Annotated in this window: 83 protein-coding genes (1 of these 83 only partly in view); 48 read left to right on the top strand and 35 right to left on the bottom strand. The window is 43.8% G+C overall.

The genetic code is table 11. The annotated features are described in order from the left end of the window. Both dnaX and A3K91_RS07035 read left to right on the top strand, forming a co-directional pair. Window positions 1-1,915 carry the 3' portion of a DNA polymerase III subunit gamma/tau gene (dnaX, locus tag A3K91_RS07040; RefSeq protein WP_062844627.1) on the top strand. 65 nt of this gene lie to the left of the window's left edge, so the window shows 1,915 of its 1,980 coding nt (coding positions 66-1,980); its start codon lies beyond the left edge, outside the window; it ends in the stop codon at window positions 1,913-1,915. 234 nt (window positions 1,916-2,149) lie between these two features. Then, the gene (locus A3K91_RS07035) at window positions 2,150-3,049 is read left to right on the top strand and encodes a LysR family transcriptional regulator (RefSeq protein WP_062844626.1); all 900 of its coding nucleotides are present in this window, start codon (window positions 2,150-2,152) and stop codon (window positions 3,047-3,049) included. A gap of 99 nt (window positions 3,050-3,148) precedes the next feature. Here A3K91_RS07035 and A3K91_RS07030 read toward each other — a convergent pair whose 3' ends face one another. Further along, on the bottom strand, window positions 3,149-4,330 hold the full coding sequence (locus A3K91_RS07030; protein ID WP_062844625.1) for an aspartate aminotransferase family protein: 1,182 nt from the start codon (window positions 4,328-4,330) through the stop codon (window positions 3,149-3,151). Between the two features lie 41 nt (window positions 4,331-4,371). Further along, on the bottom strand, window positions 4,372-4,563 hold the full coding sequence (locus A3K91_RS13965; RefSeq protein ID WP_084387292.1) for a DNA gyrase inhibitor YacG: 192 nt from the start codon (window positions 4,561-4,563) through the stop codon (window positions 4,372-4,374). A 197-nt stretch (window positions 4,564-4,760) separates the two neighbouring features. On the opposite strand from A3K91_RS13965, the gene A3K91_RS07025 reads away from it, so the two are divergent. Then, window positions 4,761-5,438: a class I SAM-dependent methyltransferase gene (locus tag A3K91_RS07025; RefSeq protein ID WP_062844624.1), complete on the top strand. Its 678-nt coding sequence runs from the start codon at window positions 4,761-4,763 to the stop codon at window positions 5,436-5,438. Between the two features lie 139 nt (window positions 5,439-5,577). On the opposite strand, the gene A3K91_RS07020 is transcribed toward A3K91_RS07025, so the two are convergent. Beyond that, entirely contained in the window at window positions 5,578-6,972 is a 1,395-nt protein-coding gene (locus A3K91_RS07020) for an ABC1 kinase family protein (protein ID WP_062845913.1), read from the bottom strand. A 410-nt stretch (window positions 6,973-7,382) separates the two neighbouring features. Then, complete coding sequence (gene purD, locus A3K91_RS07015) at window positions 7,383-8,705, bottom strand: phosphoribosylamine--glycine ligase (protein WP_062845912.1); 1,323 nt, start codon at window positions 8,703-8,705, stop codon at window positions 7,383-7,385. A gap of 476 nt (window positions 8,706-9,181) precedes the next feature. Between purD and A3K91_RS07010 the strand changes: the two genes are divergently transcribed. Beyond that, the gene (locus tag A3K91_RS07010; RefSeq protein ID WP_062844623.1) at window positions 9,182-14,017 is read left to right on the top strand and encodes an NAD-glutamate dehydrogenase; all 4,836 of its coding nucleotides are present in this window, start codon (window positions 9,182-9,184) and stop codon (window positions 14,015-14,017) included. Window positions 14,018-14,108: 91 nt separating this feature from the next. Here A3K91_RS07010 and A3K91_RS07005 read toward each other — a convergent pair whose 3' ends face one another. From A3K91_RS07005 to cysG, 3 genes are all read right to left on the bottom strand, one after another. Then, window positions 14,109-17,972: an SbcC/MukB-like Walker B domain-containing protein gene (locus A3K91_RS07005; RefSeq protein ID WP_062844622.1), complete on the bottom strand. Its 3,864-nt coding sequence runs from the start codon at window positions 17,970-17,972 to the stop codon at window positions 14,109-14,111. An 87-nt stretch (window positions 17,973-18,059) separates the two neighbouring features. Then, a complete protein-coding gene (locus A3K91_RS07000; RefSeq protein ID WP_062844621.1) occupies window positions 18,060-19,607 on the bottom strand; it encodes an exonuclease SbcCD subunit D C-terminal domain-containing protein in 1,548 nt (515 codons plus the stop codon). 168 nt (window positions 19,608-19,775) lie between these two features. Beyond that, window positions 19,776-21,356 (bottom strand): siroheme synthase CysG, encoded by a 1,581-nt coding sequence (gene cysG, locus A3K91_RS06995; protein WP_062844620.1) that lies wholly within the window; start codon window positions 21,354-21,356, stop codon window positions 19,776-19,778. A 284-nt stretch (window positions 21,357-21,640) separates the two neighbouring features. Here cysG and A3K91_RS06990 point away from each other — a divergent pair, with 284 nt between their 5' ends. Continuing rightward, window positions 21,641-22,381 (top strand): SDR family NAD(P)-dependent oxidoreductase, encoded by a 741-nt coding sequence (locus tag A3K91_RS06990; RefSeq protein ID WP_062844619.1) that lies wholly within the window; start codon window positions 21,641-21,643, stop codon window positions 22,379-22,381. Between the two features lie 133 nt (window positions 22,382-22,514). Here A3K91_RS06990 and A3K91_RS06985 read toward each other — a convergent pair whose 3' ends face one another. The 3 genes from A3K91_RS06985 to A3K91_RS06975 form a co-directional block, all read right to left on the bottom strand. Beyond that, window positions 22,515-23,153 (bottom strand): phosphoadenosine phosphosulfate reductase domain-containing protein, encoded by a 639-nt coding sequence (locus A3K91_RS06985; protein WP_062844618.1) that lies wholly within the window; start codon window positions 23,151-23,153, stop codon window positions 22,515-22,517. A 73-nt stretch (window positions 23,154-23,226) separates the two neighbouring features. Then, window positions 23,227-23,823: a DUF934 domain-containing protein gene (locus A3K91_RS06980; RefSeq protein ID WP_062844617.1), complete on the bottom strand. Its 597-nt coding sequence runs from the start codon at window positions 23,821-23,823 to the stop codon at window positions 23,227-23,229. Next, complete coding sequence (locus A3K91_RS06975) at window positions 23,816-25,501, bottom strand: nitrite/sulfite reductase (RefSeq protein ID WP_062844616.1); 1,686 nt, start codon at window positions 25,499-25,501, stop codon at window positions 23,816-23,818. The genes A3K91_RS06980 and A3K91_RS06975 overlap by 8 nt, the downstream gene beginning before the upstream one ends. A gap of 313 nt (window positions 25,502-25,814) precedes the next feature. Here A3K91_RS06975 and sat point away from each other — a divergent pair, with 313 nt between their 5' ends. Next, window positions 25,815-27,065 (top strand): sulfate adenylyltransferase, encoded by a 1,251-nt coding sequence (gene sat / locus A3K91_RS06970; protein ID WP_062844615.1) that lies wholly within the window; start codon window positions 25,815-25,817, stop codon window positions 27,063-27,065. A 77-nt stretch (window positions 27,066-27,142) separates the two neighbouring features. Here the strand turns inward: sat and A3K91_RS06965 are convergent, their stop codons facing one another. Beyond that, complete coding sequence (locus A3K91_RS06965) at window positions 27,143-27,667, bottom strand: hypothetical protein (protein ID WP_062844614.1); 525 nt, start codon at window positions 27,665-27,667, stop codon at window positions 27,143-27,145. A gap of 375 nt (window positions 27,668-28,042) precedes the next feature. Here A3K91_RS06965 and A3K91_RS06960 point away from each other — a divergent pair, with 375 nt between their 5' ends. The 5 genes from A3K91_RS06960 (at window position 28,043) to A3K91_RS06940 (ending at window position 33,353) form a co-directional block, all read left to right on the top strand. Next, window positions 28,043-29,155, top strand: a complete 1,113-nt coding sequence (locus A3K91_RS06960) for a sulfate ABC transporter substrate-binding protein (RefSeq protein ID WP_062844613.1) — start codon at window positions 28,043-28,045, stop codon at window positions 29,153-29,155. A gap of 295 nt (window positions 29,156-29,450) precedes the next feature. Continuing rightward, window positions 29,451-30,491, top strand: coding sequence for a sulfate ABC transporter substrate-binding protein (locus A3K91_RS06955; RefSeq protein WP_228139947.1), 1,041 nt, complete (start codon window positions 29,451-29,453; stop codon window positions 30,489-30,491). Window positions 30,492-30,700: 209 nt separating this feature from the next. After that, the gene (gene cysT / locus A3K91_RS06950) at window positions 30,701-31,582 is read left to right on the top strand and encodes a sulfate ABC transporter permease subunit CysT (protein ID WP_062844611.1); all 882 of its coding nucleotides are present in this window, start codon (window positions 30,701-30,703) and stop codon (window positions 31,580-31,582) included. 1 nt (window position 31,583) lies between these two features. Continuing rightward, window positions 31,584-32,516: a sulfate ABC transporter permease subunit CysW gene (gene cysW / locus A3K91_RS06945; RefSeq protein WP_062844610.1), complete on the top strand. Its 933-nt coding sequence runs from the start codon at window positions 31,584-31,586 to the stop codon at window positions 32,514-32,516. 114 nt (window positions 32,517-32,630) lie between these two features. Then, window positions 32,631-33,353 carry a sulfate/molybdate ABC transporter ATP-binding protein gene (locus A3K91_RS06940; RefSeq protein ID WP_084387291.1) on the top strand — a complete coding sequence of 241 codons (723 nt, stop codon included), beginning with the start codon at window positions 32,631-32,633 and terminating at the stop codon, window positions 33,351-33,353. 171 nt (window positions 33,354-33,524) lie between these two features. On the opposite strand, the gene A3K91_RS06935 is transcribed toward A3K91_RS06940, so the two are convergent. Next, the gene (locus A3K91_RS06935; RefSeq protein ID WP_062844609.1) at window positions 33,525-33,848 is read right to left on the bottom strand and encodes an ArsR/SmtB family transcription factor; all 324 of its coding nucleotides are present in this window, start codon (window positions 33,846-33,848) and stop codon (window positions 33,525-33,527) included. Between the two features lie 393 nt (window positions 33,849-34,241). Here A3K91_RS06935 and A3K91_RS06930 point away from each other — a divergent pair, with 393 nt between their 5' ends. The 3 genes from A3K91_RS06930 (at window position 34,242) to bfr (A3K91_RS06920) (ending at window position 35,883) form a co-directional block, all read left to right on the top strand. Then, window positions 34,242-34,433 carry a (2Fe-2S)-binding protein gene (locus A3K91_RS06930; protein ID WP_062844608.1) on the top strand — a complete coding sequence of 64 codons (192 nt, stop codon included), beginning with the start codon at window positions 34,242-34,244 and terminating at the stop codon, window positions 34,431-34,433. Between the two features lie 400 nt (window positions 34,434-34,833). Then, on the top strand, window positions 34,834-35,322 hold the full coding sequence (gene bfr, locus A3K91_RS06925; protein ID WP_062844607.1) for a bacterioferritin: 489 nt from the start codon (window positions 34,834-34,836) through the stop codon (window positions 35,320-35,322). Between the two features lie 78 nt (window positions 35,323-35,400). After that, the gene (gene bfr / locus A3K91_RS06920) at window positions 35,401-35,883 is read left to right on the top strand and encodes a bacterioferritin (RefSeq protein WP_062844606.1); all 483 of its coding nucleotides are present in this window, start codon (window positions 35,401-35,403) and stop codon (window positions 35,881-35,883) included. Window positions 35,884-36,026: 143 nt separating this feature from the next. Here the strand turns inward: bfr (A3K91_RS06920) and A3K91_RS06915 are convergent, their stop codons facing one another. Next, a complete protein-coding gene (locus tag A3K91_RS06915; protein WP_062844605.1) occupies window positions 36,027-37,403 on the bottom strand; it encodes a DHA2 family efflux MFS transporter permease subunit in 1,377 nt (458 codons plus the stop codon). A gap of 278 nt (window positions 37,404-37,681) precedes the next feature. Here A3K91_RS06915 and yghU point away from each other — a divergent pair, with 278 nt between their 5' ends. From yghU to uvrA, 5 genes are all read left to right on the top strand, one after another. Then, the gene (gene yghU / locus A3K91_RS06910) at window positions 37,682-38,548 is read left to right on the top strand and encodes a glutathione-dependent disulfide-bond oxidoreductase (protein WP_062844604.1); all 867 of its coding nucleotides are present in this window, start codon (window positions 37,682-37,684) and stop codon (window positions 38,546-38,548) included. 463 nt (window positions 38,549-39,011) lie between these two features. Continuing rightward, window positions 39,012-40,055 (top strand): DUF1176 domain-containing protein, encoded by a 1,044-nt coding sequence (locus A3K91_RS06905; RefSeq protein WP_228139827.1) that lies wholly within the window; start codon window positions 39,012-39,014, stop codon window positions 40,053-40,055. A gap of 556 nt (window positions 40,056-40,611) precedes the next feature. Then, window positions 40,612-42,282: a DEAD/DEAH box helicase CsdA gene (gene csdA / locus A3K91_RS06900; RefSeq protein WP_062844602.1), complete on the top strand. Its 1,671-nt coding sequence runs from the start codon at window positions 40,612-40,614 to the stop codon at window positions 42,280-42,282. A 218-nt stretch (window positions 42,283-42,500) separates the two neighbouring features. Continuing rightward, entirely contained in the window at window positions 42,501-43,745 is a 1,245-nt protein-coding gene (locus A3K91_RS06895; protein WP_062845911.1) for a DUF819 family protein, read from the top strand. A gap of 240 nt (window positions 43,746-43,985) precedes the next feature. Beyond that, window positions 43,986-46,550 (top strand): excinuclease ABC subunit UvrA, encoded by a 2,565-nt coding sequence (uvrA, locus tag A3K91_RS06890; protein WP_062844601.1) that lies wholly within the window; start codon window positions 43,986-43,988, stop codon window positions 46,548-46,550. A 39-nt stretch (window positions 46,551-46,589) separates the two neighbouring features. Here uvrA and A3K91_RS06885 read toward each other — a convergent pair whose 3' ends face one another. The 3 genes from A3K91_RS06885 to A3K91_RS06875 are packed head-to-tail and all read right to left on the bottom strand — an operon-like array spanning window position 46,590 to window position 50,483. Continuing rightward, window positions 46,590-47,330, bottom strand: a complete 741-nt coding sequence (locus A3K91_RS06885) for a proteasome-type protease (protein WP_062844600.1) — start codon at window positions 47,328-47,330, stop codon at window positions 46,590-46,592. Between the two features lie 36 nt (window positions 47,331-47,366). Continuing rightward, window positions 47,367-48,152: a transglutaminase family protein gene (locus A3K91_RS06880; protein WP_062844599.1), complete on the bottom strand. Its 786-nt coding sequence runs from the start codon at window positions 48,150-48,152 to the stop codon at window positions 47,367-47,369. Window positions 48,153-48,212: 60 nt separating this feature from the next. Further along, on the bottom strand, window positions 48,213-50,483 hold the full coding sequence (locus A3K91_RS06875) for a circularly permuted type 2 ATP-grasp protein (RefSeq protein WP_084387289.1): 2,271 nt from the start codon (window positions 50,481-50,483) through the stop codon (window positions 48,213-48,215). 228 nt (window positions 50,484-50,711) lie between these two features. On the opposite strand from A3K91_RS06875, the gene A3K91_RS06870 reads away from it, so the two are divergent. Beyond that, window positions 50,712-51,350 carry a GDSL-type esterase/lipase family protein gene (locus tag A3K91_RS06870; RefSeq protein WP_062844598.1) on the top strand — a complete coding sequence of 213 codons (639 nt, stop codon included), beginning with the start codon at window positions 50,712-50,714 and terminating at the stop codon, window positions 51,348-51,350. A gap of 73 nt (window positions 51,351-51,423) precedes the next feature. Here the strand turns inward: A3K91_RS06870 and A3K91_RS06865 are convergent, their stop codons facing one another. From A3K91_RS06865 to A3K91_RS06850, 4 genes are read right to left on the bottom strand one after another with little or no spacing between them, the layout of a single operon-like run. After that, window positions 51,424-52,851 (bottom strand): reverse transcriptase family protein, encoded by a 1,428-nt coding sequence (locus tag A3K91_RS06865; RefSeq protein ID WP_084387288.1) that lies wholly within the window; start codon window positions 52,849-52,851, stop codon window positions 51,424-51,426. A 3-nt stretch (window positions 52,852-52,854) separates the two neighbouring features. Further along, window positions 52,855-55,008, bottom strand: a complete 2,154-nt coding sequence (locus A3K91_RS06860) for a hypothetical protein (RefSeq protein WP_062844597.1) — start codon at window positions 55,006-55,008, stop codon at window positions 52,855-52,857. After that, entirely contained in the window at window positions 54,998-62,677 is a 7,680-nt protein-coding gene (locus A3K91_RS06855; protein WP_062844596.1) for a HEAT repeat domain-containing protein, read from the bottom strand. Before A3K91_RS06855 ends, A3K91_RS06860 begins: the two co-directional genes overlap by 11 nt. Window positions 62,678-62,723: 46 nt before the next feature. After that, entirely contained in the window at window positions 62,724-66,203 is a 3,480-nt protein-coding gene (locus A3K91_RS06850; RefSeq protein ID WP_062844595.1) for a BRCT domain-containing protein, read from the bottom strand. A gap of 692 nt (window positions 66,204-66,895) precedes the next feature. Here A3K91_RS06850 and rhuM point away from each other — a divergent pair. The 3 genes from rhuM to A3K91_RS06835 all read left to right on the top strand — a co-directional run bounded on the left by rhuM (window position 66,896) and on the right by A3K91_RS06835 (window position 70,953). Continuing rightward, window positions 66,896-67,888: a virulence RhuM family protein/type II toxin-antitoxin system death-on-curing family toxin gene (rhuM, locus tag A3K91_RS06845; protein WP_062844594.1), complete on the top strand. Its 993-nt coding sequence runs from the start codon at window positions 66,896-66,898 to the stop codon at window positions 67,886-67,888. A 95-nt stretch (window positions 67,889-67,983) separates the two neighbouring features. Then, window positions 67,984-70,035, top strand: coding sequence for an autotransporter domain-containing protein (locus A3K91_RS06840; RefSeq protein ID WP_062844593.1), 2,052 nt, complete (start codon window positions 67,984-67,986; stop codon window positions 70,033-70,035). Between the two features lie 162 nt (window positions 70,036-70,197). After that, window positions 70,198-70,953 (top strand): M90 family metallopeptidase, encoded by a 756-nt coding sequence (locus A3K91_RS06835; RefSeq protein ID WP_062844592.1) that lies wholly within the window; start codon window positions 70,198-70,200, stop codon window positions 70,951-70,953. A gap of 116 nt (window positions 70,954-71,069) precedes the next feature. Here the strand turns inward: A3K91_RS06835 and A3K91_RS06830 are convergent, their stop codons facing one another. Then, entirely contained in the window at window positions 71,070-71,732 is a 663-nt protein-coding gene (locus A3K91_RS06830) for a hypothetical protein (RefSeq protein WP_062844591.1), read from the bottom strand. 191 nt (window positions 71,733-71,923) lie between these two features. Between A3K91_RS06830 and A3K91_RS06825 the strand changes: the two genes are divergently transcribed. Next, window positions 71,924-72,400: a hypothetical protein gene (locus A3K91_RS06825; RefSeq protein ID WP_062844590.1), complete on the top strand. Its 477-nt coding sequence runs from the start codon at window positions 71,924-71,926 to the stop codon at window positions 72,398-72,400. A 266-nt stretch (window positions 72,401-72,666) separates the two neighbouring features. On the opposite strand, the gene A3K91_RS06820 is transcribed toward A3K91_RS06825, so the two are convergent. From A3K91_RS06820 to A3K91_RS06810, 3 genes are all read right to left on the bottom strand, one after another. Then, a complete protein-coding gene (locus tag A3K91_RS06820) occupies window positions 72,667-73,233 on the bottom strand; it encodes a cyclophilin-like fold protein (protein WP_062844589.1) in 567 nt (188 codons plus the stop codon). A 22-nt stretch (window positions 73,234-73,255) separates the two neighbouring features. Beyond that, a complete protein-coding gene (locus A3K91_RS06815; protein WP_062844588.1) occupies window positions 73,256-74,437 on the bottom strand; it encodes an MFS transporter in 1,182 nt (393 codons plus the stop codon). Window positions 74,438-74,545: 108 nt separating this feature from the next. After that, window positions 74,546-75,664 carry an alpha/beta hydrolase gene (locus A3K91_RS06810; protein WP_099046697.1) on the bottom strand — a complete coding sequence of 373 codons (1,119 nt, stop codon included), beginning with the start codon at window positions 75,662-75,664 and terminating at the stop codon, window positions 74,546-74,548. Window positions 75,665-75,859: 195 nt separating this feature from the next. Between A3K91_RS06810 and A3K91_RS06805 the strand changes: the two genes are divergently transcribed. From A3K91_RS06805 to A3K91_RS06790, 4 genes are all read left to right on the top strand, one after another. After that, complete coding sequence (locus tag A3K91_RS06805) at window positions 75,860-76,747, top strand: LysR family transcriptional regulator (protein WP_062844586.1); 888 nt, start codon at window positions 75,860-75,862, stop codon at window positions 76,745-76,747. A 217-nt stretch (window positions 76,748-76,964) separates the two neighbouring features. After that, on the top strand, window positions 76,965-77,417 hold the full coding sequence (locus A3K91_RS06800) for a winged helix-turn-helix transcriptional regulator (protein ID WP_062845908.1): 453 nt from the start codon (window positions 76,965-76,967) through the stop codon (window positions 77,415-77,417). 445 nt (window positions 77,418-77,862) lie between these two features. Further along, window positions 77,863-78,408 (top strand): PaaI family thioesterase, encoded by a 546-nt coding sequence (locus tag A3K91_RS06795; RefSeq protein ID WP_062844585.1) that lies wholly within the window; start codon window positions 77,863-77,865, stop codon window positions 78,406-78,408. A gap of 81 nt (window positions 78,409-78,489) precedes the next feature. Further along, window positions 78,490-79,380 carry an alpha/beta hydrolase gene (locus A3K91_RS06790; RefSeq protein ID WP_062844584.1) on the top strand — a complete coding sequence of 297 codons (891 nt, stop codon included), beginning with the start codon at window positions 78,490-78,492 and terminating at the stop codon, window positions 79,378-79,380. A gap of 192 nt (window positions 79,381-79,572) precedes the next feature. Here A3K91_RS06790 and A3K91_RS06785 read toward each other — a convergent pair whose 3' ends face one another. Beyond that, window positions 79,573-80,442, bottom strand: coding sequence for a phytanoyl-CoA dioxygenase family protein (locus tag A3K91_RS06785; RefSeq protein ID WP_062844583.1), 870 nt, complete (start codon window positions 80,440-80,442; stop codon window positions 79,573-79,575). A 39-nt stretch (window positions 80,443-80,481) separates the two neighbouring features. Further along, window positions 80,482-81,342, bottom strand: a complete 861-nt coding sequence (locus tag A3K91_RS06780; RefSeq protein ID WP_062844582.1) for a transporter substrate-binding domain-containing protein — start codon at window positions 81,340-81,342, stop codon at window positions 80,482-80,484. Window positions 81,343-81,551: 209 nt separating this feature from the next. Between A3K91_RS06780 and A3K91_RS06775 the strand changes: the two genes are divergently transcribed. Next, window positions 81,552-82,301, top strand: coding sequence for a class II aldolase and adducin N-terminal domain-containing protein (locus A3K91_RS06775; RefSeq protein ID WP_062844581.1), 750 nt, complete (start codon window positions 81,552-81,554; stop codon window positions 82,299-82,301). Between the two features lie 156 nt (window positions 82,302-82,457). Here A3K91_RS06775 and A3K91_RS14390 read toward each other — a convergent pair whose 3' ends face one another. Genes A3K91_RS14390 through A3K91_RS06750 form a run of 5 tightly spaced genes read right to left on the bottom strand, consistent with a single transcriptional unit; the run spans window position 82,458 to window position 87,253 of the window. Continuing rightward, window positions 82,458-83,972, bottom strand: coding sequence for an amino acid ABC transporter permease/ATP-binding protein (locus tag A3K91_RS14390; RefSeq protein ID WP_062844580.1), 1,515 nt, complete (start codon window positions 83,970-83,972; stop codon window positions 82,458-82,460). Between the two features lie 33 nt (window positions 83,973-84,005). Further along, complete coding sequence (gene argE / locus A3K91_RS06765) at window positions 84,006-85,142, bottom strand: acetylornithine deacetylase (protein ID WP_062844579.1); 1,137 nt, start codon at window positions 85,140-85,142, stop codon at window positions 84,006-84,008. A gap of 9 nt (window positions 85,143-85,151) precedes the next feature. Next, window positions 85,152-86,120 (bottom strand): LysR family transcriptional regulator, encoded by a 969-nt coding sequence (locus A3K91_RS06760; protein ID WP_062844578.1) that lies wholly within the window; start codon window positions 86,118-86,120, stop codon window positions 85,152-85,154. A gap of 27 nt (window positions 86,121-86,147) precedes the next feature. Continuing rightward, complete coding sequence (locus tag A3K91_RS06755; protein ID WP_062844577.1) at window positions 86,148-86,819, bottom strand: DUF1028 domain-containing protein; 672 nt, start codon at window positions 86,817-86,819, stop codon at window positions 86,148-86,150. Window positions 86,820-86,845: 26 nt separating this feature from the next. Further along, a complete protein-coding gene (locus A3K91_RS06750; RefSeq protein WP_062845907.1) occupies window positions 86,846-87,253 on the bottom strand; it encodes a RidA family protein in 408 nt (135 codons plus the stop codon). A gap of 319 nt (window positions 87,254-87,572) precedes the next feature. Here A3K91_RS06750 and A3K91_RS06745 point away from each other — a divergent pair, with 319 nt between their 5' ends. Next, window positions 87,573-88,835, top strand: coding sequence for a flavin-containing monooxygenase (locus tag A3K91_RS06745; RefSeq protein ID WP_062844576.1), 1,263 nt, complete (start codon window positions 87,573-87,575; stop codon window positions 88,833-88,835). Between the two features lie 38 nt (window positions 88,836-88,873). Here the strand turns inward: A3K91_RS06745 and A3K91_RS06740 are convergent, their stop codons facing one another. Beyond that, complete coding sequence (locus tag A3K91_RS06740; RefSeq protein WP_062844575.1) at window positions 88,874-89,785, bottom strand: LysR family transcriptional regulator; 912 nt, start codon at window positions 89,783-89,785, stop codon at window positions 88,874-88,876. A 201-nt stretch (window positions 89,786-89,986) separates the two neighbouring features. Between A3K91_RS06740 and A3K91_RS06735 the strand changes: the two genes are divergently transcribed. Continuing rightward, entirely contained in the window at window positions 89,987-90,664 is a 678-nt protein-coding gene (locus A3K91_RS06735) for a glutathione S-transferase family protein (RefSeq protein ID WP_062844574.1), read from the top strand. 77 nt (window positions 90,665-90,741) lie between these two features. After that, complete coding sequence (locus A3K91_RS06730; RefSeq protein WP_062844573.1) at window positions 90,742-91,869, top strand: zinc-binding dehydrogenase; 1,128 nt, start codon at window positions 90,742-90,744, stop codon at window positions 91,867-91,869. An 80-nt stretch (window positions 91,870-91,949) separates the two neighbouring features. Here the strand turns inward: A3K91_RS06730 and A3K91_RS06725 are convergent, their stop codons facing one another. Then, window positions 91,950-92,456 (bottom strand): hypothetical protein, encoded by a 507-nt coding sequence (locus A3K91_RS06725; RefSeq protein ID WP_062844572.1) that lies wholly within the window; start codon window positions 92,454-92,456, stop codon window positions 91,950-91,952. Between the two features lie 884 nt (window positions 92,457-93,340). On the opposite strand from A3K91_RS06725, the gene A3K91_RS06720 reads away from it, so the two are divergent. Then, entirely contained in the window at window positions 93,341-94,618 is a 1,278-nt protein-coding gene (locus A3K91_RS06720) for a tyrosine-type recombinase/integrase (RefSeq protein WP_062844571.1), read from the top strand. Between the two features lie 59 nt (window positions 94,619-94,677). Here A3K91_RS06720 and A3K91_RS06715 read toward each other — a convergent pair whose 3' ends face one another. Further along, complete coding sequence (locus A3K91_RS06715) at window positions 94,678-96,078, bottom strand: aminotransferase-like domain-containing protein (RefSeq protein WP_062844570.1); 1,401 nt, start codon at window positions 96,076-96,078, stop codon at window positions 94,678-94,680. A gap of 169 nt (window positions 96,079-96,247) precedes the next feature. Here A3K91_RS06715 and A3K91_RS06710 point away from each other — a divergent pair, with 169 nt between their 5' ends. The 4 genes from A3K91_RS06710 (at window position 96,248) to A3K91_RS06695 (ending at window position 100,563) form a co-directional block, all read left to right on the top strand. Further along, window positions 96,248-96,919: a LysE family translocator gene (locus A3K91_RS06710; RefSeq protein ID WP_062844569.1), complete on the top strand. Its 672-nt coding sequence runs from the start codon at window positions 96,248-96,250 to the stop codon at window positions 96,917-96,919. A gap of 65 nt (window positions 96,920-96,984) precedes the next feature. Beyond that, window positions 96,985-97,956, top strand: a complete 972-nt coding sequence (locus tag A3K91_RS06705; protein ID WP_062844568.1) for an EamA family transporter — start codon at window positions 96,985-96,987, stop codon at window positions 97,954-97,956. 137 nt (window positions 97,957-98,093) lie between these two features. Next, window positions 98,094-99,038 (top strand): DMT family transporter, encoded by a 945-nt coding sequence (locus A3K91_RS06700; RefSeq protein ID WP_228139932.1) that lies wholly within the window; start codon window positions 98,094-98,096, stop codon window positions 99,036-99,038. Window positions 99,039-99,231: 193 nt separating this feature from the next. Next, window positions 99,232-100,563: an NAD(P)/FAD-dependent oxidoreductase gene (locus A3K91_RS06695; RefSeq protein WP_062844567.1), complete on the top strand. Its 1,332-nt coding sequence runs from the start codon at window positions 99,232-99,234 to the stop codon at window positions 100,561-100,563. 49 nt (window positions 100,564-100,612) lie between these two features. Here the strand turns inward: A3K91_RS06695 and A3K91_RS06690 are convergent, their stop codons facing one another. Beyond that, a complete protein-coding gene (locus tag A3K91_RS06690) occupies window positions 100,613-101,608 on the bottom strand; it encodes a RodZ family helix-turn-helix domain-containing protein (RefSeq protein WP_062844566.1) in 996 nt (331 codons plus the stop codon). A 235-nt stretch (window positions 101,609-101,843) separates the two neighbouring features. Here A3K91_RS06690 and A3K91_RS06685 point away from each other — a divergent pair, with 235 nt between their 5' ends. The 11 genes from A3K91_RS06685 to A3K91_RS06635 all read left to right on the top strand — a co-directional run bounded on the left by A3K91_RS06685 (window position 101,844) and on the right by A3K91_RS06635 (window position 115,313). Continuing rightward, a complete protein-coding gene (locus tag A3K91_RS06685; protein ID WP_062844565.1) occupies window positions 101,844-102,860 on the top strand; it encodes a LysR family transcriptional regulator in 1,017 nt (338 codons plus the stop codon). 281 nt (window positions 102,861-103,141) lie between these two features. After that, a complete protein-coding gene (locus tag A3K91_RS06680; RefSeq protein WP_062844564.1) occupies window positions 103,142-104,413 on the top strand; it encodes an NRAMP family divalent metal transporter in 1,272 nt (423 codons plus the stop codon). Between the two features lie 343 nt (window positions 104,414-104,756). Then, window positions 104,757-105,650 carry a methylisocitrate lyase gene (gene prpB, locus A3K91_RS06675; protein ID WP_062844563.1) on the top strand — a complete coding sequence of 298 codons (894 nt, stop codon included), beginning with the start codon at window positions 104,757-104,759 and terminating at the stop codon, window positions 105,648-105,650. A 62-nt stretch (window positions 105,651-105,712) separates the two neighbouring features. Further along, on the top strand, window positions 105,713-106,840 hold the full coding sequence (gene prpC, locus A3K91_RS06670) for a bifunctional 2-methylcitrate synthase/citrate synthase (RefSeq protein ID WP_062844562.1): 1,128 nt from the start codon (window positions 105,713-105,715) through the stop codon (window positions 106,838-106,840). Between the two features lie 204 nt (window positions 106,841-107,044). Continuing rightward, window positions 107,045-109,702, top strand: a complete 2,658-nt coding sequence (gene acnD / locus A3K91_RS06665; RefSeq protein WP_416231980.1) for a Fe/S-dependent 2-methylisocitrate dehydratase AcnD — start codon at window positions 107,045-107,047, stop codon at window positions 109,700-109,702. A gap of 181 nt (window positions 109,703-109,883) precedes the next feature. After that, the gene (locus A3K91_RS06660) at window positions 109,884-110,198 is read left to right on the top strand and encodes a type II toxin-antitoxin system Phd/YefM family antitoxin (protein WP_062844561.1); all 315 of its coding nucleotides are present in this window, start codon (window positions 109,884-109,886) and stop codon (window positions 110,196-110,198) included. 38 nt (window positions 110,199-110,236) lie between these two features. Then, window positions 110,237-110,497, top strand: a complete 261-nt coding sequence (locus tag A3K91_RS06655; RefSeq protein ID WP_045447278.1) for a Txe/YoeB family addiction module toxin — start codon at window positions 110,237-110,239, stop codon at window positions 110,495-110,497. An 80-nt stretch (window positions 110,498-110,577) separates the two neighbouring features. Continuing rightward, the gene (gene prpF / locus A3K91_RS06650) at window positions 110,578-111,831 is read left to right on the top strand and encodes a 2-methylaconitate cis-trans isomerase PrpF (RefSeq protein ID WP_084387287.1); all 1,254 of its coding nucleotides are present in this window, start codon (window positions 110,578-110,580) and stop codon (window positions 111,829-111,831) included. Between the two features lie 67 nt (window positions 111,832-111,898). Continuing rightward, on the top strand, window positions 111,899-112,663 hold the full coding sequence (locus tag A3K91_RS06645; protein WP_062844560.1) for a hypothetical protein: 765 nt from the start codon (window positions 111,899-111,901) through the stop codon (window positions 112,661-112,663). 160 nt (window positions 112,664-112,823) lie between these two features. Next, entirely contained in the window at window positions 112,824-114,551 is a 1,728-nt protein-coding gene (locus tag A3K91_RS06640) for an ABC transporter ATP-binding protein (protein WP_208855379.1), read from the top strand. Between the two features lie 120 nt (window positions 114,552-114,671). Then, complete coding sequence (locus A3K91_RS06635; RefSeq protein ID WP_062844558.1) at window positions 114,672-115,313, top strand: GNAT family N-acetyltransferase; 642 nt, start codon at window positions 114,672-114,674, stop codon at window positions 115,311-115,313. Window positions 115,314-115,343 lie beyond the last annotated feature (30 nt).

The raw sequence follows: 115,343 nt of genomic DNA, 5'->3' as shown, positions 1-115,343 counted from the left end.
ACAAACGCATGTATCGCAAGCATTGATCAATGCAATTGATTATAACCGTCTGCACCATGCTTATTTATTCACTGGTACACGTGGGGTGGGTAAGACGACGATTGCGCGTATTTTGTCTAAATGCTTGAACTGTGATACTGGTATCACTAGTACACCTTGCGGTGTGTGTGATAATTGTGTGGCAATCGATCAAGGTCGTTTCATTGATCTTATTGAGATTGATGCCGCTTCTCGTACCAAAGTCGAAGACACTCGCGAACTATTAGACAATGTGCCTTACGCGCCAAGCCAAGGGCGTTACAAAGTTTATCTGATTGATGAAGTGCATATGCTATCGACGCATAGCTTTAATGCGTTACTGAAAACATTAGAAGAGCCGCCCGAGCATGTGAAATTTTTGCTCGCGACCACTGATCCACAAAAACTGCCAATTACGATTATCTCGCGCTGTTTGCAATTCGTGTTGCGTCCATTGCCGCAAACACTACTTAGCGAGCATCTAGCCAATATCCTTACCCAAGAGCATGTAAATTATACTCAACCAGCACTCTGGCAGCTAGCGAGTGCGGCGAAAGGGTCGGTACGTGATGCCTTATCATTGACAGATCAGGCCATTGCCTTTGGTCAAGGTGCGCTGGATGATGCTACTGTCAATGCGATGCTTGGTTTGATCGATGCCGCTGATTTGGTTAGTCTGATTACGGATATCTATAATCATGATAAGTCTGCTGTCGCCGCGCATATTGAACAGATGCGAGCACAGATGGTTGATGCTACTAGTATGTTTGATGGACTTGCAGAGTTACTCCATCAGTTGGCATTGACGCAGTTATTGCCTGAAGTTGCTCTCAACGTGAACGAAGCGCAGGCACAAGATATCACTGCGCTTGCACAACATATCAGCCCAGATGTGTTGCAACTTTATTACGAGATCGTCGTACAAGCTCGCGAAGGTGTCAAGCTTGCCAGTACACCGATGCAGGCGCTTGAAATGTGCATCTTACGTTTATTGGCTTTTCGTCCGCTACCAGTAGATGAAGTATTAAAAAATACTTACGACAATGTTGACGCTGCACAAAAAATATCTGCAATAGAAAATAGCACATCTATGCAGCCTCCACAGTTGGCATCAGTACCACCCTTACAGCCTTATGATGTTGATTATCAAGCGCAAGATAACGATACCGTACAAGGTATTATTTATGATGACAACGAGTGGTTAGCCAATAGCGCTGAACCTGAACCAATCGCTGAACCTGAACCAATCGCTGAATCTGAATCAATTGCTGAGCCTGAATCAATTGCTGAGCCTGAACCAATTGCTGAGCCTGAACCAATTGCTGAGCCTGAACCAATTGCTGAGCCTGAACCAATTGCTGAGCCTGAACCAATTGCTGAGCCTGAACCAATTGCTGAGTCTGAACCAATTACTGAACCTGAACCAATTGCTGAGTCTCAAATAGTAACGCAGCCTGATGATCCTCGTACTTTGTTACGTTGTCCACCCCAAGAGTTAACAGGTGAGTGGACACCCGAAAAATGGGATTACTGGCTACAAACGGCTCGTGAAACTGAAGTACTAGCTCAGGATGAGTTGGCTTTGGCTCGTCAAGGTGTAGTAACAGGGTTATGTAATGGTAAAGCAACTTTTTTGACGAGTGTTGATAGTAGACATTTACAAGCGACTTTCCAGCAGTTAGCGCAAAAATTACAACAACAATTCCCTCAATTAGAGATTGATTTACAAATTGATGGCACCATTATGCAGGCTGATGACAAAACGCCTGAACGGCGCCAACAAAAACGTTTGGTGCAAGCCAAAACAGTGGCAGAATCAAAGCTGCTCAATACGCCAGTTATGAAGTATTTAACTGAGCGTGGTGAAGGAAAAATGGGTAAAGTTCAGTTGTATTAAACAGTCTTAAAACGTCCTATTAAAAAAATTTAAAAAGTATGTAAAGCTATTAGAAACAATTACTATATAAAATATCAAGGCGATGCTATTCTATCGCCTTGATATTTCTATTTTTATTGACTGTAAATAAAGCTGTTTAAATAAAAATAGCGTATTTTATAACAGTAAGAAAAATTAAAATTCGTTATAATGGTTAAGTTATATTAAAAATTAAGATGCAGCTTAGGTGAGAATATGTTAGATAATTTACGCGGTATGGCTGTGTTCGCCAGTGTGGTTGGACATGGCTCTTTTAGTGGCTCAGCTCGTGAGCTTGGTATTACGACAAGTGCGGTCAGTCAACAGATCCGTTCATTAGAAAATGAGCTGGGTGTGATATTATTGCATCGCTCAACTCGTAAGCTGAGTTTAACAGAAGCGGGTGAGAGTTTTTATGAAGCGGCAAAAGACGTGGTCAGTGCGGCTGAACAAGGTAGAATTAAAGTCAATCAGTTGCGTGATGAGTTAGCGGGTAGTCTGCGTGTGGCAACCACGCCTGAACTTGGTGTTAATCATATTTTGCCTGCTCTATCTACGTGGATGGCTGCACATGATGATTTAAGCATCACATATCTGGCGGATAACCATTACATCGATATGATTGATGAGCGCATTGATATTGCCATTCGCATGAGTCCTACAATCAATGATTCTACATTGAGTAGTCATCCATTGACTGACGTGCGTCAAATGCTTGTTGCCTCTCCACAATATCTGCGTCAAAACACTAAGCTGCAAACCCCAAAAGACTTAGCTGATCATCAGCTGATTTGTATTGAAATCATGAAGGATGCCAATCAAATCGATCTGATTCAAACAGAGACTGGCAAAAAAACCCGTACAAAACTAAATTCACGCATTTATACCAATAATGTTTTCATGGCAACCACATTGGCCAAGGAAGGTCATGGCTTGGTTAGAATGATGGAAATGGATATTAAGAAAGAGCTAGAAAGTGGAGAGCTGGTCGAAGTTTTGACTGGTTATCAATTACCAAGCTTTGTACTCTATGCGGTTACCTTAAACCGTGATCAGCAACCTGCTAAAATCACTCGTTGTTTAGAAGTGTTAAAAAAGTATTTTCATGCAAATTAAATTGATATCAGAGTAAGAATTAACCACTCATAAATGTTATAAAAAATCCTATAGATATAAACTATCTATAGGATTTTTTATAATACAAACTGATGAGTTTTAAAAACTTGGCTTTAGCAGTTTAATCAAACGTTCAGCCACCTGTGTGCTCTCGTCACGATTCATATTGAGCGGCGGTAATAAACGTATAACATGACCACCAGTAACGTTAATAATCATTTTTTGCTCATCACGTGCACGATCCACTAGTTGGCTACAGTCCATATTGTCGGGCATCGAAATACCAATCATCATACCAGCACCGCGACTATTCACGCCATGTTGACCTAATGCATCGACTACAGTCTCTCGAATAAATAGCCCCTCTTTGACAGCATTTTCCATAATGTCACTGTTTGCTAAGACTTCATAGACGCTGTGTACAACGCGACTTGCCAGTGGCGTACCACCATAAGTAGACCCATGACTACCAGCACCAAACAACCCATTAGCACGGCCACGTACCATACAGGCACCAACTGGGAACCCATTACCTAAGCCTTTAGCTGTGGTTAATACATCGGGACGCGCATTACTGTGTTGATAAGCAAAGTACTTGCCAGTACGTCCATTGCCTGTTTGAACCTCATCCAGCATAAATAACCAATTATGTGCCTCACACTCTGCTTGTAACTCTTCAAGATAAGCAAAACCATTGGCAGCTGTATTAAGACCACCTTCGCCTTGAATCGGCTCTACAAAGATGGCACAGATATCATCATGGTCTTGGGCTGCTTGTTTAATCGCATTAATGTCTCCAAATGGCACACGAATAAAGTCTTCATCTAGCGTATAAAAACCTTCACGTGCTTTTGGATTGGCTGTGGCTGACAATGACAATAGGGTACGACCGTGGAATGACTGCTCCATAACGATGACTTTAGGACGTTTAAAGCCTTGCTTGTGTGCATATAAACGAGCAAGTTTTAAGGCAGCTTCATTTGCTTCAGCGCCGCTGTTGGCAAAGAAGACGCTGTCCATTTGAGCAGCAGTACATAGGATCTCGCCTGCACGCTCCTGCCAATCGATGCCAAATAAGTTGCTAGTATGTACTAAGGTGGCAGCTTGTTGTTGGATAGCATCAGTCACCTGCGGATGGCAATGACCCAATCCGCATACAGCAATGCCCGTCAGTGCATCTAGATAAGGGGTATCATCTTTGGTATATAGCCAACTGCCTGAACCGCGAGTAAAGCTGATTGGTTGACGGTTATAAGTGGGCATCAGGTAAGTTGCAGGCATATAAAACATCCTTGAAGTAATAGAGTGATTAAAAAGACTGGTTATAATTCGTCAGAGAACGGCGTCGTTTCAGCGGGTAAAGTATAGTCTTCATTTGCCCAAGCGCCTAAGTCAATGAGCTTGCATCGACTACTACAAAACGGCTTATATTTATTGTCTTGCCATGCCGTCTGAGTGCCACAGCGTGGGCAAGGATAGGTCTTGGGTGAAGTATTGGGAGTAGAATCAGACATAATAAGAGAGAAGGTATCCTTGAGATTAATGGTGTGAGTGCAGCTATATAAAATAGGGCAACAAATATTGCCCATGCTGGTCTAAATCATATTGATAAATGGGCACACACCGTTGTTATATTACTATTCAGTTGGATTGGCTATATAATAGCATGCGACCGAATAATGGCAAAAGACAAATACTTTAAGGACAGTAGATGACTGATAATATCGAGCTTACGCATGGCCAATCACGCGCATTTCAACCAGAAAAGCTCTCACCACCCCGCAATTTTATCATTCCAAATATAGTTATAGAAAATAAAGACAATTTGCCCTTGCTATTAGAGATTGGCGCAGGGAAGGGCAAGCATGCTTTGGGCTTTGTATCACAAAACCCTGATAAGCACTTGGTTGCGATTGAGCGCACACGCAACAAATTTGACGCCTTCGCTAAACTAACAGCATTGCAAAATGCCCCGAATCTAGATGCCATACATGCTGATGCGATTGCTTGGATTGTTCATGCCATCGCACCGAGTAGTGTAGCAAAAATCTTTATTCTCTATCCCAATCCTGAACAGCATAATCCCAATCAGCAGTGGCTGAACATGCCTTTTTTTGAGTTTTTATTGTCACGTTTACGAGATGATGGGGAAGTAGTGTTAGTGACCAATATCGAGTCATATATGGACAATGCTGCGCAACGAGCAACTGAGATTTGGCGCTTACCAAATAAGCGTTATCAAGTCCCCATAGACAGTCAACGCACGCATTTTGAAGTCAAGTATTTGGCAAGGGGTGAGACTTGTTGGGAGCTTAGCATGCGTAAGCCACAAGGTTATAAAACCAGATTTGATAATTGGCAAGCGGATTGTAGAGGCATTAAAAAATAGCCTAAGCAGTAATATGATCAAGACTACGACAGCCAAAAATTTGAAATACATAGAGATATAAAATAGCCTAAGTGAAAATAAATAAAACAAGAAAAAACCGCCACAAAAGAGGCGGTCTAAAATTCACCTTCGATTAAGATTATAAATAAGGTCTCACCAATTTATTAGAGTCAGTATAAGAGTTTAACACTGTCAATAAAGTATAGGCGCCAATAAATTTCCGACTAATGAACATAAACTCTTTCGGAGGAAGATTAAATTCAAAAGATTGCATCGCACGCGTAGCAGCGGTTGATAGGCGAGAATGCAGCTTACTATTTGCCCAAATATAACGGCCTTTCTCATCTAAACGATCACTAGGAATATCAGGATTTGTTGCAGGATTACTAAAAGGTTCTGTCGCAAGTAAAAATAAAGAGGCAACATCAGAGCGTACCTTATTACTCATACTATCGAAAAAATCGTATCCCGTCATTGCTAGTACCATGGCATCATGATCATGATGATAACCAGCTTTTAATAATCCATGAGCAATGGTCAATAAATTCTCATCAAACTGACGAATAGCGCCAAAATCTAATAGTACTAATTTATCAGGCTCTCCTTCATTAGTACTGACCCGAACCAAATAGTTACCAAAATTTGGGTCTGTTTGCATCTCTCCCCAAACAAAAATTTCTTGCATCATAATTTCAATGGCAGCCTGACCAATAGCACTACGACGTTCATGCGACAATTGCTGCAAAACGTCAGATACAACTGAAACACCTGGCTCATAAGACATGCACAACAAGCGTTTTTTTGAGTATTCACGATTAATCTTTGGAACAACGTAGCGCGGATCATTGCTTAAACGATCGTAAAAACGCTCAGTCGTTACGGCTTCTGCTTCGTAATCCACTTCATGATGTAATAAGTCGCGTATTTCTTCAAACCAAGCATCTAGTGAGCGAGTCTGCGGGACGATATTGCTTACTTTTAACAGTCGTTTGAATAAAGCAAGATCTGAATTGATAGCATCTGCCACACCAGGATATTGAATCTTTAATACGACTTGCTCCCCTGTAGCAATGACAGTAGCGCGATGGACTTGGGCGAGGGAAGCAGTACCAATCGGTACAGGGTCAATATCAAGCTCATTTAATCTTTCACCCAACAAATCACGTAACGTAAGCTCAATCGTTGGCCATGACAATGTCGCTGTATCATCATTTAACGTTTGCAGAGCACGTGTAATCTCAGGCGGTAGAATATGCTCTCCATAAATGGCAAGCATTTGACCTATTTTAACAACAGAGCCTTTCAACTTACCCAGTTCAGCTGCCAAATAGTTCGCCTGCGTTTCCATAAATGCTTGGTTACGCGCTGTACGGGCTTCTTTATTTAAAAACATGCCAGACACACTATTACCCGCCCATCGACGACCAATATTTAAGGAAGTTTTGGCAATCGACATCCGACGCTCAAATCCTGAGGTTTTTAAGTTATCGATTGATTGTTTATTGCTAAAAGGTTTAGACGTATCATTTGACATAAATATAATCATTCATCCAGTTGCTATTGATGTGCGGGTTCGAAACCTACAATACAAGGGAGATGTGATGCACAGATACGAAATTGTATCATAGAAAGCCCATGTATTTGATGAGCCTTGGTAAGGTGCTGACAGTTACTTTGTAAGCCATAGAGTATTTATAAACTTAAGTAAATAATTAAGAATTAATGGGAAGACTCAATAAAATATATCGTTAAATCTATATCGTACGATAGTATTTATCTCTCACAAAAAAGTAAGGCGGGAATGATAAGTAGGTTAGATACATAGCAATATCAAAAAATAAGACCTAGCACTAAGCTAGGTCAAATACTACGAAAGAAAATGATTCAGACAACGACATTAAGCAAAAAAGAAGAGGTTCACTCGGTTTACTTGATCGTCAAATTTTAAGCGTTTTCACGAGTAATGGCATGATGACCAATGTCACGGCGATATTGTGCACCATCAAAACTAATCGCACCTGTGACTGCCAGTGCAGCTTGTTGAGCATCAGAAATAGTATCAGCCAATGCGGTCACACATAGTACACGTCCGCCATTGGTTAACACTTCTTTCTTAGCAGCTGCTTCATCGCTATTAGAAAACGCAGTGCCAGCATGGAAGACTTTAACAGTATTGTCGTCTTCGGTGTTCAGTTCTGGCAAGCCAGCAATCAAGTCACCCTTTGATGATGTTTCAGGATATCCTTTTGAGGCAACAACGATACCTAGGGCAGGGCGTGTATCCCATTTTGCTTCATTTGGTAATTGACCTTCTAACCCTTGTGCGACCAAATTTACCATCGAAGATTTCAGACGCATTAAGATTGGCTGTGTTTCTGGATCACCAAAACGGCAGTTAAATTCTATGACATAAGGATCGCCTGACTGATCAATCATGAGGCCAGCATACAAAAAACCAGTATAAGGATGACCTGCATCTTTCATCGCATCAACGACAGGTTGGATAACTTGTTTCATTACCTTATCGTGAACTTCTTGCGTTACAACTGGTGCAGGAGAATAAGCACCCATACCACCTGTGTTCGGCCCTGTATCTCCTTCAAAAGCACGTTTGTGATCTTGACTGGTTGCCATTGGCAAAATATTATCACCATCTATCATACAAATAAAGCTGGCTTCTTCACCTTGTAAAAACTGCTCAATAACCACGCGACTGCCAGCATCGCCAAATTTATTGTCTGCGAGCATATCGTCAATGGCTTCATGAGCTTGTTCAATCGTTTCTGCAACGATGACGCCTTTACCAGCCGCTAGTCCATCCGCTTTGATAACGATTGGTGCGCCTTGCTCATCGATATAAGCTTTGGCAGCGGTAGCATCGGTAAACCCTTGATAGGCCGCGGTAGGAATGTTGTTCTTTTCCATAAACTCTTTGGCAAAAGTTTTTGACCCTTCTAGCTGAGCACAATATGCCGTCGGCCCCCAAGCTTTGATACCTGCTTCACGGCAAGCATCGACGATGCCTGTGACCAAAGGTGCTTCTGGTCCAACGATGACCATATCAATGGCATTATTTTGGCAAAACTCTATAACGGCACTATGATCATTAGCGTCAGTAGATGCTAAGACAACGTTTTGGCATTTAAGTTCAAGCGCAGTACCCGCATTACCAGGTGCGACGTAGATATTTTCTACGTTCTCATCTTTGGCACACTGCCATGCTAGTGCGTGTTCACGACCACCTGAACCGATCACCAAAATATTCATCATACATCCTACCCTTAGCATCAAAGTTAATTTAGCATCAAAGTTAATAGTGAGTGAGTCACACACTCTTAAATACGCTGGTGTATTCTAACAAAAAACCCGCAACAATTACTATGAGTATCCACTTGCCAGCATGAATCGTCGATAAGTCAATATCCTATCCCATGAGTAAATGTTATTGGAATGTTGCTGATTCATGAAATGATGTTGTACCCTTTAGCTAACGGCCTAGGTGCGTTAAACTTCACTAGATTAATAGTATTGAATCCGAACTGCCATATATTCTCAAAATATAAGAGTAAAAAGAGGAGAAAGACCAAAAAAATTAAGAAAAAATAGAATATGCTGCGGAAATGGATATACTACTGCGCTTCATAAAGAATAGTGCTTATATTCTTATGGTGATGGTAGTCAGTACAGATTAATAAATCAGATAAATAAATGCTAAACCAAACCTGTAAAAAAGGACGAAGGACATGCCAAACTCTCTCAGTATCGCAAAAGAGCGCATCAGCCAGATAAGCGATATTGCTACCAGTTATGTACAAAAAGACAAATCATTATTCGACCATTTTGTTCATAGTTATTATCAGCCGTTGCATCAAGAAGCAGCGAAGACTGTTAGTAATGCTGATTTGGCCGGGATGGCACTGCATCACTTTACGCTACTCAAAGCCTATGATGGCAGCAAGCCGCAACTGACTGTAATCAATCCAAAGGCAGAAGAGCAGCATTTTCATAGCTCACACACGGTTATCCAAATTGTGGCTTATGACAGACCTTTCTTAGTCGACACTATCTTAATGAGCCTTGAAGCAGAAGGCATCGATGTTCATCGTACGTACAATATTATTGTTAGCGTGCAGCGTGATGACGATGGACAAATCACTCACGTTGAAGGCGCGCATGAAAGTGCGACTTCTCATTTGTCTTTGATTCACTGTGAAATTGCTTATCAAGACAACAAAGATTTGGCCGCACTACAGCAAATGCTGCTGACCAAAATTGATACTTTGGATACTGTCGTCGGCGATTGGAAACAAATGCGTTCGCAGCTGATGAATATCAAGGCTGAATTGGCCAACAAACCGTTGCCAGAAGTCTTTTATTCGCAGCAAGAGATACAAGCATTTTTAGATTGGATCTTGGACGATCATTTCATATTCTTAGGTTACCGTGAATACCGTTTAGAAGGTGGCCAAGCGATCGAAGTCAATTCAGAACCGAGTGACTTAGATTTGTTTGCAATCGGCAATAGCGGTCTTGGGTTATTACGCGGGGCTGAAGAAGACAAGTTGTCAGAAAGCTTTAGCCAACTGCCTAAAGTATTAAAGCAGCTACTGACGGAACCACGTGTCTTGATGTTGTCTAAATCAAGCCGTGTATCGCCTATACACCGTTCTGTATATATGGATTTTTTGGGTATTCATAAGTTTGATGACAATGGCAAGCTGGTTGGTGAATATCGTTTTGTGGGTTTGTTGACGTCACAAGCCTATCAACTTACCGTACAGCAAATACCGCTACTACGTGAAAAAGCCAACAAGATCATGAAGATGGCAGAATTGCCACGTGATGGACATGCACACCATAAACTGATGCACGTTATCAATACCTTGCCTCGTGATGACTTGTTTCAGGCTGGCGTTGAAGAGCTGTATCCGATTGTGTCTGGTATCAGTCAATTACAAGACAAAAAGAGTCTGCGCCTGTTCAGCCGCATCGATCATTATCAGCGCTTTGTCTCATGCTTGGTCTACATCCCACGTGATAAGTTCAACACTGAGCTGCGTATCAAAGTACAAAACGTCTTGAAAGAAGCTTACGGCGGCACATCATCGGGCTTTACCACTGAGTTCAATGAGTCTGCGCATGCCCGCGTTCATGTACACGTTCGTACCGTACCCGGTCAGGTAAATGACGTCAATACTGAAGTGCTTGAAGCCAAGCTATCTGCATTGATGCAATCATGGAATGACAGCTATCAAAAAATGCTGCTTGATAATGTGGGCGAGCAGCAAGCCAACGCGTTGAACCGTCGCTTCTTAAACTACATACCAGCGGCTTATCAAGAGCGTTTTGATGCCCGTACTGCCGTTGAGGATACCAAACGCTTGGCAGGATTGACAGCAGAGCAGCCAATGATCTGGCATCTCTACCAATCAACAGGCGACGCAAGCAACCAGTTGCATCTAAAGCTGTATGGTCGTGAGCAACCTGTCATTTTGTCAAAAGTATTACCAATTCTTGAAAACTTCGGTGTGTCCGTCATTTCAGCACAGACTTATGAATTTGACTTACCAGAGCAGCCTATTTGGATGCAAGAATACGAGTTGACACTAGAGCACGTTGATACCGTCAACATGCAAGTAGTACGCGGTCAATTTGAAGACAGTCTCAAGCAGATTTGGGCAGGACAGGTCGAAAGCGATTCGTTTAACGAGTTGGTACTAATTACCAATCTTGATACTTATGATGTGGTCTTGTTACGTGCCTTGTCGCGTTACATGATGCAAGCACGCGCACCATTCTCTAGTACTTATATTCAGCAAACGGTTGTCAAAAATAGCGACATTAGCGTGGCATTGAGCAATCTGTTTGATGCTCGTATGAATCCTAAGTATAGCAATGAGGCACGTGCAGAGAAAACCTCTCAGATTCAAGGAAAAATCAATGCAGCGCTTGCCGATGTCGATAGCTTAGATGAAGATCGCATCTTACGTTGGTACTTAGACTTAATCAATGCGATGGTACGTACCAACTTCTATCAAACAGATGCGAATGGTCAGCGCAAAGATCGTCTGTCGTTTAAGTTCTTGGCAGCAGACATTCCAAACTTGCCTAAACCAAAGCCAATGTTTGAGATATTCGTTTACTCACCACGTGTTGAAGCGGTGCATTTACGCGGCGGAAAAGTGGCTCGCGGTGGTTTACGCTGGTCCGATCGTATGGAAGACTTCCGTACCGAAGTACTGGGTCTGGTCAAAGCACAGATGGTTAAAAACGCAGTCATTGTGCCTGTTGGCTCAAAAGGCGGCTTTATTGTCAAAACCAAAACCATGGCAGATGGCCGTGAAGCGTTTCAAGCTGAAGGTATTGCCTGCTATCAGACGTTTTTACGCGGTATGCTCGATATCACAGACAACATCGTCGATGGGCACATTGTCGCGCCAGCCAACACCGTGCGTCATGATGAAGATGACCCGTATCTGGTCGTTGCTGCGGATAAAGGGACAGCAACTTTCTCAGACATCGCTAATGCGTTGGCTGCTGAATATAACTTCTGGCTTGATGATGCCTTTGCTTCTGGTGGTTCAGTAGGCTATGACCATAAAGCGATGGGTATCACTGCTCGCGGTGGTTGGGAGTCGGTCAAGCGCCACTTCCGTATGCGCGGTATGGACATTCAGAATCGTGATGACTTTACCGTGATTGGTATCGGTGATATGAGTGGCGACGTATTTGGTAATGGTATGCTATTGTCAACTCATACGAAGTTGGTGGCAGCATTTAACCACTTGCATATCTTTATTGATCCGAATCCAGACACAGCCGCTTCTTACGCAGAACGTGCCCGTCTGTTTGAGTTGCCACGCTCGTCGTGGGAAGATTATGAGCAATCATTAATCAGTCAAGGCGGTGGTATATTCTCACGTCAAGACAAAACCATCGCTATCAGTCCAGAGATGAAAGCTATTTTTGACATCAGTGAGGACAGCCTAACGCCTAATGATTTGATCAGTGCATTACTACGAGCACCCGTTGATCTGATTTGGAACGGTGGTATCGGTACTTATGTTAAAAGCGCTAATGAAACGCATGCGGATGTTGGTGACCGTGCCAATGATGCGCTGCGTATCAATGGTAACGAGCTACGTGCTGCCATCGTTGGTGAAGGTGGCAACCTAGGTTTTACTCAGCAAGGGCGTATCGAATACGCACAAACAGGTGGCCGCATTTATACCGATGCGATTGATAACTCAGGCGGTGTAAACTGCTCGGATCACGAAGTCAATATCAAAATCTTGCTCGGTAAAGTGGTTGAGCAAGGCGATATGACGTTGAAGCAACGTAATGAGCTGTTAGAAAGCATGACAGATACCGTGGCAGAGCTGGTATTGCGCCAAAATTATTTGCAGCCGCAAGCGATTGAGCTAAGTCAGCTTCAAGCCTCGGCAAACTTAAGCGAACATCAACGCTTCATTCAGATGTTAGAGGGTGAAGGTCGTCTGGATCGTGCTATCGAATATTTGCCATCGGATGAAGAAATTGCTAAGCGTCAAAAAGCAGATACTGGCCTAACCAATCCTGAGTTGGCGGTCATCATGGCTTATGGCAAAATGTGGGTTTATGACAACTTGTTATTGTCTGATTTGCCAGATGACCCGTACTTCATCAATGAGCTACGCAAGTACTTCCCTGATGAATTGGCAGAACGCTTCTTTGATGAGATGACGAAGCATCGCTTGCATCGTGAGATTATTAGTACTTATTTGACGAATAGTGTCGTCAACCGTTTGGGTATTGAAGCCTTGTTCCGTCTTTATGAGGAAACAGATCAGTCACTGGCCACCATTATTCGTGGTTATGCGATCACTCGTGATGTCTTTAATGTGTCTAAAGCATGGAAAACGCTTGAAGATCTAGACAATCAAGCGGATGCTAAATTGCTACTCACCCTTGAGCTGCGTCTGCGTGATGCGCTTGAACGCGGCGTGGTGTGGTTTATCAATGCCTTTGGTCAAGATTTGCAAGTCACAGACATGATTAGCCGCTTTAGTAATAGTGTAGAAAAACTCACCAAATCAGGTGGCTTCATTGAGCAGCAATTTGCCCAGTATCTAGAAGAAGATACCACAAGCTTGATGCAGGATGATCTATCCAATAGCGATGCCACCTTGTTTGCCATGCTGCCATATCATGTTGATGCACTGGATGCCGCACTTTTGGCTGAACAATATGGTCGCCCTGTTGATGAGATTGCCACATTATACTTCGAAGCCTATCAAGTGTTGCAACTCGATTGGATGATGGACAACATCGCTGACTTACCGCAGCAAGGTTATTGGGATCGCCGTGCCCGCCATGCACTAGTGAATGAGCTGACACGTAGCTTACGCTTACTGATGGATGCGGTATTGTCAAAACCAGATGCTAAGCAAGCGTTTGGTGAGTGGCGCTCACGTCATTTAGATAGCTTAGCGTCTATAGAGTCAGAGATGAACAAGCTTGATAGTAATGAAGACAGCAAAGTCAGTCTATCGACGCTTTCTGTACTCATGAGCGAGATTAGTGGTTTAGTGAGCAAATAAAATAGTTGTTTCATAAAAAAACCACCGTTAGCGTTGACGGTGGTTTTTTATTGCCTGGTTATTATCCAATAGATACTATTAGTCTTAAGTTTTAGCGGGTGATTCGCCAGCAACCTTGACCACTGATCTGACTAAAGCCGCCAGAGAGCTTTTCAACTTTAATCTGAGTTAAAATACGGTCTTTTAAAGCCTGCACATGAGAGATTACACCGATCAATTTGCCTTCTTGCTGTAAGCTGGTGAGGGTATCCAGTGCAATATCCAATGATTCCTCATCTAATGTACCAAATCCTTCATCTAAAAATAGTGAGTCCACGCGGATATTTTGACTGGCCATTTGTGAAAGTCCTAGCGCAAGTGCCAGACTGATAATGAACCCTTCACCGCCTGACAGGTTTTTGGTGCTACGAATCTCACCACCTTGATAATTGTCGATGACGTTCAATTCAAGCGGGCTGTCATCATCACGGATCAGCAGGTAACGATCACTCATTTGTTGTAGCTGAGTGTTGGCATGATTGACCATGAGATCAAAAGTGAGGCCTTGAGCAAAGGTGCGGTATTTTTTGCCATCGGATGAGCCAATCAATTTATGCAGTTGTTGCCAAACTTGCAACTTATCCTTTTGGGCATTGATGGCATCAATTTGTGCTTGCTGGGTGTTTTTCTTATCTTCGTTGTCTTTTAGACGCTGACTGATCGCACCAATAGACTCAATGCAGCTATTAAACTTCTCTTGGACTTGCGCTTGCTGCTGAGTAAGTGTCTCTCGATCGTCTGTTGTCAGCGGATTAGCTTGCTTATCTTCCAATGTTTTCTCGGTTTCTTTTAACAGAGACTGCGCTTGCTGGAGCGCATAATCAATACGTTCTTGCTGCTGCTTGAGCGTATTACGCTCACCAATTGGCAACCGCGCATTCGCAAAATCCGTTTCATCCATAAAATTAGAAGCAGCAAGTATCAACTTAAAGCTATCTTCTTGAGTGTTGAGCGTACTTCTCACCGTGGCTATTTGTTCAACCACATATTGCTGTTTCTCAAGTAATTGTTTAAGTGTGTACTCAGCATTGTCTAGTTGTCTTTGGGCAACAGACTGATCGGTTTTTGCTTGTTCTAACGCCTCGCGCAAACGCTGCTCTTCTGCATCAGGATCTTTGTTAGCGAATACATTTGCTCTGTTTGTTTGTAACTGCTCAAGCGCCTCTGTTTTTTCAATCACGAGTTGAACCAGCCTATCAAGCTCCTGTTGGTCTTTATCCAACTGGGTTTGTTTGGTATCGATCTGTATTTCTAGACGACCTAGTACTGTCGTCAGTGTTTGATGCTGCTCTTTATAGTTATTAAACTCATTTTTTACAGCCGTAAGCGCAGCGTGCTGCTGACGCAATGTATTGATATGCGTATGATAATCCGCCTCGTTTAGGATAACTTGGCTATCAATACTTTCCATCAGGGGGTGTAAAGTAGGCTGTGAGGCGCGTATCTGCATGATTGCGTCTGACTGAAACGCGCCAGTGGCGTATCTCGCTAATAGCTGCATGATGTCATTTTTAAGAGTGGTTAATTCAGAAAAATTATCGTGAATTTTTTTATCTATCGTATCCATACTCGCGGATTTTATTTTAATATCCATCTCAATCTCATTAATATCCCTTGCCAGCTTGTGCTGCTGTTGTACTAAAGCGCCAATGTCGCCCCGGATAGTAGCAAGCTGCTCGCCACACGTTTCATAGTTGGACAGCGTGTCTTTAAGAGAGCTTCTACGTTCGGCAAGTTGATGCTGAGTGCTCTCTAACAACGGTAGTACATCTACCTGTGTCTCAAGTTGCTGGAATGGCTGTATCGTTGCCGCGATAAATGGCGAGTAGTTTTCCTCCAGCACTAAACACACTGACTGCTTGATATCAGCTGCTAGTTTTTGTGCTTGATCTTGTAGTCGGTTTTTCTGATTTTGCTGCTGCTCAAACTGCTGTTGTTTGGTCGCCTGACTGATACGATGCGCAGATAAGGTATTTTCCAAGTCGGATATGATGGCATCTAGATCTGTTATATGTTGCTGAATCTGGTCCGCTTCAGTATCTGATACCAAATACGGATGGTTTGCGCCATAAGGATGCTCAAGCGATCCGCACAGCGGGCAGGGATGACCGTCTTTTAAATCAGCAATGTGACTTTCTAAGGTGGCTACTTTTTGTAGTAGATACAGCTGTGTTTGTTTGTCTTGCCGCTTGTCTTTAGTGGATTGGATAGTATGCGTTTTATCAGCAATGATATCAGCAAGCGCTACCAGATCGTCTTGTATTGCTGGTAGCGCGGTGTCTATATCTTTGATCTGTTCGCTAATCTCATGCCACTTATCTGCTTTTAACTCTATTTGTTCAAGCTGACGATTAAGGCCATCAATCTGTTCTTGCTCTTGGCGTATATCAGCCAATGATTGTACTTGGATCAAGGCGGTTTGCTGTTGTTGTAGCGCTTTGGTCTCAACTTGCAGAGCTTTTTCTTTATTCGCTTGTTCCTCTTGTTGTTGATGCAAGGTTTTAAGACGGCTTTGATACTGGTCTATATTGCTTTTCTGACTAGTCTGGTTGATGATTAGATCAGCATTGTCTTGCAACAGTGTTTTTAGACGACCGCAATGACGTCCAAAGTTATCAATATCGCTATCAATGTTGTTGAATTCGTCAGCATTAGCGAGGTTAAGCTCTACCTCTGCTAATTGAGTTTGATTGCGCGCTGCTTCTTTTTTATGATTATCTATCTCTTGGCGTAAATGCTGAGTTTTATCTGATAAGGTATGTTCCCTTTGCTGAGTTTCTTCCAAGGTGCGCTTATTCTGCGCAATTTCTACATCAAGTCTGCGCACCTCTCTAATGTTAGGCGAGGCGACAGTCCATTCTTCATTAGCGGCTTGTAGATGAGCTTGTGCTGTCTCTAAGTTCGTAGTAGCCTGCTTTCGATTGTCTTCTTGCTGCGGTAATGTCTGATTTATCTTCTGCTGTTCATCTTGCAAGCGTTTTAGGCTGTCACGATTGTGGGTCAGTTGACCAAATTGACTATCAATCTCCAACGCCTTATTAGCAGCGGTTAAGCGTTTAGCATTAGGAATAAAATCTTGCTGCGCTTGCTGAGCATCATCAAGATCATTTTGATAGACACTCAGCTTTTCTTTTGCTTCTGTAACACTATCTAGCCACTTTATCTTTTCGGCCAAATCTTGAATTTCTCGCTGCTGCGTACTTTGTATACTTTGATATGACTGCAATTCGGCTCTTAACTGATCTTCTTCTTCGGTATTTAAAAGCGCCAAGCCATCTAAACCGTATTGCAGCTTACTCAATATCTCTTCTTCAGTGCGCTTTTTATTATGAACGTGTGCTGAAATGGTGGCATAAATATCAGTGCCCGTAATTTTCTCTAAAATGTCAGCACGTTCGTCGGCTTTGGCTTTCAAAAAAGCTGAAAAACTGCCTTGAGCGAGTAATATCGAGCGAGTGAACTGCTGAAAATCCATCCGAGTTAGTTCAATGATTTTATTTTTGGTGTGTTTTAGAGTGCTCTCTAACAGCTCATCTTCTTTTGACGGATCATCAGTGTTTATTTTAGCGATCTCATGAGTTGCGTCTTGCAAATTTCCGTCCGCTTTATTATAAGCACGGCGCTGTCCCCAACGGCAGCGGTACCGCTCACCATTCAAATCAATCGCAACTTCAGCGAAGCATTCCGCTGTTTGCCGTGTCATTACTTCATTGCTGCTTTTGCTGATACTGTTAATCCTTGGTGTTTCACCATATAATGCTAAACAGATGGCGTCCAATATGGTGGTCTTGCCAGCGCCAGTCTGTCCTGTGATGGCAAAGATGCCTTCATTGGTAAAAGCGGTATCAGCGAAATCTATGTGCCATTCGCCTTTTAAAGAATTGAGGTTTTTGAGTCTGAGTTCGATGAGGCGCATGGATATATCTTATTATTAGTGATAGCAACAACTGCGAAAATTTAGAAAGATAAACAATAGAAGTGCGATAATGATTTACCATTTATATCACTCGGCCTGTCTGTCCTCATGATGTAAGTGATAAAGTATCTGACCATAGGCATCGCGCAATGAGTCTTTTTGAGAATCAGCCACATCATTTATCGTCAAGCAGCGCTCAAACACTTCCATCTCATTTAAGTCTTGCAAGTTCTCAGAGGTTTGCTGCTGATTAAGAATTTTATTATAAGTACGCGTGTTTTTAATTTTTAATACCTCACATGGCAAATCCTCTACCATCCCTTGTACCTGTTCGCGTAAATCGCTGACAATCTCGTCACCTGTATAGACAATTTCTAACCAAATCGATTCTGTTAAGATCAGCGCTTTGATGGTATTGGCGATCATTGTTAAGTCACCAGATATTTGTGCCAGTTGTTGAAATGTTGGAACGGGTAGGGACGTGACTTGCATTTGATCTGAGTCATTATTAGGTTTGGATTTATGGTCTTGCTCTTGCTCTTGCTGGTCGTCAGTATCCTCTTGAATAGCTGTTGTTGCCATCTCATGATTAGCAGCTGGCTCGTCAAAGCCAAACAAGTCATCTATAAAACCAGCTTGTATGGGTGCTTTTTTAATGGTTTTTTCTGCTGACGTTTCAATCGTGTCAGTTTTAACGTTAGTATCTGTGCTGGCAAGCTGAGGAATGGCGTTTGGCCTTAAGCTATCATTGTCAAAAGATTCAGTAGCACCAAACTGTATGAGTAAAACTTGCTTTTGCTGGCGAGCTTCACCAAACCCCATCGCAATAGGTGAGCCTGAGTAGCGAATACTTTCAAGACCACCAACGCGCTGCGGGACGTGTAAATGCCCAAGGGCGACATAGTCAAAACTCTTATCAAACATATCAGCGGAGATTTTGCCAAGTGAGCCAACATAGAGATCGCGCACGCCATCATCATCGGTTGTTTTGCCACCAGCAGCGAATAGATGACCTGTGGCAATGATAGGAATATGCCGTTGATGAATTTTTATTAATTCTGCCTGCTTTCCTTTCGCAATACTTGCTACTTCATCATAGTGGGTGCGAATACCTTTGATAACATTGGCATCCTTGCTATCCGCAGACTCGCCAGCGCTACTGCTACGCACATCACGATCACGCAAGTAGGGCACAGCGGCGATGATGCAATGAGGATTGTTATTATCATCACCTAAGACCAATACTTCATCTTCTAAATTATCACAAGCCGTACCAATCACATGAACATTCAAAAATTTGAGCACATTGCTTGGCGCATCCAAAAATGTTGGTGAGTCATGATTGCCTGCGACAATGACCACATGCTGACAGCAGGAACGTGAGACCCTACCCAAAAACTCATAATATAGCGCTTGGGCTTTATTGCTGGGCGTCATGGTATCAAAGATGTCACCCGCGACAATCAATATATTCACTTGCTGTGCGCTAATAGTGTCTTCTAGCCACTGCAAAAATGATTCGAACTCATCATAACGAAGGCGACCGTAGAGACGTCGCCCCAAATGCCAATCGGAGGTGTGCAAAATCTTTAGAGATTTTGTGGCAGCATATTTGGGCGTGTCAGGTATGGACATAGTAGGGCTTATCATTAAACGTGCGAACATTGGATAGACAGGTTTTATTCTAGCAAGATTTGGGCAGGTTTGCTCTGTTGCATTATAGAAAAAAGCCCTACCAATTATTTGGCAGGGCTTTTGATGTTGTCAGTAGGTGTTTAAGCTAAGATCTTAAATACTCTCTTGTCACTCAGCAAGATTGGCAACCATAGAAAGCGCATGTGCTTGCTGACTTGTAGATGATTTTTTGTCTTTATTAAGACTTGATATGCCTTCGCGTAACCAGTTATCCGCTGTGTCATCGCTGTTTTGATTGTACTGATTATACCAAGACAAATCGTGATGTAAGCTGACCACATCGCCCATGATCAATAGGGCAGGCGTTGGTAATTGCGCGTGCGCTTGTTTGGCGACAATGGTGTCAAGTGTGCCTGTTAATACTTGCTGGTTGGGCATACTGGCATTGGATACAATGGCAATGGGTGTATCTTGGCTGCGACCGGCCTGTATCAAACCTTCAGTCAACCGTTCCAGTGAATGTAGACCCATGTAAAACACCACAGTCTCATCGGTATCCAAAAAGTTTTTAAAATTACTATTGGGCGCGCCTGCCTTCAAAAAGCCTGTGACAAAACGCACGGATTGCGAATGGTCACGATGGGTCAGCGGAATGCCCGCGTAGCTTGCTGCGGCATTAGCAGCTGTGATACCTGGTACAACTTGATAAGGCACACCATGAGCACGTAGGCTCTCAATCTCTTCGCCGCCACGTCCAAAGATAAAGGGATCACCACCTTTTAGACGTACTACGCGGCGACCTTGCTTAGCGCTATTGACCAATAACTCATTAATACCGAGCTGTGCCACTGCGTGATTGCTGCGTTTTTTACCCACAAATACTTTGTCCGCATCACGGCGGCACAAATCCAACACTTGCGGTGATACCAGCGCATCGTAGTAAACAATATCTGCTTGCTGCATCAAGCGCAGCGCTTTAAAGGTGAGCAGTTCTGGATCACCTGGGCCTGCGCCAACAATATAGACTTCGCCCACTGGGGTTTGAGCGTCTACTGAGTCATCTGATACGGCAGCTGCTACCGTCTGTTCTGTTGCCTTTTTCTCATCAAGTGCTTCTGCGGTACGGTCTAGGTCGGCTTTGAGTTGTGCGATTGCTTCATTTTCGTTGCCAGCAAACATCAGCTGGCTGACTTGACCTTCAAACGCACGCTCCCAAAACTGCCGCCGTCCAGTGAGCGTTGGTATTTTGGATTTTACCTCACTACGGAAATCACCTGCCAGCTTGGCCAATTTACCATAGCCTTGCGGAATTAGTGTCTCAAGGCGTGCCCGTAATAGCCGTGCCAATACGGGCGCTTTACCATTGGATGAAATCCCAATCACAATGGGGTTACGGTCAATAATCGCTGGAAAAATAAAATCACACAATGGCGGCGTATCGACCACATTGACCGGGATATTTAGCTCAGTCGCATCGGCGTGAATCTCATGGTTAAGCGTTTCATCGTCAGTCGCAGCAATGATCACGCGTGCACCTGACATATGAGCTTTATCGTAATTCTCGTAGATAAATTCGTGTTTATCATCCGTTAGCAAGGCTTGTATCTCATGGCTGATATCAGGCGCAAGAATCGTAATGCACGCGCCAGCACGGCTCAGCAAGTCAGCTTTACGCAGTGCCACTTCGCCGCCGCCCACGATGAGCACTTTACGGCCTTCTAATTTGAAAAATAGCGGGAAGGTGTTCATAGCGTCACCATATATTGAGTTATTTATTATAAATAATAGAAAAGGTATGAGGGATGCCGCCATTATGAGGTATCACAGACACACTCTCACCTAGTGAATTGGCATTAGCATATTCGTTTTTGAGATAAAAAACGATATTTTTCTTGCCAATAGGAATAGATGAAATGACTTTCTCAAATCAATAAATTTTCTAACACACGCTAACATATTCCAAAATTAGGGTGTGCTAGCATGTCTTAGGATCTTCCATCGTATATCGATAATTAAAAAAGAGTAAGCATACTATGAAATTACAAGACAGAGTGGCGATTATATTTGGTGGCACTTCAGGATTGGGTGAAGCGACGGCTAAGGCATTTGCTAATGAAGGCGCTAAAGTAGTCGTCACAGGACGCGATGAGGAAGACGGTAATCGAATTGTTAAAGATATTAAAGACAGCAATCAAGACGCCATTTTTGTAAAGGCTGATGTGACGGAAAAGAGCGATATTCAAGCCGTTGTTGACAAAGCATTAACGACTTATGGTCAGATTGACATCTTATATAACGGTGCTGGTATTCATGATGCTTATGATAATGCTGTTGAGCTAGAAGAAGATTTTTACGATAAATTGATGGCGATTAATGTCAAAGCGCCTTATCTGGCTTCCAAAATGGTAATTCCGCATTTTATTAAGCAAGGCGGCGGCGCCATTATCAATGTCGGTTCGCAAGCGACACAAATGGCTGGACCGGGCGGCTCAGCATATGTTACATCCAAGCATGCTATTTTAGGGTTTTCGAAACAGTTAGCTTTCGATTTTGGTAGTCAGGGCATCAAAGTTAATACATTGTCGCCAGGTTTTATAGAAACACCAATGACTGAGGGAATTGAGGATGAACGTCTAGCGCGTATTCCTGCTCAGCGTGCTGGTAAGCCTGAAGAGATTGCTGCACTTGCCGTATTTTTGGCATCTGATGATTCTAATTATATGCAAGGCGCTAACGTTTTGATGGATGGCGGTTGGGTGCTAGGTCGCAAATAGCTTTAGTCGTTGCCAACATAGTCGTCAACAGTATAACGAACGACTCTTATGTATATTCCCAACAATAGAAAAGCCCTCTCAAAATGAGAGGGCTTTTTTATTGTTGCGTAATGCTGTGAGTGGTTATCGAATATTATAACTGAGTATGCAGACCACACTCACGGCTTTCTTCTACTTTGGTTGGATCAAAATAATCAAACTCATTTGGTAGGTTATGCTCATCAAGATAAACGTCTAGATCCGCATCGGTTTTCTCAAACAATGGCGCGACTTTTAACACGCCATCTTTTGATAAGCTAAGCACATCAAGACCTTGGCGGAATTCGGTCTGATCTTTACGAATGGCGTTGAACCAGACGTCAGGCTTTAACTCATCCAAAGCACGGCGGAATGGCTCAAGTTTTACTTGATCCGTAAACTCATCATGCTGTGGGTTATCGATTCCTGGGATACCGTTCATGGTTGCATCACGGTAAGCGGCTGTTTGCTTAGGAATATACGTGATGACGTTTAAGTTCAAATCACGGATAACTTTGTTGGCAAATTGATAGGTCGCATCAGTATTGTAACCTGAATCAACCCACAGTACAGTGATGTCAGGATGCTGCTTAGCAACCAAATGTAAGATGGCTGATTCATAAGGGCGGAAGTTCGTTGTGATGATTGGGTTTTTCGCTTGCGTTAATGCCCATGCCACGATTTCTTCTGGTGATTTGCCTTGCAAGTCTTGGTTTGCTTGATCGATATCTAGGTTTGGGTGTAATTGGCTCATGATACATTCCTTAATGGTGATTAATATAAAAGTGATTAATTAAAATTTAATAATAAAATTAGGTGCCCGAGAACTAGCTGCCTGAAAACATCGGTAATGCAGCGGCATTGCGACCATCATAACTGCTGGAAAGTGCACTAAATGCTTGATTGATATCCGAGATAGATTGCATATCATGCTCATTCAGCACAAAGCTATCGACGCCAGTACGCAGCAGATAGGCAATTTGATCACGGCCAAACTGTCCTGCTATACGGATCTCCCCTTTGTAGCCGATTTGGCGTAGGGTTTGGGCGTAACTAAAACCACGTCCATCGGTGAAAGCAGGCACATGAATGACAATCAAATCTTGCTGTAACAAAAACTCTGACAAGCCAATCAGTAGATCCGTATCACTATTCGCGGTCACCCATACGCCAACACGACTGGCATGTTGGGTTACGAGGTCACTCACTTGCTCTAAGAGACCGCCAGCAAGTTTGCCTGCCGAATCTAGTAAATCAGAGAGGGGCAGTAAGACCTCAAGTTTTTCTTGTTTTTGTAGTAGCTCAAGTAATGATATATGAGACAGTGCGATACCATCTGGCAGCTCATTAGTGCTAAGCGCTAACCACGTATCGTTTTGACTGATATCAACACCTTCATGGTTTAACACATGATGATTACCCATAGACCTTCTCCTTAAAGGGCGCAATACCAACACGATCAACCAGATCGCCAAAACGTTCAACGTCTTGCTCATTGCTTACGCGCTGTTCTAGATAAACATCTAGAATTTTTTGTAGGGTAACCGCTACATCAGTTGCTGGCACAGCTTTGCCCAATATTTTACCGATTTTAGCGTCGTTACTGGAGTTGCCACCAAGGCTGATTTGATACCAGTGCTCACCTTTTTTATCAACACCCAAGATACCGATATCACCCGTATGGTGATGGGCACAGGCATTCATACAGCCAGACATGTTGAGACGAATCTCACCCAAGTCATATAGGTAGTCAAGGTCATCGAACTGTTTTTCGATTTGCTCAGCGATGTTGTGGGTCGTCGCATTGGCAAGCGAGCAATAATCCCAGCCTGGGCAGACGATCATATCTGTGAGTGTGTTGATATTGGCACGAGCCAAATGCAAGGTAGATAACTGTTGCCATAACTCATACAGCTGATTGGCCTGTACATCAGCGAAGACCAAATTCTGCTGATACGTACCGCGGAGTTCACTAAAGCTATATTTATCAGCAAGATCGGCAAGGGCGTCCATTTGTGACTCGCTCACATCACCTGAAGGCACATAGCGACCATCGACCACACCAGCTTTCAAAGAGATTACCACGGCACGATAACCCGCAACTTTATGCGCCACTGTATTTTGGTTGTACCAATTGGCAAAATCTTTATCAGCATCCAGCTGCTTTTGCAAATCAGACTGCACTTGTAGAGTATCAAAAGTCAGATAGTCAGGCTCAGTGAAAAAGCTGCTGGCAGTCGCAAAATTTTCCTCGGTCAACGTCAGCGGACCGTCTTTGGTATGCGCTTCCCACTCAGCATCGACCAATTTGGCAAAGGCAGGGCCGCCCATGCTTTCAACCAATATCTTGATACGAGCTTTGTACTTATTATCACGGCGACCATGTAAGTTATAAACGCGTAAAATTGCATCCAAATAACTGAGCAGGTGCTGGCGCGGTAAAAACTCATTGATCACTTTACCAATCACTGGTGTACGACCAAGCCCGCCGCCAACCAGCACTTCAAAACCAAGCTCACCGGCTTCATTGGTTTTTAAATGTAGTCCTACATCATGCACTTGCGTTGCGGCACGATCATTGGCAGTGCCAACCACCGCAATCTTAAATTTACGCGGTAAAAACGCAAATTCAGGATGAAAGGTTGACCACTGGCGAATAATCTCACAATAAGGGCGCGGATCCGCAATCTCTTCTTGGTGGATACCAGCATAAGGGTCAGTGGTGGTGTTACGAATACAGTTGCCCGACGTTTGAATCGCATGCATCTGTACTGAGGCCAGCTCTGCCAAAATATCTGGAACGTTTTCAAGTTTTGGCCAATTCAGCTGAATATTGGTACGGGTGGTAAAGTGCCCATAGCCTTTGTCATACTTGCGCGTGATTTCTGCTAGCTTGCGCAACTGATAAGAAGCAAAGAGGCCATAAGGAATGGCAATACGCAACATTGGTGCGTAACGCTGAATATAAAGACCGTTTTGTAGACGCAGCGGCAAAAACTGCTCTTCTGGCAGCTCACCTGCCAAAAAACGTTTGGTTTGGTCGCGAAATTGGGCGACGCGTTCCTCTACTAAGGTTTGGTCAGCGTAATTATATTGATACATGACGTAATCTCAATTTTGTTTTTAAGCTTAATGGCAGCATTGATATTGATTTGCGTGTGTAATAGGTTTTATTGCCAATCGCATGATGAATAATTCAGCTTACCATCATATAAGCTTGCTTCCATAAACATAAATTCCTTTCAGACATATCCATATCCAAACACAGCATAAATTTTCATAAAGAAAGTTAGGTAGCCTATGCTTATCATATTTAACGTCTGATTATTGGCACACTTTTCGGTTTTGGCTATTTCTTGCGTTATCTCTTATTTTTCTGACCACTTTTTTCTTCATGTAAGGTTTTAACATTCCTATGACACAGACTCAGAATCAGACCACATCGAAACTTGTTCCTCCGCACGGTAGCACAGCGCTTAAGCCCTTATTATTAAATGGCGAAGCTCAAGCCCAAGCACTAAAGCTTGCCAGCACACTACCAACAATTACCTTAAGCTCAAGAGAGCGTGGTGACTTGATTATGTTTGGTATTGGTGGTTTTACACCATTAAACGGCTTTATGAATCAAGCGGATTGGAAAGGCGTGGTAGATGACATGCGCTTGCAAAGCGGCGACAACGCTGGTTTGTTTTGGCCGATTCCAATCACTTTATCTGCGCCCAAAGAAACTGCTGACAGCTTGAATCAAGGCGACAAAGTGGCATTGGTGGCGCAAGATGGCGAGATCATGGGTATTTTAACGGTAGAAGAAACCTATACGATTGATAAAGAATATGAGTGCCAAAAAGTATTTACCACAACAGATTCAGAGCACCCTGGGGTTCAACAAGTCTTGAATCAAGAAGCGGTCAATGTCGCCGGCAGCGTTGAGGTGTTAAGTGAAGGCGAGTTCCCAACATTATATCCAGAGATCTATAAAACGCCCGCTGAAACCCGCGAAATTCTAGATGCTAAAGGCTGGAAAACAGTCGCTGCATTCCAAACTCGTAATCCGATGCATCGCTCGCATGAATATTTGGCCAAGATTGCTATCGAAATCTGTGATGGAGTGTTGATTCATTCCTTGTTAGGCGCTCTAAAACCAGGTGACATCCCAGCAGAAGTGCGCCAAGAAGCGATCAAAACCCTTATTGATAATTACTTCAGAAAAGACACCGTGATTCAAGCTGGTTATCCATTAGACATGCGTTATGCTGGACCTCGTGAGGCACTGCTACATGCTGTGTTCCGTCAAAACTATGGCTGTAGTCATCTGATCGTTGGTCGTGACCATGCTGGCGTTGGTGATTACTATGGTGCTTTTGATGCGCAGACCATCTTTGAGCAGGTTGGCAAAGACGACTTAATCACTCAGCCATTAAAGATTGGCTGGACATTCTGGTGTAATGCTTGTAACGCCATGGCATCTGATAAAACGTGTCCGCATGATGCGTCTGAGCATGTTAAGGTTTCTGGTACAAAACTGCGTAAAGCCCTATCAGAAGATGAAAACGTGCCAGAGAACTTTAGTCGTCCAGAAGTGTTAGAGATTTTGCGCAATTATTATGCTGGCATTGCGCGCGAGGAGCGTGCTGAAGTTAAGCTAACGGGTGCTTCTGCTGTATAAAAGAGGCCAAACGTTAAATATTAAAAAAGGGAATCGGACTATATATCCGATTCTCTTTTTTATTTCCAGTTTTGCACTCAATGCGGTTGAGCCAACTCCAACGGGGCTCCTAGCTTTTGATATGTGCCTGCCAATGAGCCACCACCAGAGCAAAAATAACTTAATGCGCCTGACTCTTGCCCATCAATGGTTAGGGTGTTTTCTTTAAACTGAAAAAAGATCTGAGTGTTATTGGCGTTGGTTTGAAACATGATGCCATGTGCCTCGTCTTGACCCATCAGCACAGCTTTACCATCAAACTGACAAGTGGGTTTTTTGAGATCACTGCGCGCTCGTATCTTAATGTCAATCTGTTTATCACCTGCCGCTCGTACCATCACACCAATCCAGTCATAGCCTTGCGCGCGATCAGTATAGCCTTCATCGGCATAATCTCCCACCACCGCTTGCATGACTGGCGCGAGTGTGGGGCTGTTGGAGCTCGCCACTTGGTTAGCGGTATTACTGGGCACGCTATGACAGCCACTCAACGTCAACAAAACCGAAGTGGTCAATGAGACTGCGACAAAAAAACGAAAACCCTGGGGAAGATGAGTGGTCATGGAATACCTCTAGAATAGTATTAGGGAAACGATTAAATAAAAAAAACGATAAGAAGTTAATGTACTGACAGTAGTGTATTCAAACCGTGGACGTAATAGGCAAAATTCAGGGACTTGATTGCTATCTCTTTCGATTAAAAATTTTATCTACTCGCCGCTGTTACGGATAGCCAAAAAACCCATCGTATGAGAAACAATAATAACATTACTTATGCCAAGTTAATCACTCGATAAGCTGATTCGTCATTAAGCCTTTTTCAAACAAGCTGCTAGCATATGATCATTATCCATAGAGCCGCACTTAAGTCGTTATCATCTTTATACCTGATAGCGAAATTCTAAAAAAATGGCGCTAACACTTTATCGAGAATATTTATGCAATCAATAAGCAAAAAAACACCCAAACCTAATAATAAAGGCGCACAGGCGCAACTGCTTGGCATGAGTGGCGTACTAGCAATGACTTTATTGGTGACGGGCTGCGGCTCTAACAACGCCAAAACAGCACAAGATGCGTCAAGCACCGATGGCAGTTCAAAAAACGTTAGTCTACTGAATGTCTCTTATGATGTATCACGTGATTTTTATAAGGATTATAACGAACTCTTTAGCGAAAACTATCAAAAAGAGAATCCAGGCAGTAAAGTGAATATCAAGCAGTCGCATGGTGGTTCAAGTAAACAAGCGCTGTCCGTTGCCAATGGCTTGCAAGCAGATGTGGTGACCTTTAACCAAGAAAGTGACATGAACCTGTTGGTCGAAAAGGGGTTGGTTGCCACCGATTGGAAGCAAGCACTACCAAACAACGCTGTCCCTTATACCAGTACCATGGTGTTACTCGTGCGTAATGGCAATCCAAAAAACATTAAAGATTGGTCAGACTTAGCACGTAGCGATATTAAGGTCGTTATGCCAAATCCAAAGACCAGTGGCACCGCTCGCTATGCATTTTTGGGCGCTTATGGTTATGGCTTGCATCAGTTTAAAGAAAGCCCAGACAGTCACGTCAAAACTGATGGCTTTATCAGAGACATGCTGGCAAACGTGGTTACTTATGACAATGGCGCGCGTGCAGCGACGACCAGCTTTACCCAGCGCGGGCTTGGCGATGTGCTGATTACCACTGAAAATGAAGCCCATTTGGCGGCCAAAGACTTTGCTAAAGGGCAGGTTGATATTGTTTATCCAAGTTATTCTGTGTTGATCAACAACCCAGTGGCAGTCGTGACAGCCGTTACCGATAAAGCGGGAAGGACTGACGCTGCGAACACGTATCTAAAAGGTCTATGGGAAACCCCAGCTCAAGAGCTCATGGCTCAGATGTATATGCGTCCTAGCAATGAGCAAGTCCTTGCTGCGCACAAAGATACTTTGCCTGCCATCGCAACCTTTGAACCAGTTAGCGTCTTGGGCTCATGGGAGAAAATCATGGAAACATTCTTTGTAGATGGTGGGCGTTTTGATCAGCTAGCACAAGCAAAGCAGTAAGTAATGGCAACGTGATATTTGACCAATAGGCTGTCCAGAAAACCAAAAACCACGGTCGTAGATATATTTTTGATGGTCTATTGGTAACGCTATTAAGAATTTTTGCCAATCTCCTTATCGCGTTAAAGCCAGCATTGTTTTATTCCATTTTGGCAATAACATACGCATATTCATCATTAAACATAATAAGATAGCGCTGTTAGCATACTGATATTATTTAACAGATACCTTTGAGGGATTTATGACATACGCCGCGCGATATCAACAGAAAAGTAAAGCACTGAACGTCTTAGGTATGGCAGGCGTTGCATTAACCTTGGGTCTTGCTGGCTGTAGCAACAATGAGCAGGCAGACACAACTGCAAATGCGGATGGTGCGGCGACAGACAGTCAAAATATCGAGCTACTAAACGTCTCTTATGACGTGGCCCGCGATTTTTATAAAGACTACAACCCGCTATTTATTGAGCATTATAAAGCAGAAAATCCAAATGCTAACATCAACATCAATCAGTCACATGGTGGTTCAAGTAAGCAAGCGCTGTCTGTAGCCAATGGCTTGCAAGCAGATGTGGCAACCATGAACCAAGGCTCTGATATTGAGCTGCTTGAGAAAAAAGGGTTGGTTGAATCAGATTGGCAAAGCAAATTCCCAGATAATGCAGTGCCATTTACCAGTACCATCGTGTTTTTGGTGCGTAAAGACAATCCAAAAGGCATCAATGATTGGCAAGATTTGACCAAAGAGGGTGTTGAGATTGTCATGGCCAACCCAAAAGTGACGGGTAATGGTCGCTATGCATTCTTAGGTGCTTATGGTTATGGCTTGCATGCTTTCAATAACGAAGAAGCAGCCGCTAAAAACTATGTGCAAGATATGCTCAAAAACGTCAAAGTTTATGAGAATGGCGGACGTGCTGCCACGACCACTTTTGTTCAACGTGGTATTGGCGATGTGTTAGTGACGTTTGAAAACGAAGCCAATCTTGCTGCCACTGACTTTGGTGCTGGTAAAGTAGACATTGTATATCCAAAGTACTCTATCAAGTCAGAAAGTCCAGTAGCAGTTGTGAAGTCGGTGACTGACAAAAAAGGTACTACTGACGCAGCAAAAGCTTATCTTGACTACCTATGGAGTGAACCTGCTCAGCAGTTGGCAGCTGACCTCTACCTACGTCCTAGTGTCAAAAGCGTTCTTGATAAAAACAGTGACAAGTTGCCACCAGTTGAAACCTTCCGTCCAAATGATGCGTTTGGGTCATGGGATGAAATCATGAGTACTTACTTCAGCGATGGCGGTGTATTCGATCAATTGGCCATCAAAGCGCCAAAATAATTACCGTTTAACGGCAATGTTAGCGCTGGCTCGACCACGTCTTGTCATGCAATAGATATGAGCATTAAGTCATAAACAACCATAAAGGACATGGCGTTCTGCGCTATGTCCTTTATAACATAGGCTTTCTAACACAGACGTACTAACCATAAACTCGATATAACATGGTCTTACGATAAGTACCATCAGATAGGCAATAGGACATCACTATGAGTGCAACATCTTCTTCTGCCAGTAAACCGCCTAAAAAAGGTTGGCTGACACGTTTGCGTCAACGCAATGTGTTGCCAGGTTTTGGTTTAAGCATGGGTATTACTGTCTTTAGCTTATCGTTATTGGTGGTGCTACCGTTTGCCATGATGGCCTATACCACAACGCAGATGGGCTGGACTGGATTTTGGGAAACCATTACTCAGCCGCAGGTCACCGCTGCTATTAAGCTGAGCTTATGGATGTCGTTTTTGGCCATGCTGACCAATATGGTGTTTGGAACCCTGGTTGCTTGGGTGCTGGTACGTTATGAGTTTTGGGGTAAGTCACTAATCAATGCGTTGGTCGATCTGCCTTTTGCGTTGCCAACAGCAGTGACGGGTATCTCCCTTGCCACGCTTTATGCCCCGAATGGCTTGATTGGACAGTGGTTTGCAAAGTTTGACATACAGGTAGCATTTACGCCCATCGGGATTTGGCTCGCGTTGGTCGTGGTTAGCTTTCCATTCATTGTCCGTGCTGTTCAGCCTGTGCTCGCAGAGCTGTCGGTTGAGTTTGAAGAAGCCTCAGCGGTGTTAGGTGCCAATCGCTTGACCACGTTTCGAAAGGTTATCTTACCAGAGCTACTGCCTGCTTTATTGATGGGTGCAGGTATGATGTTTGCGCGTGCCACTGGTGAGTATGGTTCAGTCATCTTTATTGCCGGTAATATTCCGATGCAGTCTGAGATTTTGCCACTTATTATTATCAGTAAGCTTGAGCAGTTCGATGTTCAAGGTGCCTCCGCTGTTGCGTTATTTATGCTACTGATCTCCTTTGTGATTTTATTGACCATTAATATCGTGCAGTGGAAGCTGTCTCGCCGCGTAGGAGCTCGCTAATATGCAAATATCCAATAGCTACGACTACCAAAGAAATCCTGCCACCAAAGATACACCGTGGGTACGTCGCATTTTCATCGTGATTGCTGTCTTGTTTATGGTTGTCATGTTGGTCATACCGTTGTTGGCGGTATTCTATGAAGCCTTCAAGAGTGGTTGGCAGTTGTATATTGCCTCGCTGGTCGATCCAGAAGCATTGGAGGCGATCAAGCTTACCCTCATTACGGCTGCTATTGTCTTGCCAATTAATATGGTAATGGGTATTGCTATCGCTTGGTTGGTCACGCGTTATCAGTTCAAAGGCAAGCAGCTGGTCACCACGTTACTTGATTTACCATTCTCTGTGTCGCCCGTGGTTGCAGGTTTGATGTTTGTATTGTTGTTTGGTCTGAACTCTACCCTTGGCGGCTGGCTTGAGAGCATGGGTTTCCAAGTTATTTACGCGGTCCCTGGTATTGTTTTGGCAACCCTATTTGTGACTTTTCCTTTTGTCGCACGTGAGCTGATACCATTAATGCAGACTCAAGGTGATAGTGAAGAGCAAGCCGCACTGACTCTGGGAGCCTCTGGTTGGCAGACTTTTTGGCATGTGACATTACCCAATATTAAATGGGCGTTGCTATATGGTTTGATTCTGACCAATGCGCGCGCGATGGGGGAGTTTGGTGCTGTGAGCGTGGTATCAGGTCACATTCGTGGCGAAACCAATACGATGCCACTGTTGGTTGAGATTGCTTATAATGATTATAACTTTACCGCTGCGTTTGCTTTGTCGAGCTTACTTGCGGCCCTAGCGCTAATCACCTTACTGATTCAGCAGGTCATGACCAAGCTGCAAGAGCGTAAATTTGCTAAGTCTGAAAGGTTGGCAAGCGCACCCGAGCTACCAGCAAGTGCGAGTGCGACCATTCCTACCAATCAAGATAAGCCGTAAAAATAAATGGTATTTAAGTCAGCAGTATGATTTTAACCACTGATAATTGAGACATTGGGTGTCGCCCAGATACACTGATACGATACGCCAAAAGAGACAATAAGAGATATTATTATGAGTATCGAGATTCGTAACGTTAATAAAAAGTTTGGTGATTTCGTAGCCTTAGACGATATCAACATTACCGTACCAACGGGTAAGCTAACCACGTTGCTTGGACCCTCAGGCTGTGGTAAAACCACGTTGCTGCGCATCATTGCAGGTTTGGAGTACGCGGACTCTGGACAAATACTGTTTGATGATTTGGATGTCACCAATACCCCTGTGCAAAAACGTCATATTGGTTTTATGTTCCAGCATTACGCATTGTTTCGTCATAAAAACATCGCTGATAATGTGGCGTTTGGATTGACGTTATTGCCAAAAAATGAGCGACCTAACAAAGCTGAGATTAATAAGCGTGTCGCAGAACTGTTAGATTTGGTACAGTTGCCCCAAGTTGCCAATGCTTATCCGCACCAACTATCAGGCGGACAGCGTCAACGGATTGCGCTGGCACGGGCGCTTGCTGTCAAGCCAAAACTACTATTACTTGATGAGCCATTTGGCGCATTGGATGCCAAAGTACGTAAAGAGCTACGCACTTGGCTAAAAAATATTCATCATGAGCTGGGTATTACTAGTATTATGGTTACTCATGATCAAGAAGAAGCACGTGCCGTATCTGATGAGATTGTGGTTATGAACCAAGGACGTGTAGAGCAGGTGGGAACATCGGAAGAGTTGATACATCAGCCAGCCAATGCTTTCATCAGTGATTTCCTCGATCTTGTATAGAATGGTATTTTATATAATTGAATCTTGTATAAAAACTGAGAGTACGCTATAGACTTATAGTGTTGGAACGATTAGCTTCTTAAAGGCAATAAAAAAGACCTATCTTAAATGGGTCTTTTTTATTGCCTTTAATCCGTGCTAAAAGCCAGTCTTGCTGTATACACCCTCTATCTAAGCAGGTTCTGACATATCAATGTCTTTGGTCAATATTTGCTTGTAGGTAATCTCTAGAATATGCTCACACCATTCGGGTAAATCATCAGCAACCTCATACCACATCCAAGTACCATCACGAACACAGCTCAAAATACCCAGTTTCTTTAGATGGTTCAAGTGACGAGATATGGTTGGCTGCGGCTGGTCCAATATGTCAACCAACTCACCCACACAACGTGCTTCTTTTCGGAATAATATTTGAAATATTTTTAAGCGCGTCGGATCAGATAAGACTTTAAACAACTCAATAGGTCGTATTGTAAAATTATTATCAGACATAGAATAGTTCCAATAAGGCTAGATTAATAGGCCTTCAATATAACAGCAGTTATCTACAAAATCGATTAAAAGATAAGCTAAATTACAGTTCGTCGTCAATTTACTACCTTTTATCTTGTTTAGTTACAGTAGTAACCATATTAATCTACATCAGTTAACTGACTGTAATAGAAGGCTATTTTTTTGCGCACTCAATTGTAAAATACTATTGCAAATGATAATAATTATCGTTATTATACTTAAATTGCTACGCAGAATTTTATTAGGTAGCAAATTGATAGGCAGTGAAGTGGGTGGGTGACTATTTATTGATCTACAAGATTTGTCATCAATGCCCAATATTTATAAGCAGTAAAGTAGTTACCGAATGATGGTACTCAGGAGAGCTGGTGTATGTACGTATGTATCTGTAATGACGTAAAAGAAAAACAAATCAAAGCTGCTATTGCTTCAGGTATTGATACTCTTGAAGGTCTAAAAGATACGCTCGACGTTGCAACCTGCTGTGGCTGCTGCGAGCCAATGGTAAATGATTACCTAGATGAACACCATGCGAAATTAGATATCCTAGCCTATGCTGTCTAAATATAGTGAATCTAAAAATTCTCTATTTTAAATATCTTAGATGTATTGTTATAAAACACAGTACATCTAATCTCATGTCTTTACCCTCAATATATAAAAGACACAGGGTAATTGGCAAATTTCTACAGTACTTTTCAAAAAAACAGCTATCCTTTTATTCATGTTTTTTTCAACGTGATAAATGCCTGTTGCCTTTATAAACGCTAGCTAATTATGATTCTCAACTAGCATCTTATTCTTAGTTCATAATATTACATGTCATACAGCGCCTGTATGTTACTATATTTAAATAAAGTAACAGAGCATATTATTGCATGTGATTTTTACTGACATTGCTACTATTACGTGATGAATTTTAGATATACGGTAATGTATAAATATACATAGAGGAGTATGGGTTATGATAGGTAGCCAAAAAGTCATAGATTATTTAAATTTTTTATTAGGTGGTGAGCTGGCTGCTCGTGACCAGTATTTTATACATTCAGAAATGTATGCTGAGTGGCATTACGGGAAGTTGTACGACCGTATCCATCATGAGATGGAAGATGAGACGTTACACGCGCAAGCCATTATTCGCCGCATTTTGATGCTAAGCGGTACGCCAAAAATGACTGTAGATGCTATCAATATTGGAGCCACGGTTCCTGAGATGCTACAACTAGATCTTGATTTAGAGTATCAAGTACAGAAGCATCTAAAAGACGGTATTGCGCTGTGTGAAGAAGAGCGGGATTATGTTACACGTGAGATGCTTGTTGAGCAGTTAAAAGACACCGAAGAAGATCATGCTCATTGGCTTGAACAGCAGTTACGTCTTATCGACATGATTGGTCTGCCAAATTACCTCCAAAGCCAAGTGGCTGAAGTCACTCCCAATCTTATTTAATGTCACAATAGATATAAATAGTCATAAAAACTGGCCGACATGGTTGGCCAAAACAATAAATAAGTAGGGAGAGAAATAATGAAAGGGGACAAAGAGGTCATTCGTGCTTTAAATAAGGTACTGGGACAGTCGCTTATTGCCATCAATCAGTATTTTTTGCATGCACGCATTGCCCGTCATTGGGGCTTAGAAGCGCTTAACGAAAATTTTTACAAACAATCTATCGCTGAGATGAAATGGTCAGATGATTTGATTGCACGTATTTTATTATTAGGTGGCTTACCCAATTTGCAAGATTACGGTAAGATGTTTATTGGCGAAGATGTGCCAGAGTTGATCGATTGCAATTTGCGTTTAGAAAAGCAAAAATTCGCTATCATTACTGATGCCATCACTTTGTGTGAGACAAAGGCCGACTATGTTTCTCGTCAGTTATTGACCATTTTAAAAGATGGTAATGAGGAATATCAAGATTGGCTTGAGACTCAAGAAGACTTAATCGAAAGTATGGGCGTAGAACGATACATTCAATCACAAATCAATGATGACGATACGATCTAAGCGTTAAACCTATCATTGATTGGCGATCACGCCATATCAGATGCCAGCATGAGTTTTGGTTTATACCAACCCCATGCTGGCATTTTTATGTGTGACGTTTAACAAATCTATGGAAGCTAACACCGGTAGTCACGTTTTTACTGTCAATACAAACCACGGCCGTCTTCAGGTTTCAAGCGCATAAATACCATTGCAGAGAGAATCGTTAATACACCCATGACAAAAAATGTGGTTTGAAATGCTGTTAACGTATCCATCTGTATACGCTCACGTAATAGATTTAAAATGGCTGCACCAAAAGCAATACCGAAGCTAATGGCCAGCTGTTGATTAACGGCCATCAAGCTATTGCCGCTACTGGTCTGTGCGCCTTGGAGATCACCAATTGTAATGGTATTCATCGCGCTGAATTGTAAGGAGTTACAAGCGCCCATAATGGTCAAAATAGGAATAAACCAAAGCCATTGTGAGGCGTCATTAAACTGCGTTAAAACCAAGATAAGTGAGCCCATCACTGAGGTGTTGTAGATCAAAACTTTGCGGTAGCTGTAACGCTGAATGATCTTACTCACAAAGGGCTTGATACCGATTGCGCCTACAGCAATAGGAGCAAGGAGCCAGCCTGCCTTTGATGGAGAATATTCAAACACGACTTGCAGCAGTAATGGTAATAAAAAGGGCACCGCACTGATGCCAAGACGTGTAAACAGATTGCCAGTGATACCTATGCGAAAGGTACGAACATCGAACAAGGCCAGCGGGAACAACGAGGCAGATTGCCGTTTGGCATGCCAAATATAAGCGCCTATCAATAGGCTTGCGCTAAGACCGAAGAGCAGACCATAAAGCCCATGTCCTGTCTGCGAGCCAAACTCTACAGCCAATGTAAACCCACAAGCCGCTGCTGCAAACAATAAAAATCCTGTCCAATCAAGACGTTTGGTATCTTCGAATAATGCAGGAACCAGCTTTTTACCCATCACAAAACCGGCTATACCCATCGGTATATTGATCAAAAATATCCAATGCCAACTGGCGTATTGCACAATATAACCACCCAAAATGGGTCCTACCAACGGCGCAACCAATGCAGGTATGACCGCAAAATTCATGACCGTTAATAGCTTATTACGTGGATAGGATTTGACCAATATGAGACGAGCAACGGGTGTCATCATTGCGCCACCGATGGCTTGAATAACCCGTGAAGCAATCAAAAAATCTAGTGTTGGTGAGGCGGCGCATAACAATGAGCCAATACAAAAAATAATGATGGCTGATAAAAATACTTGGCGGGTGCCATATTTGTCAGCCAGAAAGCCACTAAGAGGAATGAATATGGCTAAGGTCAGTGCATAACTGATCACCGCCCACTGCATTTTTAAGGGCGACTCGCCAAGCGCTTGTGCCATTTGCGGTAGTGACGTATTTAAAATGGTTGCATCTAGAATTTGCATAAATAGCGCTACCGCTAGTACATAGGGCAGGTATTTATCTTGCGTTGGGGTGAGCGTTACCATGTAAATCTCATTAAATATTCTGTCATAAAATCAGACGAATAGTATTATTTGCCACTTATTGATAAGTGGCGAGTTATCATATAGGTCAAGTAGTATAAGAAAGACTTACGGATAATAAAAGTGACTCAAGGTAACGATTGTCAGCTGAGGCGATAAAGTACTAAAACAATAGGCGACAATATTGCTTACAAGAGAGGACTTTAATATAAGGGTGAATTCTCGTTATAGTGAACCTTCATTATAGATATACACCAAAAAAAATAAATTAAGGATATGTTATGAGTCAGGACAATAATAATTCAAGCAATCACGCTACTGAACAAACAAATACCTATGTACCGCCAAAGGTTTGGGTACAAGACAAAGAAAACGGTGGTAAATTTGCTAGCATCAATCGCCCGACTGCTGGCGCACGTTATGAAAAACCGCTACCAGTAGGTGATGCACCATTACAATTGTATTCCTTGAATACCCCAAATGGTGTAAAGGCAAATATATTATTGGAAGAGTTGGCAGAGCTAGGTGTAAAAGGCGCTGAATATAATGCTTATAAAATTGATATTTCTAAAGGCGATCAGTTTGGCTCAGGGTTTGTGGCAATCAATCCCAACTCAAAGATTCCAGCCTTGGTAGACCACTCTAGCCATGTAGAAGGCGATGACAGCAGCGCGCCTATCGCAGTTTTTGAGTCAGGTGCCATCTTAATGTATTTGGCAGAAAAATTTGGTAAGTTTATTCCTGTATCAGCAGGCAAGGCGCGTGCAGATTGTTTGTCTTGGATTATGTGGCAAATGGGTAGCGCGCCCTTCTTAGGGGGCGGTTTTGGTCATTTTTATGCTTATGCACCTGAACCGCTGGAGTATCCAATCAATCGTTATACGATGGAAGTTAAGCGTCAGCTTGATGTACTCGATACACATCTAAAAGATAATGAATATATGTGTGGCAACAATGAAGAAGATTACAATATTGCTGATATGATTATTTGGGCATGGTATGGTCAGCTGGTACTGGGCAAGCTTTATGAGGCAGCAGAATTTTTACAAGTAAACGACTACAAACATGTACAACGCTGGGCAAAAAAAATCGCTGAGCGTCCTGCGGTTAAACGTGCGGTTGACCTGACATTAACACCAATTGACTAAGTAAATCGATGGCTGGTTTATCATCATATTACCACTAAGGTCGATAAGTATTCCGCTTATCGGCCTTAGTAGTATTTGATATATTATATTTACGTATAAGTATATTATAATAAATAGGTGGCTGTATTTTTACGAAATGCTACATTATCATAACAATCAGAAACACTAATGCGTTAAGATAGGCAAGTAATATTCTGACAGACAGATGTTTGTCACCGTTTTATGAATAAAAATTATGTAAGACATAACATCTTAACTTGATCGAGTGATTGTCTTTAATCAATATTCATCGCTTAATTTCTATTAAAATTTCGGCATGATTTTTTAAAAATATCAATCGATATTTGTCAATAAATGCTTAAGGTCGTACTACATGACTTATTCTACAATTATATCCAATGTAATAAAAAAGATGCCCTCATTGAGGATAAAAAACCATGTGCTTATACCTATGGTTGCTGCCATGAGTACAGTTTTACTTAGCAATGTCACCATGGCGCACGCAGGTGTTGAGTTTGTCAATCAAGACTGGCAGGTTGCCTGCGACAATACCATGACTTGCCGGCTGGCTGGCTATCAAGCTGAGAATAATAGTGAGCTGCCTGTTTCTGTATTGCTTGTGCGCCGCGCAGGGGCCAATGCCAGCGTAGAGGGCAAAGTGAAGCTTGGGGGTGCTAAAGAAAGCTCGTCTAAAGCACTCATGCAATTGGGTGATCGCCATCGCATATCTTTATTTATTAACGATAAAAACTATGGCGAAACCAAAACTTTTTCAGCCACTGCAGGCAATGCTGAATTGACTGAAGCTCAAGTAAGCGCATTATTGAATGCCTTAACCAAATCCAGCAAAATTGAGCTGGTACTGCGCAATTCACGTTGGCAGCTTTCTGATAAAGGCGCTAGTGCCGTTATGCTAAAGGCGGACGAAGCCCAAGGTCGAGTAGGGACGTCAAGCGCCTTTATTGATCGCGAAGGTGCGGCTAAGCCCAATAGCAGCGTAATACCCCCAAAGGCTGTCCCAAAATTACGCTTTGTATTACCTAATTCCAAAGCGGTTTCTAATAATAATAAAAAATTTGGCATGCGCTCTTCTCAGCTAGCAACCATTATGAAAGGTACAATGAAAGAAGTAGATAGTGATTGCCCAAATCTGCCAGACAAGTCGCCATGGCGCATCAATCGTTTAAATGGTTCACAACTATTGGTACAGCATGAATGTTGGAGAGGGGCTTACAATGTAGGTACAGGCGTGTGGGTAATGAATGACAGCAAGCCTTACAATCCGACATTGGTCACTACTAGTGCCACAGGCTACGACGAAGGCAAAATAACCTCAGTGCAGAGAGGTCGCGGTATTGGCGACTGCTTAGCCAAAAGCGAGTGGATATGGACGGGCAAATCATTTGAAAAAAGCCATGAAAGCACTACTGGGCTCTGTCGTTTGATTGCAGCTGGAGGTGCATGGGAGCTACCCACCTATGTGACTGAGGTTAGAACAGCACAATAATAGTAGCCGATATACGTCTCAATAGGGTGTAGAAACCGCAATCCTGCGACTGTTTCTACACTAATCAAAAAAAACAGCTACAAATATTTTTTTAATGTGATATACTGCGTCGCCACGTTAGCTTAGTCTATCGTGAATTATGAGATTGATAACATCGCCTGCGATTTTGGGTCTAGGATGACCATAAGTAATTGTTGCCGATGATTTTGTGTACTTAAATAACACTTTATATAAATAATCGTTATTTTTGACTCATATCTTATCTACTGACCTGTAAAGAGGGGTCAAATTGGTTGTTATATGCGGTTATCTGCTTTGGACAAAGCATTAATAATACGTTTATATCAAGCAAGGATGAGACACTCGGCACTACCACCAAAATACGTCAGACAGCACAAACGCATTTATTATCGAGGCTTTATTGGCTTCGTTTCTTATTATCGACACTTTTATGTGCTGCGATGATATGTTAATAAAAGCTGCGTGATGAACGGTTATCAGTGGTATGCATCAAGATTGCTGAATTTACAGCAACTTATACTTACCAAGGATTCTCATGACTGATATCTTATCTACAATCGCTGCTGAAAACGGCATCATCGAAAGCAACAACACTCAAGCAAATACTGATACTAATAATCAAGCGGCGACTACTGACGCTGCTGAAGAAAATAAAGTTACCTTTACCGATCTTGGTATTGCCAAACCAATTCTTACGGCACTTGATCGTAGTGGTTACACCAACCCAACACCTATCCAAGCACAAGCCATTCCTTTTGCTCTAGAAGGTCGTGACCTATTGTTGTCAGCGCAAACAGGTAGTGGTAAAACTGCGGCATTCGTAATCCCAGTACTCGATCGTTTGAGCCGTGCAACCAGCTTTGACAAACTAACCAAAGCCCTTATCCTAACGCCAACGCGCGAACTTGCTCAGCAAGTACATGATAGCGTCCGTACTTACTCTAAAGACATGCGCGGTTTATTCTGTGTACCATTGGTTGGCGGCGCGCCATACAACGGTCAGATCACTGCTCTAAAAAAAGGCGTCCAAGTCATCGTTGCAACACCTGGTCGTCTACTTGATCATATCAATGCAGGCCGTGTTGACCTATCAAATCTAGAAGTATTGGTACTTGACGAAGCGGATCGCATGTTAGACATGGGTTTTGCTGATGATATCAGTGATATCTTGCGTGCAGCACCAGTTGATCGTCAGACGATCATGTGTTCAGCGACTTGGGATGGCCCAGTAGGTAAAATCGCAGCTAGCTTCACTAAAAATCCTGAGCGTGTATCCATCAAAGTAGAATCTGCACACATTGAAGAAAAAGTGTACTACTGTGATGATTTTGATCACAAGAACCGCTTGCTTGACAAAATCGTTTGCCAGCAAGATATGGATCAAATCATTATCTTTGCTGCCACCAAACGTAGCACTGAAAAGCTAGCAAAACAGCTACAAGAAGCGGGTCATAAAGCCAGCTTCCTACATGGCGATTTGCCACAAAGCAAGCGTAACCGTATCGTTCAAGACTTGCGTAACGGTAAAGTCAAAATCCTAGTAGCGACTGACGTTGCTGCCCGTGGTTTAGACATACCAGCAATTTCACACGTTATTAACTATGACTTGCCGCGTCAGACAGAAGATTACGTCCATCGTATCGGTCGTTGTGGCCGTGCTGGTCGTACTGGTATCGCAATCAGCCTATGTAGCATGGATGATCGTCCACAGCTAAACGCCATCAACCGTTATTTAGATCGCAAAATGGAAGTCTGTGTTATCGAAGGTATGGAGCCTAAGAAAACATACGTGCCTAGCGAAAACAAAGGTAATGGTCGTGGCCGTGGTCGCGGACGCTCTAACGGCGGTGGTCAAGGCCGTGGTCGTTCAGCGGGTGGCTATGCAGGTAAATCTAGTGGTGGCGGTCAAGGCCGTGGTCGCTCAAGTGACAGCGCAGCAACCAGTCAACGCGCCAGCAATGACAGCGGTTATCAAGGCAAACCACGTGATTCATCTGGTAAGCCAAATGAGCGTTCAGGTGGCAAGCCTTATCAAGGCAAGCGCACTGGTGGCCCAAGCCGCGGTGATAGCACTGGCGTTCCACGTGGTGAGCGTGCAGCAACAGGTCGCGGTCGTCCAAGTGGCAGCCAAGGTCGCCCAGCAGGTCGTTCTGACAGCCGTGGTCAAGGTCGTCCAAACGGCGGCAACCGTGGTAAAAACTCGTAATAATACGATTATTTATGGTTAACGAAGGCTTTTATAAAAGCGACTAAGTTAACGGTAAAGCTAATAAAAAAGCCAGATACTTGTTATCTGGCTTTTTTGTGTCTATTGGTTTGTGTGAGTCCAACCATTTTGAGTGGCAAGTACAAGATAGTGGCTTGCGCGTTTTTTTTGCCTTGTCTATACTGGCAGGCTTTTATCGTATGCTTTGGAGCTATTTGATGCCCGCTTTCTCAAGTTTAGCTATTGATAGTTTGCCGCTGGCGTTTGGCATCATTATGGCCATCATTGGTTTGGTTTTTTATACCCAAGGATTGCCCGGTAAGTTTTGGCGACGATTTTATGCGGTATTACCGGGTATTGTTTTGTGCTGCTTTATACCTGCAACCCTCAACAGTTTGGGCGTCTTTGCGGACGGTATTGGTTCGCAGATTTACGGTTTCACAGCAACCTATTTGTTGCCTGCAAGTTTATTATTAATGACCCTATCTATGGATGTGCCTAAGATATTGGGGTTGGGCTGGAAAGCTATTGCCATGTTCTTTGCGGCTAGTATTGCCATTATCATTAGTGGTCCTATTAGTTTAGGAATCGCCAAATGGGTATCGCCTGAAATGTTTGTCGATGATACCTTATGGCGCGGGTTTTCAGCCGTGGCTGGTAGTTGGATCGGAGGCGCCGCCAATCAAGCAGCAATGAAAGAATTGTTTGGTGTCAGCGATGATTTGTTTGGCATGATGATTTTGGTGGATGCAACCAATGCTTCATTGTGGTTGCTTGCAATTTTAGTAATGGCTAAACACAGCGAGAAAATAGACCGCTTTTTAAAAGCAGATACCAGCAGTATCGATAAAGTCATTACAGCCGTCGAAAGTTATGAGCGTGATCATGCGCGGCCTGCGACCTTAAATGATTTGATGGTGATGTTTGGGTTATGTTTTGCTATGGTAGGAGTGGCGCACTTTGCCGGCGGGCAAATTGCAGATTTTTTTGCGCCATACAAATGGGCAGTACAGTATAGCTTTGCCAGCTCGTTTTTTTGGATGGTGGTGATCATTACCTTGATCGGTGTTATTTTTTCCTTTACCAAAATTCGTCGTCTTGATCACGTTGGCGCGTCTAAAATTGGTACGGTATTTATCTTTGTGTTGATTGCCGCCATCGGAATGCAGATTAATTTGGAAGGTATTGTCTCGCAGTGGCGTCTCTTATTGATTGGCTTTTTATGGATGAGTATCCATGTTGCCATTATCTTTGTTGTCGCAAGACTCATTCGCGCGCCATTTTTCTTTTTGGCGGTTGGCTCTAATGCCAATACAGGCGGTGCATCATCAGCGCCTATCGTGGCAACGGCATTTCATCCGTCGCTTGCACCTGTTGGGGTGTTCTTGGGTATTCTCGGTTATGCGGTGGGGACGTTTGGTGGTTATATTAGTACCCAATTGATGCGGCTTGTGGTGGGGTAATACTGACACCATCATGCTTACAACTAAAGTCTCTCTTTTACCAATTAAAAAAGCTGCATGAATGCAGCTTTTTTTTGTTATTCATGAATTGATAGATTAAGTTATCGTTTTGTCCGTCTATGCTATTAATACGTAGGCTTCATCATGTCACCACCTAAGTACGTGTTAACATTTCTGCCAATGGTACAAAAAATAGAACCTTCGGGAATAAACGACGACTTAATAGGAATGAACAGTATTATGGCAAGCCAAAAAGAATTAGAAAAAACAAATAAAACAAGTATCGTTAAAAACGCTCTATACAACCCTGACCAAGAAAACATTCAGGTAAGGGGTGCGCGCGTACATAACCTAAAGAACGTCGATGTTAATTTACCTCGCAATGCACTGGTGGTCTTTACGGGTATATCAGGTTCAGGGAAGTCATCACTGGCGTTTGGGACGTTGTTTGCCGAGTCACAACGGCGCTATCTTGATTCGGTATCTCCTTATGCGAGACGACTGATTGATCAAGTCGATGAACCAGATGTCGATAGCATCGAAGGATTGCCACCAGCTGTGGCACTACAACAGCAGCGCGGTACACCCTCAGTACGCTCGTCCGTCGGTAGTGTAACCACTATATCCAACGGTTTGCGTATGCTGTATTCACGAGCAGGAGAGTATCCAGCCAACCAAGAGATGCTATATGCCGACGCGTTTTCTCCTAATACGCCAGACGGTGCTTGTCCGACTTGCTCAGGTATTGGTCGTGTGTTTGAAGTTACTGAAGCATTGTTGGTGCCAGATAATAATAAGACCATCCGTGAACGCGCGATTGCGGCATGGCCACCAGCATGGCAAGGTCAAAACCTCAGTCGCATATTGACCACACTCGGCTATGATATCGATAAACCTTGGCACACACTGCCAAAAAAAACGCGCGACTGGATTTTGTTTACCGATGACACGCCAACCGTGCCCGTTTATCCTGAGTACAATATTGAGCAAACGCGCGAGGCGATTGAGAATGGGGAGAAGCCAAATTATATGGGCACCTTTACCAGTGCCAAAAACTTTATTTTACATTCTTTTGCTACAACTCAAAGCCCGCGTACCAAAAAACGTGTCTCGCAGTTTATGCAAATCTCTGAGTGTCCAGAATGCCATGGCAAAAAACTCAAAAAAGAATCGCTGTCCGTCAAGTTTGCTGGATTGGATATCGGTGAGCTGTCACAGCTAACCTTAACTGAAATGGCCATTAAACTTGAGAAAACAGCGCATACCAAAGTAGCTGATGACACACCACACCGCGAAAAAGCCATCGTTGCCCAGCGTATTGCTAGTGATATTCTCTCTCGTGTTGAGGCACTGACCAGGCTTGGTTTGGGTTACCTATCGCTTGAGCGTACGACACCCACATTATCTCCTGGTGAACTTCAGCGATTGCGACTGGCAACCCAGATTCGCTCGCAGCTTTTTGGCGTGGTTTATGTCCTTGATGAGCCGTCCGCAGGTCTTCATCCTGCCGATACGCAAGCGCTGCTCGGGGCACTGGATGAGCTCATCGCGTCTGGCAACTCTATGTTTGTCGTGGAGCATGACGTGAGTGTTATCAGACATGCCGATTGGATCGTCGATGTCGGACCAAAAGCTGGCACGCATGGCGGTGAGATTGTCTATAGTGGGCCTGTAGAGGGACTGCGTGATGTTGCACAGTCGCATACGGGTCGATACCTCTTTGATGATACAACCTCTAATGCTCAGTCTAAATCTGATACCAGAGAGCCGATAGCATGGCTCAAGCTTGCAAACATCGAGCGCAACAACATAATAGGTTTAGACGTTGCGTTTCCGCTTGGGGTAATGACGAGTGTCACTGGGGTCTCAGGCTCAGGAAAATCGAGCCTTGTCAGTCAAGCATTAGTCGAGCTCATCAATGAGGCACTGGGACAAAAAACGGTTACGGAGACACCTATAGGGGAGGCAGATTTGCTTGAGCAAGAGCTTGAAGCGGTAACAGGTGGTGACATCATATCTGGTATAGAGCATATTCGTCGTCTGATTAATATCAACCAAAAAGCGATCGGACGGACGCCGCGCTCGAATCTGGCAACCTATACTGGCTTATTTGATGATGTACGAAAGCTGTTTGCAGCGACCAAGCAAGCAAAAGCTAGTGGTTATGATGCTGGGCGTTTCTCATTTAACACGACAAAAGGCCGCTGTCCAAATTGCGAAGGGTTGGGATTTGTCAGTGTTGAGCTGTTGTTCTTACCAAGCGTTTATGCACCTTGCCAAGTGTGTCATGGGCAGCGCTATGATAAAGAAACCTTAGCGGTCACGTATCGAGATAAGAACATTGCCGAGGTGCTGGACTTAACCGTAGAAGCGGCTCACGATTTTTTTGTTGATGAAGCGCCTATTGTGCGGGCATTGGACGCGCTACTACAAGTTGGGCTTGGCTATTTGCGTTTGGGGCAGCCAGCGACGGAGCTATCAGGGGGGGAGGCACAGCGCATCAAGCTTGCTACTGAATTGCAACGTATACAGCGAGGCGATACCTTGTACATATTAGATGAACCCACCACTGGTCTACATCCCGCTGATGTGTCCATGCTAATGACGCAGTTAAATGATCTCGTCGATGCTGGCAACACGGTCATCATGGTTGAGCATGATATGCAAGTGGCCAGCAATAGTGACTGGATTATTGATATCGGGCCAGGAGCAGGGGATGCAGGCGGACTAATTGTTGCTCAGGGCACGCCAAGGGATGTCGCCCAATCAGAAGACAGTCGCACCGCTCCGTTTTTATTGGTGTAATGACAAAGGTTTAGATTGGGTTTCATAGTACGGGATAACCTAGCCCCAATAGTTGCCTGGACATTCAGGCAATTCAATTAAGGTATTACGCAAGGCGGCTGACCACTGACGGCTAATGGTCTTGAAGTACTCATCGTCTTCTTCGATACGGCGGCCTTTTGGTAACATCAGACTGTCGTTTTCATAAATCACAAAATCAATGGGCATGCCGACGGACAAGTTGGAGTGTAGGGTGGAGTCAAAAGACAGCATCAACGCTTGAGCTGCATGATTGACATTGGTGTCATATCTGACTGAGCGATCAAGAATCGGCTTACCATATTTGCTTTCGCCCAACTGAAAAAATGGCGTGTCTCTTGTGGCTCGAATACAGTTGCCCTCAGGGTAGATCATGTATAGCTCGGGCGGTTGCCCCTTGATTTGACCACCCAATAAAAATGAGCTGGTAAACGTGCGGCTATTGTTATCATTAGCCACTCTCTGCGCGTTTGCCATGATGTTACGCATGCATTCACCAACCATTTGCGCCCCATCAAACAGCGATGAGACAGTGTTGAGGCTACCTTCTGCACGTAAATTAATATCGCTTTGCAGTTTATTAAACACAGCTTGCGACGTCGCCAAACTGCCAGCGGTTTGTAGCACCATAAAGCGCTCACCCTCAACGCCATATTGGTACAGTTTTCTAAAGGTTGAGATGTGATCAACCCCTGCATTGGTGCGAGTATCGCTGGCAAAAATCATCCCTTCTTTGAGACGAATGGCAGCACAATAAGTCATAACAAATCCTTGGTAAAAATGAGCGTAGAAAATAATTTATGATAATCTTGAAACCAGTACTTGACTGTAAAGATTTTCGTAACCACCGCCCATCCTTACACCGCGTACAGGTGCTGCATCTAAGTAGTCGCGGCCAATGGCGACGTACACATGAGAGCTTGGCTGGAACAACTGATTTGAGATATCAAATGTGTACCAGTAGCCATCTAGCCATACTTCTGCCCATGCATGACTGGCCATGTGGTTTTCGGTATTATCATAGAGATAGCCTGATACATAGCGCGCTGGAATCTGCTGATCTCGTAAGCACCCTAAAAAGATGTGGGTATGGTCTTGGCACACGCCGGCGCCAATTTCAAAAGCTTCAGCAGCCGTTGTGCCGACATGAGTGAGGTTTTTGATATAAGGCACTTTTGTGAGTAGCTCAGCGGCCATCGCCTTTAGACTGTCATGAGTCAGCGTTTTTAGATAAGGCGCTGCAAATGCCCGCATATTTTCTGAGCACGCTGTCAAAGGGCTTTGTACGGTAAATAATAGATAGGGAACATGGTCCATATCCTCTAATCGTTCTGTACTCGTGTTAATTTCGACAATACCGGACGCCTGCATTTGTAGATTGTTATGCGCCTCATTACGGCTGAGTGTGAGCCAGTCGTTGCCAAAGCCATCTTTTTGACTGGTGGCTACCTTGGGTAGCATGACGTTCCACTGATGAATGATTTGATGTGGCAGCTGCATGGGCGTCATGCGGATATATTGCACACTTCGATGTGCCAGCTCATCGTAATAATAGTTGGTTTGGTGACTGATTTGAAGTTTCATAGCATCTCCTATTGTTCTGATTGTTTCGCACTCAGGGTTTTGTTATTAAGTGATGCTGCGTTAGACCCCTTGCTGCAATATTGTGCTGCATTCTTTGCTCAAGAGCTGAAAGTCGCTGAGCTGTTGCGATTTAATCATCTGATTGGTTAGACGAATCAGCTCACGCCAGCGTGTATTTTCTGGTAGCTTATTGATCCAGTGCTTGAATTCAAGGCTGATATTGACTGAGTCCTCATTGAGAAATACCGTACGCTCCAGTTGTTCAAAATGCCGCCCCAGTTGCCAAAAGCACGTGACGATAGGATGCTCTTGCGCCATCGCAGCATTACAGGCGTGTAGTTGTAGCGTCGCCGCTCGATATGTGCCCGCGCTAGACAATCTTTTAATCAAGTTATACAGCTCAGCGGTGTCTTTACCGATGACACCTTTGGCTTCTTGCACATTGGTCTCAATAGATTGGACAATATTGGGTATCTTGTCTTGTTCCAAGTCACTCAGCATCTGAGCTTTTATCGACTTTAATGGCTGGTTTGGATCAACGTTAAAACCCAAATGGTTAATCAGATGCTGCAACTGTGTTTTTTTAATATTGCCTTTCACCAATTGTTTGATGATGCTGTCATAATAGTACAATCGCTCACTGTAGCGACCGAGCCACACCAGATGATTGGCGGTAGATAGCAGCAATATCATTGGTGCATTGTCAGGATTTTCATAACCTGCTTCAAGCGGCTGCACAGGATCATGATAATGTGAGTGACTTGCGGTGATTGCTTCTATCGATTGTTTATCCAGTTGGTTGTCTGATTTTTTGACCATTTGCCTAGATGATGACGTCAAATTGCTGTCGTCGATAATCCAAGTGTCTTTGATACCACCGCCTTGTGACGAATTGACAACCAAAGAGCCTTCGACCATGGCCACTCGCGTCAAACCGCCAGGTACAATGTCCACTGAGCCATCACCATGGCTCAATATGAAGGGGCGCAAATCAATATGACGCGGTGCAATCCCGTCACTGACAGCTGTGGGATTGGTGGAAAGTGAGATCGTAGGCTGAGCAATAAATCCAGCTGGATTGTCTAAAAGACGCTGACGATAATCATTGATTTCTTGCTTAGTAGAGGTGGGGCCAATAAGCATGCCATAACCACCCGAGCCTTGTGTCTCTTTGACAACCAGTTTATCTAAATTATCCAGCACGTATTTGAGTTCATCTGGTTTACGGCACTGGTATGTTTCGATATTAGGTAGGATAGGCTCTTCGCCCAAATAAAACTTAATCATATCTGGTACAAAAGGATACAAGCTTTTGTCATCGGCCACGCCAGTTCCGGGTGCATTGACAATGACCACGTTGCCTGCACGGTAGGCACTCATGAGTCCTGACACTCCCAAAATAGAGTCTGAGCGAAACGCCAAAGGGTCAATATAAGGGTCGTCAATGCGGCGATAAATGATATCGACCTGCACTTTACCGCGAATGCCCTGCATGTAGACTTTACTGTCTTCGACAATCAAATCGTAGCCATGTACTAAGGGTACGTTCATCTCGTGTGCCAAAAAAGCATGCTCATAATAAGCACTGTTAAAACGTCCTGGCGTTAAGATAGCTATCTGTGGGTCGTATTTACTGGTTGAGCTGGCAAGACAGGATTTGAGGCGCTGTGGATAGTCACTGACGCCCAAGATAGAGCTTTGTGAAAACTGATCAGATAATAGCGTCTCTGATATTTTTCGGCTCTCAAGCATATACGAGACGCCAGAAGGGGTGCGTAGGTTGTCCTCCAACACACAAAACCGACCCGACTCATCTCGAATAAGATCAATACCACTGATATGGGAGTAGATGGGCTTATCAAGCTCAATACCTATCATCCATGGCTCGTAACAACCACTGGCATAGACGTAGCTGGCAGGAACAATGCCAGCTTTCATAATGGCTTGGTCATGATAAATGTCATGCAAAAACGCATTGAGGGCGGTAATACGCTGCTTACAGCCCGCTTCTATCTGACGCCACTCACTTGCCGCGATGATACGGGGAATAATATCAAATGGAATCATGCGCTCGATGTTTTTAGCATCACTATAGACCGTAAAGGTCACTCCTTTACGATAAAATATATCGGCAGCTTGCTCGTTGAGATGGTTCAAGGCATCAATGCTGGTATTGTCCAGCCAATTGCCGACAGAACTTGCTACCAGTCGGTATTGGCCTTTGCCGTTTTGGAGCTCATCAAAACTTTGCGGTTTTTTTAGTATGCTTTTTGGGGGTTTGTCCGCAGAGCTGGTGGTTTGACTCTGAAGCTGAGATGACTTTTGATTCATAAATACCTCACGTATCCTTGGTAAAGTTATACTTTATGATAAGTACACTGTTTGTGCTAAACAGCAGAGCACTTGTATGGTGCCCAACAGGTAGTCTATCTCCTAGATAAACTATACAACGGATACTGATCAACATACAACAAGCGTTAAATAATAGGTTTTAAGATATCTCATCTTAATTCTGATAAATTTAACTTAATTGGTATAAAAAATAGGATGGGAGCAAGTATGGAGATACGTGGTAAGTTTTTGGCGCTGGTCAGTCTGGGATTTGCCGCCACTATCAATATGAGTGGCTGTAGCAGTAACCCTCAACAAAACGCCTTGCCAGCAGACAGTACCGTTATCGCGCTTGGGGATTCGCTAACTTATGGTTATGGCGCGGATCTAGAGATGGCTTACCCTATGGTGCTTTCTGAACTGACGACATGGACAGTCATCAATGCTGGTGTCAATGGTGATACGTCCGCAGATGTACTTGCTCGAGTAGATGAAGTGGCCAAAAAAGCACCTGATTTAGTACTGCTGGGTGTGGGTGGTAATGATGTATTACAACGTATTGAGCCCGAGACCACGCGAACTAATATTAATGCCACTATCGATACATTACAGTCTCAGGATATCGACGTCGTTCTCATTGCAGAGCCATACTTTAGCACCAGTGCATTGTTTGGTAAGGCAAGTGATAATCCGATATATGAAGAGATTGCTGAAGCAAAAAAGGTGCCGTTATATTCAGACGGCTGGTCAGAAATATTGTCAGATGACACGCTAAAATCTGATCGCATTCACGCCAATGCAACAGGCTACCGACAATTTGCAGAAGGGCTGTACGAGTATTTAAAAGAGGAAGGTGTGGCACAATAATATGTTGATTACAATAGAGATAGGCAAAACCATCTTTTGGTTTTGCCTATCTCTAATAATGATTTTAATACCTTTAAGCGACTACGTCAGCTTTCGTATGGCTTTTCGCCTCGGATAGCTTACCTTGGTCTCGTAGCGCCTCAATTTTCTTCAAGTACCTTTGTCCCAATTCAGGCTCCGCAGAGGCAATCCAAGCGGCGTACCCTGATAAGGTTTCAAGTGTCTCGCCGTCACGTAAGAGGTGATCTGACGCTAGATTGTGCAGGGAGGCGCGCAGCATACGCTTTATTTTGCGCGGTACGCGTGGCACGCCCTCGCCATTGACCACCATGCCAGTGACAGTGTGCTGATTGCCCATACGAATAACGCGTGTCTTATCATTGTTCAAGTTAAAACCTTCTTCACGCAAAACTTTATGCACAGAACCCAATAGCTGCCCAATGAGTTGATTATGATCAGCGGGCTGGACGGTGTTTTTGGTGCTATTGGAGTTGGCTGGCAGGCTAAACGTCAGATCATCGGCATAGCGGCAATAACGCAAACCCATCTTGTCCGCCAGTCCTGTTAGCCGTCGGTCAAGATTGACGCAAACGATATTGGTTAAAGCAGGGCTGGTCGGCGCGCCTTGCGGTAACGCTCTGTCACTAAGCGCCACGTAATAGGTTTTGCCATTTTGTTGTACCATCTGCCTTGGCGATTCGGTACACAACAAAGCCAGCAAAGTGGCGATTTGCTCAGGATAACCTGCATGGCGAAACACGCCTTTGACGCGGCGCCAGTGCACGCTCGGAAAGAAATCTTTCACATCCAGTTTGATCAGTAGAGTGCTATTAGTGTGTACCGCCGCATTGGTAATAATGGATTTACCACGAACAAATCCGTGAGCGGCGCCATGCGTCATTAAATTATTTAGGATATTCTCCAAAATCCAGTGCTGGACGAATTTGAGTCGAGGAATGGGTGACCATATCTGCCGAGGTGTACCGTTACGCTTATTAATCGTAAAATGCGTATAAGGGATATTGGTTGCCACCTCTCTTTGATAACACAAACCTTTTAACTGTGGCACTGTCAGATTGACGGCGCTTGCCAATTGCGTATGCTTGCTGATGAGGGGCAGTTTGTTTTCAATAAGTCGATTGCTGGCATCTTTAGCATCCCATTTATCGATGCTGGTGTCATCTGACCAATAGATGTGGCGCCCAAGATAAACGATATGCTGTGCTTTGTAGGCTTGCCATGCCATTTTTTTGAGGGTTTTTTCTTCAGCGGCTTCTTTTTTAAGGGATTTTTTATAGCGTTCGCGCTCTTTTGGCGACATCGTATCTATAGGTTTGCGCTCAACCATAAACCCGTGCTGTAGCATTTGCTGCTGGATATATTGATAACGGCCACCCGCGTCTTCAATATCTTGCCACAGCTTTTGCCATTGACGCTCAGCAGGCGTCATTGTTGGGGTCGGACTAATATAATCGGTTTGCTGATTGTTTGGTGTGGTCATGGGTTATACCCCTTTATTTTCGATAAAGCCTTGGGCTTCAAATCGGGCAATGTGTTGTAAAAAGGCGGCATGGGCTTGGGCAGGTTGATTAAATACAAACTGCTGGCGCGTACTGTCATCATCGATACTGTGTTCAATCAGTACTTTTTTATGATCGCACGTCACATGCACATAGCTGATCGTGTGTGCGCTATGGTTGTAAGCGACTGGCTTTGCCTGCGTATCACTTGATGGCAAACCTTGGGCGAGCGCCGATAAGTCCAGTACTTCATTGGTAGGTGATTGAGAAGCATGTTTGGTTGATACGTTATTGTTTTTAGATGCTTTTTGTTGCGGTTTGGGCACACGTTTGCTGAGGGTGCGCATGTCATGCCAGCTGTTTGTCTGTGTGTGGTCGTATTGATGATGGCTTAAGCGCAAAGCAATCAGGTGCGCGCAGACCCCTTGGCTCAGGCGATGCTGTAAATACTGCGGGCAGCTACACGCAGCGCGACTGACCAAACCCTCATCCCCCAGTTGTAGCTGGCTTTGATAAGTACGGCGATCTTCTTTGACATGAATATCGGCACTGATTGAGACGCCTTGTCCCACCACCGTTTGGACATTGAGATTCTGTACGCCATCTTCTCGGCTAACGATGTCAAATGCCTGTTTTTCTGCCTCGTTATGATGTGCAAACTGCGTCATGTCGAGCGGCGTTTGTGTCAACGGACGATAGTAATAAGATTGGTTGGCCATATCATAGCGAATCAAACCTTGCTGCGCACCCGACAGCAGCTGCTGCCGGACGTGATTGGCTGTAAGGTTATTTTCTGGCGTACTCAAACGCTCGCGCAAAGCGTCAATACGGCTTGGCTGCTCGACAAGCGCTTGCACCAAAGGTACTAAATCATCGTTATTACTGTTTGGTGTGTTTTGCTGCGGGCGTTTGGGCAATAATAAATCAAAATTGAGTGACTGCGACCAGTTGGCTTGGCTAAAGCCTGTCATGGCAAAGGTAAAATGAAAGCCTTTACCTGTGAGCGTCCAGTAGCTTGGCATCCCTTGTCCAAGGAGCGACACACTGACCGTATCGGTATGCGGTAATAAGCGCTTTAATAAACTTAAACGGCGGCGACCCCACAAGCGAATGAGCTTGGCTTTTTGTCCTTGATACGGGGTTTGCTGGCGGCTCACTTGACTGGTGACGGTAATATCAAATGGTTCTAAAATAATCACGGGCAGCTGCTGCGGTATGAGCTCAATCAATAAACCGCGGCGCTTACCTTTAATATCGGCATGCATGCGCAGCTCAAACAACACGTTGTATAATGCAATAGGATCAAGGTCAATCCGTTCTTGTGCCAGTTGACCTGCTGACTGTACTTGCAATAATGCGCGTATCCAACTTTTGGGTACATTGATGCGTTTTTCGATGACTTCCTGTTTACTATCCTCATTGACCGCGCTATCCATTTCGGTCTCAGAATTATCTTTTGGCTCTGATACGTTTGAGCGCTCTAGACGTATCGCTTCTTGACCAATATCTAACGTGGTTATTTGATGATCACGGATTTGCTCAATACCATCAAATAAGGCGCTACTGTAGTCAATGCTGGTAGTACCAAGCACGGGAGTAGATACTGTTTCAAACAAATCGTGCTGCAAAGTCAGTTGCGCATAGCAGCCTTCATCACGGCTGAACACCTCAAAACTGACGCCTGCTTGATGGACTTGAATGATAGGGTCGAGCAGACAAAAGGCCAAAGGGTCATTGTCAAACAGCCATGTAAAATAATCACGCTGCGCAGAAAATAGGTTCTTATGACGACTGGCGCGGCGCATTTGCATAAACACCGTATAGGCGGCACGGTCTTTTGGTACATAGCGGTAATCGCTACTGACCACGTCAAATAACGCCAGTAAGCTGTCCCGAAAAATCAGTGGATCTTTGAGCTTGCCATGAAAGCTGACCGCATCACGCTCTAGCTGTGTGAACAATGCCACATGCTGGGTGTGGTCAGATTGCTGATCTGAGGATAAGCTCACATGGCTTGGCGCGGCATAATTGAGCTCCATCATCACGCCATTAGCGTGAGTCTCACCCTTGTCTGCTGGTGTCGCCTCTTGACTGATGGCGGTTTGGTCAATTAAGTTGTCTATTTGTTTATTGGTCATGATAATGTCCTTCGCCCTGATTCTGTAGCTTGTCTGTCGTCTTTGTATGAATGCTTCTCATCGCTACTACAGTAGGCAGTTGCGGGCGTTTTTGCTGAGCGCGCGTCATAGCGCGTTGCCAGCGGCGCAAAACTTTGTAAGCCAGTTTTTGAATATCCATGTCATCATCAGCAGGTGTTTTGCTTAAAGCATCCAGCCACGTGCCAATATTAGGATCGTGCAGCTGCCCAAGCGCTTCGATGGCGCGTATTCGTATTGACGTCTCAACATGGCTGTCTTTTGCATAGTCATATAGCGCGGCGGCGTCTTTGGCCTTAATCGCTGCTAGTAACGGCTGGCTTGAATCTGGCTGAGGCGTAGTGGTAGATGTCAGTTTTGCGTTAGCTGTTTGCGCCTCTTGCACAGTCAATCGCTTAAGCAGGGTAGACAATAAGGCGTTGTTTTCTGCTGCCAGTGGCGCTATTGGATTGTTGGCTATATTGATAAGGGTTGGTATTAGGTCAGCAAGCAGATGATCGTCGCTTGCCTGCCGTGCCAGCAGCCCTAACAAGGCCTGTTGCCAGTACGCGCTGACCGCCGTCGCCAGTGCGGCTACGCTGCTGATGGCAGGTAAGGTCAGCTGAGCGCTTAACCAGTCAAATAAAGCATTATCAGGGACGCCATAGCGGCATGTGATCCACAATAAGTGAGTAATCGTGGTGGCTGTATGCTGCATTTGAGTCAACCATGTATCATGGTGTCTCATGACAGGCTGCGCTGTGACGATATCCAGTAGCGTTTGCCATCGATGCTGCGCGGTGATCAAGTACTGCTTGCAGTCTATCTGCATTTGCGTATCAAGATACTGACTAGGGTACTGCGTTATATAGCGCAAACCTATATGCTGTATCTGCGCATCCGGGCTGTCGATCAAGCTGCGAAGCTGCCGCTGGCTCATGTTAGGTTTTGCCAATAGCGCATTTTGTAATATGGCAAATATCTGCGCGGGCAGTTCATGGATATGCTGAGTGATAAAGGGTGCCAGCATATCAATAGTGCTGTGCGTCACGATGCGTTTTAGGCTAAGCGCTGCTAGCAATGTAAAATCTTCATTTGGGTTTTGTATTGCCGCCCAGTCATACGGATAGATATGATCAGTACGGTTGCCCCATAGGTTTTGCGCAGCCGTATAAGCGGTTTCTAGTATCGCTTCTTGATTGGTATCTTGTCTGAGAGTATCTAACAGCATCTCTTTGTTCGCATCGCTATCATAATGCGATAATAAGGAGATGGCATGCTGCTGCGGTGCAAATAGGAATTGCTCATGTAACTGGCGCTGTATGTGTTTGCGGATTTGCGCCCAAGCATTGCTGGTGTTCAACCAGCGTAGCCCATTTAACCAATGAGCAATAGCCGGGTTATAGGGTTGTAATTCAGGGTCTGACAACTGCGCTGTCAATAAAGCAAAAATCTGCGCGCTGTATTCAAATGCGCCGCCCTGCGCGATATGTCCCAACGCTTCAGAGGCCACGTCTTGTAAGTAGTGCTCATCATCTTCTGCCAGTTTGATTAACTTATCATACGCCTTATAGAGGGCATGCGTGTCTGTAGGTTGAGAATGAACCTGCATCATCTCACCAATAGCCAGCACACTACGGCGACGCATATCACCATCAGTATGGTAGTCAATACTGGCCATTAACGTGCTCAAACCCTCACTATTGCCGCAGAGCGCCAACCCTTCTGCTGCCAAAAACGGCACTGACGCCTCTTTGTATGATAAGGCTTTTTTGAGTGTGTTTTTTAGGACGTCTGCATGGTTTTTACGTTTCTTGGCACGGTAAGAGACGGCCTTGATCAGGTTTTGCATATACTTAGCAGGTAGCTGCTCATAAGACAGAGCCAAGGTTTTATCAATACGCGTGGCAATATCCTCCTCTTTACTCTGGTCTGCACCAATAACCGTATCTGACGTCCATACTAAAGGGACCCAAGCCAATGATCTGAGTAGCTGAGCGGCATGCCCATAGTCGGCATGGCGTAGGAGCAAGATAAATAAAGACAATAGCGCCTCAGGATCTCTGGGATACTGTTGTTGTAGCCAGCGCACGTCTTTATCCTCTCCCAAATAGTCATGAATAGGCTGGTCGTAACCACTGATTATGACGAGTGTATCAAACAGCTGCTGCCGCTCCTGAGATGAATGAGCTGCTGGATGTTCGAACATTTTTTGCAGGCGGTCGCGTAAGGGAGTAGCCATGTGCGTATCGCGCAGTGCGGCAATAGATTTGTATAAGTCCGCGTTTGACAGCTTGAGTGTGGCGTTGTCTAGCAAGGATAATAGCTGCTCGCGGCTTTTTTGCGCCGCTGTTTCAACCATCTTTGTGTCCACCGCTTTATCAATATTATCAAGATACGCTGTCGTTTGAATACGCTGGCAAGATTGCAATACTTGAGTAATGAGGGATAAAACCTGCTCTTGCTCGTATTTGCTTGTACTGTCCATTAAAAAGACAAACAACTCATCCATCAGCTTAGTATGATTAAACCCTGTATCGGCAAATTCTGTATCCGTAAACAATACGTCATCAAACTCGATAAGTTGCATAAAGGTTTGATAGCGTGCCTGCCAGTCGTGACAGTGACGTGCTTGTAATAAAAAGGTCAATTTGTCTTGGCGTAAGGCTTGCGCTTGGTCAGACCCGCCTGCTGTCTGAGAAGTGCGCGTTGTGATGTGACGCCATTCGCTCACCACTTGCCGTAACAGTGGTAGGCTCTCTGTATTCAGCGCCATGAGGCTGGCTGGTAAATGACCCATACGTTCCTTTAATAGTTGATAGGTCTCTTCTGCCAACAGATCATGATTGGTGAACAGTAAGTCTGTTAGTGGTTGATTGCCAGCGGCATTTATGTCCACTTTGCTATCGCTCGATACAGATACAGTTTCAAGGCTGTTTATCAAGCAGTGCAAACCACATTTGACCATATCGCGATACGGCGTATTCATGGCATATTCAGCCAACTTTAATGCAGAAATAGGCAGCGTGGATAAGCAGTCCCACACCAGCTCACGCGTTTCAATGTGAGGGCGATAAAGCAGAGGCAATAACGCACGGCTGACACTGTCCGACCAGTCGATAGCCTCGCCTTGATTGCTGGCGGCTGATGCTTTGGTTGATACCGTATCTGTACTTGGTGCTAGAGCCGATTTGGTCAGCCACATTAGCCCGCGAATCGCTTGCTCGGTGCTGCTGTTACTATGATCGTTTTCACGAATGACGCCAAGCCATGCGCCAAATGCAAGGGTTTGATACGTATCATCAATGTCAGCATTGCTCATACCTTGCTGACTAAGCTCATCGGTATCAGCTGGGGAGTGATGACGTTGAAGTAAAGTATCGATACTTTCGATATTTTCGATATTTGCAATGCTATGCTGCCATTCTTGTAGAGCGGCAAATACCTTGGCATCATCCTCATAAGATTGCTGCGAGAGCAGACGAGATAACTTACCCAAAACTGCCACCGCTTGAGCACGTATCAAAGGTGCCTTGTGCTGAGTTAAATATGCAAATTGCTGTAAGCCTGCAACATTGACCATACTGAGTATGTGGGCGCGTGCGTCAGTCGTGCTACGCGTGTTGGCACCGCTTGTCTCTGACGACATCGTCAGCATCTTTGGATGAGCTACCAAAATGGTATCAATCTTCTGCGACAAGTAGTCACTGAGATACTGCCAATTGGAGATCGAAGGTAGGTGAAAGCGTGCCAATACATGTGCATAAACAACCGCAGTCTCATTGTCGGCAAAGCTCAATGCCTCAATGAGGCGCTCGGGTCGAGTGAGTGGTGATACCAAAGCATTGAATATGAGCAATAATCTGGCGGCTGGCGCATATGTTTGATTATCAAATAACAGCCGTAGCTGCTGTGCTTGAGTAATACCCAAGCCTGAGCGCGCTTGTAGCCATTGAATAGGCCCAATAGGATCAACAAGATGGCGCAGGCTGTCGTTATGGCTTTTGCTAGAGGCATGAGTAGATGCGTTGCCAAAAAACTGCTGCCCGCGGCTGTCGCCCCAGACTGCCAAAGCCAAGCTGGCAGATTGACGGATGATTGGGCGCTCGTCTTGTTGCCATGTCGCCAGTATCTCGGTATCTTGAGGCGTGACAATGTACATAAGCTTGGGCGCAAGTGAGCTAAAATCGGCATCAGGATGGTGTAAGTAGCGCGCATACCAGTCTAAAGCGTGATATTGATTAGGCTCTGAGAGCGTTGCCAACCCTATTAGGGCATCGGTGATCTGCTGATGCCACTGTTTGTAATCTTCATTGTCTTTTTTATGGCTGGCAGATATAGGCATCTCTTTATTCAGATACTGTGCAAACACGGCATAAGCGTTTGCTTCGTACTGCGTCTTTAGTGGCTCAGGATAATTGATGGACTGACTTGCCAGCAGTTTGGCGACGGTCAGTTGGATATCAGGGTAAGGACTGCTTAGTCCGGCAGTAAATAATGCTTCATGGTTGGTGGTCGAGTTGAGCGAAACTCCAATATCAGTCAAATTTAGCGCGACTGCTAATGCCTGCTGGCGCAAGTCTAGACTGTCATTTGCCAACAAATCTATCAAGGCGGGCATTAACACGCGCAGCTGCTGAGTGCTGGCTTTGGTTTGTAATTGGCTCAGCACCAAACGTTTGATATCGAGATGAGGGCTGGCAAGTGCGTCCAACATTAGATCGGTAAATCCGAAGCGCTTGCTATTTTTAAGCGCCGTATCAAAAGCTTGTTTACGAATATTGGCAAAGTTATCAGCAAGCAGCAAAGTCAGCACCGCCTGGTACGTGTCTATACCGTCCGGTGCCGTACTTATTTTTGATGTGCTCTGTAATAAGAGTCGCTGCCATTCTTCTACTGCCACTTGATGCACATCTTCAAACAGGCTGTGTTGTAGCTGTTCAATCATATTAATGATAGTGGTTTTGGTAGCACGTTCAAGCGTTTTATTGAGTAACACTTTTACCACTTCCAAGCGAATGCTGGTAAAGGGGTTATTGAGTGCTTGATCCAGTACCGTGCTCATATCTGATGGGTTAGAAATCGCTTTTTTATTGTTTAGCACTTGTGTCAACAATATTGCAAGCGCACGCTCATGAATGTCTTGATGCTTTGCGGAAAACCCAAACGCCACCCAAGATAAGTCATCATCTACCAGTTTTCCTAGGGCGCTCATAGCGACTTGGCGCACACCAGCATCTCTATCATCAAGCAAGGTGGGTAAAATGCTTTTCCCATCGGCTAGCTGTAGATGACCTAGGGCAGCCGCAACCCCTGCACGAATAGAGGCATCGTTATCATGATGCATAAACCGTATTAGGGTGCCAAATGCGCGCGCATCCTCTAAGCAGGCAAGAGCGTAGGCGGCGCGAAAACTGATATCTTCGTAGCGGTTGCTCAGATTTTGTAATAGAGGCTCAAGACAGGCGTTGCTAATTATAGGACGTGATACTATCGTTGCCGTAGTCGCCGTTTCGGCAGTGTTTTTACCTGGTTTTTGCTCGGCTTGGGTGGCAAAATCTTGTGTATCTAATGTAAGACTGACAGTAGTATCATCTTCTTGAACGGTACGCTCGGTCGCATTTTTGGTTTGGTGTTCAAAGCGCGATCCTATCATGACATTTAATAGCTCATCGTAATTGGACGTATGCTTATCTACTTTTATATTGTCAAAGACCGTACCGCGCAGTAAGCGAAAGTCATCAAAATCAGTCAGTGTACGTAGTAGCTGGGCGTCTTCTTTTGCATGGGCTTGCTGCTTTAAGACCTTAATGAGCTCAGGCTGCGCCAATAAAGCCGCATAAAAAGCGGTTTGTCTGACGTCAGCTTGATGGTGGCTTTGCAGCAACATAAGCTGGCGGGACACTTCTGGATTATCCAATAAACCGCGCTGATACAGTCGAATCAGTCCTGCCTGAATGGTGTCAGAGTAGCGGCTATCCAACGCCATAATATCTGCTTTTGGGCTGGCGTCTGGCAGCAAGTGCTCAAGCGATGCTAATGCTTGCCGGCGAATGGGTAACATGGAGTGCGACAGTGCCGCCTGCAAAATGGATACAACGCGAGACTGTTTGTCTGTATCCTGAGTGGCGATTGTTAGATAGCGTTGTAGCGTGGCACTAATAACGTCCTCATTCGTGGAACGTGCAAGCGCATCCTCTAAGTATGAGGGTAATGCATTGAGGTTTGTTGTAGCAGCCGTCGTTAAACCATCAGATGCGGCAAGACGCACACGGCTGCCACGATTTGAGTGAAGCTGCTCTTCAAGTATGGGTAAACGCGCATCAAGCGTTATACCAGCTAGCCACTGTACCAACTGCAGAGCGCGGTTGATGCTTAAGCTGTTGCTACGATCTGCCAAGAGACGGCCAACCAGCTTTATCGTTTGATTACTCACTTGTGATTCAAGCAGCGCCATTCCCTCTAAAAATGCTGCTTCACTCTGATTACTACTGTCGGTCAATCGATGCTGAAGCTGATGGTAGCCGTCTTCTATGACCATAGCAACCGCAAGCAACTTACTGTTCTGCGCCTCATCGATGGGCAAAAAACGAAGACTCTGATCTGACCCAATAGCCAGCAGCGCAGGTTTTTCTGCATAATTTGTGTACACCAGTTGCCGTGTTTTGCTAAGGTCGTCTTTGCAGGTATTTGGCTGACCTTTATCAAATGCCCAGGACTTCACACTGCTGTCATCGGCGCTACTAAATAGGCGCGTGTCTGAGACACAAAGCGCAGTAATCATTTGATCATGCTGGCTTGATTTGGCTCTATCTATCGCCTGTAGCTCGCCTTGTACATGGGTGCGATAAAGGTGCTTGTCTGCGCCTGCTGAAAAAAAGTAATGACCAATAGGCTCAAAGCATAAAGCGCTCACACGGCCTTGATGCAGCAGTTTACGGCTGCTTTGTATCAGCTGACCACTACTATCGTCATCATCACTTAGCCATTGATAACTACTAACGTTACCCAGCTCATCGCCGATCACCAGCCATTTACCGTCACCTGAGGCGGCAAGGGCGGTGGATTTTTGAGTCTGGCTATCAGTACATGGCTGCACGATAACCTTGACATTAGCAACAGCAACATCGCCAGCAGCACTACTAGTAAGCGGACAGATGACGATGTGATGGGGATACAACACGACGATTGCTTGATGCAGCGTGGTCATAGCAATCGCTTGTGGGTTGCTATTCGTCGATAAGGATTTAGCAAAACCCTCAATGTTGTTTATATCTGTGTCCGCGGTTTCAGTTTCAGTGCTATTGTGAAATTCAATAATACTTGTGAATAACGACATGCCACTGATTTTATGGATTGTCTCTCCCTGCCAGTCGGTCTGATACAAGTGGCCATCACAGCCAAGCAGCATAATAACGTCATCAGTTACCGTGGCAATGGCCTCCATTGCACAGGGTAATGGAGCGGCTGCTAAGCTTACTTGCTCACCCGTATTATCAAGTCGATACAAGGTTGCAGTGCTTTCATACGCGCCTATCGGCTTTCGAGTGATAAACAAACTGCGACCCTGCGCAACTGACTTTGTGGTTTTTTTTATCGTATTGTCAGTATCAGGCTGTCTGCTAACCAAGCCTATAATTTGACCCCAGTAGGGCAATGTGGTTGTTTTCATGATCTAATCTCAGTTGAAATGGCGGCGTATGGTGTGATCATCTTTATTATTTGCTTGCTGTTGACTCATTTGAGCTGACAGCACTGGGCTGTAAATGCTCGGACAACTTGGGGTAACGATGTAATAAGCGTGTGACTGCGACCAAACACGCATGACGCTCCATCTTGCCTGCAGAATGGGTAAAGGTGTATAAAAAAGGCATGATCAGCTTGGCAAAATCCTCGTCTGCCAATCCCACATCACGGAACGTCTCAATCAAGGCTAGCTTTGCTTGGCTGGCAGGTATGGGTTTGGGTGAGAGGATTTGCTCTTGGTCTGTTGCTGCTTGTGTTTTATCCATGCGCTGCGCGTGCTTTGAATGACGACCTTGTTCGTTTTTTTGTGGATTTGATCGCTGTTCGTTTTTTTGTGGATTTGATCGCTCAGCGCTTTTAGAAGGACTTAATCGTCCTGGTGGCAACTCAAACAGCCCGCGCCTTAAAAGCATCAATAACTGATTCAAATCGGCAGGGGGATTGGTTGACCAGTCATTTGGCTCGGTATTTACTACGCTGTTATTTAGGGTGTTTCCTGAGGTGCTATTGGTTTTATCATACTGGCTTGCTGGCTGCCATTGCGGTGAGACATGGCGCGCTTTGTACTGCTGCCAAAGCATGGTCACAGCGGCATAGCGTACTTCGCGGTCAGCACTTTGACTCAATACATAAAGAGACTGCGGGTTTTGAAATTGGCGATGGCGCTGTAATAGTGCCATGCCAAGTTGTCGCGCCAGTCGTTTTTTACTGCCAATAAATGCATTGAGCATGGATTCATTAAACTGCTCTACAGGCACATGGTAGGCACGATTGCTTACAGAAGGTGCTGCCAGCAATGCCTGCTGCAATAATTGCGTGACCTCAAAATAAGGCGATTCTGCCATTATCAGCCACAGTGCAGGTGTTGGCGACCACTTGGCCAGCTCGTATTTTGTAAGCAGTAGCCCAAAGTTGCGGAGCGCTTGCTGACTGCTTTTCAATAAAGGTATGACACGCTCGGCACTGAAAAATAAAGCAGGAATGATGGCATCAGGATCGACAGGTCGGTCTGTTAATGCCATGCATATTTGCTCGTGATGATGACTCAAATAGCTAATCGCAAGCTCACTGATAGGCGCGGTAGGATCATCAACTGCCATTGACCATAAGACCTCAGCACCTGCCATCGTATCGTCTTCGGATGCGGCGCGTGCTTGTCCAATTAATCTCTGCAAAAATGCGGTTTCTGATATAATTTTGAGCGGAGCGCCTTCAGCAATCAATGCTTCTGCTTTCAGCTGCTTACTGCCTTTGCGACCAGCGCCGTATAGAGGTGAGCCGTCATCACCGATGACCAAATAGTCCAGCTTGGCATTCACGGCACTGCTGATCGCACCATTGGCTGATTTGACCAGTTTTTCGGCATCGCCTCGACTCATGCTTTGCATTTTGCCAGTGAATAGATAACGCTGATTGTCCAAATCAACAGTGACTTCTGTCGTGTGAGTAGTATGAGCAGCGTTTGTGTCTTCAGGCGAATTTTCTTCTGAAGACATGTTTTGATTGGTCGCAAAATCTGCTGGCAGAAAACCTTTATTAATGCGCTCAATGGCAAATTCGCGGTATTCTGAATGCTCGCTGCGAGCAAGTATCATGAGCCAATCAAATCCCAACTCAATTGGTGCAAACCGACGCACATCAGCCAACCAATCGCGTACGGTGTCTGCCAAATATTCATCAAAACTTAGATCTTTTTGCCATTGTTTGATCAGATCTGCATGATCGAAATGAGTGTTTGTGCCAGTATGAGCACGGCTATAGCACGTGAGATAAGGAGAGGTTTTTATCTGCACGATTTCATTACTACTATGCCAATCAGGCTCATAGGCAAGGGCGTGCCAGTAGGACATCGGAATCTTGTTTGCTGACAAAATATCTTCATCAAGCCAATCAATGATGGTCTGCTGCGCTAGAGGATGCAGCAATAGGTACTGCCAAACGTTGACATCTACTAGGCTCAGATCGAGACGCTTGAGCTCTTGTAATGCAAAATTCATGCATAGATCGCTGCTGTCACTATTTGTAGAAGTATCCAGTTGTACTGCCAAACGGATAAAATAGTCACTGCCAAGTTCTTGGGCGCTGTATAGCTCAGGCAGTCTACGTATTGCAAAGCGCATGCTGTAACGCTGGTTGCTGATCAGGCGCTCAAAAAACCATTCAGCAGTCAGATCGCGGCGCGTGAAGTGCTTACTGAGTTGTTCAGCGGCAATGTTATGATGATAAGACGTATCTAATAATTGTCCCCAACCTGATACACCAATGTCAGCGACAGGATTGCGGCTCAAAATCATACTGATGGCAAAGCTGCGAACAGGCTCGTGATCAGATACCGCAAGCATCATCAGCTCTAATAGCGGTAATGCTTGGGCATAGCTTTTAGCATAGCCGATGGCATATTGATACGCAGCAGGACAGTTCGAATGTAATAACTTGAGTACCACCTCATGTAACCCAAGTGCTACAAATTTTGACTTCTCAAAATGCGGGGATTGCTCAATCAGCCATACAATCATCTCATCGCGTGCTTGACTGTGTAGCTGGCCTGCCGATAAGTATTGAATAGTCTTACCATTCACATCACGCAGCTGAATCTTAAAATCATGCTTTAAGCTATCCGTTGCAAATTGCCGTATGGCTTCATTTCTTGCCGTGGCCAGCAAACGAATAAGGGGTTTAGAGTCGCGCTGCCAAGCTGCTTTAAAAGCACGACCTTTATTATCAAACAATTTGCGCGGTGCGTGACTGTGAAAGCGATTGACGCCATAATCAGCTGAGTTGTGAAAACAGATGTGATTGAGTACCCAGCTGTTGATTTGAGGTAGTTGACCAATTGTCATTGTCTCACTATAGCTGGCGAGCACAGCGACGGCCGCCTCAACATAGCCGGCAGGCATCTGCTGTCCAAGTTTTCGAAGATAGCGCCATGCCCTGAGACTCATATAGGTTTTGGTAGCAAGACTGACCGAATCTCTCATGCTTTGATCAAAACGATGTAAATCTATTTTGGCAGTGATAGGCGCAAAAATCTCATAATCTTGCTCATATTCTGCCACCTTGTAAATATACTTTAGACCACGCCAAACGCCATAACTCAAAGGCAATTCATGGATAGCCTGTTTTAAGATGGCTTTTGAATAAGTGCTTTTATCTTCCCAAAGCGCAATTAAAACTAAGTAGATTTTATAGCGATCAGGAAGAGGGCAAGTACCTTCATCTGACTCTACCGTTGCCATCATTGCCACACGTTCTGCAAACTGTACCTCAGGAGGCTGCTCGCGAAATGAGTAACGCCATATCTTATTTAAAAATCGCTCAAATGTTAGCTCGTCATCTGGTATCGGTGACTCAGGCAATGGATCAGGTTGCTGAGCAAGTAAACAGAGCTTTTCGACCAAGCTTGGATCTTGTACTTGCCAAGCGTGTTGAATTTGTTCGAACGACAGACTCATGATGGTTTGCCTTAATAATAATGTGGCCAGCGAATGATATTTTGTAAGCATATAAAAGCCTATTTGAGAATAAATATCAAGAACTTTTGTTAATCAAAAAATGGAAACACGACATTAGGTGACGCGCAGATGATTAGATAGAATCATGCGACACTAGATGACGCATATGTATAAAAGACTGTCGCTAATGAACAAAAATTGATTGACAGTTTGATTGAGGTTAAGGCAGAATAGGGACGTTGTGAGATTTAGCGTTTCGCCGTTTTCGGTGAAGGACGATGCTGCGTCGTCCACGAGTCAAGCCATTACATTTTACCCAAGGAAGACTGTTTCAGTCCTGCTAATACCTAGATAACACCTCTAGTGTCATTAGCTCGCTGGCGCAACCACGCAATCGTGGTTGAGCTAATGCACTAGAGGTGTTATCTAGGTGCAGTCCAGTGAGTCTTCCATGTACCAGGTTATGAGGTAGATTACACAACACTGAATGAAACATTGTTCTGATGCCATTCAAAAATATTAAACCCAAGTTGGTAATATATACTGACTTGGGTTTTTTATTGCCTTCATTATTTCAAACGCACTTAAAAAACAGGCAGTATTGATATCTCATTGAGCACCCATTGCTCAGTAATTCATGTTATTAGTAATCACTGATTCATATATTTAATGTATGCGTAGAGGCCACCCAAATGAAAGCGATTGAAAATAATGATATCTCAACCATTGAGATATATGAGAGTGCGGATGGAAAGGCACAGGTCAATGTGCGTTTTGAACAAGAGACGGTTTGGCTCTCACAGGCACAAATGACGGCGCTATTTGGTCGCGATCAATCCGTGATTTCACGTCATATTGCCAACGCGTTAAGTGACGAAGAAGTTTCCGAAAAAAGCAATATGCAAAAAATGCATATTGCAAATGCGGATCGTCCCGTGACTTTTTATGACTTGGATGTGGTCATCTCAGTAGGTTATCGGATCAAATCACCGCAAGGTGTGCAGTTTAGACGGTGGGCAACTCAGCGCCTACGTGAATACTTGGTGCAAGGTTATACGCTTAACCAACAGCGCTTTGACAAAAACTCTGCCGAATTGCAGCAAGCGTTAAGATTAATTAAGAAAACTGCCCAGAGCCCTAAATTGAAAACGGATGAAGGGCGTGGATTGGTTGAGATCATCAGTCGCTATACACAGACTTTTTTGTGGTTACAACGCTATGATGAAGGATTATTAGATAACCCAGCAGGGCAAGAAGGTGGCGTATTACCCAGTCCAACTGAAGCAATGGACGCGCTCAATAACTTAAAATCACAGCTAATTAATAGAGGTGAGGCAACGGAGTTGTTTGCTAAGCCTCGTGGTGATGGTTTGAGTAGTGTACTTGGTAATTTAGAGCAAACTGTGTTTGGCGAACCTGCTTATCCGACTATTGAGAGTAAAGCGGCGCATTTATTGTATTTTATGGTGAAAAACCATCCCTTTACTGATGGCAATAAACGCAGTGGGGCTTTTTTGTTTGTAGATTTTTTACACCGTAACGGACGCCTACTCAATGATCAGGGTGAGATGGCGATCAATAACACAGGTCTTGCTGCTTTGACCTTATTGGTCGCTGAGTCTGACCCGAATCAAAAAGAGACCTTGATTAAGTTGATTATGAATATGTTGTCGCTGGAGGTTTGATTTTAAAAAATGCGGTGTTTCTTTTTCTTGTAAACCACATTTAATTGAGTTATTTTTTAGTGTCGATTACATTTCTTTAACCAAGGAGAAACAGTTTGCATAATAAATTATCACCGCTCACGATTTCAGTTGTCGCTGCACTGACACTACTTACAGGCTCACAAACATTTGCAGAAGCCCAATACGGTGATTATGGTAAAGAAACGGCGTTAACGCTTGCGCGCGACTATGCTGGTCGCTATACAGGATCTGATAAAGAAGTTCAAGCTGCTAATTATATGCAGCAGCGTATGACCATCGATGGTAGTAACAATAAAGTCGATCGTCAGACTTTTGATTTTGTCGCACCTCGCGGTTTATTTAGAGGTCAAACACTAACGAGTAATAACATTATCGTGACCCAAAAAGGTATTGCTGATACCAATAAAACACTATTTGTCGGCGCACATTATGATTCTGCAGTAGCCTATCCAAACTATGAAAATCTAGAGGCATTGGACGATAATGCCTCTGGGTCTGGCGTTCTGACTGAGTTGACCAATAACCTGACTGGTATTGATACAGAACATGATATTCAGTTTGTCGCATTTGGTGCAGAAGAGGGCGGCCTAAATGGTTCAAAGGCGTTTGTTGATCAGCTCACTGACGCAGAAAAATCAACAGCATTAGGTATGATCAACTTAGACAGCCTGATTACAGGCGATAAGATGTATGCCAATGCAGGTCGCAATGCTTACGATAATAATGGTAACGAAGTAGCTGCCAATGTAGGGTTGCGTGAAAACGCACTTCGTATTGCAAAAGAGCTTGGTATCACACTTGAAGTCAATCCGGCCATCATTGCACCTGGTGCGACAGAACCCTACGAGCCCTACGGCGTTGGCTGTTGTAGCGATCAGGAATCTTTTGATAACGTGATGCCTGTAGTAGGATTTGAGGCAACCAACTGGGCCCTTGGACCTGATTATGATGGTTACACGCAAACAGAAAACCCAAATATCCCAGGTGGCTATACATGGCACAATCCCGAATTAGATAATGAGGACGTGCTGACGGCGGCATTCGGTGAAGAACGCATCGCACAAAGAATGCGTGACTATTCGCGTATCATTAGTAGATTGATTGTTGAGCAAACCAACGCTGACATCATTGCCGCAAACAAAAGCGCGCTGAATCTTCAAAATAAAATGGGCGCCGCTTTAAAGGACAGTGCCACCGATTCACACTCAGCGGTTCTTGAGCGTGCCAATGCCTTGGCTTTACCTGCCACTGATAACAATGACACCTTTGACGCTTCACGTACTCAGGTTTGGGTGGACGGTTCTCAAAGCTATGTCAATACTGATAACCTACAAGAAGGCACTCGCGCCAATATTGGCGTATATGGCGAATACGTTGTGCAGCCTCGCTGGCGTGTTGGTGCAGGTCTCAAAGCGGCTAATCAGAATAATAAAACCATAGAAAACGGTATTAAAAAAGATACCAGCTATGGTATTCAAGCATACTTGTTACTGGGCGGAAAAGACACCGCTTGGTGGAATACGACTTCTGTAAGCTTATCTAAACATGATTTAGATGTGAATAGAACCGTCAGACTAGATGGCAATAATGGTATCAACATTATTAATAATAGCGAACGCGGTAATGCTGATGCCGACGTGTTTAGTGCTTACAATGAGCTTGGCTACAATTTTCTTATTAAGGAAAACATCGCGCATGGTGCTTTTTTAGGTTTAAATTATAGCGATGCTGATATAGACGGCTACACGAGTGGCAATGCCAACTCTCGCACAGCCCTTAAAGTTGACAGCACATCTAGTGAAGCATGGGACTCAGAGCTTGGTTACCAGTTGCAGTATGGTTTTGATTTGATGGGCACGCCTGCCAAACTTCAAAGCAAACTCGTTTACGTGCATGTTATCAAAGATGGTTTGGTGAACCGTTTATCGACAACCTCTTTCGCTGACGGGCAAAAAAGAGACATTAGTATCAACCAAGCAGACAAAGATGATGACTATGGACGTTTTGAGATGAGTGTTAGCAATAAGGTGCATAACAATGTCTATGCTTATCTGAATGGCGATACCACCTTTGCACGTGACGATAAAGATAGCTCAGTACAGTTAGGCTTACAATATCAATTTTAAAACGTAATATACGGACTCAAGTCTGCGCCGCTCAATAATTCATTTATGAGCGGCGTTTTTTATACATTTTAATATAGTAATTATAATAGTGTACTACTGGTTATCTCTATACTATGTGTAAAATGGATGGCCTATATACTAAGAATAATAGGGATAAAGTGTATGTTCAACATCATAAAAGACTGGCGTGAGCAGCGTATACTGGATAGTAGTGAGTTTGCTCATGAAGACTGGGCACGAGCAGCTGAGCGTATCGTGATATTAGATAGGTTAACTGAAGACGAGCTAAGCCGCTTGTTTGATTTGGCGACCCTGTTTTTGGCGGACAAATCCATTACTGGTGCGCAAGGCTTTGAGATCACAGATACGGTTAGACAGTCTATTGCTTTACAAGCTTGTCTACCTATCTTAAACCTCAGTCTCGAGTGGTACGATGGTTGGTCGTCAATCATTATTTATCAAGGTTCATATAAAAGCGACAGCACCACTGTCGATGAATTTGGCATTGTTCACGAGGGCAGTCAGCACCGTAGCGGTGAAGCATGGCAGCGGGGTCCTGTGGTTTTGTCATGGAAGGATGCCAAACACTCAGGTGAGCGCGATGGTCACAATGTCGTCATTCATGAGTTTGTCCATAAGCTCGATATGATGAATGGTCGCGCCAATGGTTTTCCGCCGCTGCAACCTGATATGGATCCTACTCGGTGGACTGAAATCATGAGTCGTGATTTTGAAAATTTTCAGACCCACCGCAAATCAGGACTTGACCGGTATGGTGCAACCAATCCAGCAGAGTTTTTTGCGGTACTCAGTGAAGTGTTTTTTGAAACACCCAAAAAGCTAGTGGACGCTTATCCTGATATTTACGATATTATGGTCAAGTTTTTTCGACAAGACACTCTTAAGGGAAATTCTTAAATATATCAAATATTGAATATATGGTATACTATCCATAAGAAAAGGGCAGTACACCTTAATCAATACGTTGCCCTTTTTTATAAATAATTTGCTAAATCATATGGTTGTGATGAAAACTAAACAGTCCATTGATCGCTAATGATAGCGACCAAATATCGTTTCCCTTGATATTCATCAAACACCAGACGCAGCACTCGCCAATCCATACCTGCATATTCATCGCTGCCTTTGTGATAAAACTCAACCACATCTGAGTTTTGGTATATTTCTTTCAAGTTATTGATAGAGTTGCCATTATTTTTTAGCTCATTGAGACTGATACTGGCATCATTAAACGTTGACCCTTTCACCCAAGTATCCAAATACGTCGGCAGTGGCATGATCAATGGGTCGCCCGTACCGTCTTTTTCACCCCAAGTAAACCGTATTTTTGACTGTTGCAAATATTGTGCATATTGCTCACGACTGAAAACTTTGTCCACTTCAGGGCGGACATAAGCATACATCGAAAAGCGAACGCCACGTGTCGGATGAATGTCATTGGTGATTCTAGCAAAGTCTTTGTTGGCAAGGGCGCGTTGTATACGTAAAGCTTGTTGTCTAAGGGTTTGTTGGCTCATATCTGAAGCAACCGATGTTGACGAGTAGGCGTTTGATTGATTAGGCGCCGTCATATCAGATTCAATAGAATGGCAACCAGTTGCCAATAGTAAGAACGCCAGAAGGCCACCAGTAGCTAATTTAAAAGAATGGGTTTTAGAAGCACATGGCTTGATCATAAAATATCCTCACTGTGGTTGTTAGCGAAACAAGTATTATTATTAATATAAATAAGCAGTTCTCAAAGAAGCTAATAGATAGGGTTTTAGTATATCAACCTGAATAATACGATATTACAGCACAGTCATAATATGAGTATGATGTAATAAGAATGACACATCTTAGATGACCAAATCTTATAGAGAACGCCATGCAAACATATCGTTCATTGTTGCTATTATTGACCATAGGGTTGTTTACGACTAATCCTGTCGCTGCTAATGCAACGGAGCCATCTCAAGCGCTTGATGTCATGAAGGTTGCTACTGTTACCAAGATGTATCAGCAAGATGTTAATAACGAAGGTATGGATAATCCAGTCGTATTGGAGCAATATGCCAATCAAGATCTAAAGTCGGCCATGCAGCTTGAGCGAGCTTATTTTGACAAAAATCAGATGTCCTGCAATGTTGATTATGATGTGCTGTGGGATTCTCAAGATCCTGATTATACTCAAGACAAAAAGTTTTCGATGACTGATAAAGGACTGGTTCAAGTCAGCTTGGCGCAAGGTAGCGACATTTATTACGACTTATCATGCGATGATTCTGAATGCCAAGTGGCTGATGTAATCTTGGATGAAAGTGGAAAATCATTGCGACAGCATTTTCTTGAAAATTGCCGTTAGGAAAATACTGGTAACTGATAATATAAAAAATCCTATCTTAGTTATTATAGGATCAGAAAATTATGGATAAGAAGCACGGCATAAGTTCCTGTATGTCTCACCCCTAAAACTGTTGGTTTGTTTTCGCATAATGTATATTATGTTAAATAGACAGTAATTGAAAGTTTGTTTTGCGTGTCATTCTCAATCGCTATAACCTCTGCCTCGTAAACCAATCATATATCATGTGCTCCTTAAAGTTTCTCATGGGAATACGGAGCACTAACCTAGTGGACTTTTAAATTTTTGTTGTGGGACACTGACATTGATTGGCGTTGGTCACGACTAAATTCAATTTGCACATTACTTTGTCCAAGTACATCAGCTAACTTGTCAGGCTGGCTCACTCTGCCAATACGCGTATAAGAATATGATGAAGGAAAACTCTTATAGAACACTACTAACGTTGATGAGCCATACAACATGATGTCACCATTATGAATGGTATTTGCACGACTGGCATTCGTTGGCAGTGGATTTGGTAGCTGAGCGTGCTTCTCATTACTGTGCAAATCCTCCATATTTAACGTTAAGGGTAATTGTGCCGCAAAAGCATGCGAAGTCGCGTTGTCTTCAGCCATCACTTCAAAACGATTTCCATTAATTGTTATCCACATATTCACCTGCTCCTTTTCTGATATTGTTTGTTTTGCATTATTGGGGCTTGTTTTTTGCGTCAAACTTTCATGCACAATAGACGAGTTTGATGTGCCATTTTGATCGTCAGCACAAGCACTCAATGCTGGCAAGATACCAACACCCATAATAATGATCATGCGGTTGTTCACATTCATCTGTCAAACTCCCCTAAAGTAGTTATCGCGCGGTCAAACGCGAGGTTAAGAACGCAGAAATCACTAAAATAACAGCACTAAATACAAATGTTGCCTGAAAACCGCTATGATCCAATAAAACACCACCCAGTGTAGAACCAAAAGCAATGGCCAGCTGAACCACAGCGACCATTAAGCCGCCACCTGCTTCAGCATCTTCTGGCAACGTCTGAGCAAGCCAGCGCCACCAACCAACAGGTAGCCCTGTCCCTAAAAGACCCCAAATTCCAAGTAATATGGCCACAACTATGGTCGATGTACCAAAAAATATCAGAGTCAATGCAATAACTGCCATTAAAATAGGACTCATAATTAGCGTCGCATAAAAACGACGATCCAAAAATATATTGATAATACACGTACCAATAAACCCCATCACGCCAATGCCAAGCAAAATAAGCGACAAGGTGGAAATATCAACTTGGGTAATGGTTTCTAGAAAAGGTCTAACGTAAGTATAAAGTGAGAATTGACCCATAAAAAACAAACTGACTGCCAACATACCAATCATGACGATAGGATTACGGAGCAACCCTAAAATAGTGGGATGTTTATCTGTTTGATCTGTGGCAATCTGCATGGAAGGTAAACTAATCCATTGCCAAATAAAGGTTACAATGGCAACAGGAACGAGACAGAAAAAAGCACCGCGCCAACCAATAATAGAGCCAAGATAACTGCCTAAAGGTGCTGCAATGACCATTGCTAATGCATTGCCACTGTTAAAAATAGCCATGGCGCGCGGTACATCTGAGGGTGGCACTAATCTCATGGCCATAGCTACCGACATTGACCAAAACCCGCCTATGACCACCCCAAGCAAAGCGCGGCCAATCATGTAAACCATATAGTTTTGCGCCAGTGCAACAATGACGCCTGACATGGCCATAATGGCGGTTAAAAGCAACAATAGTGTTTTACGATCCATATTGCCTGCTACACGAGAAATCGTCAAACTTGTGATAACCGCAAAAGCACCTGAAATAGCAATGCCTTGACCTACCATCCCCTCACTGATGCTGAGATCTACTGCAATCGGCGTGAGTAGACTCACAGGCATAAACTCTGATGCAATTAATGCAAAAACGCACAGTGTCATGGCAAAAACCCCACTCCAATAGGCGGGCTGTTCTACATTTTTTTCTTTTTCTTTGGTGTTCAACATACACACTCTCGTTATTGTATTGAGAATCTATTAAAAAATGGGTTTAAGCTAAACGAAAAACCGGCCATCACGTAGCCGGTTATTTTTGTAACTCACTACCCTATTTTTTTATTTCAAGTTTCTATTAAAAAATTCTGTTAATTTATCAAAAGGGATTTTGTCCATGCGGTCGTATAAATCGACATGGTTCGTATTTGGTAAAATGACCAGTTCTTTTGGTTGTTTGGCTTTTTGATAAGCATCTTTACTAAAATAAAGTGAATGGGCATCCTCGCCAGCAATGATTAAGATAGGACGCGGAGATATCTCGTCAATATAGCTTAGCAGTGGCATATTCATAAATGATAAAGGCATCGTCGCCGTCCATGCGCCATTTGAGTTCACCGCATTTTTATGAAACCCCCGATCCGTCCGGTAGTAATCGAAAAACTCTTTTTGTACAGGGTTTGGATTGCTATCTAAAGTTTCGGGCAAAATACGATCTGCTGTGGTCACTTTGCCGTTATCGTCTACATAGAGGTCATGATTGGCTGTCGCAGGTTGTCCTTTCTCTGCGCCTACCCAGCGTTGTTGATTGAGATGTTTCAATACTGCTTGACGATCGCCCGCATCATAGCGATCATCACCGTCACCTACCCCATGTCCCATCGCACGACTCATATCGTACATACTGGTCGTGGCGACTGCTTTGATTCGCGTATCCATCGCAGCGGCATTCAAACCCATACCGCCCCAACCACAGATACCAATAGCGCCAATACGATTTCTATCGACCTCAGGACGCAGCCCTAAGTAATCTATCGCTGCACTAAAGTCTTCCGTATTGATATCTGGTGATGCTACATTTCTAGGCGTACCGCTGCTTTCACCCGTATACGAAGGATCAAAAGCAATAGCAACAAAGCCCTGTTCTGCCATCTTTTGCGCATATAAGCCTGATGATTGTTCTTTCACAGCGCCAAAAGGCCCGCCAACAGCCAATGCTGCTAGCTTTTTGCCGTTATAAGCTTTTGGTATATAAAGATCTGCGGCAAGCGTGATGCCATAACGGTTTTTGAATGTTACTTTTTGATGTGTGACGCTGTCACTTTTAGCAAAAGTTTTATCCCATTTTTGTACAAGTGGGACGGTAGATGTGGCTGCTTGTGCCATATGATTCGCCCCAAGGATAGTTGAGCTAACCAGTATTCCCAAGCTAAGCTTTTTGATCATTGATGGTAAGGCCATTGGTCGTCCTTTTTGATAGTAAATCATCACTTATCTGATGATTATTCATAACGTGTGAGTAGAAATAGCCGTGTTATAAACAAGACAAGATTGTTTATAATATATTCTCTAAAGTCATGAGATAATCTTATACTTCTACGATTCTAGTGATAATACCCATTTTTTAACTTTTATTTATTCACTCAGGTTATGAATATGCGACAACAAGAGAATTATAATGAGCTGCATGCTTTCTTATTGGTTGCTCAAGAGAGTAGTTTTACTAAAGCTGCTGTCAAACTTGGGATATCACAATCCGCCCTGAGCCGCTCTATTAAGTTATTAGAGCAGCGCTTAGGTCTACAGTTATTCACGAGAACCACACGTAGCTTGTCTTTAACACATGCAGGCAAAGCATTGTTTGTGACCGCTGAGCAGAGTTTTAGTTTATTAGATGAGAAGTTAGATGGACTCAAGCATTTGCGCGAAACGCCTGCGGGGTTGGTACGCATTAGTGCTGGTCAGTATGCTATTGATAAAGTGCTATTACCAAAGCTAGCCAAATTCAAACAGCTATATCCTGATATTGAACTCGAGTTGATCAGCGATACTGCTTTGTCAGATATTATCAGCACACAATTTGATGCAGGGGTTCGCTTTGGTAGTTTGGTTACTGAAGGTATGATATCGGTGCGTATCGACTACGATGAGGAGATTGCTGTGGTTGGTTCGCCAGACTACTTCCATGAGTTTGGCTTTCCCAAAACACCTGTAGAGTTGAACGAACACAACTGCTTGGGCTATCGATTCATGGGTGGCGGTATGTATCACTGGGATTTTATGATTGATGGTCAACCATATAAATTAAAGACGCAAGGACAATGGGTGTTCTCGACTGATTATTCAGTGATTGATGCTGCAAAACGAGGACTGGGTATAGGTTATGTCCCTATCGATATGATTAAAGATGAGCTAAAAAACGGCAAGCTTATTCATATATTGAGAGAGTTCAGTCATACCTTTAGCGGCTTTCATTTATATTATCCGCATCACAATGTGTCACCTGCGCTACGAGCCGTTATTGATGCTTTGAAGCTCAAATAATATTTATTTAGGTAGCAAAGCATCAAAAATTTTCCTAAAAAAATAATTTGTGAAGGCATTTTCGCCTTCTAACCCTATTCAGTTTCGCGCAATATTTTGATGTCTTTTAATGGTGACTCACTAAAAAAACGGCGATACTCTCGACTGAAAGACGGTCTCTAAAGTTACGACCGTTTAAGGTATAATATTTATAAATCAAAAATTAATGTTGATATTTATGGCTAAAGTGTCTTTAGATCGCCCCAGCCTTATTGCTTGCCCTATCGCTCACAACCTTTCAATATTTGGCGATCCTTGGTGCTTGCTGATCTTACGCGATGCTCATATGGGACTGACACGATTTGATGAATTTCATAACAGTCTAGGCATTGCACCTTCAGTATTGACCAAACGTTTAATCACTCTAGTCGAAGAAGGTGTATTGACAAAACACCGCTACTCAAAACAGCCACCGCGCGAAGAGTATCTACTAACGGATGCAGGTCAAGATATACTACCGATACTATTCATGTTAAGGGAATGGGGTCTTACTCATAGGCCTTGTTCAGAATACGATCAGAGGGCTATTTTTGTAGATTCTGAGACAAGTGAAGAGATTCAACCTGTCGTCATTGACAAAGTGACTGGTGTTGAGATTGGTAAACGTGCCATCCAGAAAAAGTTTAAATAAGCGTTTTATATAGATTTTAAGAGTTAATATTTCTTGATGCTTTTTCAACCCTTATTTTGCACAATCAACTCTTTTTCATAAGCTACTGCCTGTGTTCGTGTTATCCAGCAAAAAAAATCTTGCTTAACTCGCCTTTAAATCATCCACACGTTTTGTTGCTTTAAAGAATTCTTTTAGCGATACATACTCACCAACAGCTACCATCCTCATGCATGCATATTGGCATAGATAGCCTAAAATTTTATGCTACCTGCCAGCACTTCTATTAGAAATAATGAAAGTACGATAATAAATATACATAGTAACTATCTTTTTAAGAGTTACTATCTTTTTAGTAGTAACTATATTATCTTATACTAATTCTCTTCCAAAAAATCTGCTCGGCCTTTATAAGCTGCGCCCACCAAATAGAATGTATAAACAACCCATACACAAGGATTGTAAAATGGATGTTACAAAAACAGATGTTAATAATACGCTGGCTAATTGGCAAGTTGATGATTCGCGTATACGCGCCACATTAGGCTCTGTAGGGATAACCTCGCCTAATCAACTAGCCAGCATGAGTGGTCAATCATTTTTTGATGCTATGTTTGCAGGAGAGTTGCCCTCACCACCGATTGGTGAAACGCTCGATTTTATTCCTATCCACATACAAGGCGGTAAAGCCATCTTTCAAGGTCGACCCAGTCAGCAACATTACAATCCATTAGGTAGCGTACATGGCGGTTGGTTTTGTACCATTCTTGACTCTGCTGTCGGCTGCGCTATTCATTCTACCTTGCCCGCCGGCAAAGGCTATACCACGCTCGAGATTAAAGTAAATATGATTCGAGCTTTGACCAAAGCCATTCCGCTAGTACGTGCTGAGGCTAATATTATCCATGTCGGGAGACAAACCGCAACGGCTGAAGGTCGTATCGTTGGCCCTGATGGCAAACTATATGCCCATGCCATCACAACCTGTTTGATATTTGATATGCAGCCATGAGCATAATGATAGATTTTTATTTAATATGCTTTTGATAATTGATGAAAATTTTGATAGTTAACGAATAATAGGGGCAATACTATGCAAGCATTCGAACGGGCAATGACTCTAGATGATAAAAAAGCCCGCTATTATGACTTATCTGCTTTGGTTAATAATAATGAAAACGCCCCGTTATCTCCTGCACATTTTTATGGCGGTAATGGTTTTACTACTGGTGTCTATCTGCCGCTATTAACCAAGCTCAGTGAGCAATTTACTATCAACAGTCTTGCTATGCGTGGTTATTGGTACGATCTACCATCCCTCAAGAAGCTCACTCGCGAGCAAGATGCTGATATATTGATTGATTTTTTAGAGAAGACACAGGATAACCCTGTCGTAGGTATTGGCCATTCTCAAGGCGCCACTGCTACTGCTATTGCAGCTGCTAAGCGTCCAGAGCTATTTTCACAGTTATACTTAATAGAGCCCGTTACTTTTACCAAATCGCAGATGCTCATCATGAACTCAGCACCTGATGATTTAAAGATAACTCAAGAACCTTTTAAAAGCACACAAGCCAAGCAAGCACAGTGGGAAAGCGTTGAATCGTACTATAACTATCTACGGGCACATCGTGCCTTTAAGCGTATTGATGACAGCAATCTCTATGTCTTTGCAAAAAATAGTCTCATCCAAAATGAGCAAGGACAATACAACTTGCTGTTTACCCCTGAGCAAGAGTTGGCAAGCTACTTCGATACCCCCTTTGTCAATGGCGCTTTAAAAGACCTTAATACTATTGGTTTGCCTTACACTATTATCGTTGGTAAACCTTCTATGTTTATTAGCGATAAAGTTCGTAAAGTTTGGCAAAACCTTGTACCTAACGAACGAATCATTGAGCTGTCGGATAATGGGCATCTGCTACCAATGGAAGCGCCTGAACAATGTGCAAACATCATTATGGAAGCGTTTAATGATAGTTAAGACGTTTTTTTAACGGTAATGTGCAATGGAATAACAAACTAGTACCTAGCATTTGGACTAGAGAAATTAAACAATCAAAGCTATTCGATAAGAGGCTAAGCCCTAGAAGTTATGCTCTCTATAAGGCCTAGCCTATAGTCTCTTATTTATACGGTAATCCAACTGGTTTTTATTGTGTAATCTAAAATCAGACTAACCCATCGTTGCCATTTCTTGCTGAGTGAAAAACGATGCACCCTTAGGTATTTCTGGCAGCTGTACAAGGTTGGGAGTCAATCTAACATTACCACTTATCGCGCCTTTTACCAAAGCGCCTTCATGCTTACTTGGTAGCGGGTTTGGTGATAGCGCATGTGCATCTTCTGCCTTGTATACGGAGATGAATAAGTATCTGGGCAAGTCGCTTTTGTTCGGCCCTGATGAATGCAGCAACCTACTATGCATAAAGCATATAGAACCTGGCTTACCGATACAGGGTACAAACTGTTGGCATTTTTTCGCTTCTATGTCATCACTCACTTTACCGACAAATTTCCCATTTTCCCAATGGGAAAACAGATCTTCTTTATGACTACCGGGCACCACCAGTAGCGGTCCGTTTTCCATCGTAACCTCACCAATCATCAATAATGCGGTGAGCATGTCATCATTAGTGTGCGGCGTAAATGGAAAGTCTTGGTGCCATTTGACGGTAGTCGACGTATTGGACAACTTGGCATTGATTTTACTATGGTGAAAGCATGTGCCATTACCACCTATCAAGTCACTTGCCATTTCTGACATATTGGATTTAAATGCCATATTGGCAAAGGACTCAGATATTTCTGTCGGTGATGTAACACGGCGTAGAGAGGGGTTTTTGGCACTGTGATCTTTTGGATCAATATCAAACCTTGCTCTACCATCTAATGTTGATCCCCAAGCTTCGGTATGTACCTTACTCTCATCTATCCAAAAATTTATTTGATTAAGAAGGTCTGTGAGATCAGTAGAGTCAATAGCGTTTTCTACTACTAAATAACCTCTATCGTGATACTGCTTAATTTGTTCATTGGTTAACATTTAATACTCCTTCCTTTTTTACTTATGCTGCTTATCCGATTAATTCATTATTTGATCGATATCTGCTTGGCTTGGAACGGTTAGACCGTAGACGCTCAGTATTTTTTCTAGATCACCAGACTGTTTCATTTTTTCTATACCGTCCGAGATGATTTGATAAGTTTCAGTATCACCTTTTTTCACGCCAATCCCGCCGACAATGGGATATAACTCTTGTGTTGAAGTGATTTTGACGCGATTGCCAAGTTTCATTTCCGCGGCTTTCATGACGGCGGCATCATCATATTGAATATCTACAGCTCTAGAGAGTAATGCTTGAGAGGTTTGCGGTGAGGTTTCGTATTCACGAATTTCGATAGCGCCTTGGTTTTGTTCAACACATTTGGCGGATATTTTTCCTAATTGATTGACAAATTCTGTCCCTTTCATCGCACCAACCTTTTGACCACATAAGTCATCTGCCCCTTGAGGTGCAAGGTCTGAGTCACCACGCACCAGCAATGAGATGTCGGTCTTGTAATAAGGAATCATATCAATCTGCGCTAAGCGATCTTTAGTGATGTACATTGATGAATACAGCACATCAAACTTGTCCCCTTTCAGCCCAGGAATGAGGTTTGCCCATCTGGTATCTTCCCATTTGGGTGTGATATCACCATTAAGCTCCGCTACTTTGGCCATAATCTCCACATCTACCCCGCCCGGATTGCCCTGCTCATCCAAATACTCATAAGGCGGAAAGGTCATATCAGAGCCTATGGTTAGTACTCGTTTATCAGCACCTGCACTCTCAGTAGCAGTGGTGCTGCTTTCTTGACTACTGGTAGGTGCTTCACTCGAACAGGCATTTAATACTAAGCCTGCAGCGGTAGAAAGTAATATCATTTTTAATGGCTTCATCGTAGTCATTCCTAGTGGGTTAATGAATTTAAACAACCGTATTAAATGTGTTGGTAACATCTTTATCGCTTAACTCAGTTATACTAAAGACGACCTATTAAAAGCAATTTTGAAAAACCTACCCACTACTACTGCAAATCCTATTTAAAAAAATCGCTTTGTTTTCAATGCACTCTGTATAGTAATAATTTTACATACAGAGGTGATTTATGAGTGAATCTAAGAGTAATAATCTCAAAAGTGAAGCGCAGGCACGCATTGATCTTTCCGCTTGTTTTCGTTGGTTTGCACGCCTGAATATGCATGAGGCGGTTGCCAACCATTTCAGTGCGTCGGTATCTGAAGATGGTAGTCAATTTCTGATCAATCCAAAATGGCAGCACTTTTCAACCATTAAAGCGAGTGATTTAATCTTGTTAGATACCAATAATCCTGATAATGAGTTATTGGCAAAAATTGACCCAACCGCGTGGGCCATACACAGTCAAATCCATCTATTAAGACCAGATATCAAATGCGTGCTGCATTTGCATCCGATTTATACGACTACCATCTCAACGTTAAAAGATCCGACCATTAAACCGATTGATCAAAACACGGCGCGCTATTTTAATCGTGTGAGCTACGATGATTGCTATCAAGGTATGGCTGATAGCAATGCGGAAGGCAAACGACTCGCCAGCTTATTAGGCGAGCATAGTCGTCTGATGATGGGCAATCACGGGGTACTTATCGGCTCGCACAGTATCGGTGTGGCATTTGATGACATGTACACCATTGAGCGCGCCTGCCAAGTGCTCACAACCGCCTATGCGACCAATCAGCCATTGCGCCTCATTCCTGACGACATCGCAGAAAAGACGGCTCAAGACTGGGAGTCTATAGAGGACTTTAGCGAAGCACATTTAGAAGAGATTAAAAGGTTACTGCTGATACAAGAACCTGATTTTATTGAATAATTTTTTTAGTAAAAACTTTGTTTGTCCAGCCTATCCATACTTGTCTGATATAAAAAATGCAATACTAAAGAAAAAGCCCTTATATCTATGGATTAAGGGGTTTTTTGGCGACTCTGATTGATATAAAAACTGATCTATGAAAACGAGTTCTTACTTTTAATTGATATTTTGTACAAACTGATTAAAGCGCTCGTTGGTACTGTTTCTAAGCGCCTCAGGTGATCCTTGCTCAACAATATGACCACCTTCCATAAAGATGACACGGTCGGAAATATCGAATGCAAAGCTCATTTCGTGCGTGACAATAATCATGGTCAAGCCTTCTTTGGCAAGCTGTTCCATTACTTTTAATACTTCACTGACCAGCTCAGGATCTAAGGCAGACGTTGGTTCATCAAACAAGATAATAGAAGGTTCCATCGCGAGGGCTCTGGCAATCGCTACCCGCTGCTGTTGCCCACCTGAGAGCTGATGCGGGTATTTTTTTGCATGGGACTTCATACCGACTTTGTCGAGCATCGCAATTGCGGTCAGCTGATTGATGCCTTTGTCATATACCTTATGGTACTGAGGTGCCAGCATGATATTTTCTAAAACAGTCTTATGCGGGAACAAATTAAAATTCTGAAACACCATGCCGATATTTATAATTTGCTCTTTAAAGGGCTTAGATTTATCGGTAAGAACAGTATCTTTTAGAAAAGGATTACCCATCAAATTAACCGTGCCTTTATTAAGTGTCTCCAAGCTATTTAACGTACGAATAAAAGTAGTTTTCCCTGAGCCTGATGGGCCAATAATAGACACCACCTCGCCCCATTTTACGTTAAGATCAATACCCTTTAGTACATGGTGCTCGCCATAAGATTTGTGAATATTAATGGCTTCCAGTGCATAATCGCCTTTTCGCTCTTGGTTTATTTCTTTGTAATTATTCAATGATTTATTGCTACTGATATTACCAACCAACTCACCTTCTTTCAAAATACCAGGCTTCTTTTGCGTAATATCGATAAACTTTTCAAAGCGTTGAATCAAGAAGCCAAAAACAGTGACAATCAAGATGTAGTAAAACGCGACCGCCAACATGGTTTCAAGCACCAAGAAGTTCTGTGCATACAAACGCTGTCCAACCAGTAGGATTTCTGTCAGAGAAATAACTGATACCAGTGAGGTGAGTTTAACGATAACGACAAACTCGTTGCTCAATGTAGGTAAGGCGATTCTTAGCGCCTGTGGCACCACAATCAGTCGCTGAATGCCCATCGGCTTGATACCTAACGCCTTACCCGCTTCTATCTGAGCTTGATGGACTGAGTTGAGACCACCGCGATGAATCTCAGCAATATAGGCGGTTTCACATAACGTTAAGGCAATTAGACCAGACATGAACGACGAAGATAAGATCACGCTGGTTTGTGGAAACACCTGCGGCATACTGTAAATGAAGATCAAAAGTACCAACAAAGGAATACTGCGAAATAACCAGATATAAGCGCGGCTTAATAACGAGACAGGTTTGAGTTTAGATTTTTTGCCCAGTGCCATCACAAAACCTAGGACGATACCCAAAATCCATACCAATACACTAAGTTCAATCACAGTTAAGGTGGCTTGCCAGAAGTTTGTGTCTTTTAGCAAGCTAAAAGTATATGCCCAATCAAATTGCATGATCTGTCCTCTAAAATTCGTTAAGGAGTGAAGCTATAACAACGTCGCAACAAGCTTGTCTAAAAAGTGACTGCAAGCGTTTAATTGACTAATAGCAATGTATTCATTGGGTTTGTGAGCAACCTCGATAGAGCCTGGGCCACAAACCAAAATAGGAGAGTCAAAACATTGTTGGAACAAGCCTGCCTCTGTACCAAAAGAGAGTTTGGTGATGTTGGACTGTGGCAATAACGCCTGGATACTTTTTAATTCTGGCTGCGCTTGGTTGGTCATTAGCCCAGGATACTGATTGATGTCTTGCAGCTCATAACGATAGATGGCATCTTTTGCCGCAAAATCCTTTAAGATCTGTGTTTGAATCGCGGCAATACTGTCTTCTGCGACATTGCGGATTTCATAGTCTAACTGACACAGATTGGGCACGACATTTAACGCTGTTCCGCCGTTAATCTTACCCACATGAATGGTGGAGTACGGAATGTCATACCCCGTATCTAGATGCCCTTCTTTGGCAACCACCTGCTGACTGTCAATCAAGCTTTGGACAAAGCTACTTGCCGCGTGAATGGCGTTGGCATAATTGGGCGCAAGAGCAGAGTGTCCTTCTGTGCCATAAAACTGTACTTGAAACACGGCCTTGCCTTTATGACTGGTAGCCACATCCATCAAGGTCGGCTCCCCTATAATCACCACTCTAGGCGGGACAATTAAGCTGCTCAGTTGCGTTAGGATGTGCCTGACACCCACGCAGCCGATCTCTTCGTCATAGGATAGGCACAGATGCAGCGGATAAGTTAAGGGCATGTCCGCGGCCCTTTTCATTATGACTAGCGCGCAGGCAATAAACCCTTTCATATCGGCGCTGCCACGACCATAAACATTGTTGTTTTTTATGACGGCCTCAAAAGGGTTAGTGTCCCAGTCTTGACCATCAACAGGTACCACATCGGTATGGCCTGACAACAACACGCCAGCGCTGTCTTTAGGGCCTGTGCTAATGAATAGATTGGCTTTGTTCTGCGCGTCGTTATAATTGATAGTGATGTCGATATTCTTATGATCTAAATAGTGTTTGACGTAGTCAATCAGTGGTAAATTACTCTTATAAGAGGTGGTATCAAAAGCAATGAGTTGTTCTAATACGGCTAGGCATTCTGAGTGATGTTGCATTTGCCTTCCTTATTCTTTTTGGTTTTTGATATGTGCTTCGGAGAAATATGAGACACTCATGCCAGGTATGTATTGGTTGGAAATAAAAGCTTGGCAGCGACTTGAAAAGGCCTGTTGGACATTGGTCAGGGTGGCGTTTTTGGGCGTGGCGATGCCGATTTTCATAGGCCTCATATCACCAGATATTCTAACCATGACCAACCTTTTACCATCGTTAGATAAGTTGCTCTTTGGGCGAACATTTAAGATGGTGTAGCCAATGTTGTTACCCACCATCGAGCGAATCACATCGACATATTTACAGGTGTCGATAATGTTGGGCTTGAGGTTGTTTTTGCGAAACAAAGATAGGAAGTAGTCATTACTGTAGGGCATATCGAGCAGGATCATTGGATATTCGGCCAGCTCTTCTAACGTCACCGCCTTGTGCTTGGCCAGCAGGTGCGTCTCAGACAATAAAACGTACGGCGGTAAGTCAGCCAGCGGTGTAAAATTGATGATGTTCTCATCGATATGTAAGTCGTACAGTAAAGCCAGATCTAAAGTGTTTTTTGTAAGCTCTTGCGTTAAATTGTGATGATCGTCAATCACCGCTTCTACATCTACCTGCTTATACAAATTTGCAAATCCATGTATGATTTCAGCGTAAACAAAAGGCGCAAAGGCTGAAAAACAGCCGACTTTGATCTTGCCGCGCATAATGCCTGTGAAGTCAGCCGACATTGAATACAGATCAGAGGATTGTGCCAAAATCACTTTACAGGCATCTTTGACCTGCTCGCCGATCTCGGTCAACAATAAACCTTTAGCATGCTGGCGAATGAACAGCTGGACATGAAGCTCTTCTTCCATATGTGCAATCGCGGCCGATATTGACGGCGAGGAGATATGTATTTTTTCAGACGCAATGATGATACTGCCGCTTTCTGCGGTAGTGACAAAATATTCCATCTGACGTAACGTAATTCGACTTAACACGATAGATCCCTTTTATTAAATAGCGGTTTATAAGTCTCCAGGCACGCCATAGCTCGGTGAAATAGTGGGGTTCAAGGCTCGCACAATATAGTCATCTAATTGCGGCTCATAGATGCCCCACAATTGCTGTAAGTCCTCTATGGGCGTGTCTGACCAATCCACTCGTAGATCGACAATCGGCCATGTGGCCTTGTCTACTACCAGCAAGCCTGCCGAATGCACCTCCCCTTCTTCACCGCCCGCGTGATAACCCGATACTAAGCTTTCAAGCAATCTGCTGGCAAGAGAGCCTTCGCTTTGCTCAAAAGTCATGAGCATCTTTTCAGGAACAGCTGTGCTAGACAGCATATTACCAGCACAGGCAGCACGTTTACCTTGCGCAGTCGCAAACGTCCCCAAGGTATGCTCACCGCTAAATACAAAAGGTGCATCGGTCGCGCTAAGTGCCATCAGCTGCCGATACTGAATAAACTCAGTGCTCTTAATCAGCTCATGACCGGCATCGATCGGGGTTAGGTTGTATTGCATCATTTCAATCAGTATTTGCGACAAGTTAGGGTCAGTGATGTTTTGACTAGCAACTACGCCAACGCCTGCCTTGGCACGAATACAGCGAGAGGCCACGGCGGGTGATGAGGAGCTGATCGCTGCACCCAACTGCCCTGTTTTTTCACATCGCGCAATAATAGAAAATGTCATTATATATCCTTAGTATAATTATGGTTTTAAATTACAGCGGTCGCATCGATCTCAACCAGCCATTCAGGACGTGCTAGCGCAGAGACTACAATGCCCGTAGAGACAGGATGTACACCCTTTAGCCAGCGCCCAACCACCCGGTAGACGTCTTCGCGGTATCTGGGGTCTATGATATAGATGGTGATTTTGCAGATGTCAGTCAGCTCACCACCTGTCTCTTTTAGCAGCATACTGATGTTGTGCATCGCTTGCTCGGTTTGGCCTTTGACATCACCCACACACACGCTCTCACTCGTATCTAGGTCTTGGCCGATTTGCCCACGCAAAAACACAATACTGCCTTTTGCGACGACTGCTTGGCACAAGTCGTTATCGATATTTTGCTCAGGGTAAGTTTCTTGGGTATTAAAGGTTCGAATACGGGTATGTTTCATAGATGTCATGGTTGATCTCTTATCAGTCTCAATTCTTCAAGAAGATGGACAGTATGTAATGGTTAAAGGATGTGCTATCGCCTTACAAACAGTATGTCGCAAATCAAATTCAAGGCAAATTAAGATTTCCTTTCCAGTGGTTAGGCTAAGCCATATCAGAGTGATTCGGTTTTTTTGAGGTAGCTATTCAGGACATACGATTGTCATTTTAAATACAGAAAAATTAATATGATTTGGGTGGATGTGACCTTTATAGAGAGTCATATCTTCAAAAAGTAATGATTCAAAATATTAATTTTTATGCAGAGAGAATGGTCATATGTCAATCGATAATAAAAGTGTAGACACACTGGTTGTGGGTTCAGGTCAGGCAGGTATTGCGATGAGTGAGCATTTGGGCCATCTCGGTATTGAGCATGTCGTCTTAGAAAAAAATAGAATTGCCGAGGCGTGGCGCACGCGTCGATGGGATTCATTAGTCGCCAACGGTCCCTGCTGGCATGATAAATTTCCAAATATGGACTTCCCTCATGATCCAGACAGTTTTGTGCCGCACGGCGAAGTCGCTGAGTATTTTGAAAACTATGCCAAGATGATTGACGCACCGATTGAGACGGGCGTAGAAGTACAAAACATTGTCAAAAATAAGAACAAAAAAGGCTTTAGCGTCACCACCAGTCAAGGCACGCTTTTTGCCAATAATGTCGTAGTCGCCACAGGACCGTTTCAAAAGCCACTTATTCCTAAAATTGCCCCACAAGACACCAGCCTGTATCAAATACACTCGGATCACTATAAAAATCCCGAGCAGCTGCCTGAGGGTGCGGTACTGATCGTCGGTGCTGGCTCATCAGGAGTGCAAATTGCCTCAGAGCTAAATAGTGCAGGTAAAAAGGTATACTTATCCGTTGGCCCGCATGAGCGTCCGCCGCGCAAATACAGAGACAGAGACAACGTGTGGTGGCTGGGTGTTTTGGGCACATGGCATGAGACCACGCCGCCGCAACGACCAATTAAGGGTTTTGCAGTGAGCGGTATGAATGGCGGACAAAGCGTTGATTTTAGAAAGATGGGTCATGAGGGTATCACTCTAGTTGGCATGACCAAGGCATTTACTAACAATACCGTATCGTTTAACGATGATTTGGTTGATAACATCGTCAGTGCCGAACAAAGCTATTTAGACAATCTTGAAGAAATGGACAGATACATTGAAAATAATGGTCTAGATTTGCCTGAGGAGCCTGAGGCCAAGGTGTTTATGGATATACCTGAGTGTATGACCATGCCCATCGACGCGCTCGATTTTGACAAAGATAATATCACCAGTATTATCTGGGCATCTGGCTTTGGCTATGATTACCACTGGCTCGATTTTGATATTTTTGCAGACAATGGCGCACCAATACATAACAAGGGTGTCACTAGCGAGCCGGGTATTTATTTTGTCGGGTTGCCGTACTTGTCGGGCAAAGGCTCTAGCTTTATTTGGGGTGTGTGGCATGATGCGAAGCGTATTGCTGAGTATATAGAGATCCAAAGACACTACCAGCGTTATCAACCCTCTAAAAAAACCGAATAATAGTTTTAGAAGAGAGGTCTATGGTATTGCTTTATTCCCTAGACCTCACCACCAACTTTTATCCTTTCTACCAAAAAATCGACCGCCGCCTTTACCTTGGGTACCAAATATCGCTGTTTTTGATATAGTAAATAAATCGCCATGTCCGCATGCTGAGTGACTGCCAGCTCATGCTCAAACGTCAGTTCTTGCAGCGCACCAGACTCAAGGTAGGATGCCAATGCCCAGCGCGTAGACATTAAAATACCGTCGCCCGCACAGGCTCTTTGTGCTAACCACGGCCCGTTGTTTGAGATCGCGACCACGGACCCTGAGACATCATGCCATTGCTCATCCACATAACATAACCAAGGGGTTCGCCCTGATGGCGCTTTAAAATAAAGTCCCCGATGTTCCTTTAACGTCATGACATGGTCAGGTACGCCATATTTTTCCAAATAGCTGAGGGACGCCACTGGAATAAATTCATTATCCATGAGCCTTATTGCAAGCACCCGCTCGTTCGGTGCGTAGCCACCACGAATCGCAATATCGACATCATCACGTCCCAGTGTTGACAGCTCATCACTCAAACTGACATCGAGCACGATTTGCGGATACAACACACTAAACTCATCCAGTAACGGCAGTAGTATTTTTTCACCAAAACCCACCATCGAGCTTATGCGTAGACGTCCGATCGGTGTGGTTTGATAACTGCGTACCGTTTCTTTGCTTTGCTCTAGCTGGTTCAATATGTGCTGCATATCATTATAATAAACCTGCCCTACCTCCGTCAGCTTCACGATTCGAGTGGAACGCTTTAGTAGTGTCGCGCCCAAACTCTTTTCTAAATCAGAAACTCGTCTTGATAATGAGGATGGCGGCACACCAAATACCTTCGCCGCTTTGCTAAAACTGCCTGTCTCGACCACTTTACTAAAATATCGTATCGCCCGTAGCTGATCCAAAACCTATCTCCATTCAATAAACAGTCAATTTTCCAACATATCTGTATCAATTATTACGTAATTTGACCTTATTATTGTCTTAAAGGCAATAGTGATTCGCGTTTTGCCCTATATATCACCTCATTAAAAACAGTAATAATAGGTGCAGCTTGAACATGACAACTAAAAACAATACTCACATCCATAATGGAATAATAATTTATGATTACTTTGCATGGTTTTCCCACAAGCAACTATTACAACATCGTCAAACATGCGCTGTTATACAAAGAAATACCTTTTCAAGAACATCTTATATTCACTGACAACGACAAGTTGTTGGCCGTTAGTCCTGTGGGTAAAGTGCCCGCTATCACAACAGATGAAGGCGTGACGCTATCAGAGTCGAGTGTCATTTGTGATTTTATCGAAGAGGCTTACCCTGACATCCCGTTATATCCTGAATCTGCTACTGAGCGCGCAATCGTACGTCAAATTATGAAAATAGCAGAGCTGTATTTTGAATTACCGAGCCGCCGCCTCATTCCTTATGTGTTTTCAGGTACACAAGCTCCTGACACTCTCAAACAAGAAGTACGTCAAGTGCTCGCCCGCGGGATTCCTGCCTTAAACCAGTTGTGCCAGTTTTCACCTTGGATTGCAGGTAAAGCGCTTACGATGGCTGACATCTATATGCACTATGTAAACGTCGTCGTCATTGGCTGCGCCTCAACCCAACTTGACTGGGACGTGCTAGCCGAGATACCCGGTATGAAAGAATGGAACAAGACCATGACTCAATCTGACATTGCCCAAAAAATAGAGGCTGATCGCGTCGCTAATATGCCTGAGTTTATGACACATATAAAAGCTCAAATACAGGCAGCACAGCCTAAATAATGGCTTTTAGCATAAAATAACACCCATACGATAACAATAGTGAGTGATGCCGCGCATCATTCATAGGAGAAAACATTATGACCGATAAAAACAAACAACTGGTATCCACCATCAGTGATGACAACAAATTAACCCTGTCTTTAAAAGACATCGACATGCCGCAGCCCGGTCCTGATGAAATTGTCGTGCGCATGGAAGCCATGCCATTGAACCCCTCTGACTTTGGGGTGATGTTCAGCGCCGCTGACATGTCAACTGCCACCCAGTCAGGCACCGATGACAGCCCTGTAATTACTGCTGATGTGCCTGAGAAAGTCATGCCAGCACTCAAAACGCGGGTAAATAAAGACACGCCTGTCGGTAATGAAGGCGCAGGTACCGTCGTTGCAGCAGGCTCATCAGAAGCCGCGCAAGCACTCATGGGAAAAATGGTCGCTGTGATTGGCGGCGGTACGTACCGTCAATATCACTGTGTGAATGTGAGAAGCTGTATAGAGATGAAAGATGGCACCACAGCCACCGAGGCGGCATCGTCTTTTGTCAATCCGCTTACCTCACTGGCAATGGTCGAAACCATGCGCGCTGAAGGTCACAAAGCTATTGTTCATGCGGCAGCGGCGTCTAGCCTCGGGCAAATGCTCAACCGAATTTGTATGGCTGATGGCATTGATCTGATCAATATCGTACGTAAAGAATCACAAGAAAAGCTACTGCGCGATATGGGCGCAAAATACGTGGTCAATTCAAGCAGTGAGACGTTTACCAAGGACTTAACCGCAGCGATTATCGAAACAGGCGCAACGATTTCATTCGACCCTATTGGTGGCGGCAAGCTGTCTAGCGATATTCTAAACTGTATGGAAGCCGCAATTACTCACGATGTAGAAGAATACAGCGTCTATGGTTCAGACGCCTTTAAACAAGCCTATATTTATGGTGCCTTAGACCGCGGCCCGATCACCTTAAACCGTAACTTTGGTTTTGCGTGGGGTGTGAATGGATTTTTATTATTTAATGCACTTGGCAAGCTGGGCAGTGAAACGGTGAAAGCAATGCGTAAGCGCGTGGCAGAAGAAATCACCACTACCTTTGCGAGCAGCTATACTCATGAAGTCACGCTAGAAGAAGCACTGCAATTAAAATCAATCGCCGCTTATGGCAAACAAGCGACTGGTGAGAAATACTTGATTAAACCTCAAGGCTAATCATTGTTTAAAGGATAATTTAGAAATAAAAAAAGCAGATATCGAGATGTCTGCTTTTTTGTGCTTAATTGTTATAGGGCTTAATATACGTTCTTTGCTAACCATACTTTATGAGTCTTATTGTGAGAAATCAGCCCATTACTTACAAGTCCTGTTAAACAGCCGAACCTTGAATGGCCTTCAACTAAATGCAATTCACAATCTAACTCAAGAAATATAGGTGGTCTTTTCCAAGTATGATTATGTTCCCAGTGCGCTACAGTTTGATCTGTATGACCAATTAGCTTCCAGTTTAAATCTGTCGAAACTCGATGAGACTTCTTACAACAGGTATCTACCCACTTTTGGAAGTAAGGAAAAATTGAAGCATGTGACATGTTTTCAAATGTGAGATTCACAATCTCCCAGTTTAGATTATAAATATCTAATTCAGCATATTGCTCTTGAAACTGAAAGTTACGTCCATGATCTTGATAAAACTGTTCTAAAACATCTACTGGTGTATTAGGCAAATTTAAGATCAGCTCATCAATGTCTATACGTCCTACTTGGTCACTCGAAAGATTTATTAATTCTTTAAATTTCAAAATTTCCTCACAATGTAAATTTTGGAGCTTATGAATATTTTAACTTATTAAATTTATTTCTTATCTGTAATTGCATTAACACCTCAAATTGATAGTTTTCGAGAGTATAAAGGGGATTGATAATATACAGGACTAACTTTTTTGCAAAAGATATAAGATTTCGCATAGTTTTTCAGAAACAGGATAGTCTTTATACTAGATATAGTTATCGGTATTGAATCCCACAGGCTTGTATTGTCGATTCAGTACAACCCTCGATCTATCTGACTATTTTTTTATACAGTAAAGAAAGTATACTGCTCGAAAATCTGTAAAAACTGACATAAGCTAACTCCGATTATAAAAAATTGTTAGTTTATAAATTATCGTGCTGTCTCATAATTCCACTAAATAATTCTAAAGTAAACAATTGATTATAAGTAGTCATAAGCAATACCGTGTTTGAACATCTTCTTTTTTGCACAGAACCCTACCATTACCCTGATAAAAAAATTCTATGCGCGTACGCGAGCATGATTTTTATAAAAATATCTCTTAATCTATTGAAGTATAAAGCGTGCAGGCGATATTTAATCCAATTATCTGACTGTAAAAGCGCTTATCAGTCGCTTTAATTCACTTATTTCTCTCAAGACCTCTCTTAGTTAGCCCATTTTTCACTTAATATGGCTCTTTATGACAAAATCATCCCCAAGTGAACCTTGGGGATGATTAATGGTAAAAACCTTTTATTTAAAAGGACTGTATGATTGATATAATAAACACCAGTGTCCATACTGGTGTCCAGTAGCAAGTGCCCATTAATATATGGTGACCTCACAAAAATAGAAATAAAGGATCACTAGCTATCATCCACCTTTTTATAAAACTTACGGATATCCTTTATGGCTGTCGATAATGCAAATGATATTAATAAACTTGAATACCGAGATAAAGACTACTCGGTCAGCGTTTCAGGTGTCGCGGGTCTGAGTATCCGTGTCTATCCAAATGGAAAAAAAGAATACTACCTACGCTACGCTCATCCCCACATCACAGGCAAGCGGCCCAGAATGATGCTGGGTAAGGTCGAGGACATTAATCTATACGAGGTTAAGTATAAAGCGGAAACCATACTTAACATGGTCGCAAACGGCTCTGATCCCAAAGCCATACAGCAAAAAGAACAAGTCAATAAGTATACCCATCTAAAGAACGCTACTTTCGCTGAGATTGCACAAGCATGGCGCGCGCACAAAACAGCAGGTCGCCAACACAGCAAATCTAAAAAGCCTGCGTTTAGTGAATCGACGCTCAAGTTTTGGGATTTGTGTCTTGGCTATATGTGTCATGAGATTGGTGACTTGAGAATGAACGATATCACCAGTGAGATGATATTAAGTGTGTGTGAGGCCATTCAAAATAATGACAATCAAGCCACCTTCGTTGGTGCAAGCACACGACTGTATACCGAAAAAGTATTTTCTTTTGCCGTCGCGCGCGGATTATGCGATAGAAATGTGGCGATTGACACGCGTGGCGAGCTGGCACCAGCTGGCTCAGGTAATCACTTGCCAGCCATTACCAAGCCCGATCAGTTTGCAACGCTTTTACAAGATATGGCCAATTTTAAAGGGGCAAGCAAGATCACCCTTGAGGCCATGAATCTACTACCCTATATATTTGTCCGTAGTATCGATTTGCGCTCTATGCGCTGGCAGGACATCGACTGGGACAATAATGTATGGGCATTCTCCCCTACTAAAGGTGAAGGTCGTGACGATATGGTCTCACATTTAGTGGTGCCATTGGCCACCCAAGTCATCGCACGTTTACGACATATTCACTCTATCAGCGGTCATAACGACTATGTCTTTGCGTCGACGCGCGCTTCAAACAATGCTTATATTAGTAAGGCCGCGCTGGTGCAGGTGTTCCACCGCATGGGCTACAAAGACGTGCAATGCGCGCATGGGTTTCGGGCCTCCGCCAAAACCTTGCTCATGGAACAGCCTGGTCTGCGTTACTCAGATATCGTCACAGAACTGCAGTTGGGCCATAGAATCAAAGATACTCATGGCGGCGCTTATAACAGACTCGATGAGATTGATACGAGGATACAGATGATGCAGGATTGGGCAGACTATATAGATACCCTGCGAAGCTATTCTGAACATATTTAAAAAGAAGTCATTCCAAAAAAAACTGACTTTAAACACCTGAACAAAATAGAGACTTATATTTAATTGTCTAAATACTTCCCCAACCATGCTAAAAATGCATCGCTAGTCGTCGATACGTTCAAGCGCAGATAGGTTGAGGCGCTGGCATCTGGATGAAACAACTGCCCAGGTGCCACCAGCCAGCCATCGCTATAGGCATCTAGTGCCAACTGGCTGGTATCTTGCTGAGTATCTACCCACACAAAAATGCCTGCCTGCGTATGCTCAGGATAGGCAAGTCCAATCTTTGGTAATGCTTTACGCATCCTCTCATGCGCATCATATAAGTGTTGATGGACTTTTTTAATCTGCCGACGGTACTCGCCGTGCGTCCATAGATGGTGAATGACGCGCTCACCAAATTCTGGCGTATTCATATTACTCAAGGTTTTGATTCGCAGCACCTCATCAATGAAATTATCGGGGCATACCAATAGGCCGACGCGCCAACCTGATGCCATCGACTTTGAAAATCCCGTCGCATAAAACACGCGCTCGAACTGATCAAGACTGGCATAACGCAGGACTTGACTGTCCGGTACAAACGCGGCGTATAAATCATCCTCAAAAATATACGCATCGTATTTATGGATAAGGTTGAGCACTTGGTGCGCCCGAGCAGGATGTAGATTATAAGAGGTGGGATTGTGTAGTACGCTGTTGGTCAAATACAGCTTAGGGTGATATGTCTCAAACAGCTTTTGCATCTGCTCAATGTTGGGGCCTTGATGGTCGCGCTCGACAGCGACAACATTGAGTCCTTGTTGCTGTAGGCAACTCGATAGCCAAAACCAGCCCGGCCCATCAACCACTACCGTGTCACCCACTTCGGTTAATAGCTGTACGATCATGGTGATGGCTTGCGATATGCCTGCGGTGGTAATGACATTGTCTGCATAGGTCTGCATACCAAGCACATTCAATTGCTGAACCAGCTGCTGACGCAGCGGCAGATAGCCTTGCACCTCGCCATAGTCGTAGATGAAGCTATCCGCTTGCTGAGTGACCTGCCGTATGGCCCATTCCATCTTGTCATTACGCACCCAGTCTCTGGGTAAGGTTCCTACCCCTGGTGATCGGTGATGCGGAATGTCACTAAACACCTGCTGTACCAGCCAGCGTGTGTCTATAACGGGGTACTTGGTACCGACTTTTTTATCACTATTAGGTTGAGCGAGTGTTGCTTGTACATTCACATAGTAGCCTGAACTTGGCTTAGCCACCAATACATTGGTCGCCACCAGTTGCTCATAGGCTTGCACCACCGTAAAGCTCGAGATACCCATTAATTTTGCTAATTTGCGCACCGATGGCACACGCTGATTGGGCAAGTAAATTTGCCAAGCAATACGCTGCTGTAGCCATTCAGCGACGGCAGCGGTCTTCGTCAAATTAGGATTGAGTTTGTAATTTTCGACCATAATGAGCGCACTTATCTTGGACTATAAGAATCTGAATATAAAAAACTGTCATGTTAAGTATGACTATACACTTTGTTCACCATCAGTGGAACTGTATCGGGTCTGTCATGGTCATCTAGACTATAGTTGATCTCTTCAATCACATTGAAGTTTTGAGGAGAATAGATAAATGGGCATAACGGCAGGCTTGGAAGGTAGCATCACCGCGTTGGCTATTTTCTTATTCATTAACTCCATCACACCCGGACCCAATAACTTAATGCTGCTACATGGCAGTATCAAGTGCGGATTTTGGGCATGTCGCTGGCATATGCTCGGTATTACGACAGGCGTTGCTGTCATGCTTGGACTGAGCTATTGGGGTATGGCAACTTTGGTAGTTGGCTTTCCGGCGATTATGTTGACGATAAAAGCACTGGGTACGCTCTATCTATTATGGCTTACTTATCATATGGCAAAAACGGACTTTACCGCGGTTGTCAATGAAGCACTGCAACAGGAGCTGGCAAGTAAAACAAGTGGCGCAACCACCGCAAAAAACCGCGTGGGCGATTTACCACTAAGCTTTGGACAGGCATTGCTGTTTCAGTGGCTGAATCCAAAAGCATGGACCATGACAATGGTGACACCCAGTCTGGCCATGTTTCATACCAGTAACTCGTGGCTGGACAACCAGCTATTGCTGATTATGTGTGCCATCATCAATATCTTGTCGATCAGCTGCTGGGCGGCAGGCGGGCACTGGCTGCGCAAACTGGTACATTTACCGCATGTGATGCGGATTATCCATACACTGATTGTATTGATGACGCTGTATTGTGCCGTCATGCTATGGCGCTAAAAAGCAAGCAAGGTGACGATTAAATCACAAACGAAAAACGCATAATAATTACCTAGGATAATCATATGACCCCTATATATACTGCACTGGCTGTACTGGTTACCTTTATTTGGGGTGTAAATTTCACCTTTATTGCATGGGGGCTCGAGAGCTTCCCACCACTGATGCTCACTGCCCTACGTTTTTTCTTTACCGCGGTGCCGTTGGTGTTTTTTCTTAAACCCCCTACCTTTAACCGCACCTTACTGATTTATGCCATCGGTACCTTTGTGATTCAGTACGCCTTTATATTTACCGCCATGCATCTAGGCGCGTCACCAGGGTTGACAGCGCTGTTGCTGCAAATCCAGATTTTTATCACCGTGTTACTAGCGTACTTTATCCTAGGCGAAGCAGTCAGTCGCATGCAAATCATTGGTATGCTGGTCGGAGTATTGGGACTTAGCGTGATTGCACTTAATCTCGGCGGTGATATGCCTGTGGCTGGATTTGTCTGTATCTTGATTGCCGCAATGGGCTGGAGCTTTGGCAATATTGCCTCCAAGCAGGCCTCGGCACAGGCAACTCTAAGAGCAGCGCAGCAAAAAACAAACGTGCCTGTTGTTTCCTCTGGGACTGTTTCTTCCAATACTAAAGAAAATAAGGCATCTGCTTTGTCTGCTCTCGCACTGGTAGCATGGGGCGGTCTTATCGCTTGCGTAATTTTGATCCCATGCTCTCTCCTGTTTGAGACCGATGCATGGCAACTGGCAACCTTTAACGAGGCGTCGATGAGGTCTTGGCTGTCACTAGGGTTTATCGTATACATCTCAACCCTAGTAGGCTTTGGGCTGTGGTCGCATTTGCTCAGCAAGAACACCGCATCTAAGGTGATGCCATTTGCGCTACTAATACCCATATTCGGTATGACAACGTCCGTAGTGCTCACAGGGGAAGTTGTGACATGGTGGAAGATACTGGCAATGATATTGATATTATCGGGGTTACTACTGGCAAATGTGAAATTAGGGCTAGGAAGAAGACTTGCTTATAAATAATACCAAGTATCTGACTTTCTTTAGCTTTGACTCTAAGGCGAAGTGTTCTTGAGTATTGAGTTTATCGGGTCAGGATCAATATTAACTGAGCTTTTGATCGTCAATTTTCATTTAAGCGTCAGATCATGGAGATGCCAGTGCTAAATCAGCACCTTAGTAGAGCAAATATCGTTAGCATAAAGGGTGCTTTATTTGCCTTGGCAGCGGCAGCGCTCAATGCCACGATAGGCATATTCAGCGTGCTACTTATGAATACAGGGCTAAAAAGTAACGATGTCGCCTTTTTAAAAACGCTTGCTGCTTTTGTCTTGCTGTCTCTTATGCTGAGTAAGACGCCGAGGCACGTTCAGTATCAACAGCTCATCATGCCTGCACGTGTTACTCTTAATCATCATGCTAGCCATAAGCGCATCATGGCCGCCATTGCTGTTTGTGCCTTTTTTGGTATTTTTACGCTGTTTGTTTTTGAGACCCAAGCTTATCAGTATGGCAATCCCGCCAATGTCGTGGTGATTTTGATGGCAGCAGCAACCATATCAGCAACGCTATTTGGCGCACTACTCCTTAAAGAAAAACTATTACTTAATACTATTTTGGGCGTGTTATTAGCAATTACTGGTATTTTTGTGATTTCTTGGACAAGCAGCGTTGATTTAACGTTGGTGTTTTTTGCAGCGCTGGCTGGTATTGGCTATGGGCTATTTTCGGTATTGATGCAACGCTTTGGCTTACAAGGCGGTATTTATTTGACCAAATACTTATTACTATTTGGCAGCCTATTGTTATTCATCCCCTTTATTATTACCTTTGATCCTGTGCATATAGGATATCAATCCATTCTTGGGTTGCTGGGTTTGGCTATTTTTCCAACCATTTTAGGCTTTTACTGTACCACCAGTGCTTTAACGTATTTGCCTGCGTCCAAGGTACAAGTGATTGAGTTATCAGAGCCATTGTTTGCGATGTTTTTTGTGTGGCTAATATTGCATGAGTCAGCAACGATACGATTTTGGCTTGGCGCAGGCTTGGTCATACTCGGTATTTTGACCATCACGAATACGTTTAAAAAAACGCCACATTGAACTTTGCTCAATGATTTCTGCATTTAAGAAGAACTCCATCTGAATATAAATAGCCATATATTTGTGCCTAGCCAGCATAGGTTAAATACAAAACATTGGTATCAGCGCACGATTACATCAATATTTTATGATAGATTATCTCTTTATTATTTAACCAATAAAAATAACCTAGCAAATGATAGAGAATTTCTACATGCAACAGATCAAAAGATTGCCCGCCATAGATGGTCAGCTTGGCTGGTTTGAGTCCGTGCCTTTTACGCGGCCCATGCCCGTACAACAAGCTGAAAAAGACGAGTATTTTGATATCATTGTTGTTGGTGCAGGCTTTTCAGGTCTCGCCACAGCTGACCGATTGGCGCAGCTACGCCCAGAGGCGCGTATTGCCATTATTGATGCAATGGAGGTTGGTCAAGGTTCCTCAGGTCGTAACGCAGGATTTATCATTGATTTGCCTCACAATGTAGATCCAACAGAACCTGATACACTGGCAACAACACAAGTCCGTGATTTAAATAAGTTTGCGATTCAACGTTTGGATCGTATTCAAAAGCAGCAAGGTCTTGACGTATGCTGGCATCAGGCTGGCAAATATTTAGCCGCTCATGAAGAAAAGCATTTCTCTGGCCTGACCGATTTTGTAGATACACTAGAGTGCATGGGAGAGCCGTACGAGATATTAAGTGATGATGAGCTAGCGAAAAGATTGGGAACCCATTACTACAAGCGCGCCATTTATACGCCAGGCAATATTTTAGTGAACCCAGCAGCGTTGGCCATTTCGGTAGCCAGCGCCCTACCTGACAATGTCACTTTGTTAGAAAACACCCCTGTAGATGAGATAGATTTTGCCAACAAAATTATCCAAACTCCAAAAGCGCGCCTCAGTGCTGACATTATCGTACTAGCGACAAATGCTTTTACGGAACAATTTGGTGTATCCAATAATAGGATAACCCCAATATTTACTTATGCCAGTTTGACGCGCCCCTTGACCGATGATGAAATGAGTCGGTGCAAAGATTTTTCATTGAAAAATATAGAACTTTGGGGACTCACCTCTGCCCACCCTGCCGGCACCACGGTACGCCTGACTGATGATAAGCGAATTTTTATTCGTAATACATTGAACTATCAGCCCAATCTATCCAGCCCTCAAGCGGTAATCGATAAAGCAAAAGCTAAACACCGTAAATCGTACCTAGCACGTTTCCCGCAACTGCCCGATGTTCCTTTTGAGTACACGTGGGGTGGTATGATTTGTGTGACGATGAACCATGAGCCTATTTTTAAAGAGCATACTGCTGGTGTGTATGTCATCGCTGCCATGAACGGCGTTGGCGTGGCAAAAGGCACTTACTTGGGTCACTATATGGCAGAATATATTTGTGGTAAAAACAGCCCAGAGCTGGATTTTATCTTAAAACATGCAACACCAAGCTGGATGCCGCCCGATCCGCTGCGCAGCGTTGGCGCGCACATGCGACTGTCTTTTGAAGAGCGTATGGCTAAGGGTGAGGTGTAGAGTCTGAATTTACGTGATAAACACTAAAATGGTTAAATGCGCAATTGCGCTAGTCATTGGACTCACGGTATAGCGTATTTTGAGACTCTTCTCTAAAGTCTTCATAAGTAATTTCGGCTTCCGCACCTAAGTCTTTAGTTTTAGTCTCTGTAGCCTCGTTATCACTAGATTCAGCAGGCAGTGCTTCGGCTGTTTTAGAGGTATCAGTTGCCTCTGGATTCTCACCAACCGCTGTATCTTGAGTCTTAGCGACTGGTTGTTCGACAGGATTGGACGATGTTGGTGTCGTATTGACGGCTACCGCTGGCGAGTTATCTGGTGCTGCTTTGTCTGATTCACTAGCACTATTTATCTCTGTGCTATCGGGCGCCGCAGTCTGTATGGGCGTTGATAAAATCCCTGTATAAATAAGCGCTAGCACGATCATAACAATCAATAATGAGCCAAAGATCATACCGATAATAAGGGGTTTTTTGCTATTCGCCAGCCTATCTTGTGCTGACGCTGCTTGAATGGCCGATGGTATTGATGGCTCTGGGATAACAGCCTGACTGTCATTGCGTGTATAAGCGCTGTCGTCAGTCGCAGCATACCCTGTTGGAGAAGCGTTTGTTAAAGAAGCATCTACGGCTTGACTGCTACTATCGGTATCATCATAAAAATCAAAAGTGAGTGCATCATCGTCTACCTCACTGCCAAACGCTTTATTTGCAATGTTTGCATTACTATTGGTCGGTATCTCTTGATCTGAAAAATCAAAAGTTGCATCGGTGGTGCTGGTGGCTTCAAATGGCTCTTTATTCTCTTGATTGGTAAATCGCTCAAACGTATGCGTGCTTAATGACTCATAAGCAAAAGACTGATCGGTATCATCTAACGGTCTTAAAGTTTTATTTTCAATATCATCGCCATCCTCATCACCCTGAACACGACTGATGAAGCGCTCATAAATATTATGATTGCTACGATTACGCGATTTTTTACCGACAATTTCAGCCAGTTTCTCTTCAAAACCCGTATCGATGTCGTTTTTTTCGTCGCTCATAGAATAATACCAAACCAGTTTATTCTACTGGCATTAAATGACTGCTAGAATGAAGTGATGATATTTCTTACCAAAATGTAACGTTGTCGTTAACGAACAATATAGTTGCTCCCCTCGTTATCTTCAAGCACAATTTATTTACTGGTGATAACATTTTTAAAATGTGCTGCCCATCAAATCAAAAATCACGAAATCAAAGATATGAAAATAACGTCTGAATCAAAGAGTTGAGGCTATGTATTTAAAACAGCTTAATGCATTTATTGCCGTCGCAGATCTGCGTAGCTTTAGCGCGGCTGCGACCCAAACAGGATTGTCACAGCCCAGTCTGAGTCGCCTGCTCAAACAGCTTGAGACGGACATGGGGGTGGAATTGATTGACCGCTACCATAGGCCATTAAATCTGACGGAAGCGGGCGCTTTTTTTTACGATAAAATCAGCACCGTTTTGACAGAGATTGATACGGTCACCAGTATGACCCAGCGCCTATCAGCACCCAGCAGTATCTTAAATATTGGCTTTGTTCCCTCTGTGCTTTACGGATTGCTCCCCGAAATCATCGCTGAACTAAAGCAGTCAAGCCCCGATATCGAAGTCACACTCAAAGATATCAGCTCGTATCAACAAATGGATGCGCTCAAATCGGGTGAAATAGACATCGGTTTTGGCCGCTTTGCCCACCAAGACCCTTGGATTCAGCAAATACTCCTGCGTCATGAACGTTATGTTGTCGCACTGCCCAAATCGCATCCTTTAGCACAGGTGCGTGAGCAGCGTTTGATAGATTTGGCCAACAACCGCTTAATCTTATATCACCAAACCCATCTGCCTATATCTACAGCGATCTCAAAATCAAAAAACACAAAATTGACTGCTCATGCAGCTATTAATACAAAAGATCGTTCAACCCGTGCACAGACGTCTTTGAGTGAGCCTATTACCGAACCGTTGCTACATTTGTTTGCCCAATATGGCATCTCCCCCTTTACCACCACGACCGTGAGCGATTTACAAGTTGCTTTAGGGTTGGTGGCGGCTGGTGAAGGAATTACGCTGGTACCTGCCAGCTTACAGACCGTGCGTACCGAGCAAATCAGCTATCAACGTTTGGTGCATGAAAATGTCACCTCCCCTGTTTATTTGCATACTCTCAAAGATTTTGTGCATCCTAAGATTCCTGCGTTGCTCACTGCCATCTACCATGTCTATGAGCAACGCGGCATCACTTACCGACGTCAACAATTCACCTAGTAGCTCGCATATTTATTCAAATATGCGTTTATCATTAAGCATTACTGTTTTCATTATGAATTTTATTAAGTTAAATTAACTATTTGAACCAGTTCATATCAATTTATGGATATAAATGAGGCAAATAAATATTATCTCGTATCATTATAGGTATGCTAAAGTCGCTACTAAACGTCTATTTTTTGTTTTTTTCCTTTCCGTTTTTTAACTCAGTGTTCTCGCTGCAGACACCCTGTCATCTAGTGGTGATAGGGTTTTGCTTGATATAATTTGAGGTATTTATGACTACACAACAGATCAACACTGTTGATAGCGCTGCCAGCCAGGAAGGCTTTAGTTGGCGCATCTTCGGTCCAGGTATTTTGATGGCAACTGCCGCTATTGGTGGTTCTCATCTGATTTCATCAACACAAGCAGGTGCCCTATATGGTTGGCAGTTGGCCATTATGATCATTTTGGCCAACGTGTTTAAGTATCCGTTTTTTCGCTTTGCCACTGACTATGTCTATGATACGGGTGAGAGTCTGATTGCAGGCTATGCCAAACGCTCAAAGCTATACCTGTGGGTATATTTTATTCTCTCTATACTATCAGCCGTCATTAGTACGGGGGCGGTATCGCTGCTTGCTGCAGTGATCTTAGGGTTTATGCTACCGGCGTCTCTCGAGTTTTCTACCATTACTCTATCGATAATTATCGTGGCCGTCTCTTGGTTTTTTCTCATTGCTGGTCATTATAAATTGCTCGATGGTGTCACCAAATGGATTATGATTGCCTTAACGGCAGCCACCGTTGCCGCCGTCGTTATTGCTGCTGGCAAACCTACAGTCATGGCTGCTGACTTTGTCGCCGCCTCGCCTTGGAATTTGGCAACCTTAGGATTTATTGTTGCACTCATGGGCTGGATGCCAGCGCCATTAGAGTTTGCTGCGATTACCTCTATGTGGACCTCAGCCAAAGTTAAAGCCGATCATACGACTCATCGTCAAGGCTTACTGGATTTTAATGTTGGGTATCTGGTCTCAGCGATTCTAGCATTATTTTTCTTGGCGCTAGGTGTGTTTGTCCAGTATGGCTCAGGTCAAGAGATTGAGCTAGTTGGCGGCGCGTATATCAATCAGCTGATTAATATGTATACGGCAACCATTGGTGATTGGTCAAGACTGCTGGTCGCCTTTGTCGCCTTCATGTGTATGTTTGGCACCACCATTACCTGTGCAGACGGTTATGGTCGTGCCAATGCCGAATGCTGGCGTTTGATCAAAGGTGAGAATGAGATTAATAAAAAGCAAATCGCTTTTTGGACAACTTATGCCATCGGTGGTGGTTTGGTTATTATTACTTTCTTCACCGGTCAATTAGGCGCGATGCTTAAATTTGCCATGGTATCAGCGTTTATTTCTGCGCCTATCTTTGGTTGGTTAAACTACTCACTGGTCAAAAGCCATAAAAAGCTGTCGGCTGGCATGAATGCGTTGTCTATTGCAGGCTTAATATTCTTGGCAGGTTTTACGCTCTTATTCTTGGTCAATTTTGCTGGTGTATTTGGTTAACAGTCTTTTAGATTTTATGATTAAAGCCCTTTTAGCCTTGCTATGAGGGCTTTTTTTGTATTCAAAATTGTCATAGCAATTTAAGTATCTCTTTTCTAATTGTAATTAAATGTAAAAATCTAGCATTAATAAAAAGCCTGGTTTTATGAATGTGAATACTGATTTGCTTAAATAACTTATTTTTGGATAATGCTATTTAATAATTGAATACTATTAAATATATTAAAGATACTTTGAATTATTATTAACTAAAAATGATTAAATCAGACTTTGCCGACAGGAAAAATTGAGTATAATCGATAACAATAACGGATATATTCACTCTCCTTGTAAGGATCACGACATGACTTTAGCCTCCGCTGGCGCACGTTTTCGCAGTGCACTGAAACAAAAAAACGATAATCATCAACCGCTACAAATCACTGGTGCGATCAATGCCTACACCGCAATGATGGCAACCCAAGTCGGGCATCAAGCGTTATATCTTTCTGGTGCTGGTGTTGCCAATGCCTCGTTTGGTTTGCCTGATTTGGGCATGACCAGTCTTGATAATGTCTTAGAAGATGCTCGCCGTATCACCGATGCGGTTGATACACCCTTACTGGTCGATATCGATACAGGCTTTGGTGGCGCGTTCAACATTGCCCAAACCATTAGAAAAATGGAAAAAGCAGGTGTGGCAGCTGTCCATATCGAAGATCAAGTGGCGCAAAAGCGTTGTGGTCATCGCCCAAACAAAGAAATCGTGAGCATCTCAGAGATGGTTGATCGTTTAAAAGCCGCATTAGACGCCAAAACGGATCCTGATTTTGTGGTGATGGCTCGTACTGATGCGCTGTCCGTTGAAGGCTTAGACGCTGCTGTTGAACGTGCCGTTGCTTTTCAAGAAGCGGGCGCAGACATGATCTTCGCTGAAGCATTAACTGACATCGAGATGTACCGTAAGTTCACCGACGTACTCGACATTCCTGTACTTGCCAATATGACTGAATTTGGTCAGACCGATCTGTATACCACAGACCAGCTATATGGCGTGGGCGTCGATATGGTGCTATATCCGCTATCTGCTTTTCGTGCGATGAACAAAGCGGCACTCAATGTCTATCAGCATTTGTTAGATGACGGCACACAAAACAAAGTCGTTGACACCATGCAAACCCGTATGGAGCTTTATGATTTCCTAAACTATCACGAGTTTGAGCAGACCTTAGATAAGCTGTTTGCGGACAATAAATAATCATAAGAATCAGCATTTTTCACTTAATAATATAAAAAGCTACCCACAAAAGGAATGTAAACATGGCAGCACAAAAAGAACTCTCGGGCGCAGGACTTCGCGGACAAGTCGCTGGTAAGACGGCATTATCGACCGTTGGCAAATCGGGCTCTGGTCTGACCTATCGCGGTTATGACGTGTCCGAGCTGGCGAATAAATGTATTTTTGAAGAAGTGGCGTATTTACTACTTTATGGCAACTTACCTACTCAAAGTGAATTAGATACTTATCAAACCAAGCTCAAAAGCCTGCGCGGTCTACCGCAAGCATTAAAAGACGTGCTTGAGCGTATTCCTGCCAGCGCGCATCCGATGGATGTATTGCGTACTGGTTGCTCTATGCTGGGTAACCTTGAGACCGAAACCGATTTTACACAGCAAAACGATAAGACCGATCGTATGTTAGCGCTATTTCCAGCCATCATTAATTACTGGTATCGCTTTAGCCATGACAATGTGCGTATCGAGACCGAAACAGACGATGACACCATTGGCGGTCATTTCTTACACCTACTAAAAGGTGAAAAGCCAAACGAGCTGCACACTAAGGTGATGAACGTCTCACTTATCTTGTACGCTGAGCATGAGTTTAATGCCTCGACCTTTACCGCTCGTGTGTGTGCCTCTACCTTATCTGACATCCATTCTTGTATCACTGGCGCGATTGGCTCGCTACGCGGTCATTTGCATGGCGGTGCGAATGAAGCGGCAATGGATATGATTGAGGGCTTTAGTTCAGCGGATGAAGCGGAAGCAGAGATGATGGCAATGCTGGCACGTAAAGACAAAATTATGGGCTTTGGTCATGCTATCTATAGCGAATCAGATCCGCGTAACGTCGTCATCAAACAATGGTCTGAAAAACTGGCCGCTGACGTGAATGATAACGTGTTATATCCAGTATCAGTACGCGTTGAAGACGTGATGTGGCGCGAGAAAAAACTGTTCGCCAATGCCGATTTTTTCCATGCCTCAGCCTATCACTTTATGGGCATTCCAACCAAGCTGTTCACACCAATATTTGTCTGTTCGCGCTTAACTGGCTGGGCGGCTCACGTATTTGAGCAACGTGCCAACAACCGCATTATTCGCCCAAGTGCGGAATATATCGGTGAAGAGCTGCGTTCTGTACCAGATATGAGTGCGCGTTAATCTTATCACTATCGGCCAGTATCAAGATTATGCTGGCTGATAAACCCATAGCGGTTATTTCTTTTTGCATAGCCGTTATGATTTTTTTAGCAAAATCTACTAGCACGCAGAGTAATGATGGTTGTTTTGCTAAAGGAATGACTTTTTTACCTGATATTAACGCTTAACTACTTATTGAAATTAGCCAACCGCCAAAGGTGACTTATGGACAACGCCCTCGTACAACCCATGAACGATGAATTCAAAAAACCACTTCCTGATACAGATCTTTATTACTTTGACACCCGCGAAGCTATCGAGCGTATTGAAGCGGGTGCTTATGATAAGCTGCCGTTCTGCTCAAAAGTATTGTGTGAAAACCTCGTACGCCGTTGTCCGCCAGAAGATCTAACGGCAGCACTAAAGCAGCATATCGAGGGTAAGCAAGACCTTGATTTTCCTTGGTACCCTGCCCGCGTAGTGTGTCATGATATCTTGGGTCAGACGGCTTTTGTTGATTTGGCGGGTCTACGTGATGCCATCGCTGAGCAAGGCGGTGACCCCGCTAAAGTAAACCCTATCGTACCCACTCAGCTGATCGTTGACCATTCATTAGCGGTTGAGCACGCAGGCTTTGAAGAAGATGCCTTTGAAAAAAACCGTACGATTGAAGAGCGCCGTAACGACGACCGTTTTCACTTTATCAACTGGTGCCAGTATGCCTTTGACAATGTAAACGTCGTGCCACCGGGCAATGGCATCATGCATCAGATTAACCTAGAGAAGATGTCACCTGTCGTACAAGTCGTGCACAATAAAGCGGGTGAAGAAGTGGCGTTTGCCGATACCTTAGTCGGTACGGACAGCCACACGCCGATGGTTGATGCGCTAGGCGTTATCTCGATCGGTGTTGGCGGGCTTGAAGCCGAAAGTGTCATGCTAGGTAACCCATCCTATATGCGTCTGCCTGATTACGTTGGGGTTAAATTAACAGGCAAATTGCAAAAAGGTATTACTGGTACGGACTTGGTGCTGGCAATGACGGAGTTTTTGCGTGATGCCGGCGTGGTCTCTACCTATATTGAATTCTTCGGTGACGGTGCACGCCAGCTTACAGTTGGTGACCGTGCTTCTATCTCCAATATGACGCCTGAATATGGCGCAACGGCTGCCATGTTTTATATCGATGAGCAAACCATCGACTATCTACGCCTGACGGGTCGTTCTGAGGCGCAGATCAAATTGGTTGAGCAGTATGCCAAACAAACGGGCCTGTGGGCTGACGGTATGGAAAATGCCGAGTACGCGCGCGTCCTTGAGTTTGATTTGTCATCAGTCGTCCGTAATATGGCAGGTCCTTCGCGTCCCCATGCACGTGTATCGACTACGGACTTGGTTGCCAAAGGTATCGCACATGGCGCTGACGAAAAATTGCCTGAACCAAAAAATGGTCTCATGCCAGATGGCGCGGTGATTATTGCTGCCATTACCAGCTGTACCAACACATCAAACCCACGCAACATGGTGGCAGCAGGCCTCGTCGCTCGTAATGCCAATGCTAAAGGCTTATTGCGTAAACCTTGGGTGAAGTCATCCTTAGCACCCGGTTCAAAAACCGTCAAAATGTACCTAGAAGAAGCAGGTCTGATGCCTGAGCTACAAGAAATCGGCTTTGATGTGGTTGGCTTTGCTTGTACGACGTGTAATGGTATGAGCGGCGCGCTCGACCCTGATATTGAGCAAGAAATTATCGATCGTGATTTATTCACCACAGCAGTGTTATCTGGCAATCGCAACTTTGACGGCCGTATCCATCCGTATGCCAAGCAAGCCTTTTTGGCATCGCCGCCGCTTGTTATCGCGTATGCCATCGCCGGTAACATCCGTTTTGATATCGAAAAAGACGTATTGGGTCAAGATCAAGACGGCAATGACGTCTATCTAAAAGACATCTGGTTTGATGACGATGAAGTTGATGCCATTGTCGCGGCTGCCGTGAAGCCTGAGCAATTTAACGCGGTTTATATCCCCATGTTTGACGAAGCCAAAAAAGACACAGGCAAAGCCTTAAGTCCACTATATGACTGGCGTGATCAGACCACGTATATTCGCCGCCCACCGTATTGGGAAGGCAAAATGGCGAAGAAAAACAAACTGACAGGTCTGCGCCCACTTGCCGTATTGGGTGACAACATCACCACCGATCATATGTCCCCTTCCAATGCCATTTTGGGCGATTCTGCTGCTGGCGAGTATTTGGACACCATGGGCTTGCCTGCCGAGGACTATAATTCATACGCTACCCATCGCGGCGATCATTTAACTGCTCAGCGCGCTACCTTTGCCAATCCTAAGCTGCTCAACGAGATGGTACGTGATGAGAATGGTGAAGTTGTCCAAGGCTCGCTAGCGCGCGTCGAACCAGAAGGCCAAGTCATGCGCATGTGGGAGGCGATTGAGACTTACATGAACCGTGAGCAGCCGCTTATCATCATCGCAGGTGATGGCTATGGTCAAGGTTCAAGCCGGGATTGGGCAGCAAAAGGCGTGCGTCTCGCTGGCGTGGAAGCCGTCGTCGCTGAGGACTTTGAGCGTATTCATCGTCAAAACTTAGTGGGCATGGGCGCGCTGCCGCTACAGTTTGAAGAAGGCACGACTCGTCATACGCTAAATATCGATGGTACAGAAACTTTTGATGTCACAGGTGACGTCTCGGCTGGCGGGTTGATGACTTTGGTGATTCATCGTACTGATGGCACCACTACTGAGACGCCTATTATCTGCCGATTAGATACTGCTGATGAAGTGAAAATGTACAATGCTGGCGGTATGCTACAACGCTTTGCTAAAGAGTTTATCGAAGGTACGCTAGATATTGCGTAAGTCTCGTGTGTCCTGATTAGCCAAAGAGCCGATGTTATATAGTCTTATATGACATCGGCTTTTATTTACGACTTATACCTAAGTGTTAGGTGTTAGATAAATATTGAGTTTACTTAATTAATGGCGTAATATGTACTATATATTGTACAAGTTATACAGAATGTCATGAAAGGAGTAAGCCATGAGAGTCGTTAGTTTTTCAGAAGCCAGAAAGCATTTAAAGTCCGTCCTAGATACGGTAAACGATGATGCAAACGCCACCATTGTGACCCGCCGTGACGCTGATGATGCGGTTGTTATGTCACTTGATTATTACAATAGCCTGATGGAAACCGTTTATTTATTGAAATCTCCTGCCAATGCGGCGCATTTAGCGGAATCTATTGCCCAATACAAAGCTGGCAAGACTGTGACACGTGAGCTAATTGATACAGTAGAAGACAGTGATAAAAGTGATGACAATAAGCATACGGATAGCGATATTGAGAGTGCTTGAACTCAAAGGCTTCAACAATAAATCCAAAAGGTCTACTAATGAGTGAACAACTAGCATGGACAGATTCTGCGTGGAAGGATTATCTGTACTGGCAAACCCAAGACAAAAAAACACTCAAACGTATTAACAAACTCATCACTGAATGTAAGCGTAATCCGTTTGAAGGCATTGGCAAACCTGAACCTCTAAAAGAAAATCTATCTGGATTTTGGTCAAGACGTATCGATGATGCCAATCGTTTGGTGTATGCCGTCGATGACAACTATTTGACGATTATTTCTTGTCGCTATCATTATTAACGAGGGTTCTTAGTCGTTCATATTTACTTGTTGATGGCACCATACCCATTCTTATAACTATATAAAAAGGACTTAATACAGTGGCCCAAACCAATTCTAAATCAAAACCCGCTTTCGCCCCGCAACTCTCTATCCCCGCCACCTATATGCGCGGCGGTACCTCAAAAGGGGCATTCTTTAAATTGTCTGATTTGCCTGAACGTTGCCAAGTCGCTGGTGAGTCGCGTGATAAGTTTTTGCTACGTGTCGTCGGTAGCCCAGACCCTTATGGCAAGCAGATCGATGGTTTGGGTAATGGCAGCTCTAGCACCTCAAAAACAGTCATTTTATCGGCTTCTGATAAACCCGATCACGATGTGAATTATCTGTTCGGGCAAGTCAATATCGCAAAGCCCATGATTGACTGGGCGGGTAACTGTGGTAATTTGACCGCTGCCGTTGGTGCCTGTGCCATTAACATGGGGCTAGTCGCTGCCGACAAAATTGCTAATAGTATCGATGACAATGCTGAAAGAGGTATTTGTGAAGTGCGTATCTGGCAAGAAAACATCAGCAAAACCATTATTGCCCATGTGCCAGTCTATAAAGACGCAGCTAGCCAAGTACAGGTTCAAGAGACGGGCGACTTTGAATTGGACGGGGTGACCTTTCCCGCCGCTGAGGTCAAAATCGAATTCATTGATCCGGTCGATTCCTCAAGCGACATGTTCCCAACAGGCAACTTGGTGGATGACTTTGATGTGTCAGGTTGTGGCCTAAAGACAGATAGCGTTAAAGCGACATTCATTAGCGCGGGCATTCCAACTATCTTTATAAAAGCAGAAGATTTAGGCTTTACCGGTACTGAGTTGCAAGGCGATATCAATAGCGATGGTGACTTACTTGCCAAACTTGAGAAAATTCGTGCTAAAGGTGGGGTTGCGATGGGACTGTTTAAAGACGTCTCTGAAGCACAGTCCAGCCAACACATTCCTAAGACTGCTTGGGTGGGCGCAGCACAAAGCTATCGTGCGTCAAGTGGCAAATCGGTCGATGCAAGCGAGATTGATTTGGTGGTGCGAGCGATGAGTATGGGTCAATTGCATCATGCCATGATGGGCACAGCCGCCGTGGCGATTGCTGCTGCGGCCACCACGCAAGGGACGCTCGTCAATCAGGCAGCAGGTGGTAGCGAATTGTTTGAGGTACGTTTTGGTCATCCGTCAGGGACATTACTTGTCGGTGGAAAAACCGAACTGGTCGATGGTCGCTGGCAAGCCAAAAAGGTATCGATGAGCCGTTCAGCACGCCGTATCATGGTCGGTGAGGTTTTTGTGCCAGCAGATGCGTTTTAGTTTGGGTATTATTTGTCTCTTATACAATTTAAAACTGACATACATACATACATAAGGTTAAATTGATATGCTATTTAATGAAGTCATTGAACGGATGAACTTATTTACACTGTCGGCAGTAAGAACATCAGATTTGGCAATTTCAGCAAAGAAAATGATGAACTGGGATCAAGAAGCATGGTCTACCTCTCCTTGTTTGGCTACTGCAGCTAATAGACCAGACTTAGATGAAAACCTATTACCGTTAGTACATGGTTTATCAAATGAGTTAAGTGTAACTATTTCTTTAATTTTTAGAACACCTGAACTCTCTGACATTTCTGAACATGGTGGTATGGAATTTGGTCATGAAAAAGAATTTATACCTATTGAGCATATAATAGGCACTCAAATAATTCTATATAACTACTGCCTTCTTGAAGCATATGAATTTGATTTGTACAAAAAATTATTAGATAAAAATAAAGAAAATTTTCTAGATGAGAAGGTTTCTTTAAAAGACATTCTTAACAAGGGTTCGGACAAAATGCTGGCGGGAATTCTTGAACGTGAGCAAAATAAATATGAGAGAATGGGTGTAAGAAACAGAGTTAATCACTGGAATAAACTTGGTTTAGAACCTATACCCGAGGAATGGGTAAAAGCGTATGAAGATATTTCAAACAGAAGAAATACACTGACTCATGAAGCTCACCCAGATGATGTAACTTTAATTGAAGCAATTATTTGCTTTCATCGCTTAAGATTAATAGCAAGAAAAATTGCCATACAGTTTGAAGATAATACTATAAGTCTTTGCCAAAGTCCTTTGGACGATTATCCTGAAATCTAGATAAAAACTCAAAATAAAATTATAAACCTAATATATGCCCACATCCCCCCAGCCACGCCGCGCATCCCTAGATAAAAAGCCCCCCGCCGAGAAAAAAGAACGGCGAGCCTTACTGTGGGATATCCTCAAAAAACTGGCTGTCTTTGCCGCGCCTTATAAGATGCTTATCATCGCAACTTTGATATTGACGGTGCTTGGTTCGTTTACCGCGCAGGTCAATGCCTTTGTACTGCGTTATGCGGTCGATACCTTGACCGAAATTATTACCTTGTCTGACCCTTGGGCCGCTGGCGTGCGAATGCTGGCCATCATCAGCGCGGTGTTATTGACCAAAGAGATACTGTCGATATTCGTCTCGTTTGGTCAGCGCTTTTTTGGCGAAAAAATTCGTATCAATCTGTCGCGCGACTTGTCACAAAAAATCATCGAGCGTATTTTGACGTATCGCATGTCGTTTTATACCAGTAGCGAAAACGACAGCGGCAAGCTGCAAACCCGTATTGATTATGGCGTCAGTAGCCTGACTACTTTGGTACAGAACTTTTTTATTGATATGCTGCCGCTGTTTGCCAGCGCCATTGTCTCGCTGATCATTATGTTCTCAACCAATTTTTGGATCGGTTTGGTCGGCCTATTCATTATTCCCATTTACTTTTTTATCAGTCAAAAACAAGCAAAACGCCTACAAGGGTTTCGTCGCCAGATGCGTGGGTTCCGAGAAGCCAAAAGCGGTTTGGTGATCTCACTCATCAACTCAATCAGTGTGGTCAAGTCTTTTGTGCGTGAGTCCATCGAAGCTGAAAAGCATTTTAATATTCAAAAAGACATGACGGACAATCAACTGCGTATCCGTAGTATTGGCTTTATTTACGATGCCATAAAGACCTTTATCGAACAAATTGGTGTGGTGGCTATTATTTTACTCACCTCTTATTTTGTGTTGAAAGGTGAGATGACCATTGGTATGATTTTGTTTCATGTCCTGCTGTTTCAAAATGTCGCGGCTCCGATTCGTCAGCTGCACCGGATTTATGATCAGATCAATAATGCATTGACCTATGCCGAAGGGTTTTTTGATATTTTGGAAGATGACGCGCAAGTTGAAAACGTCGATGGTGTAAAAAGTCGAGAACTAAAGGGTCATATCGAGCTGCAAAACGTCGATTTTACTTATCCAAATGGCACGCAAGCGTTGAAAGATGTCAGCTTTACCATCAAGCCCAATCGTATTACGGCTTTGGTAGGACTCTCAGGCGCTGGTAAAAGTACCATTATTAGTCTGCTTGTGAAATTTTATGAGCCAGATGCGGGTAAGATATTGTTAGATGGGCGCGATTTGTCTGAGTGTGATACTCATGAGCTGCGTCAAAATATTGGTCTGGTACTCCAAAGCAATCATATTTTTTCAGGTACGATCAGTGAAAATATTCGCTATGGTAATATTGAGGCGAGCGAGGAAGATATCATTGTAGCGGCTAAAAAAGCGTCTATTCATGAACAGATTGTCAAATTGCCAGAGGGTTATGAGAGTACGGCAAAATCTCTATCGGGCGGTCAACAGCAGCGTATCGCGCTGGCAAGAATGTTCCTAAAAGATCCGCCGATTGTGTTTTTGGATGAACCAACCGCCAGTCTTGATGCCATTGCCAGTCAACAAGTTAAAAAAAGCTTGGATTTGATCAAAAAAGACCGCACAGTGATTATGGTCTCGCACAACATCGCACAAATCATCGACGCCGACGATCTTGTGGTGATAGAAAACGGCCAAGTGGTAGAAACAGGCACACACGAAGCGCTGTATAGCAAGGGCGGTAAGTACTTTGAGATCTTTAGCGCCATGTCTGACAGCTTGAATTTGGACAAGATCAGCCAAACTATCCATGGTTGATAAGCACATATATCGTTATAATGCCATTTGTTAGAAACCGCGCGGTATTTTGACGATATTTGCGCCCACGTTTCACCTCACTTTATATCTAATAACCGATTTGCCAAAAGCCAATTAATTATGACCTATGAATTCTCGATTAAAACCTTTGATGAGCTGACCTCAGTTGATCTGTACCATATTTTAAAAGCGCGCTCACAAGTGTTTGTGGTCGAACAAAACTGTGTCTATCAAGACATGGATGATACCGATTTTGATTGTCTGCATCTGATTGCCCATCAAAATCAAGCGTTAGCGGGGTATTGCCGTATCATTCCGCCTGAATTTAATAAGCTTAAATCCAATCTCAGCGCCAGCGTCGATGCTGCTGGTATAAAAACTGCGCACCCTCCTACTCCTATGCCTGCCATTGGTCGAGTGCTGGTACTGGCAGAGCAACGAGGAGAGGGTCTGGCACGCCAAATGATGATTCAAGCAATCGCTTGCTGCCGCAAAAAATATGGCAAAAAAACGCCCATTATTCTCTCTGCTCAAACCTATTTGCTCAGCTTTTATGAATCTTTGGGTTTTGTACCTGAAGGCGATACGTATCTTGAAGAAAATATTGAACATGTAAAAATGGTGCTGCGTGTTGCCAAAAAAACCAAGGTAAGAAAAGAGCGCGCACCAAGTGATTCGAATACCACGACCAAAGTGTTGAGCGGCTTGCTGTTTATTATGGCAGCGTTGTTTATTTTGGGTCTGCTGTATCTGATGATTTAAACTGCTGATTAGGCATACAACTCAATAGAT

Origin of the sequence: Psychrobacter alimentarius (assembly GCF_001606025.1) — a bacterium.
GTDB classification, from domain to species: Bacteria; Pseudomonadota; Gammaproteobacteria; order Pseudomonadales; family Moraxellaceae; genus Psychrobacter; species Psychrobacter alimentarius.
The sequence above is the reverse complement of the archived record's forward strand: the minus strand, read 5'-3'. Positions and strand labels throughout refer to the sequence as shown.

Coding starts and splice junctions, on each gene's coding strand:
- A3K91_RS07035 (WP_062844626.1), top strand. CDS start 2,150: ATGTTAGATAATTTACGCGGTATGGCTGTGTTCGCCAGTGTGGTTGGA.
- A3K91_RS07030 (WP_062844625.1), bottom strand. CDS start 4,330: ATGCCTGCAACTTACCTGATGCCCACTTATAACCGTCAACCAATCAGC.
- A3K91_RS13965 (WP_084387292.1), bottom strand. CDS start 4,563: ATGTCTGATTCTACTCCCAATACTTCACCCAAGACCTATCCTTGCCCA.
- A3K91_RS07025 (WP_062844624.1), top strand. CDS start 4,761: ATGACTGATAATATCGAGCTTACGCATGGCCAATCACGCGCATTTCAA.
- A3K91_RS07020 (WP_062845913.1), bottom strand. CDS start 6,972: ATGTCAAATGATACGTCTAAACCTTTTAGCAATAAACAATCAATCGAT.
- purD (WP_062845912.1), bottom strand. CDS start 8,705: ATGAATATTTTGGTGATCGGTTCAGGTGGTCGTGAACACGCACTAGCA.
- A3K91_RS07010 (WP_062844623.1), top strand. CDS start 9,182: ATGCCAAACTCTCTCAGTATCGCAAAAGAGCGCATCAGCCAGATAAGC.
- A3K91_RS07005 (WP_062844622.1), bottom strand. CDS start 17,972: ATGCGCCTCATCGAACTCAGACTCAAAAACCTCAATTCTTTAAAAGGC.
- A3K91_RS07000 (WP_062844621.1), bottom strand. CDS start 19,607: ATGTCCATACCTGACACGCCCAAATATGCTGCCACAAAATCTCTAAAG.
- cysG (WP_062844620.1), bottom strand. CDS start 21,356: ATGAACACCTTCCCGCTATTTTTCAAATTAGAAGGCCGTAAAGTGCTC.
- A3K91_RS06990 (WP_062844619.1), top strand. CDS start 21,641: ATGAAATTACAAGACAGAGTGGCGATTATATTTGGTGGCACTTCAGGA.
- A3K91_RS06985 (WP_062844618.1), bottom strand. CDS start 23,153: ATGAGCCAATTACACCCAAACCTAGATATCGATCAAGCAAACCAAGAC.
- A3K91_RS06980 (WP_062844617.1), bottom strand. CDS start 23,823: ATGGGTAATCATCATGTGTTAAACCATGAAGGTGTTGATATCAGTCAA.
- A3K91_RS06975 (WP_062844616.1), bottom strand. CDS start 25,501: ATGTATCAATATAATTACGCTGACCAAACCTTAGTAGAGGAACGCGTC.
- sat (WP_062844615.1), top strand. CDS start 25,815: ATGACACAGACTCAGAATCAGACCACATCGAAACTTGTTCCTCCGCAC.
- A3K91_RS06965 (WP_062844614.1), bottom strand. CDS start 27,667: ATGACCACTCATCTTCCCCAGGGTTTTCGTTTTTTTGTCGCAGTCTCA.
- A3K91_RS06960 (WP_062844613.1), top strand. CDS start 28,043: ATGCAATCAATAAGCAAAAAAACACCCAAACCTAATAATAAAGGCGCA.
- A3K91_RS06955 (WP_228139947.1), top strand. CDS start 29,451: ATGGCAGGCGTTGCATTAACCTTGGGTCTTGCTGGCTGTAGCAACAAT.
- cysT (WP_062844611.1), top strand. CDS start 30,701: ATGAGTGCAACATCTTCTTCTGCCAGTAAACCGCCTAAAAAAGGTTGG.
- cysW (WP_062844610.1), top strand. CDS start 31,584: ATGCAAATATCCAATAGCTACGACTACCAAAGAAATCCTGCCACCAAA.
- A3K91_RS06940 (WP_084387291.1), top strand. CDS start 32,631: ATGAGTATCGAGATTCGTAACGTTAATAAAAAGTTTGGTGATTTCGTA.
- A3K91_RS06935 (WP_062844609.1), bottom strand. CDS start 33,848: ATGTCTGATAATAATTTTACAATACGACCTATTGAGTTGTTTAAAGTC.
- A3K91_RS06930 (WP_062844608.1), top strand. CDS start 34,242: ATGTACGTATGTATCTGTAATGACGTAAAAGAAAAACAAATCAAAGCT.
- bfr (WP_062844607.1), top strand. CDS start 34,834: ATGATAGGTAGCCAAAAAGTCATAGATTATTTAAATTTTTTATTAGGT.
- bfr (WP_062844606.1), top strand. CDS start 35,401: ATGAAAGGGGACAAAGAGGTCATTCGTGCTTTAAATAAGGTACTGGGA.
- A3K91_RS06915 (WP_062844605.1), bottom strand. CDS start 37,403: ATGGTAACGCTCACCCCAACGCAAGATAAATACCTGCCCTATGTACTA.
- yghU (WP_062844604.1), top strand. CDS start 37,682: ATGAGTCAGGACAATAATAATTCAAGCAATCACGCTACTGAACAAACA.
- A3K91_RS06905 (WP_228139827.1), top strand. CDS start 39,012: ATGAGTACAGTTTTACTTAGCAATGTCACCATGGCGCACGCAGGTGTT.
- csdA (WP_062844602.1), top strand. CDS start 40,612: ATGACTGATATCTTATCTACAATCGCTGCTGAAAACGGCATCATCGAA.
- A3K91_RS06895 (WP_062845911.1), top strand. CDS start 42,501: ATGCCCGCTTTCTCAAGTTTAGCTATTGATAGTTTGCCGCTGGCGTTT.
- uvrA (WP_062844601.1), top strand. CDS start 43,986: ATGGCAAGCCAAAAAGAATTAGAAAAAACAAATAAAACAAGTATCGTT.
- A3K91_RS06885 (WP_062844600.1), bottom strand. CDS start 47,330: ATGACTTATTGTGCTGCCATTCGTCTCAAAGAAGGGATGATTTTTGCC.
- A3K91_RS06880 (WP_062844599.1), bottom strand. CDS start 48,152: ATGAAACTTCAAATCAGTCACCAAACCAACTATTATTACGATGAGCTG.
- A3K91_RS06875 (WP_084387289.1), bottom strand. CDS start 50,483: ATGAATCAAAAGTCATCTCAGCTTCAGAGTCAAACCACCAGCTCTGCG.
- A3K91_RS06870 (WP_062844598.1), top strand. CDS start 50,712: ATGGAGATACGTGGTAAGTTTTTGGCGCTGGTCAGTCTGGGATTTGCC.
- A3K91_RS06865 (WP_084387288.1), bottom strand. CDS start 52,851: ATGACCACACCAAACAATCAGCAAACCGATTATATTAGTCCGACCCCA.
- A3K91_RS06860 (WP_062844597.1), bottom strand. CDS start 55,008: ATGACCAATAAACAAATAGACAACTTAATTGACCAAACCGCCATCAGT.
- A3K91_RS06855 (WP_062844596.1), bottom strand. CDS start 62,677: ATGAAAACAACCACATTGCCCTACTGGGGTCAAATTATAGGCTTGGTT.
- A3K91_RS06850 (WP_062844595.1), bottom strand. CDS start 66,203: ATGAGTCTGTCGTTCGAACAAATTCAACACGCTTGGCAAGTACAAGAT.
- rhuM (WP_062844594.1), top strand. CDS start 66,896: ATGAAAGCGATTGAAAATAATGATATCTCAACCATTGAGATATATGAG.
- A3K91_RS06835 (WP_062844592.1), top strand. CDS start 70,198: ATGTTCAACATCATAAAAGACTGGCGTGAGCAGCGTATACTGGATAGT.
- A3K91_RS06830 (WP_062844591.1), bottom strand. CDS start 71,732: ATGATCAAGCCATGTGCTTCTAAAACCCATTCTTTTAAATTAGCTACT.
- A3K91_RS06825 (WP_062844590.1), top strand. CDS start 71,924: ATGCAAACATATCGTTCATTGTTGCTATTATTGACCATAGGGTTGTTT.
- A3K91_RS06820 (WP_062844589.1), bottom strand. CDS start 73,233: ATGAATGTGAACAACCGCATGATCATTATTATGGGTGTTGGTATCTTG.
- A3K91_RS06815 (WP_062844588.1), bottom strand. CDS start 74,437: ATGTTGAACACCAAAGAAAAAGAAAAAAATGTAGAACAGCCCGCCTAT.
- A3K91_RS06810 (WP_099046697.1), bottom strand. CDS start 75,664: ATGGCCTTACCATCAATGATCAAAAAGCTTAGCTTGGGAATACTGGTT.
- A3K91_RS06805 (WP_062844586.1), top strand. CDS start 75,860: ATGCGACAACAAGAGAATTATAATGAGCTGCATGCTTTCTTATTGGTT.
- A3K91_RS06800 (WP_062845908.1), top strand. CDS start 76,965: ATGGCTAAAGTGTCTTTAGATCGCCCCAGCCTTATTGCTTGCCCTATC.
- A3K91_RS06795 (WP_062844585.1), top strand. CDS start 77,863: ATGGATGTTACAAAAACAGATGTTAATAATACGCTGGCTAATTGGCAA.
- A3K91_RS06790 (WP_062844584.1), top strand. CDS start 78,490: ATGCAAGCATTCGAACGGGCAATGACTCTAGATGATAAAAAAGCCCGC.
- A3K91_RS06785 (WP_062844583.1), bottom strand. CDS start 80,442: ATGTTAACCAATGAACAAATTAAGCAGTATCACGATAGAGGTTATTTA.
- A3K91_RS06780 (WP_062844582.1), bottom strand. CDS start 81,342: ATGAAGCCATTAAAAATGATATTACTTTCTACCGCTGCAGGCTTAGTA.
- A3K91_RS06775 (WP_062844581.1), top strand. CDS start 81,552: ATGAGTGAATCTAAGAGTAATAATCTCAAAAGTGAAGCGCAGGCACGC.
- A3K91_RS14390 (WP_062844580.1), bottom strand. CDS start 83,972: ATGCAATTTGATTGGGCATATACTTTTAGCTTGCTAAAAGACACAAAC.
- argE (WP_062844579.1), bottom strand. CDS start 85,142: ATGCAACATCACTCAGAATGCCTAGCCGTATTAGAACAACTCATTGCT.
- A3K91_RS06755 (WP_062844577.1), bottom strand. CDS start 86,819: ATGACATTTTCTATTATTGCGCGATGTGAAAAAACAGGGCAGTTGGGT.
- A3K91_RS06750 (WP_062845907.1), bottom strand. CDS start 87,253: ATGAAACATACCCGTATTCGAACCTTTAATACCCAAGAAACTTACCCT.
- A3K91_RS06745 (WP_062844576.1), top strand. CDS start 87,573: ATGTCAATCGATAATAAAAGTGTAGACACACTGGTTGTGGGTTCAGGT.
- A3K91_RS06735 (WP_062844574.1), top strand. CDS start 89,987: ATGATTACTTTGCATGGTTTTCCCACAAGCAACTATTACAACATCGTC.
- A3K91_RS06730 (WP_062844573.1), top strand. CDS start 90,742: ATGACCGATAAAAACAAACAACTGGTATCCACCATCAGTGATGACAAC.
- A3K91_RS06720 (WP_062844571.1), top strand. CDS start 93,341: ATGGCTGTCGATAATGCAAATGATATTAATAAACTTGAATACCGAGAT.
- A3K91_RS06715 (WP_062844570.1), bottom strand. CDS start 96,078: ATGGTCGAAAATTACAAACTCAATCCTAATTTGACGAAGACCGCTGCC.
- A3K91_RS06710 (WP_062844569.1), top strand. CDS start 96,248: ATGGGCATAACGGCAGGCTTGGAAGGTAGCATCACCGCGTTGGCTATT.
- A3K91_RS06705 (WP_062844568.1), top strand. CDS start 96,985: ATGACCCCTATATATACTGCACTGGCTGTACTGGTTACCTTTATTTGG.
- A3K91_RS06695 (WP_062844567.1), top strand. CDS start 99,232: ATGCAACAGATCAAAAGATTGCCCGCCATAGATGGTCAGCTTGGCTGG.
- A3K91_RS06690 (WP_062844566.1), bottom strand. CDS start 101,608: ATGAGCGACGAAAAAAACGACATCGATACGGGTTTTGAAGAGAAACTG.
- A3K91_RS06685 (WP_062844565.1), top strand. CDS start 101,844: ATGTATTTAAAACAGCTTAATGCATTTATTGCCGTCGCAGATCTGCGT.
- A3K91_RS06680 (WP_062844564.1), top strand. CDS start 103,142: ATGACTACACAACAGATCAACACTGTTGATAGCGCTGCCAGCCAGGAA.
- prpB (WP_062844563.1), top strand. CDS start 104,757: ATGACTTTAGCCTCCGCTGGCGCACGTTTTCGCAGTGCACTGAAACAA.
- prpC (WP_062844562.1), top strand. CDS start 105,713: ATGGCAGCACAAAAAGAACTCTCGGGCGCAGGACTTCGCGGACAAGTC.
- acnD (WP_416231980.1), top strand. CDS start 107,045: ATGGACAACGCCCTCGTACAACCCATGAACGATGAATTCAAAAAACCA.
- A3K91_RS06660 (WP_062844561.1), top strand. CDS start 109,884: ATGAGAGTCGTTAGTTTTTCAGAAGCCAGAAAGCATTTAAAGTCCGTC.
- A3K91_RS06655 (WP_045447278.1), top strand. CDS start 110,237: ATGAGTGAACAACTAGCATGGACAGATTCTGCGTGGAAGGATTATCTG.
- A3K91_RS06645 (WP_062844560.1), top strand. CDS start 111,899: ATGCTATTTAATGAAGTCATTGAACGGATGAACTTATTTACACTGTCG.
- A3K91_RS06640 (WP_208855379.1), top strand. CDS start 112,824: ATGCTTATCATCGCAACTTTGATATTGACGGTGCTTGGTTCGTTTACC.
- A3K91_RS06635 (WP_062844558.1), top strand. CDS start 114,672: ATGACCTATGAATTCTCGATTAAAACCTTTGATGAGCTGACCTCAGTT.